Source organism: Streptomyces sp. NPDC030838 (assembly GCF_055572035.1).
This window is the reverse complement of the sequence record NZ_JBVIED010000005.1, coordinates 1-114,724: the sequence shown is the minus strand read 5'-3', so window position 1 is coordinate 114,724 and position 114,724 is coordinate 1. Positions and strand designations below refer to the sequence as shown.

Annotated in this window: 96 protein-coding genes, 2 tRNA genes and 1 pseudogene (1 of these 99 cut by a window edge); 52 read left to right on the top strand and 47 right to left on the bottom strand. The window is 72.1% G+C overall.

Annotated features, from left to right (window positions below; all coding sequences use genetic code 11):
* The 3 genes in view from ettA to ACZ42A_RS15950 are tightly spaced (at most 6 nt apart) and all read left to right on the top strand, a layout consistent with a single transcriptional unit that may run on beyond the window.
* Positions 1-19: the 3' portion of an energy-dependent translational throttle protein EttA gene (gene ettA, locus ACZ42A_RS15960; RefSeq protein WP_468527791.1), read on the top strand. The gene continues 1,646 nt to the left of window position 1, outside the view; the window shows 19 of its 1,665 coding nt (coding positions 1,647-1,665); its start codon lies off the left edge, out of view; its stop codon occupies positions 17-19.
* Between the two features lie 6 nt (positions 20-25).
* Positions 26-442 carry an acyl-CoA thioesterase gene (locus ACZ42A_RS15955; protein WP_468527790.1) on the top strand — a complete coding sequence of 139 codons (417 nt, stop codon included), beginning with the start codon at positions 26-28 and terminating at the stop codon, positions 440-442.
* Positions 439-1,116, top strand: a complete 678-nt coding sequence (locus tag ACZ42A_RS15950) for a DUF8185 domain-containing protein (RefSeq protein ID WP_468527789.1) — start codon at positions 439-441, stop codon at positions 1,114-1,116. The genes ACZ42A_RS15955 and ACZ42A_RS15950 overlap by 4 nt, the downstream gene beginning before the upstream one ends.
* Positions 1,117-1,169: 53 nt before the next feature.
* Here the strand turns inward: ACZ42A_RS15950 and ACZ42A_RS15945 are convergent, their stop codons facing one another.
* A complete protein-coding gene (locus ACZ42A_RS15945; RefSeq protein WP_468527788.1) occupies positions 1,170-1,583 on the bottom strand; it encodes a globin in 414 nt (137 codons plus the stop codon).
* A gap of 113 nt (positions 1,584-1,696) precedes the next feature.
* On the opposite strand from ACZ42A_RS15945, the gene ACZ42A_RS15940 reads away from it, so the two are divergent.
* The gene (locus tag ACZ42A_RS15940; protein ID WP_468527787.1) at positions 1,697-2,680 is read left to right on the top strand and encodes a methyltransferase domain-containing protein; all 984 of its coding nucleotides are present in this window, start codon (positions 1,697-1,699) and stop codon (positions 2,678-2,680) included.
* Between the two features lie 16 nt (positions 2,681-2,696).
* On the opposite strand, the gene ACZ42A_RS15935 is transcribed toward ACZ42A_RS15940, so the two are convergent.
* Positions 2,697-3,926, bottom strand: coding sequence for an FHA domain-containing protein (locus ACZ42A_RS15935; protein WP_468528092.1), 1,230 nt, complete (start codon positions 3,924-3,926; stop codon positions 2,697-2,699).
* 37 nt (positions 3,927-3,963) lie between these two features.
* On the opposite strand from ACZ42A_RS15935, the gene ACZ42A_RS15930 reads away from it, so the two are divergent.
* On the top strand, positions 3,964-4,227 hold the full coding sequence (locus tag ACZ42A_RS15930; RefSeq protein WP_468528107.1) for a hypothetical protein: 264 nt from the start codon (positions 3,964-3,966) through the stop codon (positions 4,225-4,227).
* 201 nt (positions 4,228-4,428) lie between these two features.
* Here ACZ42A_RS15930 and ACZ42A_RS15925 read toward each other — a convergent pair whose 3' ends face one another.
* The 14 genes and pseudogenes from ACZ42A_RS15925 to ACZ42A_RS15860 all read right to left on the bottom strand — a co-directional run bounded on the left by ACZ42A_RS15925 (position 4,429) and on the right by ACZ42A_RS15860 (position 22,086).
* Positions 4,429-5,775 carry a vWA domain-containing protein gene (locus ACZ42A_RS15925; RefSeq protein WP_468527786.1) on the bottom strand — a complete coding sequence of 449 codons (1,347 nt, stop codon included), beginning with the start codon at positions 5,773-5,775 and terminating at the stop codon, positions 4,429-4,431.
* A gap of 101 nt (positions 5,776-5,876) precedes the next feature.
* Positions 5,877-7,388 (bottom strand): PP2C family protein-serine/threonine phosphatase, encoded by a 1,512-nt coding sequence (locus tag ACZ42A_RS15920; RefSeq protein WP_468528091.1) that lies wholly within the window; start codon positions 7,386-7,388, stop codon positions 5,877-5,879.
* A 327-nt stretch (positions 7,389-7,715) separates the two neighbouring features.
* Positions 7,716-7,778 (bottom strand): annotated as a pseudogene (locus ACZ42A_RS15915) (hypothetical protein); the annotation flags it as partial.
* Between the two features lie 12 nt (positions 7,779-7,790).
* A complete protein-coding gene (locus tag ACZ42A_RS15910) occupies positions 7,791-10,310 on the bottom strand; it encodes a serine/threonine-protein kinase (RefSeq protein ID WP_468527785.1) in 2,520 nt (839 codons plus the stop codon).
* The gene (locus tag ACZ42A_RS15905; protein ID WP_468527784.1) at positions 10,307-11,662 is read right to left on the bottom strand and encodes a hypothetical protein; all 1,356 of its coding nucleotides are present in this window, start codon (positions 11,660-11,662) and stop codon (positions 10,307-10,309) included. The genes ACZ42A_RS15910 and ACZ42A_RS15905 overlap by 4 nt, the downstream gene beginning before the upstream one ends.
* Before the next feature lie 21 nt (positions 11,663-11,683).
* A complete protein-coding gene (locus tag ACZ42A_RS15900; protein ID WP_468527783.1) occupies positions 11,684-12,700 on the bottom strand; it encodes a glutamate ABC transporter substrate-binding protein in 1,017 nt (338 codons plus the stop codon).
* Positions 12,701-12,714: 14 nt separating this feature from the next.
* Complete coding sequence (locus ACZ42A_RS15895; protein WP_468528090.1) at positions 12,715-14,100, bottom strand: hypothetical protein; 1,386 nt, start codon at positions 14,098-14,100, stop codon at positions 12,715-12,717.
* A 183-nt stretch (positions 14,101-14,283) separates the two neighbouring features.
* Positions 14,284-15,255 carry an N-acetylglucosamine kinase gene (locus ACZ42A_RS15890; RefSeq protein WP_468527782.1) on the bottom strand — a complete coding sequence of 324 codons (972 nt, stop codon included), beginning with the start codon at positions 15,253-15,255 and terminating at the stop codon, positions 14,284-14,286.
* The gene (locus ACZ42A_RS15885; protein WP_468527781.1) at positions 15,246-16,514 is read right to left on the bottom strand and encodes a 6-phospho-beta-glucosidase; all 1,269 of its coding nucleotides are present in this window, start codon (positions 16,512-16,514) and stop codon (positions 15,246-15,248) included. Before ACZ42A_RS15885 ends, ACZ42A_RS15890 begins: the two co-directional genes overlap by 10 nt.
* A gap of 6 nt (positions 16,515-16,520) precedes the next feature.
* Positions 16,521-17,357 (bottom strand): carbohydrate ABC transporter permease, encoded by an 837-nt coding sequence (locus ACZ42A_RS15880; RefSeq protein ID WP_468527780.1) that lies wholly within the window; start codon positions 17,355-17,357, stop codon positions 16,521-16,523.
* Positions 17,354-18,298 carry a carbohydrate ABC transporter permease gene (locus ACZ42A_RS15875; protein ID WP_468527779.1) on the bottom strand — a complete coding sequence of 315 codons (945 nt, stop codon included), beginning with the start codon at positions 18,296-18,298 and terminating at the stop codon, positions 17,354-17,356. The genes ACZ42A_RS15880 and ACZ42A_RS15875 overlap by 4 nt, the downstream gene beginning before the upstream one ends.
* A 6-nt stretch (positions 18,299-18,304) precedes the next feature.
* Positions 18,305-19,627 (bottom strand): ABC transporter substrate-binding protein, encoded by a 1,323-nt coding sequence (locus ACZ42A_RS15870; RefSeq protein WP_468527778.1) that lies wholly within the window; start codon positions 19,625-19,627, stop codon positions 18,305-18,307.
* Between the two features lie 40 nt (positions 19,628-19,667).
* Positions 19,668-20,858, bottom strand: a complete 1,191-nt coding sequence (locus ACZ42A_RS15865; protein WP_468527777.1) for an ROK family transcriptional regulator — start codon at positions 20,856-20,858, stop codon at positions 19,668-19,670.
* A 133-nt stretch (positions 20,859-20,991) separates the two neighbouring features.
* Entirely contained in the window at positions 20,992-22,086 is a 1,095-nt protein-coding gene (locus tag ACZ42A_RS15860) for a mechanosensitive ion channel family protein (protein ID WP_468527776.1), read from the bottom strand.
* 305 nt (positions 22,087-22,391) lie between these two features.
* Here ACZ42A_RS15860 and ACZ42A_RS15855 point away from each other — a divergent pair, with 305 nt between their 5' ends.
* On the top strand, positions 22,392-22,928 hold the full coding sequence (locus ACZ42A_RS15855) for an HNH endonuclease (protein ID WP_468527775.1): 537 nt from the start codon (positions 22,392-22,394) through the stop codon (positions 22,926-22,928).
* A 79-nt stretch (positions 22,929-23,007) separates the two neighbouring features.
* Here the strand turns inward: ACZ42A_RS15855 and ACZ42A_RS15850 are convergent, their stop codons facing one another.
* From ACZ42A_RS15850 to ACZ42A_RS15835, 4 genes are all read right to left on the bottom strand, one after another.
* On the bottom strand, positions 23,008-24,357 hold the full coding sequence (locus ACZ42A_RS15850; protein ID WP_468527774.1) for an FtsX-like permease family protein: 1,350 nt from the start codon (positions 24,355-24,357) through the stop codon (positions 23,008-23,010).
* Positions 24,354-25,064: an ABC transporter ATP-binding protein gene (locus ACZ42A_RS15845; protein ID WP_468527773.1), complete on the bottom strand. Its 711-nt coding sequence runs from the start codon at positions 25,062-25,064 to the stop codon at positions 24,354-24,356. The genes ACZ42A_RS15850 and ACZ42A_RS15845 overlap by 4 nt, the downstream gene beginning before the upstream one ends.
* Positions 25,061-25,594: a PadR family transcriptional regulator gene (locus ACZ42A_RS15840; RefSeq protein ID WP_468527772.1), complete on the bottom strand. Its 534-nt coding sequence runs from the start codon at positions 25,592-25,594 to the stop codon at positions 25,061-25,063. Before ACZ42A_RS15840 ends, ACZ42A_RS15845 begins: the two co-directional genes overlap by 4 nt.
* Positions 25,595-25,697: 103 nt before the next feature.
* Positions 25,698-28,697 carry a beta-N-acetylglucosaminidase domain-containing protein gene (locus ACZ42A_RS15835; RefSeq protein WP_468527771.1) on the bottom strand — a complete coding sequence of 1,000 codons (3,000 nt, stop codon included), beginning with the start codon at positions 28,695-28,697 and terminating at the stop codon, positions 25,698-25,700.
* A 233-nt stretch (positions 28,698-28,930) separates the two neighbouring features.
* Here ACZ42A_RS15835 and ACZ42A_RS15830 point away from each other — a divergent pair, with 233 nt between their 5' ends.
* The 3 genes from ACZ42A_RS15830 (at position 28,931) to ACZ42A_RS15820 (ending at position 31,642) form a co-directional block, all read left to right on the top strand.
* Entirely contained in the window at positions 28,931-29,158 is a 228-nt protein-coding gene (locus tag ACZ42A_RS15830) for a hypothetical protein (RefSeq protein ID WP_468527770.1), read from the top strand.
* Complete coding sequence (gene malQ, locus ACZ42A_RS15825; protein ID WP_468527769.1) at positions 29,159-31,264, top strand: 4-alpha-glucanotransferase; 2,106 nt, start codon at positions 29,159-29,161, stop codon at positions 31,262-31,264.
* Between the two features lie 96 nt (positions 31,265-31,360).
* Positions 31,361-31,642, top strand: a complete 282-nt coding sequence (locus ACZ42A_RS15820; protein ID WP_468527768.1) for a hypothetical protein — start codon at positions 31,361-31,363, stop codon at positions 31,640-31,642.
* A 118-nt stretch (positions 31,643-31,760) separates the two neighbouring features.
* Here the strand turns inward: ACZ42A_RS15820 and ACZ42A_RS15815 are convergent, their stop codons facing one another.
* Positions 31,761-32,336 carry a TetR/AcrR family transcriptional regulator gene (locus tag ACZ42A_RS15815; RefSeq protein ID WP_468527767.1) on the bottom strand — a complete coding sequence of 192 codons (576 nt, stop codon included), beginning with the start codon at positions 32,334-32,336 and terminating at the stop codon, positions 31,761-31,763.
* Positions 32,337-32,464: 128 nt separating this feature from the next.
* Between ACZ42A_RS15815 and ACZ42A_RS15810 the strand changes: the two genes are divergently transcribed.
* Both ACZ42A_RS15810 and ACZ42A_RS15805 read left to right on the top strand, forming a co-directional pair.
* Complete coding sequence (locus tag ACZ42A_RS15810) at positions 32,465-33,979, top strand: FAD-dependent monooxygenase (protein WP_468527766.1); 1,515 nt, start codon at positions 32,465-32,467, stop codon at positions 33,977-33,979.
* A gap of 59 nt (positions 33,980-34,038) precedes the next feature.
* The gene (locus ACZ42A_RS15805) at positions 34,039-34,683 is read left to right on the top strand and encodes a dihydrofolate reductase family protein (RefSeq protein WP_468527765.1); all 645 of its coding nucleotides are present in this window, start codon (positions 34,039-34,041) and stop codon (positions 34,681-34,683) included.
* A gap of 90 nt (positions 34,684-34,773) precedes the next feature.
* On the opposite strand, the gene ACZ42A_RS15800 is transcribed toward ACZ42A_RS15805, so the two are convergent.
* Positions 34,774-35,304: a MarR family winged helix-turn-helix transcriptional regulator gene (locus ACZ42A_RS15800; RefSeq protein ID WP_468527764.1), complete on the bottom strand. Its 531-nt coding sequence runs from the start codon at positions 35,302-35,304 to the stop codon at positions 34,774-34,776.
* A gap of 118 nt (positions 35,305-35,422) precedes the next feature.
* Here ACZ42A_RS15800 and ACZ42A_RS15795 point away from each other — a divergent pair, with 118 nt between their 5' ends.
* Entirely contained in the window at positions 35,423-36,370 is a 948-nt protein-coding gene (locus ACZ42A_RS15795; RefSeq protein ID WP_468527763.1) for an EamA family transporter, read from the top strand.
* 49 nt (positions 36,371-36,419) lie between these two features.
* On the top strand, positions 36,420-37,340 hold the full coding sequence (locus tag ACZ42A_RS15790) for a DMT family transporter (protein WP_468528089.1): 921 nt from the start codon (positions 36,420-36,422) through the stop codon (positions 37,338-37,340).
* Here ACZ42A_RS15790 and ACZ42A_RS15785 read toward each other — a convergent pair.
* The gene (locus tag ACZ42A_RS15785) at positions 37,333-37,818 is read right to left on the bottom strand and encodes a hypothetical protein (protein ID WP_468527762.1); all 486 of its coding nucleotides are present in this window, start codon (positions 37,816-37,818) and stop codon (positions 37,333-37,335) included. The genes ACZ42A_RS15790 and ACZ42A_RS15785 overlap by 8 nt on opposite strands.
* A gap of 173 nt (positions 37,819-37,991) precedes the next feature.
* Between ACZ42A_RS15785 and ACZ42A_RS15780 the strand changes: the two genes are divergently transcribed.
* Positions 37,992-38,906 (top strand): LysR family transcriptional regulator, encoded by a 915-nt coding sequence (locus ACZ42A_RS15780; RefSeq protein WP_468527761.1) that lies wholly within the window; start codon positions 37,992-37,994, stop codon positions 38,904-38,906.
* A 236-nt stretch (positions 38,907-39,142) separates the two neighbouring features.
* Entirely contained in the window at positions 39,143-39,604 is a 462-nt protein-coding gene (locus tag ACZ42A_RS15775) for a PASTA domain-containing protein (protein WP_468527760.1), read from the top strand.
* A gap of 77 nt (positions 39,605-39,681) precedes the next feature.
* Here the strand turns inward: ACZ42A_RS15775 and pepN (ACZ42A_RS15770) are convergent, their stop codons facing one another.
* The gene (pepN, locus tag ACZ42A_RS15770) at positions 39,682-42,255 is read right to left on the bottom strand and encodes an aminopeptidase N (RefSeq protein WP_468527759.1); all 2,574 of its coding nucleotides are present in this window, start codon (positions 42,253-42,255) and stop codon (positions 39,682-39,684) included.
* 112 nt (positions 42,256-42,367) lie between these two features.
* Here pepN (ACZ42A_RS15770) and ACZ42A_RS15765 point away from each other — a divergent pair, with 112 nt between their 5' ends.
* Positions 42,368-42,844, top strand: a complete 477-nt coding sequence (locus ACZ42A_RS15765; RefSeq protein ID WP_468527758.1) for a DUF1203 domain-containing protein — start codon at positions 42,368-42,370, stop codon at positions 42,842-42,844.
* Between the two features lie 15 nt (positions 42,845-42,859).
* Here the strand turns inward: ACZ42A_RS15765 and ACZ42A_RS15760 are convergent, their stop codons facing one another.
* Both ACZ42A_RS15760 and ACZ42A_RS15755 read right to left on the bottom strand, forming a co-directional pair.
* Positions 42,860-43,606 carry a basic helix-loop-helix domain-containing protein gene (locus tag ACZ42A_RS15760; RefSeq protein WP_468527757.1) on the bottom strand — a complete coding sequence of 249 codons (747 nt, stop codon included), beginning with the start codon at positions 43,604-43,606 and terminating at the stop codon, positions 42,860-42,862.
* Positions 43,607-43,719: 113 nt separating this feature from the next.
* Entirely contained in the window at positions 43,720-44,748 is a 1,029-nt protein-coding gene (locus ACZ42A_RS15755; protein WP_468527756.1) for an aspartate-semialdehyde dehydrogenase, read from the bottom strand.
* Positions 44,749-44,958: 210 nt separating this feature from the next.
* Between ACZ42A_RS15755 and ACZ42A_RS15750 the strand changes: the two genes are divergently transcribed.
* Together ACZ42A_RS15750 and ACZ42A_RS15745 are read left to right on the top strand one after the other, a co-directional pair.
* Positions 44,959-45,486 (top strand): RNA polymerase sigma factor, encoded by a 528-nt coding sequence (locus ACZ42A_RS15750; RefSeq protein WP_468527755.1) that lies wholly within the window; start codon positions 44,959-44,961, stop codon positions 45,484-45,486.
* Position 45,487: 1 nt separating this feature from the next.
* Positions 45,488-46,225: a hypothetical protein gene (locus ACZ42A_RS15745; protein WP_468527754.1), complete on the top strand. Its 738-nt coding sequence runs from the start codon at positions 45,488-45,490 to the stop codon at positions 46,223-46,225.
* 49 nt (positions 46,226-46,274) lie between these two features.
* On the opposite strand, the gene ACZ42A_RS15740 is transcribed toward ACZ42A_RS15745, so the two are convergent.
* Both ACZ42A_RS15740 and ACZ42A_RS15735 read right to left on the bottom strand, forming a co-directional pair.
* Positions 46,275-49,580, bottom strand: coding sequence for a S8 family serine peptidase (locus ACZ42A_RS15740; RefSeq protein WP_468527753.1), 3,306 nt, complete (start codon positions 49,578-49,580; stop codon positions 46,275-46,277).
* A 199-nt stretch (positions 49,581-49,779) separates the two neighbouring features.
* Positions 49,780-50,322: a CGNR zinc finger domain-containing protein gene (locus tag ACZ42A_RS15735; RefSeq protein WP_468527752.1), complete on the bottom strand. Its 543-nt coding sequence runs from the start codon at positions 50,320-50,322 to the stop codon at positions 49,780-49,782.
* 112 nt (positions 50,323-50,434) lie between these two features.
* Here ACZ42A_RS15735 and ACZ42A_RS15730 point away from each other — a divergent pair, with 112 nt between their 5' ends.
* From ACZ42A_RS15730 to ACZ42A_RS15710, 5 genes are all read left to right on the top strand, one after another.
* Complete coding sequence (locus ACZ42A_RS15730) at positions 50,435-50,887, top strand: VOC family protein (protein ID WP_468527751.1); 453 nt, start codon at positions 50,435-50,437, stop codon at positions 50,885-50,887.
* Complete coding sequence (locus tag ACZ42A_RS15725; protein ID WP_468527750.1) at positions 50,887-51,777, top strand: pyridoxamine 5'-phosphate oxidase family protein; 891 nt, start codon at positions 50,887-50,889, stop codon at positions 51,775-51,777. The genes ACZ42A_RS15730 and ACZ42A_RS15725 overlap by 1 nt, the downstream gene beginning before the upstream one ends.
* Positions 51,778-51,786: 9 nt before the next feature.
* A complete protein-coding gene (locus ACZ42A_RS15720) occupies positions 51,787-52,236 on the top strand; it encodes an NUDIX hydrolase (RefSeq protein WP_468527749.1) in 450 nt (149 codons plus the stop codon).
* Between the two features lie 47 nt (positions 52,237-52,283).
* Complete coding sequence (gene argG, locus ACZ42A_RS15715) at positions 52,284-53,738, top strand: argininosuccinate synthase (RefSeq protein ID WP_468527748.1); 1,455 nt, start codon at positions 52,284-52,286, stop codon at positions 53,736-53,738.
* A gap of 343 nt (positions 53,739-54,081) precedes the next feature.
* Entirely contained in the window at positions 54,082-55,851 is a 1,770-nt protein-coding gene (locus ACZ42A_RS15710; protein ID WP_468527747.1) for a TIGR03767 family metallophosphoesterase, read from the top strand.
* 85 nt (positions 55,852-55,936) lie between these two features.
* Here ACZ42A_RS15710 and ACZ42A_RS15705 read toward each other — a convergent pair whose 3' ends face one another.
* Both ACZ42A_RS15705 and pepN (ACZ42A_RS15700) read right to left on the bottom strand, forming a co-directional pair.
* The gene (locus tag ACZ42A_RS15705; RefSeq protein ID WP_468527746.1) at positions 55,937-56,989 is read right to left on the bottom strand and encodes a hypothetical protein; all 1,053 of its coding nucleotides are present in this window, start codon (positions 56,987-56,989) and stop codon (positions 55,937-55,939) included.
* A gap of 225 nt (positions 56,990-57,214) precedes the next feature.
* Positions 57,215-59,791 (bottom strand): aminopeptidase N, encoded by a 2,577-nt coding sequence (pepN, locus tag ACZ42A_RS15700; protein ID WP_468527745.1) that lies wholly within the window; start codon positions 59,789-59,791, stop codon positions 57,215-57,217.
* A gap of 167 nt (positions 59,792-59,958) precedes the next feature.
* Here pepN (ACZ42A_RS15700) and ACZ42A_RS15695 point away from each other — a divergent pair, with 167 nt between their 5' ends.
* Complete coding sequence (locus ACZ42A_RS15695; protein WP_468527744.1) at positions 59,959-60,597, top strand: mycothiol-dependent nitroreductase Rv2466c family protein; 639 nt, start codon at positions 59,959-59,961, stop codon at positions 60,595-60,597.
* Positions 60,598-60,601: 4 nt separating this feature from the next.
* Here ACZ42A_RS15695 and ACZ42A_RS15690 read toward each other — a convergent pair whose 3' ends face one another.
* Genes ACZ42A_RS15690 through ACZ42A_RS15650 form a run of 9 tightly spaced genes read right to left on the bottom strand, consistent with a single transcriptional unit; the run spans position 60,602 to position 70,276 of the window.
* A complete protein-coding gene (locus ACZ42A_RS15690) occupies positions 60,602-61,678 on the bottom strand; it encodes a glycerophosphodiester phosphodiesterase family protein (protein ID WP_468527743.1) in 1,077 nt (358 codons plus the stop codon).
* 32 nt (positions 61,679-61,710) lie between these two features.
* Positions 61,711-63,132, bottom strand: a complete 1,422-nt coding sequence (locus ACZ42A_RS15685) for an FGGY family carbohydrate kinase (RefSeq protein WP_468527742.1) — start codon at positions 63,130-63,132, stop codon at positions 61,711-61,713.
* A gap of 18 nt (positions 63,133-63,150) precedes the next feature.
* Entirely contained in the window at positions 63,151-64,191 is a 1,041-nt protein-coding gene (locus tag ACZ42A_RS15680; protein ID WP_468527741.1) for a 2-hydroxyacid dehydrogenase, read from the bottom strand.
* 8 nt (positions 64,192-64,199) lie between these two features.
* On the bottom strand, positions 64,200-65,270 hold the full coding sequence (locus ACZ42A_RS15675) for an ABC transporter ATP-binding protein (protein WP_468527740.1): 1,071 nt from the start codon (positions 65,268-65,270) through the stop codon (positions 64,200-64,202).
* Entirely contained in the window at positions 65,248-66,075 is an 828-nt protein-coding gene (locus ACZ42A_RS15670; protein ID WP_468527739.1) for a DeoR/GlpR family DNA-binding transcription regulator, read from the bottom strand. The genes ACZ42A_RS15675 and ACZ42A_RS15670 overlap by 23 nt, the downstream gene beginning before the upstream one ends.
* Positions 66,072-67,154 carry an ABC transporter ATP-binding protein gene (locus tag ACZ42A_RS15665; RefSeq protein ID WP_468527738.1) on the bottom strand — a complete coding sequence of 361 codons (1,083 nt, stop codon included), beginning with the start codon at positions 67,152-67,154 and terminating at the stop codon, positions 66,072-66,074. Before ACZ42A_RS15665 ends, ACZ42A_RS15670 begins: the two co-directional genes overlap by 4 nt.
* Positions 67,151-67,975: a carbohydrate ABC transporter permease gene (locus ACZ42A_RS15660; protein ID WP_468527737.1), complete on the bottom strand. Its 825-nt coding sequence runs from the start codon at positions 67,973-67,975 to the stop codon at positions 67,151-67,153. Before ACZ42A_RS15660 ends, ACZ42A_RS15665 begins: the two co-directional genes overlap by 4 nt.
* Entirely contained in the window at positions 67,972-68,850 is an 879-nt protein-coding gene (locus ACZ42A_RS15655) for a carbohydrate ABC transporter permease (RefSeq protein WP_468527736.1), read from the bottom strand. Before ACZ42A_RS15655 ends, ACZ42A_RS15660 begins: the two co-directional genes overlap by 4 nt.
* A gap of 4 nt (positions 68,851-68,854) precedes the next feature.
* Positions 68,855-70,276, bottom strand: coding sequence for an ABC transporter substrate-binding protein (locus tag ACZ42A_RS15650; protein ID WP_468527735.1), 1,422 nt, complete (start codon positions 70,274-70,276; stop codon positions 68,855-68,857).
* A 188-nt stretch (positions 70,277-70,464) separates the two neighbouring features.
* On the opposite strand from ACZ42A_RS15650, the gene ACZ42A_RS15645 reads away from it, so the two are divergent.
* Positions 70,465-71,919, top strand: coding sequence for an FGGY-family carbohydrate kinase (locus ACZ42A_RS15645; protein ID WP_468527734.1), 1,455 nt, complete (start codon positions 70,465-70,467; stop codon positions 71,917-71,919).
* Positions 71,916-72,530, top strand: coding sequence for a histidine phosphatase family protein (locus tag ACZ42A_RS15640; RefSeq protein WP_468527733.1), 615 nt, complete (start codon positions 71,916-71,918; stop codon positions 72,528-72,530). The genes ACZ42A_RS15645 and ACZ42A_RS15640 overlap by 4 nt, the downstream gene beginning before the upstream one ends.
* A 109-nt stretch (positions 72,531-72,639) precedes the next feature.
* Here ACZ42A_RS15640 and ACZ42A_RS15635 read toward each other — a convergent pair whose 3' ends face one another.
* Positions 72,640-73,281: a superoxide dismutase gene (locus tag ACZ42A_RS15635; RefSeq protein WP_468527732.1), complete on the bottom strand. Its 642-nt coding sequence runs from the start codon at positions 73,279-73,281 to the stop codon at positions 72,640-72,642.
* 144 nt (positions 73,282-73,425) lie between these two features.
* Entirely contained in the window at positions 73,426-74,817 is a 1,392-nt protein-coding gene (locus ACZ42A_RS15630; protein ID WP_468527731.1) for an amino acid permease, read from the bottom strand.
* Between the two features lie 400 nt (positions 74,818-75,217).
* Here ACZ42A_RS15630 and ACZ42A_RS15625 point away from each other — a divergent pair, with 400 nt between their 5' ends.
* Positions 75,218-75,805, top strand: coding sequence for a biotin transporter BioY (locus tag ACZ42A_RS15625; RefSeq protein ID WP_468527730.1), 588 nt, complete (start codon positions 75,218-75,220; stop codon positions 75,803-75,805).
* Between the two features lie 114 nt (positions 75,806-75,919).
* On the opposite strand, the gene ACZ42A_RS15620 is transcribed toward ACZ42A_RS15625, so the two are convergent.
* Positions 75,920-76,645 (bottom strand): hypothetical protein, encoded by a 726-nt coding sequence (locus ACZ42A_RS15620; protein WP_468527729.1) that lies wholly within the window; start codon positions 76,643-76,645, stop codon positions 75,920-75,922.
* Between the two features lie 76 nt (positions 76,646-76,721).
* Between ACZ42A_RS15620 and ACZ42A_RS15615 the strand changes: the two genes are divergently transcribed.
* A complete protein-coding gene (locus ACZ42A_RS15615) occupies positions 76,722-78,251 on the top strand; it encodes a serine/threonine-protein kinase (RefSeq protein WP_468527728.1) in 1,530 nt (509 codons plus the stop codon).
* 113 nt (positions 78,252-78,364) lie between these two features.
* Here the strand turns inward: ACZ42A_RS15615 and ACZ42A_RS15610 are convergent, their stop codons facing one another.
* Positions 78,365-79,837, bottom strand: coding sequence for an amino acid permease (locus ACZ42A_RS15610; protein WP_468527727.1), 1,473 nt, complete (start codon positions 79,835-79,837; stop codon positions 78,365-78,367).
* 205 nt (positions 79,838-80,042) lie between these two features.
* Between ACZ42A_RS15610 and ACZ42A_RS15605 the strand changes: the two genes are divergently transcribed.
* Together ACZ42A_RS15605 and ACZ42A_RS15600 are read left to right on the top strand one after the other, a co-directional pair.
* A complete protein-coding gene (locus ACZ42A_RS15605) occupies positions 80,043-80,531 on the top strand; it encodes a ribose-5-phosphate isomerase (RefSeq protein WP_468527726.1) in 489 nt (162 codons plus the stop codon).
* A gap of 65 nt (positions 80,532-80,596) precedes the next feature.
* Positions 80,597-81,406: an Fpg/Nei family DNA glycosylase gene (locus ACZ42A_RS15600; RefSeq protein ID WP_468527725.1), complete on the top strand. Its 810-nt coding sequence runs from the start codon at positions 80,597-80,599 to the stop codon at positions 81,404-81,406.
* On the opposite strand, the gene ACZ42A_RS15595 is transcribed toward ACZ42A_RS15600, so the two are convergent.
* Positions 81,403-82,653 carry a GNAT family N-acetyltransferase gene (locus ACZ42A_RS15595; RefSeq protein WP_468527724.1) on the bottom strand — a complete coding sequence of 417 codons (1,251 nt, stop codon included), beginning with the start codon at positions 82,651-82,653 and terminating at the stop codon, positions 81,403-81,405. The two genes, ACZ42A_RS15600 and ACZ42A_RS15595, sit on opposite strands and share 4 nt — an antisense overlap.
* Before the next feature lie 162 nt (positions 82,654-82,815).
* On the opposite strand from ACZ42A_RS15595, the gene ACZ42A_RS15590 reads away from it, so the two are divergent.
* Both ACZ42A_RS15590 and ACZ42A_RS15585 read left to right on the top strand, forming a co-directional pair.
* Positions 82,816-84,042 carry a PP2C family protein-serine/threonine phosphatase gene (locus tag ACZ42A_RS15590; protein ID WP_468527723.1) on the top strand — a complete coding sequence of 409 codons (1,227 nt, stop codon included), beginning with the start codon at positions 82,816-82,818 and terminating at the stop codon, positions 84,040-84,042.
* 12 nt (positions 84,043-84,054) lie between these two features.
* Positions 84,055-84,513 carry an HD domain-containing protein gene (locus ACZ42A_RS15585; RefSeq protein ID WP_468527722.1) on the top strand — a complete coding sequence of 153 codons (459 nt, stop codon included), beginning with the start codon at positions 84,055-84,057 and terminating at the stop codon, positions 84,511-84,513.
* A 15-nt stretch (positions 84,514-84,528) separates the two neighbouring features.
* Here ACZ42A_RS15585 and ACZ42A_RS15580 read toward each other — a convergent pair whose 3' ends face one another.
* Positions 84,529-85,725, bottom strand: coding sequence for an acyltransferase family protein (locus ACZ42A_RS15580; RefSeq protein ID WP_468527721.1), 1,197 nt, complete (start codon positions 85,723-85,725; stop codon positions 84,529-84,531).
* Between the two features lie 379 nt (positions 85,726-86,104).
* Here ACZ42A_RS15580 and ACZ42A_RS15575 point away from each other — a divergent pair, with 379 nt between their 5' ends.
* Positions 86,105-86,299, top strand: a complete 195-nt coding sequence (locus tag ACZ42A_RS15575; RefSeq protein WP_468527720.1) for a hypothetical protein — start codon at positions 86,105-86,107, stop codon at positions 86,297-86,299.
* 79 nt (positions 86,300-86,378) lie between these two features.
* Here ACZ42A_RS15575 and ACZ42A_RS15570 read toward each other — a convergent pair.
* Positions 86,379-86,449 (bottom strand) — tRNA-Gly (locus ACZ42A_RS15570).
* 167 nt (positions 86,450-86,616) lie between these two features.
* On the opposite strand from ACZ42A_RS15570, the gene ACZ42A_RS15565 reads away from it, so the two are divergent.
* The 5 genes from ACZ42A_RS15565 to clpX all read left to right on the top strand — a co-directional run bounded on the left by ACZ42A_RS15565 (position 86,617) and on the right by clpX (position 91,340).
* Positions 86,617-86,693, top strand: a tRNA-Pro gene (locus tag ACZ42A_RS15565).
* Positions 86,694-86,892: 199 nt separating this feature from the next.
* Positions 86,893-88,284, top strand: coding sequence for a trigger factor (gene tig / locus ACZ42A_RS15560; RefSeq protein WP_468527719.1), 1,392 nt, complete (start codon positions 86,893-86,895; stop codon positions 88,282-88,284).
* Between the two features lie 218 nt (positions 88,285-88,502).
* Positions 88,503-89,114, top strand: coding sequence for an ATP-dependent Clp protease proteolytic subunit (locus ACZ42A_RS15555; RefSeq protein ID WP_468528088.1), 612 nt, complete (start codon positions 88,503-88,505; stop codon positions 89,112-89,114).
* 88 nt (positions 89,115-89,202) lie between these two features.
* The gene (locus tag ACZ42A_RS15550) at positions 89,203-89,883 is read left to right on the top strand and encodes an ATP-dependent Clp protease proteolytic subunit (protein ID WP_468527718.1); all 681 of its coding nucleotides are present in this window, start codon (positions 89,203-89,205) and stop codon (positions 89,881-89,883) included.
* Positions 89,884-90,053: 170 nt separating this feature from the next.
* Entirely contained in the window at positions 90,054-91,340 is a 1,287-nt protein-coding gene (gene clpX, locus ACZ42A_RS15545; RefSeq protein ID WP_468527717.1) for an ATP-dependent Clp protease ATP-binding subunit ClpX, read from the top strand.
* Between the two features lie 66 nt (positions 91,341-91,406).
* Here the strand turns inward: clpX and ACZ42A_RS15540 are convergent, their stop codons facing one another.
* The gene (locus ACZ42A_RS15540; RefSeq protein ID WP_468527716.1) at positions 91,407-92,357 is read right to left on the bottom strand and encodes a hypothetical protein; all 951 of its coding nucleotides are present in this window, start codon (positions 92,355-92,357) and stop codon (positions 91,407-91,409) included.
* Between the two features lie 136 nt (positions 92,358-92,493).
* On the opposite strand from ACZ42A_RS15540, the gene ACZ42A_RS15535 reads away from it, so the two are divergent.
* From ACZ42A_RS15535 to ACZ42A_RS15470, 14 genes are all read left to right on the top strand, one after another.
* Entirely contained in the window at positions 92,494-95,118 is a 2,625-nt protein-coding gene (locus tag ACZ42A_RS15535; protein ID WP_468527715.1) for a valine--tRNA ligase, read from the top strand.
* Between the two features lie 164 nt (positions 95,119-95,282).
* Entirely contained in the window at positions 95,283-96,806 is a 1,524-nt protein-coding gene (gene folC, locus ACZ42A_RS15530; RefSeq protein ID WP_468527714.1) for a bifunctional tetrahydrofolate synthase/dihydrofolate synthase, read from the top strand.
* A 7-nt stretch (positions 96,807-96,813) separates the two neighbouring features.
* Positions 96,814-97,170: a DUF4233 domain-containing protein gene (locus tag ACZ42A_RS15525; protein ID WP_468527713.1), complete on the top strand. Its 357-nt coding sequence runs from the start codon at positions 96,814-96,816 to the stop codon at positions 97,168-97,170.
* A 66-nt stretch (positions 97,171-97,236) separates the two neighbouring features.
* Positions 97,237-97,650 carry a nucleoside-diphosphate kinase gene (gene ndk / locus ACZ42A_RS15520; protein WP_218515511.1) on the top strand — a complete coding sequence of 138 codons (414 nt, stop codon included), beginning with the start codon at positions 97,237-97,239 and terminating at the stop codon, positions 97,648-97,650.
* A 322-nt stretch (positions 97,651-97,972) separates the two neighbouring features.
* Complete coding sequence (locus ACZ42A_RS15515; protein ID WP_006133575.1) at positions 97,973-98,992, top strand: rod shape-determining protein; 1,020 nt, start codon at positions 97,973-97,975, stop codon at positions 98,990-98,992.
* Between the two features lie 132 nt (positions 98,993-99,124).
* Positions 99,125-100,081 carry a rod shape-determining protein MreC gene (mreC, locus tag ACZ42A_RS15510; protein WP_468527712.1) on the top strand — a complete coding sequence of 319 codons (957 nt, stop codon included), beginning with the start codon at positions 99,125-99,127 and terminating at the stop codon, positions 100,079-100,081.
* Positions 100,082-100,097: 16 nt separating this feature from the next.
* Complete coding sequence (gene mreD / locus ACZ42A_RS15505) at positions 100,098-100,769, top strand: rod shape-determining protein MreD (RefSeq protein ID WP_468527711.1); 672 nt, start codon at positions 100,098-100,100, stop codon at positions 100,767-100,769.
* Positions 100,770-100,905: 136 nt separating this feature from the next.
* Entirely contained in the window at positions 100,906-103,155 is a 2,250-nt protein-coding gene (gene mrdA, locus ACZ42A_RS15500) for a penicillin-binding protein 2 (protein WP_468527710.1), read from the top strand.
* Complete coding sequence (rodA, locus tag ACZ42A_RS15495) at positions 103,152-104,351, top strand: rod shape-determining protein RodA (protein WP_468527709.1); 1,200 nt, start codon at positions 103,152-103,154, stop codon at positions 104,349-104,351. Before mrdA ends, rodA begins: the two co-directional genes overlap by 4 nt.
* A gap of 123 nt (positions 104,352-104,474) precedes the next feature.
* A complete protein-coding gene (locus tag ACZ42A_RS15490) occupies positions 104,475-105,989 on the top strand; it encodes a CYTH and CHAD domain-containing protein (protein WP_468527708.1) in 1,515 nt (504 codons plus the stop codon).
* 71 nt (positions 105,990-106,060) lie between these two features.
* Entirely contained in the window at positions 106,061-108,004 is a 1,944-nt protein-coding gene (locus tag ACZ42A_RS15485; protein ID WP_468527707.1) for a TIGR03960 family B12-binding radical SAM protein, read from the top strand.
* 71 nt (positions 108,005-108,075) lie between these two features.
* A complete protein-coding gene (locus tag ACZ42A_RS15480; RefSeq protein ID WP_468527706.1) occupies positions 108,076-109,077 on the top strand; it encodes a hypothetical protein in 1,002 nt (333 codons plus the stop codon).
* 48 nt (positions 109,078-109,125) lie between these two features.
* Positions 109,126-109,923: a TIGR03936 family radical SAM-associated protein gene (locus tag ACZ42A_RS15475; protein WP_468527705.1), complete on the top strand. Its 798-nt coding sequence runs from the start codon at positions 109,126-109,128 to the stop codon at positions 109,921-109,923.
* Positions 109,924-110,169: 246 nt separating this feature from the next.
* Positions 110,170-114,513, top strand: coding sequence for an Rne/Rng family ribonuclease (locus ACZ42A_RS15470; RefSeq protein ID WP_468527704.1), 4,344 nt, complete (start codon positions 110,170-110,172; stop codon positions 114,511-114,513).
* Positions 114,514-114,724 lie beyond the last annotated feature (211 nt).

Here is a 114,724-nt window from a genome sequence, read left to right as displayed (position 1 = left end):
GAAGCTGACCCGGGGCTGATCGATCTTGCGGCACATCTACCGCTGCCCGCTGCGCTGGGCGGACATGGACGCGTACGGCCACGTCAACAACGTGGTCTTCCTCCGCTACCTGGAGGAGGCCCGTATCGACTTCCTGTTCCGCCCGGAGAAGGACTTCAAGCAGGGGTCCGTGGTGGCTCGCCATGAGATCGACTACAAGAGGCAGCTCGTTCACCGGCACCATCCGGTGGACATCGAGCTGTGGGTCACCGAGATCAGGGCCGCCTCCTTCACCCTCGCCTACGAGGTGAAGGACGGCGATCAGATCTACGTCCGGGCGTCGACCGTCATCGTGCCGTTCGACTTCGAGGCACAGCGGCCCCGTCGGATCACCGCCGACGAGCGTGAGTTCCTCGAGGAGTACATGGACGACGCCTCGGAGGAGGAGGCCGTCGCCGCATGACGGTGCTGCACCTCGCCGACGAGGGGGAGGCCGCGGATCTCGCGGCCTTCCTCTCCCGGCTGCTCCACTACGACCGTGGAGCCGCGGTGCGCCTCCAGGCGGCCGGCACCGCGCTCGCCGTCTTCGGGCGGCCGCCGTCCTTCGAGGTGCTGGCGATCCGCGCGGTGCGGCTGGCCAAGCCGTACGAGAACGGGCTCGACGTCACCCTGGACGTCACCGTGTCCGCCGGTGAGTTCCTGGAGTCCGTCGACGAGAAGGCGGCCACGGCCGCCGTGCCCGGTGCGGTCACCGGGCCGCCCTGGGCGGGTGTCCTCCCGCCGCGCGGCGGCTGGCAGGCGCAGTCCGGGCTGCCGGCGACGGACGCGCTGCGCGCGATGGTCGCCGCCGGGGTCGCCGAATTCCGGTCCCGTATCGAGGAGTTGGCGCCGGAGGCGCGTACCCGGGCCGAGCTGGACCGGATCGGCCGGGAGATCTGGTCCCGGACCGTGGGCGCGACCGGGCTGCCGGTACGGGCCGTGCACGCCGCCCAGTCGCTGGGCTTCCTACGGCCGGTCCCCGGCGCCGAGGAGCCGGCCCTGCTGTCGTCCGGGGCCTGGCTGCGGCTGCGGACGCCGTACGGTTCGATCGCCGTACGGCGGTCGGGGCTCGGGGCGCTCGGCGTCACCGTGCGCTGAGACGTCACCGTGCGCTGAGACATCACCGTGCGCTGAGACGCCCCTCCGGCACCTCAGCCCGCCGTGTTCACCATCGACGCCGCCGCGTACGTCAGGTAGTTCCACAGCGTGTGCTCGTGCTCCTCGGACAGGCCGAGCTCCTCCACGGCGACCCGCATGTGCTTCAGCCAGGCGTCGTGCGCCGCGCGGTCGACGGTGAAGGGGGCGTGGCGCATCCGCAGCCGCGGGTGGCCGCGGTTCTCGCTGTACGTCGTCGGACCGCCCCAGTACTGGATCAGGAAGAGCGTCAGCCGCTCCTCCGCGGGGCCCAGGTCCTCCTCGGGATACATCGGCCGCAGGATCGGGTCCTCGGCGACTCCCTCGTAGAAACGGTGGACGAGCCGACGGAAGGTCTCCTCCCCGCCGACCTGCTCGTAGAAGGTCTGCTCCTGAAGCGTGCCACGCCGAATCTCTTTCACGCCCTCCATGGTCTCAGACGCGACGACCGAGGACTCGAGGCCTAGGACCCCCCGCACGGCCCCTGCCACGCCCCGGACCTGGAGTGCTCGCCTCTCGGTGTGATGCGCAGCACAGTGGACCTATGAGTGCGCACGCTCTCGACAGTGACCTGGAAGACCTCGCCGCCTCCGCGCGGGCCGCGATGGTGCGGGAGATAGAGGCGAGCGGAGCCTGGGCCGCGGACCCGGTGTGGCGGGAGGTGTTCGCCACGGTGCCCCGGCATCTGTTCGTGCCGTACTACTACGTGGGCGTCCTGGGCGGTTACGAACGGCGCTGGGGCGAGCATTCCGACCCGCAGGCGCGGGAGCGCTGGGTGAAGGGCGCCTACGCCGACACCCCGCTGGCCACCCGGCTGCGCGACGGCGAGCTGCTGTCCTCCGCCAGCCAGCCCTCCCTCATGGCGCTGATGCTGGCCGCACTGGGCATCGAGGACGGGAACCGGGTGCTGGAGATCGGCGCCGGCAGCGGCTACAACGCGGCCCTGCTCGCGCACCGGCTCGGCGACGACGATCTCGTCACCACGATCGACCTGGAGCCGGAGATCACCGAGTCCGCCCGGCGGCATCTGGACGCCGCCGGATATCACCCCGTGGTCGTCACGGGGGACGGTGCGCGCGGGGTGCCGGAGCGGGCGCCGTTCGACCGGATCATCGCCACCTGCGCGCTGCCGTCGATCCCGCGCGCCTGGCTCGCCCAGTGCCGGCCCGACGGCCGGATCCTCACTCCGCTCGCCACCGGTCTGGTGCTGCTGACGGTCGGCGACGGCGGGCAGGCCGAGGGCCGGTTCCTGGAGACCCCGGCCTACTTCGTGCCGCTGCGCGGCGGCGGCCGTGACGTCGAGTCGGCGGGACTGGGGGCCGTACCGCGCCGGGGCCGCGAGGACGATCTGTTCCGGTTCCTGTTCGCGCTGACCCGGGGCACCCTCGACCCGCAGGAGGCGTACGCGCTCTGGGAGCGCGAGGGCCGGCCGCGCCGGGACCGCTACGGCATCACGGTCACCGGCGACGGGGAGTGGGCCTGGCTGGACGACCCGGAGGGGCCGTACGCCTGGCCCCTGCCGGGTTGAGCCGCCTGCTCGGGGATCAGCCGCGCCGGATGGTGATCGTCGTCCAGGCGCCCACGTGCACCCGGTCGCCGTCCTGGAGCGGCACCGGCACGAACGGCTGGATCGGCTCCTCGGCGCCGTTGACCGTGGTGCCGTTCGTCGAGTTCTGGTCGACGATCGCCCAGCTCCCGTCCGGCTGCTGCACCAGCACCGCGTGCTGGTGCGAGACGCCCGGATCCTCCGGCGGCACCGACAGGTCGATGTCGGGGGTGTCGCCGGTGGAGTGGCGGCGGCGGCCGATGGTCACCTGGTTGCCGGTGAGGGTGCGCTGCTGCTCCGGCGAGTACGCGGGCAGGTTGAGGCCCGCGGCCTCGGGGCCGGAGCGCTGCATCATCGCCATGAAGTACTCGCGGTCCGGACCGATGGTCGCCGTCCAGGTCGCCGGGCCCTGCGGGGCCGCGGGGCCCGGCGGGGGCGGGGCCTGGGTCGCACCGGGGTGCGGGTAGCCGTAGCCGCCGCCGGGCTGACCGGGGGCGCCCGGGCTGCCGGGGCCGCCGGGTCCGTTCGGAGCGCCGGGGCCGGTGGACGGCGGGGAGATCACCCAGTCGTCGTGACCGCCGCCGAAGGAGGGGCCGCCGGGCTGCGGACGGCCGCCCGTCTCCTGCGGGAAGGCGGGCGGGGCGGGCGGACCGCCGGGGCCACCCGGGCCGCCGGGGCCGGGCTGGTGGAACGCCTGCGGGGCGCCGCCCGTCGCACCGGGACCGCCGGGACCACCGGGCGGGCCGGGGGGCGGCGGGACCGGACGTGAGGGGTCCGCGCCGAAGCCGGGCGGCGGGCCGGGCTGACTGGGCACGGGGGAGGGGCCGCCGGGACGCTCGCCGAAGGGGCCGCCGGGACCGGGCTGACCAGGGGCACCGGGACCCCCGGGGCCACCGTGGCCGCCAGGGCCGGAAGGCGCACCGGGTCCGCCGGGCCCACCGGGACCGGGGAACCCACCAGGGCCGCCGGGTCCGCCGGGGCCGGAAGGAGCGCCGGGCGCACCGGGACCACCAGGGCCACCGGGGCCGGGGAACCCGCCAGGCCCGCCGGGGCCACCCGGGCCACCGGGCCCAGGCGGCATGCCGGGAACACCGGGCCCGCCGGGGCCGGCAGGACCACCCGGTCCACCTGGTCCACCTGGTCCACCGAGTCCACCCGGGCCACCGGGACCTCCCGGCTCACTTCCGAAGCCGGGGCCCGGAGGGATCGGCTCCGCGGGCCGGTTCACCTGGGACGGGCGGGAGCCCTGGTACTCGTACTGGTCCGTGCCGCCGTACGACGGCGGGCCGGGCGGCCGCTGGAAGCGGGGGTCGGGGCCGGTGCCGGGCCCGGGGGCGGGCGCCGGCGGGCGCGGGGCGGCCGGGGTGTACGAGGTCGCGGTGTTGGTCAGGAAGTTCCACCGGCACTCCTCGCAGAACGGCGCACCGCCCTCGCGGGGCGTACGGCACTGCGGGCACAGCTCCGGCTGCGGGCTCGGTGCGGCGGCCGGGCGGCCGCCCGCGCCCGGCGCGGGCGGCGGGAAGCCGTAGCCGCCACCGCCGGGAGGCGGCGGGGGCGGGGGCGGGGGTACGGCTCCGGCCATGCGGTGACCGCAGACCTCGCACCAGTCGTCGGAACCCGACTGGTGTCCGTTCGGGCAGGTCGGCATGTCGGCGCTTCCCCCTCTCCTTTTCCGGCCGTCACGGCCGGATTTCTCCAACCCCAAGGGGTCAGGCTCGTTGCTCTTTACGTCACTTCTTTACACGAACAGTCTTTGTCGACCGAGTCTCGAGAGTCATCTCGTCGGCCTCCGCGACCTTCGCCTTCAGTCGCACAGTACCTGTCGCGGCATCGACCACGTCCACCACCTTCGCAAGGAGTTTCGCAGTATCCGCGTTTCCGGAGGCGCCGGCGAGCTGAACGGCCCGGCCCAGTTTGGCCGTTGCTCCATCGATGTCTCCCGATTTGCGCAGATCGAGCCCCTGCTGGATGACTTGGGCGAGTTCTGCCTGGCCGGTGTAGTGGGCGACCTGGGGGTTGATCGACGTCGACGCGGCCATGTCGTCGGTCCAGACCGCCCGTACGAGACCCTGCGCTCCCAGGTTCTGCGCGCTGCCGTCGGGCTGCGGGATCACCAGCGAGACCCGCGCCGCCAGCATCTCCTGGCCGATGTTCGCGGGCGGCACCTCCACGCAGATGTGGTAGTCACGGGACTCGTCTCCCCAGGAACCGGTGGGATAGTCCCCGGCGCGCGGGCCCGCCTCGGTGCGGCGGTCGGTCAACTCCTCGACGGTCGGGGCGACTTGCTTGACGAACCTGATGGTCGTGCCGACCGGGGTCCACAGCCGCAGCGCGACGTCCGCGACCTCCTTGCCCATCGCCGTCTCCATCATCCGGGTGAAGTCGGCGGCGAGACCGGACGGGTCGGCGACGATGTCGGCGCTGCCGAGGAGCGCGGAGGCGATCCCTGTGACTTCTTTCACTTCCCAGTCGGTGCCCACGCCGCGGGCGTCACAGGTGAAACGCCCGGCGCAGGAGTCCAGGGCGGCCTTCAGGTCCTCCGGTGACTCGTGTTCATTGCGGCCGTCGGTGAGCAGGATGCCGTGGCGGATGGCCACGTCCGCCGAGGACAGCAGCCGGTCGGCGAGGCGCAGCCAGGTGCCGATGGCCGTGCCGCCGCCCGCGCTGAGCTTGCGCAGCGCCTGCTTGGCCTGTTCGCGGGTGGTGGAGTTGGCGGTCGCGAGCCGTCCGCCTCCCGGATAGACCTCCTTCGCCACATGGGTCCCGCCGATCACCGCGAAGTGCACTCCGTCGCGCAGGGTGTCGATCGCCGCGGCGGTCGCGTCCCGGGCGTTGCGCATCTTGGTCGGCGGATAGTCCATCGAGCCCGAGCAGTCGACCATGATCGCCACGGCCGCGGACGGGCCCTGGCCGGGCGCGTAGAGGTGCGGTGCGGTGACGGCGTTGCCGATGGTGCCGCCGCCGGTGGCGGTCACCGTGACGATCGCGTTGACCTCCCGGCCGCCCTCCGGGAGGTACTCGTTCTGGTACACGTCGACCGAGAACTGTGGCACGTTCGACTTCGACAATTTGGCCATACGTACTCGAATCCCCCTTGAAACCCCGCCGGAGCGGGGTGACGACTATGGCCGGACCGGTCCCCTCCGGTCCGTCGAGGCTTCCCCGTCGTGCTCAGGCCTCAGGCGGATCCTGCCCCCTGCGGCGGGGCCGGGAACGGCAGGACGGCCACTGTTACGTTGTCGTGGCCCCCGCCGTCGAGCGCGTGTCCGACCAGGACGCGGGCGCTGTGCAGCGGGCGTACGGCGGCGTCGAGGGGGAGGACGCCGGCCATCTCCTCGGCGGCCTCCGCGTAGTTCCACAGGCCGTCCGTGCAGACAACGACCACACCCGGCCGGTCCGGCTTGAAGGACGCGGTGTGCGGCTCGAGTTCGTAGGCGTCCGCGCCGAGCCAGCCGGTGATCGCGTGGGCGCGTTCGTCGGCGTAGGCCTCGGCCTCGTTCATCAGGCCCGCGGCGACCATCTGCGCCGCCCAGGAGTCGTCCTCGGTGAGCCGGGCCGCCGGGGCGCTGCGGTCCAGCGGCACCCAGTAGGCGCGGCTGTCGCCGACCCAGCCGACCACCAGCAGACCGGCGGTGACCACCGCGCCGACCAGGGTGCAGGCCGGGGCGTTCTGGTGCGGGGCGTGCTCGCGGGCCGTGGCGGGCTCCTCGGCCAGGGAGTTGACCGCCTGGGACGCGGCGACGATCGCCTCGTGCATGGCCTGCTGCGGGTGGGTGCCGAGCGGCAGCGCGGCGAGCAGCGCGGCGCCGGCCGCCTGGGACGCGGCGAGCGAGGCGTCGTCCGGGCGGGTCGCCGAGGAGACGCCGTCGCAGACGATCGCCACGGCGGCGGGGGAGCCGTCGGGCAGCGTGGTCGTGCCGATGGCGAACGCGTCCTCGTTGCGGTGGTGGCGCAGGCCGCGGTCGCTGACGGCGGCGACCGGGCCGGACTCCTGTTCCATGTGGTCGCGTTCCCGGGGCTGGGCGTGACCGCAGTTCTCGCAGTAGCCGTCGTCGTCGACCCGGCCGGCGCGGCAGGCGACACACAGCTTGGCGGGGTTGCCGACGGGCGGCACGGCGGAGGCCCGCTCGGCGACACGCGGGTCCGGGGCCTGGAGCGGGTACTCGTCGGGCTCGCCGGACGCACGCCGGTCGAAGCGGACGCCGGGGTCCGGGTCGGCGTGCGGGTCGGCTGCCGCCGTGGCGCCGAAGGCATCCGTGGCACCGAAGGCATCCGGCGCGCCCGGGGCGGCCGGTGTGTTCGGAACCTCCGGAGCGGTCGGCGTCCGCGGGTCGTCGGGGAGCGGCGGTGGGGTGACCGGGGGCAGCGGGGAGCCGGTCGGGCTCCCGACGCCCCGGAGGTCCGCCGTCGGGTTCGCCGGGAAGTCCGCGGGGACGTACGGCCCACCCGCGGTGCCGGAGCCGTCGGGCGCCGCGCCGCTCGGCCACTCGGCGTGCCCGGCGGGCCGCGGCACCGCGCCGTTCACCGGGGGCGGCGGGGGCGTGGGGCCGGTGACGCCGGGCGCCGGGCCCGGGCTGCCGACGGGCGGCGTGAGGCTGTTGGCGGCGGGGGCGGCACCACCGCCAGGCGGCGTCGGCCCGTTGGCGGGCGGCGTTGAGCTGTTGGCCGGTTGCGTGGGGCTGCCGGCCATCGGCGTGGGCCCGCCGACAGCGGACGTGGGGCCGTGGGCAGCCGGCGTGGGCCCGCCGACAGCCGACGTGGGGCCGTGAGCAGCCGGCGTGTGGCCGTGGGCAGGCGGCACAGGGCCGTTGGCCGCGGGCGCGGCGCTGCCGGCAGTCGGCGGTGGGCCACCGGCAGGCAGCGTCGGGTCGCCGGCGGGCCGCGCAGGGCCGTAGGCGCCGGGCATCGGGCCGTCGGCAGGTGGCACAGGGTGGCCGTACGCGGTGGGCGTCGGGGCTTGCTGCGGGTGGGGCGGTACGGCCGACAGGTCGTATCCGCAGGCACCGCAGAAACGGTCCCCCTCTTCCAGCGGTTCCGCGCAGCTCGGGCACTGCGCCAGGGCTGCCTGCCGGGGCGGCATCTGCGACATCAACTACACCCACGTCCGGGGGCGGTAACGATTGGCACGTTCCACCAGGTCGATCCTCTCCTCGCCGCCCCGCGCCAGCCGGGCCAGCGTGCGGTACGAACGCTCCAGGCCGAAACGCAGGCCCCGTTCGTCCAGGCCGCTGCCGAGCAGCGTCCGTCCCCCGGCGGCAGGAGGGACGGAACCCTGGCCACCGGAGAGTATCCAGTCCAGGGCACTGCCGAGCACTTCCGTGGCCAACTGCTCGCGCCGCGTCGGGTCCAGACCGTAGGCGTCGAGCGCCTCGACCTGGCCGGCGGCCGCGGTCAGATCCTCCAGGAAGGGTACGTCGGAGGCGGTGGCGGCGCGCTGTCGCAGCCGGGCCCGGACGGCGGCCACGCGGGCGGCCGTGTAGTGGATGGAGGCCTCCGGGACGGACTCCAACGTCCGTACGGCGGACCGCCGGTCGCCCGTGGCGAGCTGTACGCGGGCCAGTCCGAAGGCCGCGCTCACGCAGCTCGGGTCGGTCGACCACACCAGGCGGTAGTACTCGGCGGCGTTGTCCAACTGGCCCAGCACCTCCGCGCACAGCCCGAGCGCGAGCTTGGGCGCCGTCTCGCCGGGGAACGCGTCGTAGATCGCGTCGAAGGCGAGCGCGGCGCCCTCGTGGTCGCCGGTCGCCAGCGCGGCCACGCCCCGGTACCAGACCACCCGCCAGTCGTCGGGGCGTTCGTCCTCCAGCGCCGTCAGGACGGTGTGCGCGGTCGCCGTGTCGCCGTTCTCCAGCCAGGCGCGCACCTGTCGCAGCCGGGTCTCCGTCGACTGTGCCGGTACGGCGGTGAGGGCGGCGATCAGCTCCGTCGGGGCCGAGGTCAGCAGACCCGCCAGGAAACCGGCGTTGGGGTCGCCCGGGTCGACGTGCGGGATCGGCAGGGCGAGCGCGGCGGCACCGGTCCGCACCGGTTTGACCAGGGAAGCCGTCGAGCCGGGGAGTGGGGGAGCGGCGGACGTGACGGCGCCCGCCCCGCGCCCCGCGCTCCCCGCACGCACCGTCCGCGCCCCCAGCCGCGACACCTCACCGTCCAGCGTCGGGAACAACTCCGTGTCCGTGACCCGCAGTTCCGGCCCGAACAGCGTCGACAGCGCCGGGCGGGCCCGGCCCGTCTGGAGGGAGACGACCTCGCGCAGAACGCCGGTCAGCTGCTCCGCCATCTCCTGCGCGGAGGCGAACCTGCGGGCCGGGTCGGGGTCGGTGGCGCGGACCAGCAGGCGGTAGAACGACTCGTACTCCTGGAAGACCTCGATGGTGTGGGGGTCGGGCAGGGAGTCGACGTAGACGTTGGTGTAGCCCTGGAAGTCGAAGGTGAGGACGGCCAGCGTGCGGCCCACCGTGTACAGGTCGGACGCCACCGACGGGCCGACGTCGGCGACCTCCGGCGCCTGGTAGCCGACCGTGCCGTAGATCGCGGACTCGTCGTCGTCCATGCGGCGCACCGCGCCCATGTCGATCAGCTTGAGCTGGTCCTCGGTCTGGATGGCGTTGTCGACCTTGAAGTCGCAGTAGAGCAGGTTGCGGCTGTGCAGGTGGCCGAGTGCCTCCAGGGCCTCGATGCCGTACGCGCAGGCCTGCTCCACCGGCAGCGGGTCGCGGCGCCCGTCGGGGGTGCGGCGGGCGTTGGCGATCTCCTTGAGGGACTTGCCGCCGACGTACTCCATGACGATGTAGCCGTCGAGGGAACCGGTGCGCTGGTCCAGGTGTTCGACGAAGTTGTAGATCCGCACGATGTTGGCGTGCTCGATCTCCGCGAGGAACCGCCGCTCGGAGATCGCCGCGGCCATCGCGTCCTGGTCGCCGGTGTCGAGCAGGCCCTTGAGCACCACCCAGCGGTCGGAGACCGCGCGATCCACGGCGAGGTAGATCCAGCCCAGGCCGCCGTGCGCGAGGCAGCCCGCCACCTCGTACTGGCCGTGCACGATGTCGCCCGCCCGCAGCTTCGGGACGAACGAGTACGGGTGGCCGCACTTGGTGCAGAAGCCCTCCGTCCGGCCGGGGCGGTCACCCCGCGCGCGGCCCACCGGCGCCCCGCAGTCCGAGCGGGAGCAGAACCGCTTGCGCTCCGGCACCTCCGGGTTGGCCAGCACCATCGCGCGCGGGTCCGGCCGCGGCACCTGCGGGACCTGGACCAGCCCCGCGCCGAGCCGCCCCCGGCCGCTGGAGGCGGAGGCGGAGCCCGAGCTGCGCACCGACACCGAGCGGCTGGTGGCCCGGCCCGACACGGAGCGCGAGAGACGTCCCGACACCGAGCGGCGGGACTTCGACGACTGCGACGACGTACGCGAGCTGCCCCGGCTGCCGGAGCGGGCGCTGCCGCTGCCCGCCGAGGACCTGCCGCCGCCCGTCACCCCGGTGGGCGCCGAGCCGACCATGCCGGTCGCCGAGACGACCGGGGCGAGGCCGCAGGTGTCGCAATACAGCTCGCCGCCGCCGACGTCCTCGTACGTGCCGCCGCAGCCGGGGCGCTGGCAGGTGCGCGGTGCCTGACTCATGTCGAAGAAGCCCCCCTGTGTGCCGAGGAATCCCCCCGGTGGTCCTCGGGACCGCCCTGCCCCGGCACCCGCGGGGCACCGAGCAGCTCGGCCACCGCCTGCTGGTAGCGCAGCACCGCCTGCTCGGCGACGCGCAGGTCGCAGGGCGCGCTCCACAGCATGCGGCGCGCCGCGTCGTACCGCTCCACCAGCAGCGGGTCCTCCGCCAGGCCATGCCGGGCGACCTTCGCCTTGTACGCGTCGAGCCGGCCGCGCAGCTCCGCGCGGACCGCGAGCGGCGCGGTGACCGCGGTCAACGACTCACGGGCGCGCAGCAGTTCGTCCTCCGCCTTCTGCTCCAGGGACTCCAGGAGCGGGGAGAGGCGGTGCCACTGCGCCTGTCTGCGATATTCGGCGGCGGTCGCCAGCTGCTCCTGGAGCGCGGTCGGCGGGCCGCTGACGACCGGCACCTCGGTGGCGGCGATCTTCGCGAGCACCTCGCCGCGCGCGGTACGGGCCTCGGCGAGGGTGCGGTCCGCGCGGGACAGCACGTCCCGCAGCTTGATCAGCCGCTGTTCGGCATCCTGACGGACCGTCAGTACGGCGTCGATCTCCCGGCGCACCTCCTCCAGGGCGCGCGCCTCCCGGTCGTACACCGTGGTGTCCGGCTTGCCGCCGCCCGGCGCCGAACTGCCCTCGGCGGGCTTCCAGAAGGCCAGCGGGTCGGACACCACCTGCTCGCGCAGCTTGGTCAGGGTGCGGGTGATGCGCTCCAGGTCGTCGCCCGCCGGGTGCTCGCCGGGGCGGACGCCGACGGAGTGGGCGAGCCTGCGGGTGCGCTGGAGTTCGGCGGCGAGTAAATCGATCCGGGCGGGCAGCGCGGACCAGACCGCGTCGGCGGCCACCACCATGTCCAGCGAGGCCGCGTACAGCTCGTTCATCCGGTCGACGAGCGCGGACAGCGAGAAACGGCTGCTCAGCCGGCCCGGACCGGCGTGCAGGGTCGGCGCGTTGGCCACGGCCGTCGCGCCGCCGGCCACCGTGACCGACTCGCCGCGCAGCAGCTCGGTCAGCTCCACCAGGTCCTCGCGGCTGGACCAGCGGCGGCGGGCGCGGATCTCCCGGGCGGTGCGCAGCGCGTCCGTGTAGGCGTCGAAGTACGTCCACAGCAGGGTGATCGACGCCTCCGTGGCCGCCCAGCGCTCCCGGGTGACGCCGGTCAGCTCGGCGCCTTCGAGCAGGCGGCGGCCCGCGTGGTCCTGCAGAGCGAACAGCGAGGTCTCTATGGCCTCGTGCTCGGCGCCGAGCCGCGCCAGCGCACGGTCCACCTCGTCCCTGTCCATGACCGGACCGGAGGTTCCCGTGACGCCCATCGATCACCTCTCGCTTGCTGGTTACTTGTAATCCGGCGTCGGCGGGGTCGCCGACTCGGAGTCCCTACCCAGCGTCGGCGACAGCCACTGGTCGTACGACGCTTTCCAACCGCCGTCCTCGCGGTAGTCCTCCAGTATCCGGTTGACCCGGCGTACCAGATCGGGGGCGTCCTGCTTCATCGCCACGCCGTAGTACTCCGTGGTGAAGCGCTTGCCCTTCAGCTCCACCGTCGGATCCTGCGCGGCCTGGCTCGCGGCGAGCGCGCTGTCCGTCACCACCGCGTCCACCTGGCCGAGTTGGAGCCGGACCAGGCAGTCGAGCTGGTTGGGCACGGTGGTGGAGATGTCGGCGGAGGCGGGCAGATCGCCGGTCCGCCGGTCCGCCGCCAGCTTCTCGTACGCCGTCGAACCCGTCGCCGAGCAGATCCTCTTGCCGGCGAGGGTGTCGTCGTAGCCCTTCACCGGCGAGGAGGCGGGCGCCAGGACCTGCTGGCCGGTGAGGAAGTACGGGGCGGAGAAGGCGACGTCCTTCAGCCGGGCGCAGGTGATGGTCATCGTGCGGACCACCATGTCGACCTGGCCGCTCTTGATCGCCGGGACGCGCTGGTTGGTGGGGATCGCCTTGAAGCGGATGCGGTCCGGGGAGCCGAGCAGCTCCTCGGCGATCCGGCGGGCGAGGTCGATGTCGAAGCCCTCCAGCTCGACCGTCTCCGCCGTGCTGTTGGGGTTGCGATAGCCCCAGCGGTAGCTGTTCTGGTCGACGCCGACCGACAGATAGCCGCGCTGCTTGATGGCGGTGATCGCCTTGCCCTCCGCGGTGGACGGGGGCAGGCTCTGGTCCTCCGGGTCCTCGCACGTCTCGGCCTTCGCGAGAGTTCCCTCGGCGACGCCCTGGCCGCCCAGGCCGGTGCTGCCGTCCCGGTTCGCCTGGGTGTGCGGCAGCAGCAGGGCGAAGGCGACCGCCAGGGCGCAGACGACCGCCATCGCGCCCACGCCGCCCCAGCCCTTCAGGCGGGTCCGCACACGTCGTGCGTACATCGTCACGCCCCCTTTCACCGGTACTCCGACAGCCTGCGGCCGATGCCCAGCACCGCGCCGGCCGCGCCCAGCACGGCGAGGACCGCGGCGCCGGCCGCCAGACCGGTCATCGCGTCCCGGCCGTCGCCGGCCGCCTGCTCGAACTCCCGTTCCTCGTGCGCGATGGCCGTCTGGAGATCGCGGTCGACGTTGTCGAAGCACTCGCCGGTCGGCTGCTTGCTCTTCGGGCCGATGATCCGGTCGAGGGCCGCCTGGTAGTCGCCGGCGTCGTCGGCGTCGCGGGCCTTGCGGTGGCGGTCCTGCCAGACCTCCATGTTGCCGGTGGCGGCCCGCACCGGCTGCTCGCCCGCGGCGTCGTCGGCGAGGTCGGCGGCCGCGGCGAGGCCCTGGGCGAGGTCCTTCATCGACGCCTGGTACGCCACGTCGAACTTGTCGGCGAACTTGCCCGGTTCGACCTCGACGGTCTCGGCGCCGCGGTTGACCAGGGTGAGATTCTCGTTGCCGCGGGCCTTGAGGGAGGCGATGCGGGCGTCGTGCAGGACGTCCAGGGAGCGCACGCCGTGGTCGTAGGAGTCGTTCAGTCCGGCGCGGGCGACGCTGTGGCCGACGACGAGCCAGAGCAGCACGACCGTGGTGGCGGCCGTGGCGGCGACCAGGCCGTGGTTCAGGACCCGGTTCGTGCGGCGGTACGTGCGGTGCTGGGCCCAGGCGAGCGCGGCGAGGGCGGCGGCGCCGAGCGCCATGGCGGCCCAGGGGTAGGGGGTGGCGTCGGCGTAGTCGGCGCGCAGGCGGCGGCTCTCGGAGGTGTAGAGATCCTCGGCGGCCGGGAGCATCTCCGTCTGCATCTTGTCGTTCGCGTAGCGCAGGTAGGCGCCGCCGAGGGGGTAGCCCTGGCGGTTGTTGGCGCGGGCGCGTTCGATGAGGCCCTTGTACTCCGGCAGGAGTCTGTTGAGCTTGGCGATGGTCCGGGCGGCGGCGGAGTCCGGGTCGGAGCTGTTCGCCGCGGTGACCAGTTTGGCGGCGGCGGTGCGGATGCCCTTCTCGTAGCGGTCCCGGCTGGCCCTGGTCTCCTGACCGCCGGCGAGGAAGCCGCTGGAGGCGGCGGTGTTGGCGTCCGCGAGGGAGCGGTAGATGTCGGCGGCGGCCGAGGTGAGGGGCTGGCTGTTGGTGAGGACGTCGTCGGCGGCGGAGGCCCGGTCCGTGGTCTGCCACGCGGTGACGGCGCCGAAGGCGACGACGAGGAGGGCGAGGACGGCGCCGATGATGCGCAGCCGCCCGGGTTCCGTGGTGGCGGCCGCGCGGAGCCGGTCCAGGCCCTCGGCGAAGGCGGTCCGGCGGGCGGGCACGGCCGGCGCCGGGGACGGCGGTGGTGCCGCGGTGCCGTTCGGCGTGTGCGTCACGCTCACGTTTGACCTCCCCCATGGTCATCTGTCGCCGCAAGTATCCCCGCCGGGACCGGCATCCGCACCGGCCTCGGCTGGATCTTGATCGGATCGCAGCGTGCGACGTCGCACTACTCCCCGCAGTGAATACGCCGGTGGGGGTGGTTCGGTTCCCTCCGTCCCGGGCCGGCCCCGCGCCGGTCAGCCGTCGAAGTGGGCCTGCAGGCGGGCCCCCGCGTCCGCCGGCGCGCCCGTCCGGTCCAGGCCGAGGAGTGCCGCTCCCAGGACGGGGGGCGCGGTGACGACCCGGGGGACCGCCTTGGGGGCCCGCTCGGACAGCAGGGTCCGGACGCCCGAGTCGAGTCGCGGGTGCCGGGCGGCCAGCACGCTGCCGCCGAGGACCACGGGGGTCTCCTCGGCGAGCAGGTCGAGGCGGGTGAGGGCGACGACCGCCATGGTGACGATCTCGTCGGCGAGCCGGTCGACGAGGGAGCGGGCCACGGGGTCGCCGGCCGCGGCGGTGGCGAAGAGGACGGGGGTCAGTTCGTGGCGGCGGGCGGCCGGGACGCGGCCGAGGTGCAGGGCCTCGATGAGGGCGTACATGGTGGGGAGACCGAAGTGGGCGGGGAGGGCCGAGGCCAGCTGTGTGGGCGCGCCGCGGCCGTCCTCCGCGCGGGCCGCGTGGAACAGTGCCTCCTCGGACAGGCCCCAACCGCCGCCCCAGTCCCCGGAGATGCGGCCGAGCGCGGGGAAGCGGGCGGTACGGCCGTCGGGGCGCATGCCGACGCAGTTGATGCCGGCGCCGCAGACGACGGCCACCCCGAGGGGTTCGGTGACTCCGGCCCGCAGCAGGGCGAAGGTGTCGTTGCGGACCTCGACGGTGGTGCCCCACGCGCGCGCGTGCAGGGCGGTGGTGAGGGTCTCCTCCTCGACGGGCAGGTCGGCGTTGGCGAGGCAGGCCGAGACATGGGCGACGGTGGCGACGCCCGCGGTGTCGAGCGCCCGGCGCACCGTGCGGTCGAGGGCGGAGAGCGCCGGGTCCAGGCCGACGGCCGGCGGGCGGAATCCCCCGCCGCGGGCCGTGGCCAGGACGGTGCCGTCGGCCGCCACGACCGCGACGTCGGTCTTGCTGTTGCCCGCGTCGATGGCGAGGACTTGTGCGGTCAGGCCCACGCCAGGTGCTCCCGGTTGTGTGCGATCAGCTGGTCGGTGAGGGCGTCGGCGTGGTCGTACTGGCCGACGAGGGGGTGCGCGAGGAGTGCCTGGAAGACCCGGTTCCGGCCGCCGTGGAGGGCGGCTTCCAACGCCAGGTGTTCGTACGCCGTCACGTTCGCCATCAGGCCCGCGTAGAGCGGGTCGACGGCGGGCACGGGCAGCGGGGCGGGCCCGTCGGCGGCGCTCACCGCGGCCGGTACCTCGATCACCGCGTCGTCGGGGAGGAAGGGCAGGGTGCCCCGGTTGTAGGTGTTCACGACCTGGTGCGGGCTGCCCGACCCGGTCAGCAGGGCCGCCGCCAGGTCCACCGCCGCCTCCGAGTAGTAGGCGCCGCCGCGCCGGGCGAGCAGCTCCGGTTTCGTGTCCAGGGCCGGGTCGGCGTACAGGTCGAGCAACTGGCGCTCCATGGCCGCGACTTCCGCCGCCCGGGACGGCTTGGTGCGCAGTTCTCGTACGACCTCGTCATGGGCGTAGTAGTAGCGCAGGTAGTACGACGGGACCACGCCCAGGCGGTCCAGGAGGGCGCGGGGCAGGCGCAGGTCCTCGGCGATGGTGTCGCCGTGGTCGGCGAGCAGCTTGGGCAGCACGTCCTCGCCCTCGGGGCCGTTCAGGCGTACGGCCGTCTCCCAGGTGAGGTGGTTGAGGCCCACGTGGTCGAGGTGGACGGCGGCGGGGGCGACGTCCAGCAGCGCGGCGAACTTCCGCTGGAGGCCGATCGCCACGTTGCACAGCCCGACCGCCTTGTGACCGGCCCGCAGGAGGGCGCGGGTGACGATGCCGACCGGGTTGGTGAAGTCGATGATCCAGGCGTCGGGGTTCGCCCGGCGGACGCGTTCGGCGATGTCCAGGACCACCGGGACGGTGCGCAGCGCCTTGGCGAGGCCGCCCGCACCGGTGGTCTCCTGGCCGATACAGCCGCAGGTCAGCGGCCAGGTCTCGTCCTGCCGGCGGGCCGCCTGGCCGCCGACGCGTAGCTGGAGCAGGACCGCGTCCGCGCCGTCCACGGCCGCGTCGAGGTCGGCGGTGGTGACGATCCGGCCACCGTGGCCCTGCCGGCCGAGGATACGGCGCGCCAGGCCGCCCACCAGCTCCAGGCGGTCGGCGGCCGGGTCGACCAGGACCAGTTCGTCGAGGGGGAGGGTGTCCCTGAGCCGGGCGAAGCCGTCGGCCAGTTCGGGGGTGTAGGTCGAACCGCCGCCTACCACGGTGAGTTTCATACGCTGCTAACCCTTTACTCCGGTGAGCGTGACGCCCTCGACGAACGCCTTCTGGGCGAAGAAGAACACGAGGATCACGGGGGCCATGACCAGGACGGTCGCGGCCATGGTGAGGTTCCAGTCGGTGTGGTGCGCGCCCTTGAACGACTCCAGGCCGTAGGACAGGGTCCAGGCGCCGGGGTTCTCGGAGGCGTAGATCTGCGGGCCGAAGTAGTCGTTCCAGGCGTAGAAGAACTGGAACAGTGCCACCGCGGCTATGCCCGGTTTGGCCATGGGGAGAACGACACGCAGCAGGGTCCGCAGTTCACCGCAGCCGTCGACCTTCGCCGCGTCCAGGTACTCGTTCGGGATCGTCGTCAGGAACTGCCGCAGGAGGAAGATCGAGAACGCGTCGCCGAACGCCATCGGGATGATCAGCGGCCACAGGGTGCCGGAGAGGTCGAGCTGCCTGGCCCAGAACAGGTACATCGGGATCACGACGACCTGCGGGGGCAGCATCATCATCGAGATCACCAGAAGGAGTGACAGACTTCGGCCGCGGAAGCGGAACTTGGCGAGCGCGTAGGCCACCGGGATGGACGACACGACCGTCAGGACGGTGCCCAGACCGGCGTAGAGCAGCGTGTTGCGCCACCAGGTCAGGAAGCCCGGGGTGTCGAACACCTTGCGGTAGTTGTCCCACTCCCAGGTGTCGGGGACGAGGTCGCGGGTGAGGGCCTGCTGGTCGCTCATCAGCGAGGTCAGGACGACGAAGACGAAGGGGAGGGTGAAGAAGAGCGCGGCGGCCAGTCCGAGGGAGTGCACCGCGATCCACTCCAGCAGCCCCCGGCGCCGGGCGGTCATCGGTCACCTGCCTGGACCAGTCCGCCCCGGCGGCGCATCAGCAGCGCGGTGAACGCCATGGACAGCGCGAACAGCACCAGGGCGACCACGCAGGCGGAGCCGTAGTCGAAGCGCTGGAAGCCGAGGTTGTAGACGAGCTGGGGGAGGGTGAGGGTCGACTTGTCCGGGTAGCCCGGCTCGAACTGCTGGCCGGAACCGCCGATCACACCGGAGGCGACCTTCCCCGCCACCAGCGGCTGGGTGTAGTACTGCATCGCCTGGATCACGCCCGTGACGACGGCGAACACCACGATCGGCGAGATGTTCGGCAGGGTGATGTACCGGAAGCGCTGCCAGGACGAGGCGCCGTCCAGTTCCGCCGCCTCGTACTGCTCCCTCGGTACGTCGAGCAGCGCGGCCATGAAGATCACCATGAGGTCGCCGACGCCCCACAGGGCCAGCATCGTCAGCGCCGGCTTGGACCAGGCGGCGTCCGTGAACCAGCCCGGCGCGGGCAGGCCCAGGCCTTCGAGGACGGAGTTGACCGGGCCGGTACCGGGGTTGAGCAGGAAGACGAAGGCCAGCGTGGCGGCGACGGGCGGGGCGAGGTAGGGCAGGTAGAAGAGGGTGCGGAAGACCCCCGCGCCGGTCCTGATCCGCGTGACCAGCAGGCCGACGCCGAGCCCGAACACCACCCGGCAGGTCACCATCACCAGCACCAGCCAGAGGGTGTTGCGCAGCGCGGGCCAGAACATCGGGTAGTCCTGGAAGACGTACGCCCAGTTGCCCAGGCCCCGGAACTCCGGGACGCCGAAGCCGTCGTACTTCATCAGGGAGAAGTAGGCGGTGGACACCAGGGGATAGGCGAAGAAGACGCCGAAGCCGATCAGCCAGGGGGAGAGGAAGGCGGTGGTGCGAAGCGCCGAGCGCCGGCGCTTCGCGCGCAGGGTGTGCGTGGCCATCGGCGGTTACTTCGCCTGCTCGATGTCGCGGTCGATCTGCGCGGCCGTCTTCTCGAGCCCGGCCTTGAGGTCCTTCACCCTGCCGGACTCGTACTGGTAGCCGAAGTCCTGGAGCGTCGTGTGGTACGTCGAGCCGTTCACGGAGGCCGGCGGGGTGTTCGACTCGGGGTGCTGGGCGATCTTCAGGAAGGTTTCGAAGGCCGGGTCCGTCTTCAGGCCGGGGGACTTCAGGGCCTCGAACGTGGAGGGCACGTTGCGGATGGCGTTGGCGAAGGAGACGACGGCCTCGGTGTCCGTCGTCATGTACTTCACCAGCTCCCAGGCCGCGTTCTTCTTCTCGCTCTGCGGGGCGATGCCCATGATCGTGCCGGAGAGGAAGCCCTTGCCGTACTCGTCCGCCTCGTCGTCGGCGACGGGCATCGGGGCCGTGCCGATCTCGAAGTCGACGCCCGCGTCCCTCGCCATGCCGAGCCGCCACTCGCCGTCGAGCTGCATGGCCACCTGGCCGGTGTGGAAGGGGTGCTTGGCACCCCACTCGTCGCCGAAGGTGTTGCGGTACTTCTCCAGCTTCGCGTAGCCGCCGAGGTCGTCGACGAGCTTCTTCTGGTACGTGAACATCTCGGCGAACGCCGGGTCCCTGGCGATGTTCGACATGCCGTCCGCGTCGAAGTAGGCGTGGTCCCACTGGGACATGTAGTGGCTGACGACCGTCTCGTAGCCGTGGTAGTTCGGCATGAAGCCGAGCTGCTCGTAGCCGTCGCCCTTGGGCTTGGTCAGTTTCTTCGCCACCTCGGCGAACTCCGACCAGGTCCTCGGCGGGGCCTTGATGCCGGCCTCCTCGAAGGCGTCCTTGTTGTAGTAGAGACCGTAGGCGTCGCCGAGCAGGGGCAGGGCGCAGCGGGTGCCTTGGAACTGGGTGTAGTCCAGCATCGGCTTCGGGATCGTCGCGTCCAGGTCGAGCTTCGACTTCTCGATGAAGGGCTTCAGGTCGAGGAAGGCGCCCGAGGAGCAGAACTTGCCGATGTTGGCGGTGGTGAAGGAGGACACCACGTCGGGGCCGTTCGAACCGCCCGCGCGCAGCGCCTGGTTGAGCTTGTCGTCGTTGATGTTGCCGACGACCTTCACCTTGATGTTCGGGTGCGCCTTCTCGAAGCGGTCGACGTTCTCCTGGACCGCCCTGACCTCGGCGGGCGCGCTCCAGCCGTGCCAGAAGGTGATGGTCGTCTCGGCGTTCGGGTCGTCCGTGGCGTCGGTCCGGGACTGGCCGGTGCAGGCGGCCGTGGCGAGCAGGGTGAGGGCGACCAGGGCCTTTCTGGGTATTCCGGGCATGGCGAAATCTCCCTGGGACGAGGGTGGAGGGGGAGGCGGTTCAGCGGGAGGTGTCGAAGACCTCGTCGCGGGTGGTCGCGAGCGCGCTCTCCAGCGCGCCGCGCAGCACGGGGTGTTCGGTGATGTCACCGACGACCAGCCGGGGCCGGGCCGCCGCCAGCTCCGCCAGCTCGGCCTGGACCAGGGCGCGCAGCGGCTCCCCGCCGGCGGTGAGGGCGGTGCCGCTGAGGACGACGAGCTCCGGGTCGAGGACGGAGACCAGGGAGGCGAGACCGGTGGCGAGTCGGGTCGCGTACGCCCGCAGCAGCCGCTGGTGGCGCTCGTCGTCGGTGTGCTGGGCGGCGCGGGCCAGCAGGGCGGCGGCGACCTCGGCGTGGGAGCCCGTCGGGAGGTCGGTCAGGCCGGTCTCGCGGGCCAGCCCCGGGAGCACCTGGGAGCCGGCCAGCTCCTGGTAGCCGCCGCTGTTGGCCTTGGTGACCTGGCGGACCAGAGGGGTGCCCGGCACCGGCAGGAAGCCGACCTCGCCGGCGCCCCCGGTCCAGCCGCGGTGCAGCCGGCCGCCGAGCACCAGGGCGGCGCCGAGGCCCTCCTGGTTCCACAGCAGGACGAAGTCCTCGTGGCCGCGGGCGGCGCCGAGCCGCTGCTCGGCGACGGCGACGAGGTTGACGTCGTTCTCGTACTCGACCGGCATCGGCAGCGCGGCGGCGAGTTCGCCGAGCAGCGTGGGGGAGTGCCAGCCGGGCAGGTGGGAGGCGTAGCGCAGCCGGCCGGTATTGGGGTCGAAGGCGCCGGGGGTGGCGATCACCAGCCGGTGGATGTCGTCCCGCGTGAGCCCGGCCGCCTTCACGGCTCCGTCCAGCGCCTCCGTGACCTGCTGGACCACGGGGCGGTTCGGCCGCTTTCCAGGGACCTCGTACGTGCCGACCGTGCGGCCGGTGATGTCGGCGACGGCGGCGCGGATGCGCTCGGGGGTGACGTCGAGGCCGGCGGCGTGGGCGGCGGCCGGGTTGAGGGCGTACAGCTGGGCGTTGGGGCCGGGGCGGCCCTCGCTGGTGCCGGTCGCCTGGACGAGTCCGGCGGCCTCCAGACGGGCGAGGAGCTGGGAGGCGGTCGGCTTGGACAGCCCGGTGAGCTTGCCGATCCGGGTGCGCGACAGGGTGCCGTGCTCCAGGAGGAGGTCCAGGGCCGCGCGGTCGTTCATGGCGCGCAGGACGCGAGGGGTGCCTGCCATCGTCTCCCTCTCCGGTCGGATCCGGCCACTGTTAGGAAAGTTTCCTATCGCGTGGTGAGGGGAAGCTAGCCCTGGCGTGAAGGGGCCGTCAAGAGGAGAGGGGCCCTCGAAAGGGCCCCTCGGGGTGCGCTCGCTACTTCGTGACGCTGGGCGGGGTCAGCGGCGAGGCCGCCGCCGACTGCGGCGAGGTCGTGCTGGCGTACGCCGACGGGGCCGCCATGCCCGCCGTCGGGTCGGCCTCCGGGTCGGTGTCGGCCTGAGCGGGCAGACCGCCGACGATCCGGATGCCCTCCGCGTCGAAGGCCCGCTTGATGCGCCAGCGCAGCTCGCGCTCGATCGTGAGGGACTTGCCGGGCATCGTCTTCGCCGACAGCCGTACGACCATCGAGTCCAGCAGGACGCTGTCCAGGCCCAGGATCTCCACCGGGCCCCACAGCATCTCGTTCCAGGGCTCTTCCTTGCTCATCGTGTCGCCGACCTGGGTGAGGACCGCCTTCACGTGGTCGAGGTCCTCCGACGGGCGGACGGTGACGTCCACGCCCGCGGTGGCCCAGCCCTGGGAGAGGTTGCCGACCCGCTTGACCTCGCCGTTGCGGACGTACCAGATCTCGCCGTTGTCGCCGCGCAGCTTGGTCACCCGGAGGCCGACCTCGATGACCTCGCCGGAGGCGACGCCCACGTCGATCTGGTCGCCGACGCCGTACTGGTCCTCCAGGATCATGAACACGCCGGACAGGAAGTCCGTGACCAGGTTGCGGGCGCCGAAACCGATCGCCACGCCCGCGACACCCGCCGACGCCAGCAGCGGGGCGAGGTTGATCTCGAAGGTGCCGAGGACCATCAGGCCCGCGGTGCCGAGGATCAGGAAGCTCGCCACCGAGCGCAGCACCGAGCCGATCGCCTGCGAGCGCTGCCGGCGGCGCTCGACGTTCACCAGCAGGCCGCCGATCGCGGTGCCGTCCACCGCCTGCGCGGTGCGGTTCATCCGCTCTATGAGCTTGGTGATCGCCCGCCGCACCACCACCCGCAGCACCGCCGCGATCACCACGATCAGCAGCACCCGCAGGCCGATCGCGAGCCAGGTGGACCAGTTCTCCTCGACCCAGCTCGCGGCGTTGGTCGCGCTCTCCTGGGCGTCCTGGAGCGAGGGCACCTTCGGGGCCGGTGTCTCCGAGGGCGACGGCGACGGCGTGGAGCCGGCGGCCGGTAGGACGGCGGACAGGGACACGGCGGGTACCTCCAGGTGCAGCGGTCTGGCCGTCGGCGCAGTGGCTCAGGTCACGGAAAGGTCACCGGACGGGCAGAACCACCACACTAACGGGGCATTCCGACTGCACCCGCCCGGTTCGTGAAGGAGAGACCGGACTCACCTGGGCTTGAACAGGTCCCCACCTGGGGGATGAATCAGATGTGGTCGAAAACACTCCCAGCCCGTTACCGGGACATGGTGGCGCGTTCACCAGGCATGAGGGGAGACTGACTGCAGATCGTCCCGGCGCGAGCCACGCGCCGCCGGCGTACAAGGAGGCATCCGTGCCGCATGTCCTGGTCCTCAACGCGTCGTACGAGCCCCTCGGCGTCGTACCGCTCCGCCGCGCGCTCGTCCTCGTCCTCGAGAACAAGGCCGTATGCCTCGAGGAGTCCGGCGCCTATCTGCACAGCGCGACCGTCTCTGTCCCCGCACCCAGCGTGGTCCGGCTCAAGCGATTCGTACGGGTTCCCTACCGGGGGCCCGTTCCTCTGACCCGCCGGGCGCTGTTCGCCCGTGACGGGGGCCGGTGCATGTACTGCGGTGGCGTCGCAACCAGCGTCGACCACGTCATCCCGCGCTCGCGCGGAGGCAAGCACGTCTGGGACAACGTGGTGGCGTCCTGCCGTCGCTGCAACCACGTCAAGGCCGACCGTCACCTGACCGAGATCGGCTGGCGGCTGCGCCACAAACCCGCTCCGCCCACCGGCCTGGCCTGGCGCATCATCGGGACCGGCCATAGGGACCCGCGCTGGCTGCCGTACCTGCGGCCGTTCGGCGCGGACGACGCCCTGGCCCGGATCGACGGCATTTCCGCCTGACGATCCGGGCCTTCGCATATCCCGTGCGGGACCGGGGAGACCCCCGTCCACCCCGGTCCCGCAGGGCTGCCCGCCTCGCTCAGACGTACCGCAGCTCGCCCGGCCGCACCGAGCGGCGCAGCAGCGGCAGCGAGGTCGCCGCGGCCAGCAGGCAGGTCACGTAGACGGCGACGGGCACGAGCAGCGCCGCCCACGGCACCGTCCGGCCGGCGCCGTCGTCGCTGATCCAGGCGTACCCGGTGCCGATCACCATCCCGCCGAGACCGGCGAGCAGCACCGCCGGCGCCAGCGGCAGCGCGGTCTCCAGCAGCATGGCCCGGCCCAGCACGGTCTGCGGCACCCCGGCGGCGGCCTGCGCGGCCAGGCCCCGGCGGCGGCTGGCCAGGGACTCGGCGGTGCCGACGGCGAGGGCGAACAGGGTGATCAGCAGGGCGACGCCGATGGCGGCGGCGGTCAGGTTCAGGCCCGTGGTGTAGAAGGCGTCGTTCTCGGACAGGCTCTTGTCCGACTCCAGCACCTCGACGAACACCCGCCGGACGCCGACGAATCCGGTGCCGACGACGGTCACCAGCAGCACCGCCGCATGGGCGCGGGCGGTCGCCCAGGGGTCGTCGCGCAGCCGCTCGGCCGCGATCAGCACCGCCGGGTCGTCGGTGCGGGCGGCCAGCAGTCGGCCGGTCAGCCGCGAGCCGGCGCCCGCCAGCCAGACCGCCGCCATGCCGACCATCGCCACGGCGCCGAGGAACGTGAGGGGGACCTCCGGGCCGCCGGGCCGCGGGCCGGTGGATATCCGGTACCAGGAGCCGGCCGCCACGGCCGCGAACAGCAGCGCGGTCAGCAGGAACATCCGCCCCGGGCGGGACTGCACCCGGACCCGGCGCACCTCGCCCAGCGGCGAGGCCACCACCCGGCGCAGCGCGAACACGCTCACCAGGGTGCCCACCACCGGCACGGCGAGCGCCACCACCGCGATCCCGGCCCACGCCAGGACCGGCGGCCGGCTCCACTCGCCCAGCAGGAGCAGCACCGAGAAGACGGTGGCGACCGCCGAGCCCAGCGCACAGGCCAGCCCGGTCTCCGCCGCCGCGATCCGCCGTACCTGCCAGGGCGTGGCCCCCGCCAGCCGCAGCCCGGCCAGCCGCCGGTCCCGGTGGACGGCGCCGATCCGCGCGCACTGCCCGAGGAACCCGAACACCGGGATGAGCAGCAGAAGCAGGGCGACGATCACGCCGGAACGCTCGCCGGGGCGGTCGAGCAGACCGTTGCCCACGGACACGTGGTAGCTGCCGTCCAGGGACGCCAGCACCGCCGCCGCCAGGGCGAACCCGGTCGCCAGCAGCGCCCCGAACGCGGTGAGCGCGATCCGCCACCACTCGCGCCGGTCCGAGCCCGTCACCAGCAGCCGGGCCAGCCGCAGATCGCTCCTCACCGGGTCACCCCCAGCGCGTCCGCGCCCTCGGCGACCACGGCGCCGTCGAGCAGGGTCACCTCGCGGTCCGCGTACGCCGCGATCCGCGCGTCGTGCGTGATCAGCAGGACGGAGGTGCCGGACTCGCGGGCGGCGTGCGCCAGCGCGGTCATCACCTGCTCCCCGGCGAGCGAGTCCAGCGCGCCGGTCGGCTCGTCGGCGAAGACCACCTTCGGGCCGGTCACCAGGGCCCGCGCCAGCGCGACCCGCTGGGCCTGCCCGCCGCTCAGCTCACCGGGCCGCAGCCCTTCCTGCCCGCGCACCCCGAACCGCTCCAGCCACTCCCCGGCCCGCGTGTGCGCCTCCTTGCGGCCGCGCCCGGCCAGCAGCAGCGGCAGCGCCACGTTGTCGAGCGCGGTCAGCTCCGGGATCAGCTGCCCGAACTGGAACACCACGCCGAACTCGGTGCGCCGCAGCTCGCTCAGCCGGGCCTCCGGCAGCTGGTCGACGCGCTCGCCGCCGTAGCTCACCGCGCCCTGATCGGGGCGGACGATCCCGGCCAGGCAGTGCAGCAGCGTCGACTTGCCGCTGCCGCTCGGGCCGGTCACGGCCAGGATCTCGCCGGCGGCCAGTTCGACGGAGGCACCGCGCAGGGCCTCCGTCCTGCCGTGCGCCTTGACCAGGCCACGCGCCGCGAGCAGCGGTGCGGTGCTGTTGTCGGCCGTCATCTGTGGTCTACCTCCGCGGTCAGGGACGTGAGCCGGGCCGCGGTGGTCGTCATCCAGCGCAGGTCGGCGTCGAGGTGGGTGAGGGCGTAGTCGGCGGACAGGACCGTCGACAGATCGGCGCCCGGGGCGGTCTTCACCGCCGTGAGGTCGCGCATCCGCGCCATGTGCGCGGCGCGCTGGTCGCGCAGATAGCGCTCGGGATCGCCGCCGGTGAGGATCGCGACCACGACCTTGGCGAAGATCTCGTTCGCGACGAAGGGCGCGGGCGGCGTGATCTCTCCCGCCCAGCGGGCCAGTTCGGCCGCACCCTCCTCGGTGGAGCGGTACAGGGTGCGCTCGGGGCCGCCGTCGGCGTCGGTGCCGTCGACCTCGGCCAGTCCGTCGCGGACCAGCCGTTGCAGGGTCGTGTACACCTGCCCGTAGGCCAGCGGGCGGGCCTGCGGGAAGCGTTCGTCGTGCCGTCGCTTGAGGTCATAGCCATGGCTGGGACCGGCGGCGAGCAGCCCGAGCAGAATGTGGCGGGTGCTCATGTAGATCATTATGCACTCGGTACATGTACTGAGTGAATAGTGGGCGGCGAAAAATTTCCGGGGCGCGGCGCGCGGGGGCGCCCGTGGGGTGGTCCGTAGAGGTTCAGTCCCGGACCGCGTACGCCTCCACCGACCACAGCGAATAGCCGTACCGCGTGGCCCGCTTGTCGCCCTGGACGCGCACGAACCGCACGTCGCGCTCGTCCATCCGCAGCTCCTCCCGGCCCCCGCGCCCGTCGCGCACGGTCGCCGCCGTGCGCCAGCGGCGGCCGTCCGCCGAGACCTGGATCCGGTACGCCGACGGATACGCGTCCTGCCAGTGCAGCACCACCCGCCCCAGCCGCGCGGGCCGGGCCAGCTCCACCTGACACCAGGCGCCGTCCTCCACCGGGGACGACCAGCGGGTCCGCGGGTCGCCGTCGTTCGCCGCGGACGCCGGGAAGTCGGGCGTCTCGTCGCCGGAGGACCGCGCGGTGCCGGTGCGTGCCAGGTCGGGGCCGCCGGTGGGCGGCACCGCGCGGACGGTGACCGTGCGGGTCACCCCGCCGAACGCCAGCGTGACGTCGTACGACCGGGCGGGCGCCCCGCGTGGGACACGTACCTCGACCGGCACCTCCACCGCCGTCCCGCGCGGGAGGGCCAGCACGCCCTCGGCGACCCGTACGTCGATGCCCTTCGGCGCCTGGACGGTGAGCCGCCCGCGCACCTCCCGCGGCCGCAGCGAGGCCAGCTTCACGCCGATCCGCCGGGTGCCGCCGATGTCGGCGTCCACCTCGTCGCGCTCCGTCTTCAGGGACACGGCGGGCGCGTCGGCGTACCAGGGCACCAGATGCCGTACGCGCGACGGCGCGGGGCCGGTCACGCGCAGGGCGTCGGCGCGCAGCCGGACGGTCAGTTCCGTGGCGCCGGACGGGTCCAGGGTGCCGAAGGGGCGCCACCCCTCGCCCGGCACCCGGGCCTCGACCGTCCCGGTGGTGCCCGGTTCCGTGAGCACGGTCACCGCGCTGAGCGCGCGCGGCTGCGGGAAGCGGACCGTGCGGCCGTCGGCGGGGTCGCCGGGGTTCGCGTCCGGCTCGGTGTCCAGGCCCGCCCAGGCCTCGTACGACCGCTGCGCCCGCGCCAGGAACGGGTCCAGCACCCCTTCGCCGACCGTCACCCGGGAGGCGGCGAGCCGGGTCCGCAGCCCGCCGAGGGCGCGGTACGCCGTCCAGGCCGCCGCGGGATCGCCGGCGCGCTGGGCGCGGAGCATGTCGAGCGCGGTGGTGCCGGCCTCGCCGTAGCGGGCCAGCTGCTCGCTCCAGGGGGCGACCTCGGTGGCCAGGGCGGTGCGGGCGAGGCGGTCAGGGGTCTCGCGCATCACCGTGAACGCGGCACGCAGCCGGCGCTCGGCGTCCTCGGCTTCCTCGGCGCTCCGGTCGCCCGCGCCGCCCCGCGCGCGCGTGCCGTTGTCGTCGCTCCGCGTGGCGGTGCCGTTGCCGCCGCCACGCGCGCCCGTGCCGCCCGCGTCGCCCTGCGCGCCCGTGCCGCCCGCGTCGCGTCCCGCGCGTGTGCGCCAGAACTCCGCCATCAGCGGCCGCAGATACGCCGACTCCTCCCCGCCCAGCACCGAGGACGCGTCGTTCCCGGCGAGCGCCGCCAGCGCGGCCCTGCGGTCCTCGTCGCCGCCCGCGAGGTCGTCGATCGCGGCCCGCCAGGACTCCCCGGGGCGGTAGGCGCGCGGGTTCCAGGCGTAGTCGGCGGCCGTGAACAGCGGGATGCGGGAGGCCGTGGCCTGTTCCATCGCGTTGGCGACGAGGGCCGCCGAGCCGGTCGCGACGGCCGGCTCGCGGCCGGTGTAGGGGCCGAGGAAGACCCGGCCGGGCGCGTAGTCGTTGACCGGGTAGTTGTCCATGGTGACCAGCGGATGCCGGAACACCTCCCGCGTGGTGGCCAGTTCCCGGCCGGTGATGGTGCGGGGCACCACCCCGACGCCGGTCCACGCCACCGCCACCTCCGGGTCCAGCGCGCCCGCCAGCTCCTGCCGGTACTCGGTGGCGCCGTCCTGGTAGTACTCGGTCGGCATCAGGGTCAGGGCCGCCGCACCGGCGTGACGTTCCGCCAGGTGCCGGGCCACCGCGTTGGTCACGCGCGCGTGGGCCCGCGCCGCCGCCTCGGGGCCCGAGCCGAAGCGCTCCGCGTCCGCCTCGCAGTGCCACTCGCTGTAGCTGACGTCCTGGAACTGGAGCTGGAACGCCCGGAAACCCAGCGCCCACATCGCGTCCAGCTTGCGGGTCAGCGCCCGTACGTCCGCGTCCGACGCGAAGCACATCGCCAGGCCCGGCGCCACCGCCCAGCCGAGCGTCACGTGGTTGCGGCGCGCCCGCTCCGCCAGCTCCCGGAAATCGGCGCGCCGCGCCGCCGGGTAGGGCTCCCGCCAGCGCGCCTGCCGGTAGAGGTCGTCGCCCGGGGCGTACAGGTAACGGTTCTGCTTGGTGCGGCCCATGAAGTCCAGCTGCGCCAGCCGCTGCTCGTGCGTCCACGGGGTGCCGTAGAAGCCCTCCGCGGTGCCGCGTACGGCGGTGCCGGGCCAGTCGCGGACCTCCGCGCCCGCGATCGTGCCGTCGGGGCGCACCAGTTGCCGCAGCGTCTGCACGGCGTGGAACAGGCCGTCCTCGCCCACGCCCGAGAGGGTGACGCCGTCTGGGCCGGCGGTCAGGTGGTACCCGCCGGCGGGCAGCGCCTGCCGGTCGCCGGTGCGCGCCGGTTCCGCGCCCGCGCGCACCACCAGCGCGCCGGCGGGCAGTGGGTCGCTCGCGGTGAGCACCGCGATCCGGCGCGCCCCCGCCTCCCGCAGCACCGCGCGCAGCGCCTCCAGGTCGGACGGCTCGGCCGATCCGTCGGTGACCAGCGCGACCTCGTCGGTGACCGTGGCCGGGGCGCCGGTGGCGCGCAGCGACTGCGGGCGGGGCCAGACGGAGAGGCCGGGGGACGCCGACTCCGGCGTCCGCGCGGCCGTGCCGGGCGCGGGCGGGGCCGCTACGGCGGCCGGGGCGCTGCCCAGGGTTCCGGCGACGACGGCGAACGCGAGCGCGGCCGCGCCGCCCCTTCCACGCCGCAGCTGCACGGGCCCCTCCTCGGTCTCGGTCGCCCTCGCTCACGGGTGACCGAGCCCACCATCCGAGGGTGGGGGTGTCAACGGGGGTGGCCGTCATGTCTGGATTGCCGGAATCTTGTGAGGGTGGGTCGGCGTGGAATGTGACGAGAAGTGCGTTGTTCGTCATCCAGGCGTCTGCCGACGCGCTCACTGGGTAGGGCTGCGGTGACCCGCTGAACGCCGCAACCGACATGGAGGTCACCGTGGCCGCATCGGCACATCTGCTCCTCACGGCCCTGTCCAAACGTACGGCGGAGCTCTCCGCCGACCTGCCGCACCAGCCGGGCCCCGAGCCTCACCTGTGCGCCTTCAGCGCCGAAGGCACCTGCGCCCAGGCCCCCCTCACCAGCGAACCCCCGCTCCCCGACGCCGAACCCCTGACCAGCGAGCCCCCGCTCGCCGCCCCGGACGCCGACTCCACGAGGCCGTAGATGAGCGCGCCCCGCCCGGCCGACCCCGCGCTCCCGGGGGAGGAGCTGACCCGGCTCGCCGAGCTGCACGGCGTGGCCACCTCCTACCGCCCGGCCCCCGACCGCACGGTCGCCGCCTCCGCCGCCGCCGTCGTCCGCGCCCTCGGCGCGCTCGGCGTCGACGCCGGCAGCCCCGAGGCGGTCCGCGCCGCGCTCGCCGCCCGGCGGCGGGAACTGACCGAGCGGCTGCTGCCGCCCACGGTGGTCTGCTGGGGCGGCGGCCCCGCGCCGGAGGCCCTCGCCGCGCTGCCCGCCGGCACCCGGCTGCGCGTCGAGACCGAGCAGGGCGAGACGCACACCGCCGCCGAGCAACTGCCGCCCGGCGTGCACCGCCTCACGGCCGCCGCGCCCGACGGCCGTACCGCCGAGGCCCACCTGGTGGTCGCCCCGGCCCGGCTGCCCAGCCCGCCCGGACGCTCCTACGGCCTGCTCGTCCAGCTCTACTCGCTCCTCTCCCGGCGCTCCTGGGGCATGGGCGACCTCGGCGACCTCGGCGAGCTGACCGCCTGGGCGGGCCGCGCCCTCGGCGCCGGATTCATCCAGGTCAACCCGCTGCACGCGGCCGTACCCGGCGCCCCCACCGACCCCTCCCCGTACCGCCCCTCCTCCCGCCGCTTCCCCGACCCCGTCCATCTGCGGATCGAGGACGTCCCCGAGTACGCCCACGCCCTCTGCGGCCCCGACGGCGAGCGGCTGCGGGCCCTGCCCGAGCGGGCCGCCCGGCTGCGGGAGGCGGTGCTGGACAAGGGGGAGCTGATCGACCGGGACGCGGTGTGGGAGCTGAAGCGGGAGGCGCTGGAACTGCTGTGCGCGGTCCCGCTCGGCCCCGGCCGGCAGGCCGCCTACAGCGACTTCCTCGCCGAACAGGGCCAGGCCCTGGAGGACCACGCCACCTGGTGCGCCCTCGCCGAGGTGTACGGCACCGACTGGCAGCGCTGGCCCGCCGGGCTGCGCGACCCCCGCTCACCGGAGACCGCCCGGGCGCGCGCCGACCTGATGGACCGCGTCGACCTCCACTGCCGCCTCGCCTGGCTCACCGACAGCCAGCTCACCGCTGCCCAGCGCACCGCCCGCGAGGCGGGCATGCCGGTCGGGATCGTGCACGACCTGGCGGTCGGCGTGCACCCCGGCGGCGCCGACGCCTGGGCCCAGCAGGACTACTTCGCCGCCGGCATGTCCGTCGGCGCACCGCCCGACGCCTTCAACGCGCGCGGCCAGGACTGGGGCCTGCCGCCCTGGCGCCCGGACCGCCTCGCCGCGTCCGGCTACGCGCCGTACCGCTCCCTGCTGCGCGCCCTGTTCCGCTACGCCGGCGCCCTGCGCGTCGACCACGTCATGGGCCTGTTCCGCCTGTGGTGGGTGCCCCAGGGACTGCCCCCCACCGAGGGCACCTACGTCCGCTACGACGCCGAGGCCATGCTCGCGGTCCTGGTCCTGGAGGCCTCCCGGGCCGGGGCGGTGGTGATCGGCGAGGACCTGGGCACCGTCGAACCGGGGGTGCGGGAACGGCTGCGGGAGCGCGGAGTACTCGGCACGTCCGTGCTGTGGTTCGAACGCGACTGGGACGGCGACGGCCGCCCCCTGCCGCCCGAATCCTGGCGCGCCGACTGCCTCGCCACCGCCACCACTCACGACCTGCCGCCCACCGCCGCCCGGCTCACCGGCGAACACGTCGACCTGCGCGACCGGCTGGGCCTGCTCGCCCGCCCGCTCGCCGACGAGCGCGCGGAGGCGGCGGCGGACACGGGGGAGTGGCTGGCGTATCTCTCCCGGCTCGGCCTGCTCCCCGGCACCGGCGGCGGCACGGACGGGGCGTCGGAGGAGGCCGAGGTCCAGGCCGTGCACCGTTTCCTGCTGCGCACTCCGGCCCGCATGATCGGCGTCTGGCTGCCGGACGGCGTCGGCGACCGCCGCCCGCAGAATCTGCCGGGCACCTGGGACCAGTACCCGAACTGGCGGCTGCCGATCGCGGACGCGCAGGGGCGGCCGGTGACGCTGGAGGAGCTGGCGGGCTCGGCGCGGCTGCGGGCGCTGGTGGAGGTGTTGCGGGGGGATGCCGGACGGTGACGCGGTGGGGGCGCGGCGGGGCTCGTGACGGCGCCCGGCCTCTCGTACGGCACCCCGGGCGCGCGGTGCTCACGGGCGTTCGCTACTTTTGGGACCGTGGACAACAAGAACGCCCTGCGCGCCGGCGCCCTGGCCGCCGGTACGACGCTGATGATGCTGCTCATGTCGTCTCCCGCGAGCGCGCTGACCCGCGACGACGGTGACGACCCCGGCCCGGGCCTGAGCGTCATCGAGACGCTGGGCTGGTTCGTCATCGCCCCGATCGTGATCTTCGCGGTCATCGCGGGCCTGGTGATGGTCCTGGACCGGTCGAAGGAAGAGCACCGGGTGACCACCAAGAACATCAGGACCAAGGCGACGGCCCAGACGAAGGCCTGACCGGCCCCCCTACGTTCCACACGTTCCACCGAGGGCGCCGACCTCGTCGTACGTACGCGTGTTCGCTGTACGTAGGCGAGGTCGGCGCCCTCGGCGTGTTTTTGGTGTGTTTTGCGTGTCAGGGGCTGGGTGCGGTCAGATACCGCTGGAGCGTGGGTGCCAGCCACACCACGATCTCCTCGCGGGTCAGGTCCACGGCGGGCGGGATGCGCAGCACGTACCGGGTGAGCGCGAGGCCGAGCAGCTGCGATGCGACGAGCGCGGCGCGGGCGGGCACCTGCTCGGGGTCCGGGCAGAGCTGGCGGGCGACCGGCAGCAGCTGTTCGCGGAAGATGCCCTGGATCCGCTCGGCCCCGGCCTGATGGGCGACGCCGACCCGGAGCAGGGCGGTCAGCACCTCGTTCCCCTCCCACACGTCGAGGAAGTGGGCCGCCGCGGCCCGGCCGACGGTGGCGCGGGGGAGTGCGGTGAGGTCGGGCAGCCGGAGATCGACGGCGACGGCCGCCGCGAACAGGCCCTCCTTGTTGCCGTAGTAGCGCATGACCATCGACGGGTCGATGCCCGCGTCCTTGGCGATGGCGCGAATGGTGGCGCGGTCGTAGCCGTCGGCGGCGAACCGCTCCCGGGCCGCGTCGAGGATGGCGGTGCGGGTGGTGTCGGAGCGGCGGGCTCGGGGAGTGTCGGTCTCGGCCATGCCCACGAGCGTAGGCCAACACGTGTTGGCCAACAAGCGTTGACTGTGCTCGCCCGGCGTTCTACGGTTGCCAACAAGCGTTGACCAACAGACGTTGACCAACGGGCGTTGGCATCCAGGAGGCCACCATGAACGGCACCACTGGCACAGAAGGCACCACGGGCGGCACCAACCGCATCACCCCCAGCACCGCACCGTCGGTCATCGTCGTCGGCTCGGGCCCGACCGGCCTCCTCCTCGCCGGCGACCTCGCCACCGCCGGCATCCCCGTCACCGTCCTCGAAAAGCGCCCTCACAAGATCAGCAACCTGACCCGAGCGTTCGCCGTACACGCCCGCACCCTCGAACAACTCGACGCCCGAGGGCTGGCCGACGACCTGGAGGCCATCGGCCGCCCCCTCGACCGCCTCCGCCTCTTCGGCGACCTCACCATCGACCTGAGCGCCCTCCCCTCCCGCTTCAGGCACCTGCTGGTCATCCCGCAGTACGAGGTGGAGAAGGCCCTGGAACGGCGGGCGGTGGAGGCGGGAGCGGACTTCCGCTACGAGACGGAGGTGACGGGCCTGACCCAGGACGCGACCGGCGTGACGGTGGAGGTGAAGGACCCGGACGGCCGCCCCGGATCACTGCGCGCGGCATACGTGGTCGGCGCGGACGGCCTGCGCAGCGTCGTCCGCGACGCGATCGGCCTGCCCTTCCCCGGCCGCTCGGTCATCCGCTCCATCGTCCTCGCGGACGTCCGGCTCGCCCCCGAGCACGCGGACCTGATCACCGCGAACGCCGTCGGCGACGCCTTCGCCCTCGTCGCGCCCTTCGGCGACGGCTACCACCGGGTCGCCGCCTGGCACCGCGGCCGGAACGTCCCCGACGACACCCCCGTCGACCTGGACGAGATCAGGCAGATCGCCCGCCACGCGCTCGGCGACGACTTCGGCATGCACGACCCCCGCTGGCTGTCCCGCTTCCACAGCGACGAACGCCAGGCGCCCACGTACCGCGTGGGCCGGGTCTTCCTCGCCGGGGACGCCGCGCACGTCCACAGCCCCGCGGGCGGCCAGGGCATGAACACGGGCCTCCAGGACGCGGCCAACCTCGGCTGGAAGCTGGCCCAGGTGCTCCACGGCCACGCGGACCCGGACCTCCTCGACACCTACAACTCCGAACGCCACCCCATCGGCAAGACGGTGCTGCGCAGCAGCGGCGGCATCCTCCGGCTCGCCATGGCGAGGCGCCCGGTGGCCCTGGTGCTCCGCGCCCTCATGACCACCTTCATCGGCATCTCCTCTCCGGCCCGCCGCAAGGCCCTCGGCCAGATCACCGGCATCGGCTACCGCTACCCGGCACCCCGCGGCTCCCACCCCCTGACGGGCAGGCGCGTCCCCGACATCCGCCTCGCCGACGGCACCCGCCTCTACGAGGCGTTGCGCGGCGGCCGTTGGGTCCTCATCACCCCGGACCCGTACGAGCCGGGGTCCGCGCGCAAGGACCGCCTGGCCACCGCCCGCTGGACGAGCACCCGCCGCACGTCCCTCCTGGTCCGCCCGGACGGCTACGCGGCGTGGGCCTCGGAGGCGGCCGGCCCGGCGGATGTGGAGGCGGCGCTCGTGACACACGTGGGCCGCGCCGACCAGCTGCCGCGATGAGTTTTCCCGACTCGCGGAGTCTTCACCACCGCAGTCGGCAACTCACTCAGGAGGAACACGTGGCTCAGCTACTGAGGGTCCAGAACTTCAACGTCTCGAGTGACGGGATCGGCGCCGGTGAGGACCAGAGCCTCGAGCATCCGTTCGGCCACCCCGACCCCGGAAGGCTGTTCGCCTGGGCCGGTGCGACGGCGAGCTGGCCGATGCGCACCGATCCCGGGGGGAGCCGGGGCCTCGACGACTACTTCACCCGGGACTACGCGCGCAACATCGGCGCCGAGATCATGGGCCGCAACAAGTTCGGGCCCCAGCGCGGGCCCTGGACGGACCACGAGTGGCGCGGCTGGTGGGGTGAGGAGCCCCCCTTCCGCACCCCGGTGTTCGTCCTGACCCACCACAAGCGTCCTTCGTTCACGCTCTCCGACACCACGTTCCACTTCGTCGACGGCGACCCGGCCACGGTCCTCCAGCAGGCGCGGGAGGCGGCGCAGGGCAAGGACGTCCGACTCGGCGGCGGTGTCACCACCATCCGGCAGTTCCTGGACGCCGACCTCGTCGACACCATGCACGTGGCGGTCTCGCCGGTGAAGCTCGGATCCGGACTACGACTCTGGGAGTCCCCCGACGAGCTGCGCGACCGCTTCCACCTGGAGGTCGTGCCCAGCCCGAGCGGCGTGACCCACCACCTGTTCTGGCGAAAGTGACGAGCCGAGCCGCACGCCATCGGGCTTGGGCGGGGAAGCCCGACGCCCAGGCTTCCTGGACGGTGGCCGAGAGCCTGACGCCGCCCTCCGCTAGGCGGTACCCGCCAGCAACTGCCGCAGCAGATCCGCCAGTTGGCCGGCCTGTTCGTCCGTGAGGGCGGACAGGGCCTCCGTCTGGGTCGCGAGGCCCGCGCCGACTGCCTCCTCGGTCAGGGAGAGGCCCTCGGCGGTGAGGGTGACCTGGAGGCCGCGGCGGTCGTGGGGGTCCGGGGAGCGGCGGAGGAGGCCGGCGCGTTCGAGTTTGTCGAGGCGGCCGGTCATGCCTCCCGTGGTGAGCATGAGGGTGGCGGCGAGCTGGCGGGGGGAGAGGGTGTACGGCTCGCCGGAGCGGCGCAGGGTCGCCAGGACGTCGAACTCGCCGCGGGAGATGCCGAAGCGGGCGTACGTCTTCTCCGCGCGGTCGCCCATCGCGCGGGAGAGCCGGTGGATACGGCCGAAGACCTCCATCGCGCGGGTGTCCAGGTCGGGGCGTACGGCTGCCCACTGCTCGATGATCGCGTCCACCGCGTCGGGCGCGGGCTTGGTCGGGGCGTTCTGCGGGCTCTCCGGGCTCTGCGTCATGGCAGGAGTATCCGTGCCCGTTCGGTCGGCCGCAAGAAAGTAGCTTGACGGAAACTTGCTTAGCGCTAAGCTACTTAGCGTCGAGCTGAATCCTTAGCGTCCATCGAAGGGGTCCGCCATGAAGCGGTCCGCGACCGTCCTGCTCACCGCCCTCGCCCCCGTCTCCTGGGGCACCACCTACGCCGTCACCACCGAGTTCCTGCCGCCGGACCGCCCCCTGTTCACCGGGCTCATGCGGGCCCTGCCCGCCGGGCTGCTGCTCCTCGCCCTCGCCCGGGTGCTGCCGCGTGGCATCTGGTGGGGCAAGGCGGCGGTGCTGGGCGCGCTGAACATCGGCGCCTTCTTTCCGCTGCTGTTCCTCTCGGCGTACCGGCTGCCCGGCGGCATGGCCGCGGTCGTGGGCTCGGTCGGCCCGCTGTTCGTCATCGGGCTCTCCGCCCTGCTGCTGGGGCAGCGGCCCGCCACCCGGTCCGTGCTCACCGCGATCGTCGCCGCGTTCGGCGTCAGTCTCGTCGTACTGAAGGCGGCCGGGGCCCTGGACCCGATCGGGGTGCTGGCGGCTCTCGCCTCCACCGCCTCCATGTCCGCCGGTACCGTCCTGACCAAGCGCTGGGGCCGCCCGGGCGGCATCGGCCCGCTGGCGCTCACCGGCTGGCAGCTCACCGCGGGCGGCCTGCTCATCGCCCCGGTCGCCCTCCTCGTCGAGGGCGCGCCGCCCGCCCTGGACGGCGCGGCGATCGGGGGCTACCTCTACCTCGCCCTGGCCAACACCGCCGTCGCCTACTGGCTCTGGTTCCGCGGCATCGGCCGGCTCACCGCCACCCAGGTCACCTTCCTCGGTCCGCTCTCCCCGCTCACCGCGGCCGTCGTCGGCTGGGCCGCGCTCGGGCAGGCGCTGACGCCGGTGCAGGTGGCGGGCATGGTGCTGGCCTTCGGGGCGACGGTGGCCGGGCAGCTCACGACGAGCACCCGGAAGACGGTCCCGGTCGCGCAATCATTCAGTTCTGCTGAAAAGAGCCATCGAGAAGTTTCGATGGACGCGACAGGTTCCACGCTGCGACGGTAGATCCACCGCGATCGAACCGACCAGCGAAAGGACCTCCGTGGCAGTCGTCCTGCACAGGACCACCTCTTCCGACACACCCAGGACCTCCTCGATCCCGAGAGCGGCCGGTCCCGTTCTCGGGATCGTCCTCGCCGCCCTCGCCACGGCCGTCTGGTCCGGCTCCTTCGTCACCTCCCGCGCCCTGCACGACAGCGTCCCGCCCGTGCAGCACGCGTTCTGGCGCTGGGTGGTGGCGCTTGTCGCGGTCGCCCCCTTCGGGGCCCGGCAGGCCTGGCGGCAGCGGCACCTCATCCGGCGTCACCTCGGCTTCGTCGTCCTCGCCTCCCTCCTCGGTGTCACGGTCTACAACACCCTCGTCAACCAGGCCGGAATCACCACCCCCGCCGCCAACATGGGCATGATCATGGCCGCCTCCCCGGTCCTGATGGCGGTGTTCGAGCGGGCGAGCGGGGTGCGGCTGGGCGCCCGCCGGGTCGCCGGGCTGCTGATCGCGTGCACCGGCGTCGTGCTGCTGATCGGCCGGGACGGCGCCGACTTCGCCGCCGGCGACCTGTGGATGATCGCTGCCGCCTGCTGCTTCGGATCGTACAGCGCCCTGCTGCGCCGCAAGCCCGCCGACCTGGGCGGCGCGGCCTTCCTCTTCACCACCTTCCTGATCGGCGCGGCCCTGCTGCTGCCCGCACAGGGCGCGAGCCTCGCCCTCCAGGGCGGCTTCACGCCGACCGCCGGCACGGTGCTGCCCCTGCTGTACGTCGGGATCGCCTCCTCGGCGGTCGCCTTCTTCGCCTGGAATAAGGCCATCGCCCTGATCGGCGCGGCTCGCGCGGGCATCGTCTACTACCTCCAGCCCGTCTGCGTGGCGCTGCTGTCCTGGGCCCTGCTCGGCGAGACCACCGGATGGCCCCAGCTTCTCTGCCTCGCCCTGATCCTGGCCGGGATCACGCTGGGCGCGGCATCCCGGGTCAGTTGACGACCGGACCCGCGTTGGGGTTCGGGCCGACCCAGCCGCCGTAGTCGATGGCATCGGAAGGACCGGGGCCCGGCGGGGTGTCGAGGGGTGCGCCGCCTGTCGCGACGCTGGTGGAGCCGGAGCTGCTGGTGTCGAAGGGCGCGCCGCCGCCTGGCGCGAGGTCGCCGGAGCTGCTGGTGCCGGCGGGCGCGCCGCCTGTCACGTCGTTGCCGGAGCCGGAGCCGGAGCCGGAGCCGGAGCCGGAGCCGGAGCCGCTGCCGTCGGCGGGTGGGCCGCCTGATACGCCCCCACCGCCCGGAGTGGCGCAGCTGTCGTGGTACCACCCGTCCTTGCTCATCGTGTACTCACAGCGGTTGGGGATCTTGGGGTCTCCGGCCTCCGGCGCGGCGAACGCGGTGCCGGTCAGGGAGACACCTCCGGTGGCGACGGCGGCCGCGGCCATGAGAAGGGCGAAGCGTCGGGTCCTTGTGGCGGTCATGAGCATGGGTCCTTCGCGGGTGGGGGTATCGGACCGAGGACCGGTCGAGCGGGCTGCCGGCCTCGCCGTGCGGTCGTCCGTGTCTCCATTGAGCCCCGGACGGAAGGCCCGGGTCACGGCACGGCAAATCGGGACTTGACAGCCGGCATGGCCGTGCCGTGTAGCGTGCCGCCATGGCCGAGTGGGACATCCGTAAGCTGCACATCCTGCGGACGCTGCGGGAGCGGGGCACGGTGACCGCGACGGCCGAGGCGCTGCACATGACCCCGTCGGCGGTCTCCCAGCAGCTGACCAACCTCGCCACCCAGCTGGGCGTGCCCCTGCTGGAGGCCCACGGCCGCCGGGTCCGGCTCACCGACGCCGCCCGGCTGGTGCTGCGGCACACCGAACCCGTCTTCGAGCAACTGGAGCGCGCCGACGCCGCGTTGGCGGCCTACGCGCACGGCGAGGCCGGGGAGGTGCGGGTCGGCGCCTTCTCCACGGCGGTCCCGGCGCTGGTCGTACCGGCCGTGCGGGCCCTGCGGGCGGCACACCCCGGGGTGACGGTACGGGTGCGGGAGGCGGAGGCCGGGGAGGCGTACGAACTGCTGGCCGCCGGCGAGGTGGACCTCGCCCTGTCCCTCGCCGCCGAGGCCCCGAGCGCGGCGGACCCCCGCTTCACCCGGCTGCCCCTGCTCACCGACCCGCTCGACCTGGCCCTGCCCCCCGGCCACCCCCTGGCCGACGCCGACGGTCTGCGCCTGACCGACCTCGCCGCCGAACCCTGGATCTTCGGCGGCAGCGGCCCCTGGTCCGACATCACCCGCGGCGCCTGCGAGGCCGCCGGGTTCAGCCCCGTCCAGGGCCACTCGGCGGCCGGCTGGACCGCGATCCTGGCCATGGTGGAGGCGGGCATGGGCGTCGCCCTCGTACCCCGCATGGTGGGCGCCCGCCGCGACGGCGTGGTGATGCGCGAACTCGCCACGGACCGGCCGTGCCGGCACGTGGTGGCGGCCGTACGCAAGGGGGCGGAGGAGGCGCCGGGGGTTCGCCGGGTGCTGGCGGCGTTGCGGGAGGCGGCGGAAGGGCCTGAGGCGCGGGAGCGTTGACCCGGCCGCCACCCTGCTGCGCTCGCCCGCCTGGCAGGAGCACGCGGCGCGACGGCGGCATGGCAAGGGCTAAGATCACGCTTCCTGGGGGACAGAGATCAGATCGATCACAGAGATCACGGGGATCACGGGGGGCCATGATGACGAGTCGGCGTGCTCGCACACTTGCCGCAGCCTGGGCGGCGCTCGCTCTGGCGGCGGTCGGCGGATGTTCGTCGACGAAGGAGCTGCCCGACATGACCGGCTCGCAGCTCCAGACGGCGCAGGACCGGGCGCAGAGCGCCGGGTTCACCAACCTCAGCTCCGAGGACGCGACCGGACAGGGCCGCGCCCAGCTCTGGGACCGCAACTGGCGGGTCTGCTCGCAGGACCCGGAGCCCGGCGAGGCGGACCCCGACACCCTGGTGGTGTTCCTGGTGGTCAAGGAGGGCGAGAGCTGCCCCGCCTCCACCGAGGGGTACCTGGCCATGCCGGGTGATGAGATGCCGAGCTACAGCGGCCGCAACCTCATGGACGCGATGAACCAGATGGCGGCCCTGACCGGCGAGGTCACCGCGATCGACGCCACCGGCGAGAGGCGCAGCCCCGACAACGAGAACGACTGGCGGGTCTGCTCCACCACCCCCGCGGCCGGGGAGATCATCGAGGACAGCGTGGTCTTCGAGGCCGTGCCCAACGGGGAGAAGTGCCCCGGCTAGCAGAGCGCTCGCCCGAACGGCATGGGGCGCCCGGCACGGTACCGGGCGCCCCATGGACGTACGACGGGTACAGACGGCTACTCCGCGGCCGCGTCCGCCGCCTGGGCCCTCAGCGCGCGCTCGACGCCCGCACGCGACTCCGAGATCAGGCGTCGCAGGGCCGCGTTCGGCTCCGCCGAGGACAGCCAGGCGTCCGTCTTGTCCAGGGTGTCCTGGGTGACCTGGATCGACGGGTACAGGCCGACGGCGATCTGCTGGGCCATCTCGTGGGAGCGGGACTCCCAGACGCCCTTGACCGCCTCGAAGAACTTGCCGGTGTACGGCGCCAGCAGCTCGCGCTGGTCGGTCTGGACGAAACCGGAGATCACCGCCTCCTGGACGGCGTTCGGCAGCTTGTCGGACTCCACCACCGACGCCCAGGCCGCCGCCTTCGCCTCGGCCGTCGGGCGGGCGGCGCGGGCCGTGGCGGCGTGGCGCTCGCCCGCCGCCGTCTTGTCCCGCTCGTACTCGCCGGCGATCTCCGCCTCCTCGAAGCGGCCCACCGCGGCCAGCCGCTCGACGAACGCCCAGCGCAGCTCGGTGTCCACGACCAGGCCCTCGATCGACTGGGAGCCGTCCAGCAGGGCCTCCAGGAGGTCCAGCTGCTCCGGCGTGCGGGCCGTCGCCGCGAACGCCCGCGCCCACGCCAGCTGATGGTCACTGCCGGGCGCGGCGGACCGCAGGTGGGCCAGCGTGGCGTCGGTCCAGCGGGTGAGCAGGGCCTCGCGGGCGTCCGGGGCGGCGTACAGGTCGACCGCCAGCTTCACCTGGCGGTGCAGCGACTGCACCACGCCGATGTCGGACTCCTTGCCGATGCCGGACAGCACCAGGGAGAGGTAGTCGCGGGTCGCCAGCTCCCCGTCCCGGGTCATGTCCCACGCGGACGCCCAGCACAGGGCGCGCGGCAGGGAGGCCTCGAAGTCGCCCAGGTGCTCGGTGACGGTCTTCAGGGACGCCTCGTCGAGACGGACCTTCGCGTACGACAGGTCGTCGTCGTTCAGCAGGACGACCGCCGGGCGGCGCTTGCCGACCAGCTGCGGTACGGCCGTCAGCTCGCCGTCGACGTCCAGCTCGACGCGCTCGGCGCGCACCAGCTTGCCGCCGGCGTCGTCGAGTTCGTACAGGCCGACCGCGATGCGGTGCGGGCGCAGCGTCGGCTCGCCCTTGGCGCCGGCGGGCAGCGCCGGGGCCTCCTGGCGGATGGCGAAGGAGGTGATCACGCCGTCGGCGTCCGTCTCGATCTCCGGGCGCAGGATGTTGATGCCCGCGGTCTCCAGCCACTTCTTCGACCAGGTCTTCAGGTCGCGGCCGGAGGTCTCCTCCAGGGCGCCCAGCAGGTCGGACAGGCGCGTGTTGCCGAACGCGTGGCGCTTGAAGTACGCCTGTACGCCGCGGAAGAACTCGTCCTCGCCGACGTACGCCACCAGCTGCTTCAGCACCGAAGCACCCTTGGCGTACGTGATGCCGTCGAAGTTGACGAGCACGTCGTCCAGGTCGCGGATGTCCGCCATGATCGGGTGCGTGGACGGCAGCTGGTCCTGCCGGTACGCCCACGTCTTCATCGAGTTGGCGAACGTGGTCCACGAGTGCGGCCAGCGCGACTCGGGGTGGGCCGCCTGGCAGGCGATCGACGTGTACGTGGCGAACGACTCGTTCAGCCACAGGTCGTTCCACCACTCCATGGTGACCAGGTCGCCGAACCACATGTGGGCCAGCTCGTGCAGGATGGTCTCGGCCCGCACCTCGTACGCCGCGTCCGTCACCTTGGACCGGAAGACGTACTGGTCGCGGATGGTCACCGCGCCCGCGTTCTCCATCGCGCCGGCGTTGAACTCCGGTACGAACAGCTGGTCGTACTTCTTGAACGGGTACGCGTAGTCGAACTTCTCCTGGAACCAGTCGAAGCCCTGCCGGGTCACCTCGAAGATCGCGTCGGCGTCCAGGAACTGGGCGAGCGAGGGACGGCAGTAGATGCCGAGCGGCACGCTCTGCCCGTCCTTCTCGTACACGCTGTGGACGCTGTGGTAGGGACCGACGATGAGCGCGGTGATGTACGTCGAGATGCGCGGCGTCGGCTCGAACTCCCAGACGTTGTCCTTGGGCTCCGGCGTCGGCGAGTTCGAGATCACCGTCCAGCCCTCGGGCGCGCGCACGGTGAACTGGAAGGTGGCCTTCAGGTCCGGCTGCTCGAAGGAGGCGAAGACCCGGCGGGCGTCCGGGACCTCGAACTGGGTGTAGAGGTAGGCCTGGTCGTCGACGGGGTCGACGAACTTGTGCAGCCCCTCGCCGGTGTTGGTGTACGCGCAGTCGGCGACGACCCGCAGGACGTTCGGGCCCTCCAGCAGCCCGGGGAGCGCGATCCGGGAGTCCTTGAAGACCTCGGCGGGGTCGAGCTGGTCGCCGTTCAGGGTCACCTCGTGGACCGTCGGCGCCACCAGGTCGATGAAGGACTCCGCGCCGTTCTCCGCGACGTCGAAGCGCACCGTGGTCACGGACCGGTACGTACCGCCCTCCTGCGCGCCGGAGAGGTCGAGATCGATCTCGTACGAGTCAACGGTGAGCAGCTTCGCCCGCTGCTGCGCCTCTTCGCGAGTCAGGTTTGTGCCAGGCACGCGGTCATCTCCTCGTTATGTGTGGGTTGCGCCATCCTTCCACGGGACCTGCACGAAACGCGATGTCCGGATCCCGCCGGTGACCGGGGCGGACACGCGCGACGCTGAGCCCATGACGACCTATCCGACACGCCCTGTCCCGCCCTCGGTGCTGAAGGAGCTGCGCTCTGCCGACGATTCGGGGCGCGCGATGGTTCCCGTGACCGACGAGGAGGGCGGCGCACCCCTGCGCTGCTGTCTGCGCCACAGCACGCCCGGCGAGTCGATCGCCCTGGTCTCCTACGCCCCGCTGCGCCGCTGGGCGGCCGCCACGGGCGCCGATCCCGGGGCCTACGACGAGCAGGGACCGATCTTCATCCACGCGGACGACTGCCCCGGCCCCCAGGGTGACGCCGTGCCCTTCACCAACGCCCACCGTGTCCTGCGCCGCTACTCGGCCGACGGCCGCATCCTCGGCGGCCGCCTGACGACCCCGGAGGAGTCCTTCGAGGCCGCCTTCGCGGAGGCCTTCGCCGACCCCGAGGTGGCGCTGGTCCATGTCCGGGCCGTGGAGTACGGCTGCTTCCTGTACGAGGTGCGGCGGCCCTAGGGGCTGTCTTCCGGATCAGGCCGGCTGAGGCTTCGGCACCGTGAAGTACTGGTCCCCGGGGGAGCCCGAGCCGCTGAGGTCGAAGGTCAGGACGGTGTCGTAGCGGGCGCGTGCGGATGCCACGCTCGGTGCCGGCTCGGGGGTGATCGAGCAGCGTCGGTGGAACTCGGGCCCGGAGGGGTCCGGAGGGCAGGGCTCCGGCTCGTCGATGGGGTTGGGGAGCGGCAGGCCCGGCCGCTCCCAGTCGATCTCGAGCCCGGGGGCCTCGAGTGCGGGCGTGGGCATGAGGGTGCCGTCCGGGTCCCGGCCGCCGAGGCGGTGGTAGTCGAGCGCGTAGGTCACGGTGCCGCGTGCGTGCGGCAGGTCCCGCCCCTCGCCGTCCTGCGGCCCCCAGGTCGCGATGCCCGCCGCCCGGATGCGGGGCAGTACGTCGGCGATGTCCCCGCGGACGCCGAAGTAGGCGACGGCCCGCATGTCGCACACCAGGGCGTAGGGCGACCCGCCGTCCCCGAACAAGGCGTCACCGGCCGGCCGGCCACAGGAGTCGGCGAACCGCGTGAGCACGGGCTCGACGCCCCGCACCTCGGCCAGCCGGTCGATCAGCGTGCGCATCCTCCGCTCCACGGCCGCCCTGCGGGACTCCGCCTCGGGCGAGGTGGCCCGCGCCCGCAGGTCCTCGTCCGCCGGTTCGTGCGAGCACGCCGTCGCCCCGCCCACCAGGGCCAGGGCCAGCAGCAGTCCGACCGCCGCGGTCTTCGCCATCCGCCCACCTCCGCCCCCACCTTCCAGTGGGGCGGAGACGGGCGCATGAGTACGCGTACTCAGTTACGCGAAGGGCGGCCACCGGCACCCGGTGACCGCCCCGCACAGCTGTCCTACTGCTCGCGCTTGGCGGTCAGCTCGGCCGCCACCAGCTCCGCGATCTGCACCGCGTTCAGGGCCGCGCCCTTGCGCAGGTTGTCGTTGGAGACGAAGAAGGCCAGGCCGTTCTCCACCGTCTCGTCGCCGCGGATCCGGCCGACGTACGACGGGTCCTGACCCGCCGCCTCCAGCGGGGTCGGCACCTCGGTGAGGGCGACGCCGGGGGCGCCGGCCAGCAGCTCCTTGGCGCGCTCCACGCTGATCGGGCGGGCGAAGCGGGCGTTGACCTGGAGGGAGTGGCCGGTGAAGACCGGGACCCGGACACAGGTGCCGGAGACCTTCAGCTCCGGGATCTCCAGGATCTTGCGGGACTCGTTGCGGAGCTTCTGCTCCTCGTCCGTCTCGTTCAGGCCGTCGTCGACGATGGAGCCGGCCAGCGGGAGCACGTTGTACGCGATCGGCGCGACGTACTTGTTCGGCGCCGGGTACTCGGCCGCCGAGCCGTCGTGGGTGAGCTTCGGGGCGTCCGCGCCGACCTTCTGGACCTGCTCGAACAGCTCGTCGACGCCCGCGAGGCCGGAGCCGGACACGGCCTGGTAGGTGGCCACCACCAGGGCCTCCAGGCCCGCCTCCGCGTGCAGCGGCTTCAGCACCGGCATCGCGGCCATCGTGGTGCAGTTCGGGTTGGCGATGATGCCCTTGGGGCGGTTGGCCACCGCGTGCGGGTTCACCTCGGAGACCACCAGCGGGACCTCGGGGTCGCGCCGCCAGGCGGAGGAGTTGTCGATCACCACGGCGCCCTGGGCGGCGACCTTCTCGGCCAGCGCCTTGGAGGTGGCGCCGCCCGCGGAGAACAGCACGATGTCCAGGCCGGTGTAGTCGGCCGTGGACGCGTCCTCCACCGTGATCCCGTCGAGGACCGTCCCCGCCGAGCGGGCCGAGGCGAACAGGCGCAGCTCGGTGACCGGGAAGTCGCGCTCCGTGAGGATCCTGCGCATGACCGTGCCGACCTGACCGGTGGCTCCGACGATTCCGACCCTCACGGTGACTCCTCTACGCGTTCTTGTGCTTCTGCGGCCTCTCCATCATGCGGCCGACCCCGGTCCGTCTGTCCAATTCTTTGCGCTCCATGCCCGAGGACTGGGACACCCGACCGGCGGTGTGACGTACGCCTCGCGGAACGTCCGGACACCCGGTCGAACGTTTCCCCGTGCTCCGGCGTCGTAGGAGAAACGTGCTGAGGGGGGTGGCTTGTGCTGGGCAGAAAGGCCCGCCGTGCCCAACGGGACGATCACGGAGATCCGCTGGACGCGGCCCAGGAGCGGCGGGTGCGGGCGGTGCTCGCGCTGGGCGGGGTTCCGCAGGCGGACCTGCTGGACGGGGTACAGCAGGTCCGCCTGCGGTTGCTGGAGCGTGCCGCCAGTGGGCGCGAGGCGCCGCGGGACGTCTCCGCGTGGGCCGCGGTCGTCGCGTCCAACCTCGCCATGGACTGGCACCGCGCCAAGCGCCGTCAGGAGCGGATCGGGGAGCGGCTCGCCTCGCTGCGGCAGCTGGAGCACCCCTCCGGCGAGGACACCAGCGTGCTCTCCGTCGCCGTCGCCCAGGGCCTGGACGAGCTGCCCGACGCCCAGCGGCAGGTCGTCGTGCTGCGCTTCTACGCCGATCTGCCGGTGCGCTCCATCGCCGAGGAGCTGGGCATCCCGGAGGGCACCGTCAAGAGCAGGCTGCACACGGCGGTGCGGGCGCTGCGCACCCGGCTGCACGAGGACGAGGTGGTGTGACGTGACCGTCGACCGTAACGATCCGTTGATGGCCGTCCTCACTGGAGAGCAGCTGTCCGAGGAGGCCCGCGCCGACGACGGACTCCTGGCCGAGTACCGGTCCGCCGAGGCCGATGTCGCGTTGCTGCGGGAGCAGTTGGGGATCATCGGGGACGCGCTCGGCGCCGAGCCGCGGTTCGCGCCCCGGACGGTGCCGGAGGCCGTGCCGCCGCGCTCCTCCCGGCGGCGGCCCCTGCGGATCGCCTTCAACGGTCTCGTCGCCGCCGCCGTCGCCACCGTCTTCGTCGGCCTCGGCTGGCTCGTCGTGCAGTCCGGTCCGGGCGGCGGCGCGGACGCGGGCGGGTCGACGGCCGCCGACAGCGGCGCCGAGAGCGCGCAGAAGTCGGCCGGTCCGCTCGGCTCACCCACCTACCTGGCCTGCACCCGGCTGCTGGCCGAGGGCACGGTGACCGATGTCGTCCCCGTCCCCGGCACCGGGCGGGAACGCGTCACCCTCGACGTCACCCGCGCCTACATCCCGGCCGGGAAGGACGGCGAGGCGAAGGCCACCTTCGTCAAGGGCGACGACGCCGTCTTCGGCGCCCCCAGCCACCTCCGCGCCGGCGACCACGTCCTGGTCGCCGTGCCGCGCCACGGCGACGCGGCCGACTTCTGGTTCGTCGGCGAGGACGCCATCGCCCCGCAGCGGCAGGCGGTCGAGCAGGCGCTGCCCGAGTCGCGGAGCAGGGCCTGTGAATGACAGAGGGCGGGCGCCCGTCGGACGCCCGCCTCCTCGCCGTACTACCGCACTACGGCGTGACCTTCTCGATCTTCACGCTGCCCACGCCCGCGACCGTGCCGCGCGCGTTGACCAGCTGGACCTGGCCGAAGAACTCGCGTCCCTCGGGCGCGGCCGCGGCGGCGGTGACGCTGCCGGAGACCGTCGCCGAGGCACCCGTGCCGAGCTTCACCGGCGCGGACTCGTCGACCGTGACGGAGCCGAGCGCGCTGGAGAAGAACACGTCCAGGTAGTCGTAGGCGGTGGAACCGGCGGGCACCGCGTAGCCGATGACCTCGATGGTGTACGTGCCGGCGGCCGGCTTGGCCACGGACACCGACTCCTCGGAGTCACCGTCGGCGGAGCTGCCGACCTCGGTGCCGGCCGCGTTCTTCACGACCAGGTCGAGGTCCGCGGCCGCGTCGGAGACGTTGCCGATGGTGACGTCCAGCGACTGCGCGCCCTCGGGCACCTGGACCGTGGTGGTCTGGGTGACGCCGTCCGCGATGGTCGGGCGGGCCGTCTTGGAGGAGCCCAGCGGGCCGCCGACCAGCTTGCCGTCGAGGGCGGCGTAGTTGTTGGTCACCTTCCAGGAGGCGGCGGCCGGGGTGCCGACCTTGGCCTCGGGCACGGTCACCGTCTCCGGGTCGAAGGCGGCGCCGAGGACGGTGACGTCCAGCGTGTACGGGTTGTCGAGCAGCGGCGACGTACGGCGCGACTCGACCTCGATCTCCCAGACACCGGGCTGCGGGTCGGCGTACGAGCGCACGTCCGGGCGGCAGGTGTTGGCCGGGTTGGTGTAGTTCGGGTAGCAGCTGATGGTCGACGTGGGGTCGGCCGGGACGCCGTACGGGTGGATGGCGATGAACCGGGTCTGGCTCTTGTCCTTCAGCCCGCCGATTGCGACCTCGAGGGACTTGGCGCCCTCGGGCACGGTCACGAAGTACGACTTGTGGCTGTTGCGCTGCACCGAACCGGACGCGGAGTAGCCGTACTTCAGCGGCGCGGCGACCACGACCGTGCTGAGGACCTGCTTGTCGATGCCCTCGGTGCGCGGGTCGTCGACCTCGAGGATCGCGCTCTTGAGCCCGGCGGACTTCGGCGCGGCCTGCACCTTGACGGTGACCGGCTGGTTGAGCGGCAGGTTCACCTCGTCGGAGCCGACGATACGGAAGGTGCCGCCCGCGTTGTTCTCGAAGTGCAGCTCGTGCCGGATCGCTCGGTCGGCGCCGGACGTACGGGTCAGGGTGATCTCGTACGTCTTCTTCTGCCCGGCCTTCAGACCGCCCTCGCGGTCGTACAGGCCCGTGCCGTAGCCCGGCGTCTTCAGGAACTGGTCGATCGCGGTGTCGACCGGAGCCTTCACGGAGTACTCGTGGGCGGTGGCGCCGTCGCGGATCGAGTCCCAGGCGTCCACGATGTTGATCAGGCCCGCGCCCTCTTCGTACGCCTGCACGCCCGGGATGTGGTCGGCGGTCGAGGTGAGCGCCGTGCGCAGCGTCGCCGGCGTCAGCTCGATGCCCTTCTGCTTGGCGGCGGACAGCAGCAGCGCGCTCGCGCCCGCGGCCTGCGGGGAGGCCATCGAGGTGCCCTGGAGCATGGAGTAGCCGGGCGGCAGGCTGTAGCCGGCCTCGGCGACCGGGCCGCCGGGCGACCAGGTCTGGGTGGTGTTGATCGCGGCGCCGGGCGCGGAGAGCGTCGGCGTGAAGCCGCCGTCCTCACGCGGACCGCGCGAGGAGAACGGCATCATCGCGTAGTCCTTCTCCACCCGCGAGCCGTAGTTGGCGGCCCAGGTCTCCTGGGAGATGGTCGCGCCGACCGAGATCACCTTGGCGGAGAGGGCGGGGTCGCCGATGGTGTTGGCACCGGGGCCGGAGTTGCCCGCGGAGATCACCAGCTGGACGCCGTAGGTGTCGATGAGCCGGGTGTACAGCTCCGAGCGCGCGTTGTTGCCGTCGTTCAGCGCCGGCAGACCGCCGATCGACATGTTGACGATGTCGACGCCGCGGTTCACGACGAGGTCGATCATGCCCTCGGTGAGCGCCACGTTGGTGCAGCCGCCGGACCAGGTGCAGGCCCGCGAGGAGACCAGCTTGGCGCCGGGCGCCGCGCCGTTCATCTCGCCGCCGAACAGGCCGTTCGCGGCGGTGATGCCGGCCACGTGGGTGCCGTGCGAGCCCTCGATGACACCGATGCTGACGTAGTCGGCCTTGGCGCCCGAGGAGTTGTAGACGACGTCCTTGCGGATCTCGACGACGAACGGGATGCGCTCGGCGATCTCGGTGGCCGGGTTGTCGGTCCCGAAGTAGCCGATCTGGAAGCCGTCCTTGTACGGCTTCATCGCCTCGTCGTTCGTGAAGTCGAGGTCGTCGTTCAGGTCGACGCGGACGGTCCCGGCGGCGGCGTCGTACAGCACGCCCCAGACGTCCGTCTTGTCGCCGTCCCGGTTCAGGTCGCCGGCCATGTCGCCACCCGTGGTGGCGGACTCGGAGAAGTAGTTGAACCGGTAGGCGCCCTCGGGGGCCTTGAACGTCTCCGTGCCGAGGGCGGAGGTGGTGATGGAGAAGGTCGGGCCGGCGACCGAGGTGGTCATCCGCCGCCAGGTGCCGTCACCGTCGCTGACCGGGTCCGTCGCCGTCACCCAGTCGACGATCTTCCGCTCGCCGGTCGTCGTCTTCTGCAGGGCCGGGTGGCCGAGGTCGACGCCGGAGTCCAGGATGCCGATGGTGATGCCGCGCCCGTCCGCCTTCGGGTGGTCCTCGACGAACTCGACGGCGCCGGTCTCGAAGGACGGGTTGTAGGGGTTCTCGGCGGGCGTGTCCTCGCCGGGGGCCGGGTAGCTCCCGGTGGCCGTCGCGCCCTTCGCGCCGTCCGCGTTCGGCGACGGGTCCTCCAGCGGGATCTCCTCGCGCAGGTCGATGCCGTGCACGGAGGAGAGCTTCACGGCGGCGGCGATCGCCGACTCGGCCTTGCCGGTCGGGACGGTGGCGCGGACGTAGCCGAGCTTGTCGTACGTACGGCCCACGAGACCGCCGTCGACGGCGTCCAGCTGCTTCGCGACCTGCTCCGTCTGGCCGGGCGCGGTGGCGACCATCATGGTCACGCTCTTGTCGCCGTTGGCCTTGGCCTCGGCGAGCAGGTCGGCGTCGTCGGAGCCGAGCTTGTCGTGGGCGGACTTGACGCCCGGGTCGGCCGCGGCGGGGGCGGCCGGGTCCGCGGCGAAGGCCAGGGGTATCGGCCCGGCCGCGGAGAGCGCGGCGACCAGACCGGCGGCCACGGCGATACGGGCCACGCGTCTGGCGCCCGGTATCGGATCGCTCTGGGGGGTGTGGGTCATCGGCATCCCTTGTAGGTGAGGGAACGAGCGTGTCGCTTGTCGTCCGGAATGCGACACCGGACGACCGCTCAGCTTTACCCAAGGGACCGATGTTTGGGGAGGGTTGACCGAAACGATATGGATGTATGGGGAAAACCCGCGATGGGTTATGGGGGGATAACTCCCGAATAGGGGTAACTCGCCCTACGGCTGGGCCGATTCAGGCGTCCTTTGACCGTGCGTAGTGCCGGGACGCCTTCGCGCGGTTGCCGCACACGGCCATCGAGCACCAGCGGCGCGTCCCGTTCCGTGACGTGTCGAAGAAGTGCAGCACGCACGCCTCGTGGGCGCAGTGGCGGATGCGGTCGGGGGCGATGGCGAGCAGTTCCAGGTAGTTGCGGGCGGCGAGCCAGGCGGGCCCCCAGGAGGGGTCGCGGAACTCGGGGTGCTCGCCGGGCCCTTCGGTCGTGAGGGCGGCCCGGATCCGCCCGTGCGCGAGGACCGCGTCGACGAGCGGGGCCCCTTCCGCGAGCGAGCCGTCCACGGCCGCCGCCAGCGCGTCGCGGGCCTGGCGCACATGGCGCAGGGTCCGGTCGTCGGCGCCGTACTCGCCGTCCAGTCCGTTCGCCGCCAGCCACACCGCGAGCCCGTCGGTGCCGGTGAGCAGATCCTGCGGGACCCCGTCCTGGATCCAGCGCGTGTTGAGCAGGTCGAGCGCGAGCGGCTCGCCGGTGAGGGGGCGGGGGTCGCGGGGGGCGGACATCCGGGGCTCCTTCCACTTCTAACCCCTCAAGGTTAGATCACCGGTTGCGCCCCGCGTATCTAACCCCTAATCTCATCTACAGGGGTTACAACGTCAGCTGAAGGGGACAGCCATGACCGCCACGACCTTGCACACCGGCCACATCGGCCTGAACGTCACCGACCTCGACCGGTCCCTCGCCTTCTACCGGGACGTCCTGGGCTTCACCGTGCTGGCCGAGGGAAAGGAGGACGGCCGGCGGTACGCGTTCCTGGGTGAGGACGGCCGACTGCTCCTCACCCTCTGGCAGCAGGCGGCCCAGGCGTACGACGGTGACCGCGCGGGCCTGCACCACCTGGCGCTGGAGGTCGACTCGATCGAGCGGGTCAGGGAGTACGAGGAGGCGCTGCGGTCGTACGGCGCGGAGTTCGCCTACGAGGGGGTCGTGGCCCACCGCGAGGGCGCGGCGTCCGGCGGCATCTTCTTCCACGACCCGGACGGCACCCGGCTGGAGATCTGCGCCCCGAGCGGCGCGGAAGAGGCACCGGCGCCCGCCGAGTCCGCCCCGACCTGCGGTTTCTTCTGATGGCCGGCGTCTATCACGCGGGCTCCCGCGCCGTGCAGGACCGGGTCGGCGTACGCGACCAGGCGGACCACGTCGGCCGCTCGATCGGAGCCGGCATCAAACCGGTCGCGGCGGCCTTCCTGGAACTCCAGCCGCTGCTGGTGGTGGGCGCGGCCGACCCGGGGACCGGCAGGGTGTGGGCCTCGCCGCTCGCCGGCGCTCCCGGCTTCGTCCGCGCCACCGGCCCGCACCGTATCTCCGTCGCGGGAGGGCCGGCCCCGGCCGACCCGCTCGCGACGGCCCTCGCGACCCCCGGCACCCCCGTCGGCACCCTCGCCCTCGACCCACGCACCCGCCGCCGGATGCGCCTCAACGGCGTGGCCGAGCCGACGGCCCGGGGCTTCGCGGTGACGGCGGGGCAGGTGTTCTCGAACTGCCCGAAGTACCTCCAGAAACGGGAGTCGTACGAGGTGGTGGCGGACCGCGTCCCGCAGCCGCCGCGCCGGGGCCACGAGCTGACCGACGCGCAGGCGGAGTTCGTCGCGGCGGCCGACACCGCGTTCGTGACGACCGTCCACCTGGAGGGCGCCGACGCCAGCCACCGTGGCGGCAACCCCGGCTACCTGCGGATCGACTCGCCACGCGAGCTGAGCTGGCGCGACTACCCGGGCAACGCCATGTTCCTCACCCTCGGCAACCTGGCCGCCGACCCGCGCGCGGGCCTGCTCGTCCTGGACTGGACGACGGGCACGGTGCTCCAGCTGACCGGCGAGGCGCGCACCGCGTTCGCGCCGGACGGCGCCCGCACGGTCCGCTTCGGGATCGCGGAGGTCGTCGAGACCCCGGCCGCGCTCCCACTGCGCTGGTCCGCGCCCGAATACTCCCCGGCCAATCCGCTCCCCGCGCGCTAAGTTCCCCGGATGCGGCAGAAGTTGAGGGTGGCGGCCTACGCCATATGCGTCCGCGACGGTCAGGTCCTCCTCGCTCGCTCCCCGGCCGAGGACGGCACCCCCGAGTGGGTGCTGCCGGGCGGCGGGATGGAGCACGGCGAGGACCCGTACGACACCGTGCGCAGGGAGGTGACGGAGGAGACCGGCTACCGGATCGAGGTGACCGGTCTCCTCGGGATCGACTCCTCCCGCCGCCCGCTCCCGCGCCGGGGCCTGCGCCGCCCCGTCGACCATCACGCCGTACGGCTGCTGTACGCGGGACGGGTGATCGGCGGGGAGCTTCGCTTCGAGGTGGACGGCTCGACGGACATGGCGGCGTGGCACGACCTGGGTGCCGTGGAGGGCCTGGTCAGGGTGCCGCTCGTGGACATCGGGCTGCGGATGTGGCGGGAGCGGGAACAGGGACCCGGCGGCGCATGAGAATGCATGGGGTTGCATGACAATGCGAGATGTTGCATAGTTTTGCCATGTCCAAGGTCCTCACCTCCCTCCCTGTCGGCGAGCGCGTCGGCATCGCCTTCTCCGGCGGGCTCGACACCTCGGTCGCCGTCGCCTGGATGCGCGACAAGGGCGCCGTCCCGTGCACCTACACCGCCGACATCGGCCAGTACGACGAGCCCGACATCGCCTCGGTGCCCGGACGCGCGAAGACCTACGGCGCCGAGATCGCGCGCCTGGTCGACTGCCGCGCGGCCCTGGTCGAAGAGGGCCTGGCCGCGCTGACCTGCGGGGCGTTCCACATCCGCTCGGGCGGGCGCGCCTACTTCAACACCACGCCGCTCGGCCGCGCCGTCACCGGCACCCTGCTCGTCCGGGCGATGCTCGAGGACGACGTCCAGATCTGGGGCGACGGCTCGACCTTCAAGGGCAACGACATCGAGCGGTTCTACCGCTACGGGCTGCTCGCCAACCCGAACCTGCGGATCTACAAGCCCTGGCTGGACGCGGACTTCGTGACCGAGCTCGGCGGCCGCAAGGAAATGTCGGAGTGGCTGCTCGCCCACAACCTGCCCTACCGGGACAGCACGGAGAAGGCGTACTCCACCGACGCCAACATCTGGGGCGCCACCCACGAGGCCAAGACCCTGGAGCACCTGGACACCGGCATCGAGACCGTCGAGCCCATCATGGGCGTGCGGTTCTGGGACCCCGAGGTCGAGATCGCCCCCGAGGACGTGACGATCGGCTTCGAGCAGGGCCGCCCGGTGACCATCAACGGCAAGGAGTTCGCCTCCGCCGTCGACCTGGTGATGGAGGCCAACGCCATCGGCGGCCGCCACGGCCTCGGCATGTCGGACCAGATCGAGAACCGGATCATCGAGGCCAAGAGCCGCGGCATCTACGAGGCCCCGGGCATGGCCCTGCTGCACGCCGCGTACGAGCGCCTGGTCAACGCGATCCACAACGAGGACACCCTCGCGCAGTACCACAACGAGGGCCGGCGCCTCGGCCGCCTGATGTACGAGGGCCGCTGGCTGGACCCGCAGGCGCTGATGATCCGCGAGTCGCTCCAGCGCTGGGTCGGCGCCGCGATCACCGGTGAGGTCACCCTGCGGCTGCGGCGCGGCGAGGACTACTCGATCCTCGACACGACCGGTCCCGCCTTCAGCTACCACCCGGACAAGCTGTCCATGGAGCGCACCGAGGACTCCGCGTTCGGACCGGTGGACCGGATCGGCCAGCTCACCATGCGCAACCTCGACATCGCCGACTCGCGCGCCAAGCTGGAGCAGTACGCCGGCCTCGGCCTGATCGGCAGCGGCAGCCCCACCATCGGCGCCGCCCAGGCGGCCGCGACGGGACTGATCGGCACCATGCCGGAGCTGTCCGAGGGCGGCGCCGAGGCCATCGCCTCCCGCGGCGAGGTCTCCGAGCAGGACGCGCTGCTGGACCGCGCCGCGATGGAGTCCGGCACGGACTGACCCCGGCCCACAGGCGTACGGGCTCACGGGCCCCGGCGGAGGCACCTCCGCCGGGGCCCGTCGTCGTACGAGGCGCGCCGGGCCCGTCGTCGTGCAAGGCGCCCGAGGCCCCTCCACATACCCCGTCAGATGAACGCGGAGTGACCCGCTCCCGGCCCGCAGAGGAGCGGTGACGGACGCGCGGGGTGGCGCGAGATCCACGTACGGTGATCGGTGCTGCCCGTTGCCGTCGCGTTCACACGCAGGTCATCCCCGGTGCCAACGATCCAGAGCGAGCGGGGGGTTCGCGCGAGCGGCCGTCCGCGGCCACTGCCGACGCGTTCGCACTCGGGGAGACCGCGCCATGCCGCGCATACGCTCTGTCGCCAGCTCCGCCGTCCAAGGGGCGGCGGTCAACCGCCGTGCCGTCCTCGCCACCGCCGGAGCCGTGTCGCTGTCCGCGGGCGTCGGCTGGGCCCTGCGGCCCACCGACAGCCGGGCCGCCGGCCAGGTCCCGGCCGCGGGGGAGGCCCCGGTCGCCGTCTCCCGCAAGGCTCCGCTCGCCCCCCTCGCCCCCTACACCCGCGGCACCACCCTCGCCGGTGTCGCCGCCCCGGTCGGCGGCTCCACCGGATACCGGCGCCTCGGTGACGGCCAGGGCTGGCCGCGGGTCGTCCGCAGCGACCTCGCGGCGCCCAAGTCCGGCCGCGAGGAACGGCGTACGGCGCTCGCGGCGTTCGTCCAGCTCACCGACCTGCACCTGATCGACGCCCAGCACCCGCTGCGCCTGGAGTTCCTGCGCTCGGCCGATGTGCACGCCTGGCGGCCGCAGGAGCTGCTGACCGTGCAGGGCGCGGTGTCGCTCGTGGAGCGGGTCAACGCGCTGCGCGGGGCGCCCGTCACCGGGGCTCCACTGCACTTCGCGATGACGACCGGCGACAACACCGACAACAACGCGATGACCGAGCTGGAGTGGTTCCTGACCGTCCTCAGCGGGGGCCGGATCCGCCCCGACTCCGGTGACCCGCGCCGCTACGAGGGCGTCCAGAACAGCGGCCTCGCGCAGTACTGGCAGCCGGACTCCGCCATCCGCGACGCCGACAAGCAGCGCGGCTTCCCGCGGCTGGAGGGCTTCCTGGCCGCCGCGACCCGGGAGGTGCACAGCCCCGGCCTGAACCTGCCCTGGTACGCGACGGTCGGCAACCACGACTCCCTCCCGCTGGGCTGCTACGGCCACGGCGACCCCTACCTTCGGGACTTCGCCGTCGGCGGCAGAAAGCTGATGACCCTGTCGGCGACGGAGGCGAAGAAGCTCCAGGACGCCATCAAGAACGCCAAGGACCCGCTGGGCGTGCAGTTCCGCGACCTGCTCAAGGCGCACGCCCGGGACCTGCGCCCGGTCACCCCGGACGAGCGGCGGGCGCCGTACACCGCCACCGAGTACGTCCGGGCCCACCTCGACCCGGCGTACGCGGGCATGGGCCCGGTCGGGCACGGCTACTCCACGGCGAACCTTGAGGCGGGCACCCAGTACTACAGCTTCCGCATCGCCGAGGACGTCATCGGCATCAGCCTCGACACCACCGACCCCGGCGGCCACTACGCGGGCTCCATCGGCGCCGGGCAGCTGCGCTGGCTGGAGCGCACCCTGCGGCAGAACGCCGACTCCTACGCCGTCGTCTTCAGCCACCACACCAGCAAGACCATGAACAACACCCGCCCCGACCCCGCCCGCCCGAACGAGCGCCGCTACGACGGGGCCGACGTCCTCGCCGTCCTGGGCCGCCACCGCAACGTGCTGGCCTGGATCAACGGCCACATCCACCGCAACGAGATCACCCCGCACACCGGGGCCGACGGCCGTTCCTTCTGGGAGATCTCCACCGCGTCCCACGTGGACTTCCCGCAGCTCGCCCGCGTCGTCGAACTCGCCGACAACAAGGACGGCACCCTCTCGGTCTTCACCACGATGGTCGAGTCCGCCGCCCCCCACCGCACCGACTTCACCGACCTCTCCCAGACCGGCCTGGCCGCGCTCTACCGCGAGCTGTCCTTCAACGCCCCGGGCGCCCGCACCGACCTCGCGGGCACGGCCCGGGACCGGAACACGGAGCTGGTGCTGAAGAAGGGCTGAACCCGGGAGCCCAGGAGGAGGGGCCGCCGGACCCTCGGGCCCGGCGGCCCCTCCTCTCCCCTCCTGGTGCCTGCCCGGTCCGTCACTACCGGGGCAGCACCACGACATACGCGGCCGGCTCCCGGTCCACCGAGGCCATCAGGGCCGTGCGGACCACCGTGGCCTGCTGCTCCAGGGAGTCGCGGAGCTTGCGGGGCGTGATGTACACGACCGTGATGCCCAGGCGCTCCAAGTGCTCCCGCTTGCGGGCGTACTCCGACCACAGCGCGTCCTCATCCTGGCGCGGGGCCCGCGTGTCGAGTTCGACGGCGACCGCGTGCTCCGGCCAGTAGGCGTCCAGGCCGCCGAGGTGGGGGCCGCCGGGCAGGCGCAGGTCGACGTTCCAGACCGGGTCGGGGAGGCCGTACTCGCGCACCATCCGGTACAGCCGGTCCTCCGCGATCGCCCGGCCCTCCGCCAGCAGCGAGTCCACCGCGTCCACCACGTGCGGGCGGCTGAGCAGCTTGGCCTGGTTCAGCGCGCGGACCACCGACGCCGGGTCGCAGTGGCCGCCCCGGACGGCCTCCGTGAGCAGCCGGCGCACCGTGCCCGCGTCCGGCAACTCGGCCACCGCGTCGGCGAGGGCGCGCGGGACGGGGGCGACGGGGAGGCCCGTCACCTGCTCGGGGGCGGGGAGCGCGGAGGTGCGCAGGATGCGCACGAAGCCCGTCGTGCGGAGGCGGCGCAGCCGGGGGACCAGGACGTCGATCCGGTCCAGGGCGGGCAGCGGCGGCGAGGAGGTGAAGCCGTGCAGGGTGAGGGCCGCCAGGCCGGTGATCACCGCGTCCGGGTAGGTGAGCCGGTGCGGTTCGGCGGCGCCGCCCTCCGCGGACGGCTGGGACGGCACCGTCGACGTCGCCGTGTCCCGGGCCGCGTACGTCAGGACCGCGTGCAGGCGCTCCTCGCTGGTCGGGGGTCCCGGGTGCAGCACGTAGACACCGGGGAGCAGCTGCTGCCAGGGCCCGCCGGGGCGGCACTGCTCGGCCAGTTCGGCCGGGGAGACGCCGTGCGCGCGGAGCTGGGCGGCCGTCAGGACCCGGCGGCTGCCCTCGGCGATGTGGTGCAGGGGGCGGGGGGAGAGCGGGGTGTTGTGGGTCATGCTCCGGGGATTCCCGCGCCCGATCCGGCCCCTAACCGCTGTTACACGCCCGTCGACAAATACGGACAACTCATCACTAAAGGACGGATGTTCGGGTGCCGATGGGGCACCGAAACCCCTGGTCCGAATGGGGGTGGCCAGGGGTTACGGTCGTCCTTGCCCGAATTTCGTAACGGTCACCCCTGGCCCAAGCTCAGGCCAAAGGTCAGCGCTGGTTGACGGGGTTCACCCCGCCGCCGCGTCGCACTCCTGCCCGCGCAGCGCCCGCGCCAGGTCGTCCCGCGCCTCCAGGACCAGCCGGCGCAGCGCCGGCGGCGCGTCCTCGTGGGCCGCGAGCCACTCGTCCGTCGCCGCCAGCGTCCGCGGGGAGTCCTGGAGGGACGGGAACAGGCCCCGCACCACGTCCATGCCGATCTGGATGGACCGCTCCGCCCACACCCGCTCGATCGCGGCGAAGTACTTCTCCGCGTACGGCGCCAGCAGCGCCCGCTGCGAGGGCTGCCCGAAGCCGTTGATGGTCGCCTCCACCAGCGCGTTCGACAGCGCGTCGGACTCCACGACCTGCGCCCACGCCTGCGCCTTCACCGCCTCCGACGGACGCGCCGCCAGGCAGCGCACCTGGTGGCGCTTGCCGGACGCGGTGTCGTCCCGGGCCAGCTCCGCCGCCAGCACCTGCTCGTCGGCCACCCCGTGCGCGGCCAGCGGCTCCAGGAACGCCCAGCGCAGCTCCTGGTCCACGTCCAGGCCGTCGATCTTCTCGGTGCCCTCCAGCAGAGCCCTCAGCAGCTCCAGATCCGAACGGTCGGACGCCGTCGTGGCGAAGAACCGGGCCCACGCCAGCTGGTGCTCGCTGCCCGGCTCGGCCGCCCGCAGCTCGCGCAGGGCGCCCTCCGCCAGCAGCCGCTCGCCCTGCGGGCGCCAGGCCGGAGCCGCGTAGTGGACCAGCGCCGAGTTCGCCCAGGCGTGCAGCATCTGGAGCACGCCGATGTCCGACTCGCGGCCCGCGAACCGCAGCACCAGGTCCACGAAGCCCCGGGCCGGCAGCAGCGCGTCCCGGGTCATGTTCCACACCGCCGACCAGCACAGGGCACGCGCCAGCGGGTCGGTGAGGTCGCCGAGACCGGCCTTCAGCGTCTCCAGCGACGTGGCGTCGAAGCGGATCTTGCAGTACGTCAGGTCGTCGTCGTTGACCAGCACCAGCTCCGGCGCCTGAGCACCGGCCAGTTCCGTCACGACCGTCCGCACCCCCTCGACGTCCACCTCGGCCCGCGCGTACCGCTCCAGGGCTCCGGCCTCCGTGCGCCGGTACAGCCCCACCGCCACCCGGTGCGGCCGCAGGTCGGGGTGCGACTCGGCCGCCTCCTGCAGCACCGACAGCTCGTCGATCCGGCCCTCGGCGTCCAGCAGCACCTGCGGGGTCAGGGAGTTGACCCCCGCCGTCTGCAGCCACGACCGAGCCCACGCCCCCATGTCCCGCCCGCTGGTCTCCTCCAGCACCGACAGCAGGTCGCCGAGGCGCGTGTTGCCGTAGGCGTGCCGCTTGAAGTAGCGCCGCGCGCCCTCCAGGAACGCGTCCTGGCCGACGTACGCCACCAGCTGCTTGAGCACCGAGGCGCCCTTGGCGTACGTGATGCCGTCGAAGTTGAGCTTGGCGTCCTGCAGGTCGCGGATGTCGGCGGTGATGGGGTGCGTGGAGGGCAGCTGGTCCGCGCGGTACGCCCAGGCCTTGCGGCGGTTGGCGAAGGTGATCCAGCCGTCCTTGAAGCGGGTCGCGCCGACCAGTGAGAAGGCGCCCATGAAGTCGGCGAAGGACTCCTTCAGCCACAGGTCGTCCCACCACTCCATGGTGACCAGGTCGCCGAACCACATGTGCGCCATCTCGTGCAGGATCACGTTGGCGCGGCCCTCGTAGGACGCCCGGGTCACCTTGCCGCGGAAGATGAACTCCTCGCGGAAGGTCACCATCCCCGGGTTCTCCATCGCGCCGAGGTTGTACTCGGGCACGAACGCCTGGTCGTACTTGCCGAAGGGGTACGGGTAGTCGAAGTGGTCGTGGAAGAAGTCCAGGCCCTGCTTGGTGACCAGGAAGACGTCGTCGGCGTCGAAGTGGGGGGCGAGACCCTTGCGGCACATGGCGCCGAGCGGGATCTCCAGCTTCGTGCCGTCCTCGAAGACCCGCTCGTAGGAGTCCGTGACGTAGTGGTACGGGCCCGCCACCACACACGTGATGTACGTCGAGATGGGCTTGGTCTCCGCGAACCGCCATACGCCGTCGGTCCGTTCGCCGGCGCCGTTGCTCCACACCGTCCACTCCTCCGGCGCCCGCACCTCGAAGCGGAACGGGGCCTTGAGGTCGGGCTGCTCGAAGTTGGCGAAGACGCGGCGCGAGTCGGCCGGCTCGTACTGGGTGTACAGGTAGACCTCGCCGTCCTCCGGGTCGACGAAGCGGTGCAGGCCCTCGCCGGTGCGGGAGTAGGCGCACTGGGCGTCCACGATCAGCTCGTTGTCGGCGGCCAGGTCCTCCAGCAGGATCCGGGAGCCGTCGAAGACCTCGCTGGGGTCGAGGTCGCGGCCGTTCAGCGACACGGCCGTCACGCTCGGCGCGATCAGGTCCGCGAAGCTCGACGCGCCCGGCTCGGCACAGCGGAAGCGGATCGTGGTGACCGAGCGGAAGGTGCGCGGGCCGTCGCCGTCGTGGTCGCCGACGGCCGAGCGCACGTCGAGGGAGACCTCGTAGCCGTCGACGGACAGCAGAGCGGCCCGCTCCCGGGCCTCGTCGCGGGACAGATTCTCACCGGGCACGGGCGGCACTCCCTCGTATGTACGTCATGACTACGGCTGAACAGGACCGATCCTGCCATGTGCCCCTGACGCGGGGCAGCAGGGAATGAGGGGGAGGGCGGCGGCGTTCTCCGGACGTTGTCCCGGACAGCAGCCGCTTGACGTTCATGACGTTCATGAGGAGAGACATGTCGGAGAAGACCCCCGTCGACTTCTGGTTCGACCCGCTGTGCCCCTGGGCCTGGATGACCTCCCGGTGGGTGCTGGAGGTGGAGAAGGTCCGGGACATCGAGGTCCGCTGGCATGTGATGAGCCTCGCCGTGCTGAACGAGGACAAGCTCGACGAGCTGCCCGAGGAGTACCGCGAGATGCTGGCGACGAAGGCGTGGAACCCCGTCCGGGTCGTCATCGCCGCGCAGGTCGAGCACGGCCCGGAGGTCCTGGGCGACCTGTACACCGCGCTCGGCACCCGGTTCCACAACCGGGACGAGGGCATCGGGAAGGAGACGGTCGCCGCCGCCCTGCGGGACGTCGGCCTGCCCGAGTCGCTCATGGAGCACTGGGACGACACCCCGTACGAGGAGCAGCTGCGCGCCTCCCACAAGGAAGGCATCGAGAAGGTCGGCCAGGAGGTCGGCACCCCGATCATCGCGGTGCCCGGCGCCGACGGCGAGCAGATCGCCTTCTTCGGCCCGGTCGTCACCCCGGCCCCGAAGGGCGAGGAGGCCGCCCGCCTGTGGGACGGCACCCTCGCCGTGGCCTCCGTGCCGGGCTTCTACGAGATCAAGCGCACCCGCACCAAGGGCCCGGACTTCAGCAACCTGTAGACACCTACCCGATGGCCATCCGCGCCAGGTCCGGGAAGTCCGTCACGACCGCGTCCACGCCCAGCCCGTAGTGCAGCGCGTACTCCGCGAACGCGTCGCCGAAGTCGGTCGCCGTCGTGCCGCGGCGCAGGGCGGGCGGCAGGTACTGGTTCTCGGCGCGGAAGGTGTACGGGCCGATCCGCAGACCCGCCGCATGGGCGTCCGCCACCAGTGAGGTGGGGGTGCCCATGCCGCCGTCCGGGGTCACCGGCACCACCGAGGACTTGTCGGGGCCGATCCAGTCGGCGTAGCGGGCGATCCGCGCCAGTCCGGCCGGGGTCATCATGTCCTTGTACGTCGTCGGATCCCCGGCGGAGACCAGGTCGTACGGCCCGCCGGTGGTCCCCAGCGCCTGCCACAGCGGCACGCCGAGGTCCTCGTCCGCGATCCGCCGCAGACTGGTCGGCTCGAACGACTGCACGACGCATGCGCGCGGTCCGAGCCGGTTGCGGCGGATGATCTCCGCCAGCTTCGGCTCCAGGGGCAGGCCGAGGGCGCGGAAGTACGTCGGGTGCTTGGTCTCCGGGAAGACGGCGACCGTCCGGCCGTACGTCCTCGACAGGCGCCGGGCGAGGTCCACGACCTCCTGGAAGGTCAGCACCCGCTCCCGGCCGTCGAAGACGGTGTTGCGGTTGCGGACCGTGGGCAGCCGTTCGACCGCCCGCAGCGTCTTCAGCTCGGCCAGCGTGAAGTCCTCGGTGAACCAGCCGGTCACCGACCGCCCGTCCACCGTCTTCGTGGTGCGGCGGTCCGCGAACTCCGGGTGCGCGGCCACGTCGGTGGTCTGCGAGATCTCGTTCTCGTGCCGGACCACCAGCACGTGGTCCCTGGTCGGCACCAGGTCCGGTTCGATCCAGTCGGCGCCGGTCTGCACGGCGTACGTGTAGGAGGCGGCCGTGTGCTCGGGCCGCCACCCGGCGGCGCCCCGGTGCCCGATGACCAGGGGACGGCGGGTGCGGTCCGCGGCCTCGGCCGAGGCGGGCAGGGCGGTGGCCGCGGAGGTGCCCACGGCGGCCGCGAGCAGCAGGGATCGGCGTCTCATCGGTGTCTGACTCCCTTTCCGTGTACGGCGGTTCAGTCACGTGCGCGGGCCCGCGCCTCCGTCAGCCGGGCCAGGTGCTCCTCGTAGCCCTTCGCGTAGTACGCCGCCCGGTCCGGGTCCGGTTCGACGATCGCCGTCGGCCGGGTCCACGCACCGGCGTCCAGGCGCGCCCCGTACCGCTCCGCCGCCGCGAGCACCGCGCCCCGCGCGCCCACCTCGCCCTCGACGACCCGCAGCGGCCGGCCCAGCACGTCGGCCAGCAGCCGCATCCACGCGGCGCTGCGGGTGCCGCCGCCGCACACCGCGAGCGAGCCGGTCAGCCCCGCGGCCTCCAGGCAGTGCCGGGCCGCGTACCCGATGCCCTCGCAGGTCGCGCGGATCAGGTCGCCGCGGGTCGACTCCAGGCTGACGCCGGTGAGTTCGGCGCGCAGCCGGGGTTCGACGAACGGGGCGCGCTCGCCGGACGGAGCGAAGTACGGCAGGACGCGGACGCCGTGTGCGCCGGGCGGGGTCCCGTCGAGCAGCCCGTCCACCTCGGAGTGCCGGACCCCGGTGGTGGTGAGCACCCAGTCCAGGGCCGCCGTGCCGACCATCGCGGGCATGGCGCGCAGCCAGTGACCGGGGCGGTCGGTGGAGATGTACAGGCCGGCCGGTTCGCCGCTCAGGTCCAGCTCGGTGGTGGCCACCAGCGCGGCCAGACAGGTGCCGACGATCAGCAGACCGTCCCCCGGGGCGGTGACGCCCGCGCCGAGCGCGCTCGCCGGCAGGTCGTACGGCCCGTTCGCGATCCGCGTGCCGGGCGGCAGGCCTTCCCGGGCGGTCGCCGTGGCCGTCGGGTCGCTCACCGGGGCGAGCAGGCGACGGCGGTGGGTGAGGCCGAGCAACTCGACGACCCGGTTGTCGTACGTCCGGGTCCGCGGGTCCAGGAACGGCATCGACGCGTCCGAGACATCCGTCGTCGCCGGTGCCCCGGTCAGCCGCCGGAACACCATGTCCTTGCAGTACAGGGCGGTCGCGGCGGCGTCGAGCGAGCCCGGCTCATGACGGTCGAGCCAGGCCAGCAGGGGGCCCGGGCAGCCCGGGAACATCGCGCTGCCGGTGCGCCGGAACACCGTCTCGAAGGTGCCGTCGGCCAGCCACTGGTCGAGCAGTTCGTGCGCCCGCCCGTCCATCCAGGAGGCCGCCGCCCGCACCGGGCGGCCCTCCTCGTCCACCAGCCACACCCCGTCGCCCTGCCCCGTCAGACCGGCCAGCGCCACCGGCCCGGGCACCCGCGCGGTCAGCGCGCCCAGCACCTCGACGACCGCCGCGTACACCTCCTCCATGTCCTGCTCGACGAACCCGCCGCGCAGTGCGAGCCGCACCGGCCGGGACTCGACGCCCAGCTCCCGCCCGGCCTCGTCGAAGGCGGCGGCCTTCACCACGGACGTGCCCACATCGATACCGACGTACATAAGACCTCCCGGGTCCCGTCAGGTCAGGCAGTGCGCCAGCGGCTCCCCGCGCGCCCAGCGCCCCACCTCGGCGGCCGCGATCCGCGCGGCCTTCTCGGCGACGGCCCGGCTGGCGCCGCCCAGGTGCGGGGTCAGCACCAGCCGGTCCGCGAAGCCGTACAGCGGGGACTTCGGCGGCAGCGGCTCGTGCGCGTAGGTGTCCAGCGCCGCCGCCGAGACCCGTCCGGCGGCCAGCGCGGCGCACAGCGCGTCCTCGTCCAGCAGCGGCCCGCGCGCCGCGTTCACCACCACCGCCCCCTCCGGCAGCAGCGCCAGCTCACGGGCGCCGATCAGGCCGCGGGTCTCGGCGGTGAGCCGGGCGTGCAGGCTGACCAGCCGGGAGCGGCGCAGCAGCTCGTCGAGGGAGGAGACCCGCAGGCCGTGGATCTCGCCGCGGACGTACGGGTCGTAGACCATCACCTGCGCGCCGAACGCGCACAGCACCCGCGCCACCCGGCTGCCCACCGCGCCGTAGCCGACCAGCCCGACCGGCAGGTCCTCCAGCTCCAGACCGCTGCGGTCGTACGTGTAGTAGGCGGCGCCCTCCCAACTGCCCTGCCCGGCCAGCGGGATGTGCGCCTGCGGGATGCGGCGCAGGGCGGCCAGCATCAGGCCGACGGTGAACTCGGCGGTGGCGGCCGCGTTGCGCCCGGGGGCGTAACAGACCCGTACGTCATGGGACTTGGCGGCGTCGAGGTTGACGTTCACCGGGCCGCCCCGGCACACCACGACCAGCCGAAGGTCGGGCGCGGCGTCCAGGACCCGGGCGGTGACCGGGCCCATCTGGGTGACCAGCACCCGGCGGCCGTCGCCCAGCGCCTGGATCAGCTCGTCCTCGGCGTCACTGGCCTCGCTCACCTCGGCCACCGGGCCGAACGGCTCCAGCGGCCAGCCGAGCCGCAGCTCCCGGACGTCCGCCGGGTGTTCGTGCCGCACCGCGTCCGCGATCAGCGACGGCAGTACGAAGTGGTCACCGGCGGCCACGACACGGACGGGTTCCGGGGTCGTCGCAGGGGTCATCGGAGGGGTCATCGAAGGGACTCTCCCGTCTCGGCGTCGAAGACATGGGTGAGGTCGGGGTCGGCGGTGATGTGGACTCGTTCGTCATGCGCCAGCCGCACCTCGGGGCCTGTCAGGACGGTGACGGGCCGGTCCACGCCCGCGAGGGCGAGGGTCGCGAGGCCCGACTCCAGCAGCGGCTCGTGGGCCAGCACCCGGGCGGGCAGCCCGTCGGCGCCGGTCAGGGACAGGTCCTCGGGGCGGATGCCGACGACCACCTCGCGGCCCGCGGCCGGCCGCACCGGGAGTGGGAGCTCCAGCGTGTCGGAGAGGCGGGCGGCGTGGCCGTCGGCGGTGGCGGGCAGCAGGTTGATCGCGGGCTCGCCGACGAAGTCCGCGACGAAGACGGTGGCCGGATGGTCGTAGATCTCGTACGGCGTGCCGAGCTGCTGGATCACGCCGTCCTTCATCACGGCGATCCGGTCGGCGAGGGAGAGGGCCTCCTCCTGGTCGTGGGTGACCAGGATCGTGGTGTGCCCCAGGTCGCGCTGGATGCGCTTGAGTTCGCGGCGGGTGGTGTCCCGCTGGGCCGCGTCCAGATGGGAGAGGGGTTCGTCGAGGAGGAGGACGTCGGGTTCCCGGATCAGGGCGCGGGCCAGAGCGACGCGCTGCTTCTGGCCGCTGGACAGGCCGGCGGGGCGGGCGTCGAGGAGATCGGTGAGGCCGATGCGCTCCGCCATCTCGCCGACCCTGCGGTCCACGTCCCCCCGGCGGCCCCGCGCCTTCAGGCCGAACGCCAGGTTCTCCGCGACGGTCAGCGGCGGATACAGCGCGTAGTTCTCGAAGGCGACCCCGATGTTGCGCCGCTGCGCGGGCCGGTCCACCACCGACGCCCCGCCGACCAGGATGTCCCCGCCGCTCACCGCCTCCAGACCGGCGATCATCCGCAGCGTGGTGGACTTGCCGCAGCCCGACGGGCCGAGCAGCCCCAGCAGTTCCCCGGAGCGCAGGGCCAGATCGAGGCCGCGCACCGCGTCGACCGGCGGCCGGCCGCGCGGGCGGTAGGTCTTGCGCAGATCACGTAGCTCCAGCTCGGTCATCGGCGGCGCCCTTCGTGGTGCAGACCTCGTAGCGGACCTTGTGCTCGTCCAGGTCGCGCAGCGCCTCCGCGGACGCCCCGTCGTCGACCAGCAGCAGGTCGAAACGGGACAGCGGCACGACGCGGTGCAGGGCGACCCGGCCCAGCTTGGTGTGGTCGATCAGCAGGACGTTGCGGGCGGCGGAGTCGAGCATCGCCCGCTTCACGGAGACGATGTGCTGCTCCTGGTGGTAGGCGTGCCCGGCATGCACCCCCGAGGTGGAGGCGAAACACACGTCCACGCGCAGCTGCTGCACCGCCTCGACGCAGGAGACGCCGAGGAAGGAGGAGTGCAGCGGGTCGTAGTCGCCGCCGAGCGCCATGAGGTGGACGCCCCGCCGGCCCGCCAGGAGATTGATCGCCTCCAGGAAGTTGGTGACGACCGTCAGCGGGGTGATCTCGCCGAGGAGCAGTCGCCGGGCTATCTCCAGGGTGGAGGTGGAGTCGTCCAGCATGATCGCCATGCCGGGCTCGATCAGCCGCATCGCCCGGTCGGCGACGGCGGCCTTCTCGGCCCGCATGGTCTTCAGCCGGTACTGCACGTTCGACTCGAAGACACCCGACGGCTGCGCGGTGACCCCGCCCCGGAACTTCCGTACGATGCCCTGCCGGGCCAGCTCGTCGAGGTCCCGGTGGATGGTCATCAGGCTCACCCCGAACCGCTCGGCCAGCTCGGCTGCGGTCGCCGAGCCCTCGGCGAGCACGTGCTCGGCCAGGGCGGCCTGCCGGGCCGCGGGTCCCTGAAACGCGTGGTTGCTGCTGCTCATCGTGTCCCGATCCGTCGTCCTGGGCGCTCCGGCCCGTCGGCCTCGAACAGCAGCAGGTTCTCAGGCCGCACGGACAGCCGGACGGGGTCGTCGGGACGCAGCCCCGCGGCCTGCGACCGGGAGGCGACCAGGGAGACCCGGGCGGTGCCCAGACGGACCGTCACCTCCACGGAGCGGCCCAGGACTTCGGTGACGTAGACGCTGCCGGACAGCACATGGCCCGGGCCGCCGCCCAGCGTCAGATCCCGGGGCCGTACGCCGAGCTGCGCCGCGCCGCGAGCCGGGGCGTCCACGGGCAGTTCCACCACGCCGTCCGGCGACCGGAAGACGCCGTCCTCGACCGTCCCCGGCAGCAGATTGATCCGCGGCCGGCCGAACGCCCGCGCCACCTCGGTGTCGTAGGGCTGGTACCAGATCTCCTCCCGGGTGCCCGTCTGCACGATCCGCCCGTCCCGGATCACCCCGATCCGGTCGCCGAGCGCCAGCGCCTCCACCGAGTCGTGGGTGACGTACAGGGTGGTGGTGCGCCGCACCGCCCCGATCGCCTTCAGCTCGGCCCGCATCTGCTGGCGCAGCTTGGCGTCGAGGTGGGACAGCGGCTCGTCGAGCAGGAAGGCGCGGGCGGGGCGGACCAGGACCCGGCCGAGGGCGACGCGCTGCCGCTGCCCGTTGGAGAGCTGGCCGACGGGCCGGTCCAGCAGGCCCTCGATACCGAGGAGTTCCGCCACCTCGGTGATCCGCCGGCGCGCCTCGGCGGCCGGGAGCCGGTGACGCGGGGAACGCAGCGGGGAGGCGAGGTTGTCGTGGGCGGTGCGGTGCGGGTAGAGGGCGTAGCTCTCGAAGCACATGGCCACGCCCCGGTCGTAGGGCTCGACGCCCCGCATGTCCTTCCCGTCGATCTCGACCGTGCCCGCGTCGGGCTGTTCGAGCCCGGCGACGGTCTTCAGCGTCGTCGTCTTGCCCGCGCCGGACGGGCCGAGCAGGCAGAAGAACTCGCCCTCCCCGACCTCGAGATCGAGTCCGTCGAGCGCGGTGACCTTGCCGTACGTCTTCCGGATCCCGCGCAGTGACACCGTCATGACTTCACCGCCCCGAACGAGAGCCCCCGCACCAGATACCGCTGGATCAGCAGCGCCAGCAGCAGCGGTGGGATCACGGAGACCAGCGCGGCGGCGGCCGTGAGGTTGTACTTGGGCCGGTCGCCGCCGAGGAAGGACAGCGCGCCCACGGTCACGGTCTGCGCCTCGTTGGAGGTGAGGATCAGCGGGAAGACGAAGTTGTTCCAGGCGAAGATGAACGCCAGCAGGGACACGGCCGCGATGCCGGGCTTGACCAGCGGCAGGGCGACTTTGAAGAACGCCTGCTTGCGGGAGTAGCCGTCGAGGAGCGCCGCCTGCTCCAGCTCGGGGGTCAGATCGGCGAAGTAGGACCGCATGATCCACACGATCAGCGGCAGGGTGACCAGCTGGAGCACCCACACCATGCCGACGTAGGTGTCGAACAGCCCCAGCTCCTGATAGAGCACGAACAGCGGGATGATCACCGTGAGTTCGGGCGCGAACCGGAACGACAGCAGCGTGAACATGAGGTTGTCGGAGCCCTTGAACCGCCAGCGCGCCGAGGCGTACGCGGCCGGCAGCCCGACGAGCAGCGACAGCGCCACCGCCCCCACCGACACCACCAGGCTGTTGACGAAGAACCGGGTGAACGGGATGCCCTCGCTGTCGCCGAGGACGGTCCGGTAGGAGTCGAGGGTGGGGGAGAAGGAGAAGTACGTGCTGAAGAGCTGGTCGGCGGGTTTCAGGGAGAGGATCACCATCCAGGCGATCGGGAACAGCGCGAAGACGAAGTAGAGGACGAGGGCGGCGTCCGCGAGCCGGCCCAGCCACCGCCGTTTCACTTGGTCACCTCCGCGGCGCGTCGCTGGATCCGCCCCAGATGCCGGACGAGCACCATCGCGGCGAGATAGACCACGGCCCACAGCACGACCGTGTAGCTGATCCCGAAGGAGTAGCGCTGGAAGCGGATCGCCTCCAGGTACGCCCTGATCTGGAGGACCACCGTCGAGTCGCCGGGCCCGCCCTCGGTGAGGGCGTAGATGATGTCGAACACCTTCAGCGAGTCCATGAACCGGAAGATCAGCGCGACCAGTACGTACGGCCACAGCATGGGCAGCGTCAGCCGCCGGAAGGTGTACCACCAGCCCGCCCCGTCCACGGCCGCCGCCTCGAACGGGGAGGTGGGCAGGGACCGCAGTCCGGCGAGGGCCAGGATCGCCACGAACGGCGTGTACACCCACACGTCCACGGCGATCGACGACAGCAGTGCCCCGGTCGGGGTGTCCGTCCACTGCACATCGCCGAGCCCGAAGGGCCTGAGCAGGTGGTTCACCACCCCCACCGACGGCTGGAGCATCAGCTTCCACATGATCGCGGCGATCACCGGCGCGATCATCAGCGGCAGGATCAGGATCTTCTCCAGCACCCGCCCCACCAGCGACGACCGGTTCAGCAGCAGGGCGACCGCGACGCCGAGCACCGTCTCGAACCCGGCCGCCCCGACCGCGTACAGCGCCGTCACCCAGGCGGAGTTCCAGAAGGACTCCTCGGTGAAGACGGTCCGGTAGTTGTCGAGTCCGACCATGTCCGGCTGTGGTTTGCTCGCCGCGAAGTCGAAGACCGTGTAGTACAGGCCGAGCCCGAACGGGTAGAGGATCCCGCAGGTCAGCAGCAGTGCCGGGACGATCAGGAGATAGGGGCGCAGGGCGAGGCGCATGGGGTCAGCCGACCTTGCGGGCGAGGTCGTCCGCGAGCCCGTCGAGGACGGACCGCGCGCTCTTGCCGCCGTAGATCTCCTGGAGCGCGGAGGCCCAGCTGGTCGTCGCGTCGAAGAACTGCGCCTGCGGGGTGAACTGGATCTTCGTCTGGTCGACGACCGTCTCGAAGGTCTCGATGAAGCCGGGCAGGTCCTTCATCTTGTCCCGGTAGGCGGCGTCCTCGGCGATCGACTTGCGCACCGGGTCGATGTGGTTGTGGGTGAGCGCGCTCCTGCGCAGGTGCTCCTTCCCGGTCGCCCACTGGAGGAACAGCCAACTGGCGCTCTTGCGCTTGCTCTTGGCGTTCATGCCGAGGGACCAGATCCACATGTTGGTGGCGAGGGATCCGTCGGGCCCCTTCGGGCCAGGGTGGAAGGCGATCTTCCCGGAGGCCGGGCTGGCGCCCTCGACGGCCTGGAAGTAGGCGGCGGTGTCCGCGTCGAACAGCATCCCGGCCTTGCGCGCGCCGAGGTCGCTGGAGCACTGGTACCAGGTGTACGAGGTCCAGGACGGCGGCCCGCCCTGCTTGACCATCCGCGCCCAGTCCTCGGTGAACGCAACGGCCTCCGGGGTGTTCATGGCGGGGGTGAGCTTTCCGCCCTCGACCGTGAAGTCCTTCAGGCCGTTGCGGGCGTACATGGTCATGAACCCGGGGTGGATGGTGGCCCAGCTCCGGGAGCCCCGTACGGCGATCCCGTACATGCCGTCGAAGCCGGCGCCCGGCGCCTTCCGCTTGATGGTCCCGGCGAGGTCGACCAGCTCGTCGAAGGTCTCGGCGGGCTTGAGGCCGAGCTTGCGGAACACCTCGGTGTTGTAGGCGACGACGTTGGTCTCCCAGCCCCAGGGCAGCGCGTACTGCCCGCCCTGCCCGAGCGGAGCGCCCGCCTTCAGGTTCCACTGGTCGGCCTGGAGGAGGTTCGGGAAGAAGTCGGCCTGGTCCCATTCGTCGCCGGTGGCGGCGGAGTTGCGCATCCAGGGGCCGAGGTCCTCCAGCCAGCCCGGCGGGCCGTACTGCCACACCATGTACGCGCCGAGCATGAAGACGTCGTAGGAGGCCCGGCCGCTGGAGAGGTCGACGGTGAGCTTGTCGAAGTAGTTGTCCTCGGGGAAGACGTCGTACTCGACCTTGATCCCGGTCTTCTCGGTGAAGGACTTGAGGTCGGCGAGGAGCGCGTCCGTGTACGGATGCTTGTTCAGCAGCGCCTTGACGGTGGTGCCCTGCTCCCGCTTCCAGTCGAAGGAGCCGGTGATGTCGTCGGCGGCCGAGCCGTCGCTCTTGGTGTCGTTCCCGCCGAACCCGGCACCGCAGGCGGTGAGCAGGGGAGCCGCCGCCGCGGCGGCGGTGAGGGCGAGGAAGCGGCGGCGGTCGTGCGCGTGCGTGTCCATCCGTGACCTCCACATGTGGGCTCGGTCCGGTGTCTCCGGGGGTGGGTCCGGTGCGGGTTAACACGGCGAGTCGACTCGTTAACAGAGAGTGGAACCGCGTCAGTTGGCCGTCAATCCCTCGCGCACGGGGAAATCTCAGGGCATGGTGAGAAGTTCACACACCGGGACGCTAAGCGTGGGAGGACCGGATGGCGGACGAGCGAGTGGCCTGGCTGGGCATCGACCTCGGCACCCAGAGCGTCCGCGCCCTGGCCGTCACCGGGGACGGCACGGTCCTCGGCTCCGGCGCGGTGCCGGTCGCCGGCCGACGGGACGGGGTACGGCACGAGCAGGACCCGGAGCAGTGGTGGACGGCGGTGTGCGGGGCGTCGCGGGAGGCGCTGCGGGCGTGTCCCGGCGTGCGGCTCGGCGGGCTCGCGGTGTGCGGGACGTCCGGGACCGTGCTGCTGACGGACCGCGCCGGACGGCCGCTGGGACCGGCGCTGATGTACGACGACGGGCGGGCGGCGGGCGAGGCGGCCCGGCTGCGCGCGGCGGGGCTCGCCGTGCAGGACACCTGGGCGCTGCCGAAGGCCCTGTGGCTCGCGGCGGCCCAGGGTCCGGGCCGGATCACCCACCAGCCGGACGTGATCACGGCCCGGCTGACCGGCCGCCCGGTGCCGACGGATTCCAGCCACGCGCTGAAGACGGCGTACGACGTGGAGGCCGAGGCCTGGCCCGACCTGCCGGATCTGGCCGAGGGAGCCCTTCCGGACGTCGTCCGCCCTGGCGCGGTCCTCGGCGAGGTCCGCCCGGCCGCCGCCGAGGCCACCGGCATCCCCGCCGGTACCCCGGTCGTCGCCGGGATGACCGACGGCTGCGCGGCCCAGATCGCCTCGGGCGCGCTGCGGGAGGGCGCGTGGAACTCGGTGCTGGGGACCACGCTGGTGCTGAAGGGCGCGGCGCGGGAGCCGGTGCGGGACGGCACCGGCGTGGTCTACAACCACCGGGCGCCGGACGGCGGGTGGCTGCCCGGCGGGGCGTCCAGCGTGGGGGCGGGGGTGCTCACCGCCCGCTTCCCGGACGCCGCCCCGGCGGCGATGGACCGCGCGGCGGCGGCCTTCGAGCCGTCGGGCGCGGTGGCCTACCCGTTGGTGTCCCCGGGCGAACGCTTCCCGTTCGTGGCCCCCGAGGCGATGTCCCTGCTCCTGGGCGAACCCACCTCGGACGCCGACCTCTGGGCAGCCCTGCTCCAGGGCGTCGGCCTGGCGGAACGCCTCTGCCTGGACTACCTGGACCACCTGGGCGCCGCCCTGAACGGCCCCCTCACCTTCACCGGCGGCGCCACCCGCAGCCCCTACTGGACCCAGCTGCGCACCGACATCCTCGGCCGCCCGGCCCACCTCCCCGAACACCCGGAACCGGCCTTGGGCATGGCGGCCCTGGCCCGCCACGCCCTGACCCATCCCGAGTCCCCCCTGACCGACACCACCGACCGCATGGTCCGCATCCGCACCACAGTCCACCCCCGCCCGGACCGCACGGCTCGCTACACGGGCCCCTACCTCCGCCTCCTGGACGCCCTGGAATCCCGCGGCTGGCTGCCGGGCCCGGTGGCGGCGCATGCGCGCCGCCTCACGGCGCGGAATACTGGCGGCTCATGACCGCCACCCTTCTCCTCGCCCGTCACGGGCAGACCGTCTGGCATGGCGAGAACCGGTATGCCGGCGTCAGCGACATCGCGCTCACCGACACCGGCCGCGCCCAGGCGGAGGCCCTGGGCCGCTGGATCGGGGAGCATCCGGTGGACGCCATCTGGACCTCGCCGCTGTCCCGGGCCGTGGCCACCGCCGAGCCCGCCTGCAAGGCCCTCGGGCTCACCGCTCGCCGCGAACCCGACCTGCGGGAATGCGACTTCGGGGTCCTGGAGGGCCGTACGCTCGCCGAGTTCGCGGAGGAGGAGCCGGCGCGCGCGGAGGCCTTCCGCGCCGACCCCGTGGCCCACCCGTTCCCCGGCGCCGAGGACCCGACGGCTGCCGCCGACCGAGGAGCCGCCGCCCTGCGCCGCATCGCGGCCGCCCACCCCGGCGAGCGGGTCCTGGTCGTCGCCCACAACTCCCTGCTCCGGCTGGTGCTGTGCCGTCTGCTGGGCATCCCGCTCGGCGACTACCGTCGGGTCTTCCCCAAGCTGCGCAACGCCGCGCTCACCGAGCTGCGCCTCGACCCGGACACCGGCGCCGCGGGGCTGCTCTCGCTCAACATCCCCACCACATGACCATGGGGGAGGCCCCGCGAGTCACGTCCTCGCGGGGCCTCCCCTTTACTCCGCCCGCCTGCGTGAAGGGTGAGAAGACGATCACGAGGCAGGACGACCGGAACGACGCTCAGGGCGCCAGCAGCAGCACATCCGCCCGGGACTTGGCGGCCTCATAACGGCGGGCGACGTCCTGCCAGTTGACGACCTGCCACATGGCCTCGATGAAGTCCACCTTCTGGTTGCGGTACTGCAGGTAGAAGGCGTGCTCCCAGGCGTCGAAGACCAGGATCGGCGTCGCGCCCTGCCCGACGTTGCCCTGGTGGTCGTAGACCTGCTCGACGATCAGCCGGCCGCTCAGCGGCTCGTACGCCAGCACGCCCCAGCCCGAACCCTGGGTGGTGGCGGCGGCCTTCGACAGCTGCGCCTTGAAGCCCGCGAACGAGCCGAACGACTCGGCGATGGCGTCCGCCAGCTCGCCCACGCCGTCCTTGTCCAGCGGCTCGCCGCCGCCGTCACCGGTCATGTTGTGCCAGTAGATGGAGTGCAGGATGTGCCCGGACAGATGGAACGCCAGGTTCTTCTCCAGGCCGTTGATCGACCCCCACTGCTCCTTGTCCCGCGCCTCGGCCAACTGCTCCAACGTGTCGTTGGCGCCCTTCACATAGGCCGCGTGGTGCTTGTCGTGGTGCAGCTCGATGATCTCCGGGCTGATCACGGGGGCGAGCGCGGAGTAGTCGTACGGCAGTTCAGGAAGCGTGTAGACGGGCATGGCGGGTCCCCTCCGACCTCTTATTGCAAGTAGCTTGCAACTACACGCTATCAACAACAAGACCCACGACAGGTGCGGGGGCAACAAGAAGGCCCCCACGTGTCGCCACGTGGGGGCCTTCGAACGGCCTTGGAGGAAGCGCGCTTACGCCGACTGCTCGCGCCTGCGCTGCCAGAGGTAGCCGACGACCGCCAGGAACAGCGTCATGCCGCCCGTCGAGTACAACTGCACCCGGGTGTCCGGCTCCCGCGCCATCAGCACGAAGATCGCCGCCATCCCGGCCAGCGCGACCCAGGTCAGCACCGGGAACGCCCACATCCGCACGACCAGCTTCTCCGGCGCCTCGCGCTCCACCCGGCGGCGCAGCCGCAGCTGGGAGACCGCGATGAAGATCCAGACGACCAGAATCACCGCGCCGATCATGTTCAGCAGCCAGGGGAAGACGTCGTCCGGCCGCCAGTAGCTGAGCAGGACGCAGGCGAAGCCGAACACCGACGACGCCAGCACCGCGATCCGCGGCACCCCGCCGGACACCCGGCCCAGCGCCTTCGGGCCCTGCCCGCGCTCCACCAGCGAGTAGGCGATGCGCGAGGAGCCGTAGATGTTGGCGTTCATCGCGGACAGCAGCGCGACCAGCACGACCACGTTCATCAGCTGGCCGGCGCCGGGGATGCCGAGGTGGTCGAGGGTGGCCACGTAGGGGCCCTTCTCGACGATCTCCTTCGAGTCCCACGGCACCAGCGTCACCACGACCGCCATCGAGCCGATGTAGAACAGCGCGATACGCCACATCGCCGTGCGGACCGCGCTCGCCACGCCGCGCACCGGGTCCTCGGACTCGGCCGCCGCGATGGTGACCGTCTCCAGGCCGCCGTACGCGAAGACGGAGGCGAGCAGGCCGATGACCAGGCCCTCGCCGCCGCCCGGCAAGAAGCCTCCCTCTCCGGTGAGGTTGCTGCTGCCCGGCGCGTCCGTGCCCGGCAACACGCCCAGGATGGCGAGCACGCCGAGCACCAGGAACAGCGAGATGGCGATGACCTTCAGCGCGGCGAACCAGAACTCGAACTCGCCGAAGTTCTTCACGGCGGCCAGGTTCGCCGCGCAGAAGACGACCATGAACAGCGCCACCCACGCCCACTCGGGCGTCCCGGGCAGCCACCCGCTGACGATCTTGGCGGCGCCGATGCCCTCCAGGCCGACCGCCGTGCACAGCAGCACCCAGAACGACCAGCCGGCCGTGAAGCCCGCCCACGGGCCGATGGCCCGCTCGGCGTGCGCGGAGAAGGAGCCCGACGACGGATACGCGGCCGACATCTCGCCCAGCATCCGCATCACCAGCATCACCAGGAGGCCGGAGAGGATGTAGGCGACGACGATCGAGGGACCGGCGGCGGCGATACCCGCGCCGGAGCCGACGAACAGGCCCGCGCCGATCACGCCGCCGAGGGCGATCATCGACAGGTGGCGCTGTTTCAGGCCATGGGAGAGGGAGGCGTCCGCCTGCGGCGGAGTCTCCTGAGCGGTGGTGCTGGGCATGGGCGCGGCTCGTCCATCCAGTGAGGCGGGGACAGGTAAAACGCCCACAGTCTGGGCGGCGATCCCGGTCAGGGGAGAGCGCCGTTCACTATGCGGACGCACAGAGTACGGAGTGTACGGCTCCACTCACGCGGCACGAGTCGGAAACAAGTCGAACGCGAGTCGGAATCGAGTCGGCACGGGTTGGCGGAAACCTACAGCCTCCCCTGCCCCGCCCCACGTGACGCACACGTCTCCACCTCAGTGACCGTTATCACGCCCCGGCAGGTGTCATCGGCACTCTTTGTGCACACCCCACCACGCCCGCGCTCCAGCCTTTGTCGAGCGGTAACGGTGATCGGCTCAGGTGCCCTGGGTTAGCGTCACGGTGTCCCGTACCGCCCTCACTCGCGGAGTCCCCATGAGCACCGCCACCGCCACCTCCCTCGCCCGCCCGGGCCAGGTCCTCGCCGACCTGCTCCCGGCCTCCCGCGTCCGCGACATCGCCCTCGTCGCCGGCGGTGCCGTGCTCACCGGACTCGCGGCCCAGCTCTCGGTGCCCGTGCCCGGCTCCCCGGTCCCGGTGACCGGCCAGACCTTCGCCGCCCTGCTCGTCGGCACCGCGCTCGGCGCCGGCCGCGGCTTCCTCTCCCTGGCGCTGTACGCCCTGGCCGGCATCGCGGGCGTGCCGTGGTTCGCGGAGGGCGCCTCGGGCGCGGCGATGCCGTCCTTCGGCTACGTCCTCGGCATGCTGCTCGCCGCCACCGTCGTGGGCGCCCTCGCCCGCCGCGGCGCCGACCGCTCGCCGTGGCGCATGGCGGGCGCGATGCTGCTCGGCGAGGCGATCATCTACGCGGTCGGCGTGCCGTACCTCGCCCTGGCCCTGGACATGTCCGCCTCCGCCGCGATCGCGGCCGGCCTCACCCCGTTCCTGATCGGCGACGCCCTGAAGGCGGCCCTGGCGATGGGCGTGCTGCCCGCTGCCTGGAAGTTCGTGAACAAGCGCTGACGCGCCAGGCGGTGCGGATGAGCTCGCCGGGTCGTGCGGCAACGACTCCCGGCGAGCCTCTTCCGTGTTTCCGGGCCGTGCCGCCCCCAGGGGGAAGTCCACGGCCCGGTCATGTCACCGCGACGCCGACTCCGGCCGTCGCCGCGTCCACCACACCCCTGCCGTACCCGCCGCGACCAGGACCGTCCCCGCCGCGCCCAGCGGCAGCAGCGCCTCCCGCCCGACGCCGGTCCTCGGCAGCTCGTCGCCGCCCGGTGCCACCGGCTCGTTGTCGGTGCCGAGCAGCAGGGGAGTGGCCGGGGCGTTCGGTGACGGGTTCGCCGTACCGAAGGGCACCGGGCCCTGCTGCCAGAACGTCCTGCTCCCGTCGGCGGTCTGCACCGGCAGGCAGATCTTCCCCTCCTTGCTCAGGTCGTAGGTCGCGTCGACGTCGTACGACCGGGACGCCCCGGCGCCGAGTTTCCCGACCGCGCAGCTGAAGCCGCTGTTCGAACCCTCCGGCAGATCCTTTTCGGGAATCGCCGTGCAGCCCTTCACTTCATCGATCCGAAGGCCGTCGAATCCCACGACCAAGAGCCGGATGTCATCGCTTTCCTTCGTTCCCCCGTTCTTTACGGTGGCCGTGATCTCCGTCTTTTTCGAACTCTTGTCGACGGAGATCTGTTCGGGCAGCAGCGTGGTCAGTTCAACCCCCGCCGGTGCCTTGTCGATCGCCTTTCCCCCCTTGCTGCTTCCGGGTCCCCCCTCTTCCGCGACGACGGCGGTGGAAAGGATCACCACCGCCGAGAAAGATGCCACGACCAGCGATCCCGCGATGGCCGTCCTGCGGCGAGAACTCATGTTCGCCCCCCTCGTCCCCCTTGGCTGCGCCTGAATTCGCAGCACTTGAAGAGGTACCACAAGATTTCGCCACACTATGCTGGTACGGCGCGAAGTGGGGCCATTGTGGGGGTGCAGCGAATTGCCGGGATTTCCGGGGCTCTTGGTGGCGGAGCGTTATCGGCTGGCCGAAAGCATAGGCCAGGGAGGAATGGGGCGGGTGTGGCGAGCCGCCGACGAAATACTCGACCGGGAAGTCGCCGTCAAGGAAATGCGCATCGACGGTCTCGACGCGGAGGACGCCCGCACCCGCCGCGAACGCACGCTGCGCGAGGCCCGGGCCACTGCGCGGATCGACCACCCCAACGTCGTCCGCGTCTACGACGTGGTGGACGAGGGCGACCGCCTGTGGATCGTCATGGAGCTGATCGCCGGCCGCTCCCTGGAGCGGATCATGACCGAGCAGGGCCCGCTCGGCCCGCGCGAGACGGCCCGGATCGGCCTCGGCCTGGTCGCCGCCCTGCGCGAGGTGCACGCCCGCGGTGTCCTGCACCGCGACATCAAACCCGGCAACGTCCTGGCCGGGCCGGACGGCCGGCGTGTCGTCCTCACCGACTTCGGTATCGCCGCCATCCAGGACGCCAAGGCGCTCACCATGGCCGGCATGCTCGTCGGCTCGCCCGACTACATGGCACCCGAGCGGGTCTCCGGGCGCCCCCAGGGCCCGCCGTCCGACCTCTGGTCCCTCGGCGCCACCCTCTGCGCGGCCCTCGCCGGCCACTCCCCGTTCGCCCGCGACACCACCCTGGCGACCCTGCACGCCGTCCTCTACGAGGAGCCCCGACTCCCCGCCGGCGCGGGCCCGTTGCACGAGATCCTGTCCGCGCTGCTGGCCAAGGACCCGGCGGCTCGCCCGGACCTGGAGGCCGTGGGGGCAGCCCTGCGTCCCGTCGCCTTCCCCCCGCCGACCCCCACCCTGAAACCCACGCCGGTCCTCATCCGCCCCCCGGACCCCGAGCCTCCGAAGCCCCGCCCCCGACTTCAGGCGGGGCTGGCGGCAGCGGGCGTCCTCACGGCGGCCGCGGTGACCGCGCTCGTCCTCACCGCCACCTCCGGCGCCCCGGACGACGGCACCGACCGGGCGGCGGGCTCCCCGCCCACCACCGCTTCCCCCACGGTCGAGGGCACCTCCCGTCCTCCGAGCCTTCCGCCGGGCGCCCGCAGAGAAGCGGGCGGGTTCGCCTGGGCGCCACCGGAGGGCTGGCGCCGGGATGTGCGGACGGGGGCCGAGATCCACTACACGGCCCCGGACGGCACCCAGGAACTCGTCGCCAAGTCCGCCCTCGCCCGGGGCGACTTGATGGAGACGTGGCGCACCTCGGAACAGAACGCCCACCAGGGGCGGAACTACCGGAAGATCCGCCTGGAGGAGACGGAGTTCCGCGGCCATCCGGCGGTGGTCTGGGAGTACGCCTTCACGCTCGACGGCGTGGACTGGCACGCGCGGCTGCTCGGCTTCACCGCGAGGGGGAAGTCGTACCAGATCAACACGTGGTACCAGCCGCGGACGGAAAGCGAGGCGCTGCGGATCTACGACGATGTGAAAAAGGGCTTCACGGTGTTGTGAGAAAGGTGTTGTGAGAAGCGTGCCGTGAGAACCGTGCCTTGAGAAAGGGCTGTGAGAAGGGCCCCGCGGCGAAGTGCCGCGGGGCCCTTGAGGTGTCTGCCGGACGGCCGGGATCAGCCGGCCGCGACCTCGTCCCGCTGCTCCTGGACCTTGCCGGCCCCGAGCTTCTGCCGGACCACGGCGATGGTGAGGACCACCGCCGCCACCAGCAGCGACAGCAGCACGGTCTTGCGCCCGTCGTGCTCGGTGTCGGTGAGCATGTAGCCGAGGACGAAGACGATCAGCGCGGCGGTCGCCCAGGTCAGATACGGGTACAGCCACATCTTCACGACCAGCTTCTCCGGCGCCTCGGCCTGGATGATCTTCCGCATGCGCAGCTGCGAGAAGCAGATCACCAGCCAGACGAACAGCGCGACGGCACCGCTGGAGTTGACCAGGAAGAGGAAGACCGAGTCCGGGAACTTGTAGTTGAAGAACACGGCCACGAACCCGAAGACGACGGAGACCAGGATGGCGGTCCGCGGCACACCGCGCTCGGTGGTCTTCGCGAACGCCTTCGGCGCGTCCCCGCGCTGGCCGAGCGAGAAGGCCATCCGGGAGGCGGTGTAGAGGCCGGAGTTGAGACAGGACAGCACCGAGGTCAGCACGATGAAGTTCATGATCTGACCGGCGTGCGCGATGCCGAGCGAGTCGAGAGCGGCGACGTAGGAGCCCTTGTCCTGGATGGACTTGGAGTCCCACGGCAGCAGGGAGACGACGACCAGGATCGAGCCCAGGTAGAAGACCGCGATACGCCAGATGATGCTGTTGGTCGACTTGGTGACGGCCCGCTGCGGGTCCTCGGACTCACCGGCGGCCAGGGTCGCGATCTCGCTTCCCATGAAGGAGAAGACGACCAGCAGCACACCGGTCAGGATCGCCCCCGGCCCATTGGGCAGGAAGCCGCCGTGCTCGGTGAGGTTGGAGAGCCCGGCCTGCTCGCTGTCGACGCCGGGCAGCAGCCCGAAGACCGCGAGGCCGCCGATGACGATGAAGGCGCCGATGGCGACGACCTTGATGCCGGCGAACCAGAACTCGAACTCGCCGTAGGAGCCCACGGAGACCAGGTTGGTGCCGGTCAGCACCACCATCACGATGAGCGCCCAGGCCCACTGCGGTACGGAGGGCACCCAGCCCTCCAGGATCACGGCACCGGCGGTCGCCTCGACCGCGAGCACCACGACCCAGAAGAACCAGTAGAGCCAGCCGATGGAGAAGCCGGCCCAGCGGCCGAGCGCGCGGTCGGCGTGCGCGGAGAAGGAGCCGGAGGTCGGGTTGGCGGCCGACATCTCGCCGAGCATGCGCATCACCAGCACCACGAGCGTGCCGACGAGCGCGTACGAGAGAAGGATGCCGGGACCGGCGGTGGCGATACCGGAAGAGGACCCCACGAAGAGTCCGGCGCCGATGACACCACCGATGGCGATCATCGACAGATGGCGGTTCTTGAGCCCTGCCTGAAGGCCGCTTCCGGAACCGGGATCGCCGGTTCCTCCAGGGCCTCCGTGGCCGCTTCCGGCCTTCGTCAGGGTCGGCTGCGAAGTCATGGGACGGATTCCTTTGCGCCGGGAGAGCTGTTTCCCGTACGAGCGGTGTACGAGTCGGTCCAGTGAAACGGAGGCGAACGAATTACTGAACCTTTGAATCCGGATCGTTACTTGAGGTTTTCCTGAGGTTCGGTGGTGTTACTCACATTTTTCAGCGCCGACACCCGGGCCCGCCGCCCGGCGGCCCGCATGTCACACTCATCCCATGCGCGTGTATCTCGGCTCGGACCATGCCGGCTTCGAACTCAAGAACCACCTCGTCGAATGGCTCAAGGCGGCGGGTCACGACCCCGTCGACTGCGGCCCCCACATCTACGACGCCCAGGACGACTACCCGCCGTTCTGCCTCCGCGCCGCGGAGAAGACGGCCGCGGACCCCGACGCCCTCGGCATCGTGATCGGCGGCTCCGGCAACGGCGAGCAGATCGCCGCGAACAAGGTCAAGGGCGTCCGCGCGGCCCTCGCCTGGAGCGAGGAGACGGCGGCGCTCGGCCGCCAGCACAACAACGCCAACGTCGTCGCGGTCGGCGCGCGCATGCACACCCAGGAGGAGGCGACCAAGTTCGTCGAGGTCTTCCTGGGCACGCCGTTCTCCGGTGACGAGCGTCACATCCGCCGTATCGACATGCTGTCGGGGTACGAGACGACGGGCGAGCTGCCGCCGATCCCGGCGCACCACCCGCAGCAGGACTGACGCACGCCCTCCCGGCGGGGGCTGGAAGGGCGCGCCCCCGGGGGGGGCTGGAAGGACACGGAACCGTGCCAGAGGGGCACACGATTCACCGGCTGGCGCACGACTACGCCACCCGCTTCTCCGGCACGGCACCCCGGGTCACCAGCCCCCAGGGCAAGTTCTCCGACGCGGCGGACCTGCTCGACGGGGCCGTCCTCACCGCCACCGAGGCCCACGGCAAGCACCTGTTCCTGCGCTTCCGTGACGCCGACTGGGTCCACATCCACCTGGGCCTGTTCGGCAAGGTGGCCTTCGGCGACGCCCCGGCACCCCCGCCCACGGAGACGGTCCGCCTCCGCCTGGCCAACGCCACCTCGTACGTCGACCTGCGCGGCCCGACGACCTGCGCCCTGATCACGGACGCCGAGAAGCGAGCGATACACGACCGCCTCGGCCCGGACCCGCTGCGCGACGACGCCGACCCGGACGCGGCCTACCGCCGCGTCTCCCGCAGCCGTACGACGATCGCCGCCCTGCTGATGGACCAGAAGATCATCGCCGGCGTCGGCAACGTCTACCGCGCGGAGGTCCTCTTCCGGCACGGCATCGACCCGTACCGCGCGGGCAGGGACATCACCCCGGCCGAGTGGCGGGCCATCTGGGCCGACCTCGTGGACCTGATGCGCGAGGGCGTCCGCAACAACCGCATCGACACGGTCCGCCCCGAACACACCCCGGAGGCCATGGGCCGCCCGCCGCGCGTGGACGACCACGGCGGCGAGGTGTACGTCTACCGCAGGGCCACGCTCCCCTGCCACATCTGTGGCGGCGAGATCCGCACCGCCGATCTCGCCGCCCGCAACCTCTTCTGGTGCCCCACCTGCCAGCAGGCCTAGAAGCCGTGCGGCAGCCAGGGCGCCGGCCCGGTCGTGCCGAACGCCACCGACGCCTCCGTCAGCGCACCCGCCCGCAGTTCCCGCACCCGACCGGCCGCCGCCAGGGCCGCGAGGCTCACGCCGCCGAGGTACGCCGACCCCAACTCCCGTACGGAGAGGGCGAGATCCGGCGTGTCGGTCGTACGCTCGCAGGACGCGCCCTTCGCGTCCCCGCTGAGCCGCCAACGCCCCGTGTTCCACGGGCAGAAGGCGTCCTCGACGTCCAGCACGACATCCACCGGGGCGGCATACGTGCGTGCCTCCAGCGCGGCCCCCACCTCCACCGGCCGCAGATACAGCGAGTCCCGCAGCCGAGGCAGGCACCGCCGGATGTCCGACACCAGGTACTGCCAGGTGTCGTCGACCGGCCGCCCCCGTACGGCCAGCGTCGAGGTCAGATCGATCCCGAACAGGAACCGCCACAGCGCCGCATCCACCGCGGGGTCCGGCGCCGCCAGGTCCTCCAGGATCACCGTGCCGTCGTGCCCGCTCAGGCCCCAGCCGAGCTTCACCCGGAACCGGGCGTATCCGACGATCCGGCCGTCCCGTTCGGCGACCACGCACTGGAGCGGTGAGGCTCCCTCACGCTCGCTCTCGGGGTCGAGGAGACCCACCCGCTCCCACTTCGGCTGCCGTGCCAGCATGCCGGGGCGCCCGGGCACCAGCCGGGCGTAGACCGCCTCGCACGCGTCCAGCACATCCGCGGGCGCCGCGTACTGCAGTCGTACGTCGTCGGTCCCGGGCGGCACCGACAGCCGCACCCGGACGGTGTCGATCTCGGCGCTCAGCGAGAACGTCGCCGCGCCGTACCCGAACCGGCCGTAGATGTCCGGCTCGGAGGCGGTCAGCACCGCCAGCGGCTCGCCCCAGGAGCGGACGTCGTCCAGCTGCCGCCGCATCATCGCGGTCAGCACCCCTCGCCGCCGGTGGGTGCCGGCGACGCCGACCATGGTGACGCCCGCCGCGGGCACCGCCGCCCCGCCGGGCACGGTCAGCCGGAACGTGAACGCCCCGGCCGTCCCCACGACCGCGTCCCCGTCCCAGACGGCCAGGGAACGGTCGAACTCGGTGAGGTCCCGCCACAGTTCCCGCTCCTCGGGCGCCTCCGGCACGCCGCCGAAGGCACGCAGCAGGGTGTCGTACCACACGTCCCAGTCGTCCGGCCGCAGGACGCGCAGTCCGTCCGACCAGTCACTCACCATCGCCATGGTCCATGCCTACCAGGGCATTGAGGGGCGAGCCAGGGAATTACCGGCAGGCGGCGGCACGGCGGCTTTCCGTGAAGTTCACTGTGAAGTCGAGCCTCGGACGGGGGACAAGTGGGACCTCCCGTGCCAAGCGACAGGTCCGATGGATAGGGTCCCGAACTAATGGCAGCAGGACGAGAGCGGCGCGCGGCGGCCGAGACGTTCCCGGCCCGGTGGAAGATGCAGTGGCACCGGGTCCGCGTCGGCCTGCGCAGAAGCGCCGTCGACTACTTCCGCGGCGACGGCTCCGACTGGGTCGCCCTCGCCGGACTGCTGCTCACCGTCCCGCTGATCGCCGTCACCACGCTCGCCAACCCGGTGTGGTGCTCCCCGGCCGCGCTGGTCCTGCCGATCGTCGCGGGCGGCCTGCTGCTGCGCCCGGCGAGCCTGCTGGGCCTGTACGCCGCCGCGGCGACCGCGCTGATCGTGGAGTCGATCCAGCTCGGCCCGTACACCGAGGGCCCCTCCCGGGTCACCCCGGGCGTGGTCCTCGTCGTCGCCGCCTGCGGGTTCTTCGGGCTGCTCATCGCCCAGTTCCGCAGCCGGGTCGGCGTGCCCTGGCGGCGCGGCGGCACCATGCTGTTCGACCTGCGCGAACGCATCCGCACCCAGAGCCGGCTGCCCAAACTGCCGGCGGGCTGGCACCGCGAGATGGCGCTGCGCCCGGCCGGCGGCCAGTCCTTCTCCGGCGACTTCGTGGTGGCGGCCCGTACGAACGGCGGCCGCACCCTGGAGGTCGTCCTCACCGACGTCTCCGGCAAGGGCATGGACGCCGCCTCCCGGGCGCTGCTCCTCGCCGGTGCCTTCAGCGGCCTGCTCGGCTCCCTGCCGCCGCACGCCTTCCTCCCGGCCGCGAACGGCTATCTGCTCCGCCAGGACTGGGACGAGGGCTTCGCGACCTCCATCCACCTGGTCCTGGACCTCGACTCGGGGGACTACGAGCTGTACTCGGCGGGCCATCCGCCGGGGCTCCAGCTCAGCGCGGGCAGCGGCCGCTGGGAGGAGAAGGCGGCCGAGGGCCCGCTGCTCGGGGTGTACGAGGGCGCCCAGTTCGACCCGGTGAAGGGCTCGCTGCGGCCCGGGGACGTGCTGATGCTGTTCACCGACGGTCTGGTGGAGACCTCCGACCGCGACATCGTCGAGGGCATCGACCGCCTCACCGGCGAGGCCGACCGCTATGTCGCCGGCGGCTTCCATGGCGCCGCCTGGCACCTCATCGAGGCCGTCGCCAAGGACGTCAACGACGACCGGGCCCTGCTGCTGATCTGCCGCGAGGGCCCCACGGCCGCGGCACAGGCCCAGGCCCAGGCCCAGGCGCAGGCGTCGCAGGCGCGGCCGGTCGCCCGCTGAGACACTGGCGGGGTGACCGAGACCCCGCGCACCCTGCCCCTCGCCGAGGTGGAGGCCCTGGCCCGGGCCGCCCACCAGGGCCAGACAGACAAGGCCGGCCGGCCCTACGCCGAACACCTCCAGGCCGTCGCGGAGGGCGTCCGCGCCCGCGGCGGCGACACCGAGCAGATCGCCGCCGCCTGGCTGCACGACGCCGTGGAGGACGACGTGCTGCCGGAGCGGTGGCTGCACCAGGCCCCGCTGAGCCGCCGTACGAAGGACATCGTGCTGGCTGTCACCAAGCGGGCGGGGGAGCCCCCGGAGGCGTACGCCGCCCGCATCCTCGCCACCCCCGGCGCGCTGCTGGTGAAGGAGGCCGATCTGGCCCACAACGCGGACCCGGCCCGCCTCGCCGCCCTCGACGAGCCGACCCGCACACGACTGACCGAGAAGTACGCGCGGATGCGCGCACTTCTCGGTCTGGAGGGGTGAGACGGCGAACCGGCCTCAGACGCGGGCGGTTTCCCGCTTGCTGTCGCTGTTGTCGGCGTTTGCGGTCTTCTCGCCCGAGTCGTTCTTCTGGCGGTCCCGGGCGACTTGGGCGGCGTCCTGCTTGAACGCCCAGTCCATCTTCGGCTCCATCGCGAACCGGAACACGCGCTGCACCGGCTTGGTGCACAGCAGCGTCACACCGATCGCGGCGAGCACCGTCACGAAGATCTCACCGAGCGGCCGGTGCAGCCAGGCGTGGTCGAACCAGCCCTGGTACATACCGGCCTTGACCACGAATCCGTGCAGCAGATAGCCGTACAGCGTGCCCGCGCCCAGCGCGGTGAACCACATGTTCCGGCGCGGCACCCAGGCGAAGAAGCAGGCGGTCAGCAGCAGCGAGCAGCCGAACATCGCCAGCACCATCACCGGTCCGACCCACCACGGCACACCCAGCTGCTGGGCGGCGTCCCGGTGGTAGAACCAGGCGGTGTTCATCCGCGGCACGGCCCACCAGCCCACGGCCAGCGCGGCGGCGAAGACCGGCACCGACAGGATCCGCACCGAGCGGCGGCGCACCATGTGGAAGTGCTCGGGCTTCATGCACAGGCCGAGCACGAAGTACGGCAGGAACTGCAACACGCGCTGCAGGTCCAGGTCGTCACCGATCTCCGGGCTGGCCGACGCGGCCATGGCGACACCGAGCGCGACCGGCAGCGGCCAGCGGACCATCTTCCAGATCGGCGTGGTGAGCCGCCACAGGAACAGCGCGCACAGGAACCAGGTGAGATACCAGGGGTCGAGGAGGCTGATCTCCTGGCCCGGGTCGTCGTCGATGACGCGCTTGAAGAGCGGATAGGCGGTCTCGAAGACGATGTACGGCACGGCGACACCGGTGATCAGCCGCTTGAGCCGGCTGGGGCGCATGTCGAAACTGCGCGAGAAGAAGCCGGAGATGATGATGAAAGCCGGCATGTGGAAGGTGTACACGACCGTGTACGCGCCCTCCAGGACGCGGCTGTCACCCTTCAGCGGCTCCCAGGCGTGACCGATGGCCACCAGCACGATCGCCAGGTATTTGGCGTTGTCGAAGAACGCGTCGCGCTGCTTGCCGGACTGCGGGCTCTGAGGTGACCGCGGGCTCGGCACTCCCGAGGCCGGCGACTGTGCCGGGGGAAGCGGCGCCCTGCGGCGGGAGGAGGCGGCGTGAAACATCTGAGGCACCCTAGCGGCGTATGAGGGGTCCCGTAAAACCCTCGACGTCATTCCTGGTTCAGTGCTCGGCTACCCCCGCTTTATGCAGGTGAAATGTCCAGTTGGGGGGTAATTCGATTTGTCTGTGCGCATGTTGTGTGGACATGGAAACCAACCTGTCGAATTCCTGTCGCGAACATGTCGTCGAATTATCGTGCGGCCCGCTCCGGCGCGGCCGTTGGCGACGGAGCCGGGTGCTCGCGCGGCACTGCCGTGACCGACGTTGCGTCATGGGCCGCATAGGGCGGGCTGGTTGGTGGCACGATGGTTCTGGCGGGGGTGTGTGCGGTGCCGGCATCCCCCGGCCGGGAGAGCGGACCGACCGAGGGTGTGATCTGTTGTGGCCATTTCACTGTCAGTGGTGCTGCTGTTGGCGATCATCCTGGTCGTGATGATCCGCGGGGGTTCGATCAAGGCCGGACCCGCCATCGTGGCGATCCTCTTCGGCTTCTTCCTCGCCTCGACCGGCATGGCCCCGTCGATCAATCGTTTCCTCGACTCGATAGCGGAAACGATCAACTCGATCAGCTTCTGAGCCCCGCTCTTCCGGGCCGCTCCCGAACGCGTCAGGGCCGGCCGGAGAAATGATCTCCGGCCGGCCCTGAACCGCACCGAGCGGGCGACGGGAATCGAACCCGCGTAGCCAGTTTGGAAGACTGGGGCTCTACCATTGAGCTACGCCCGCACACAACGCGCCGCTGGTCGAGCGACCGCGGCACTGGAGGCATCGTAGCGGGTCGGTCCCCCTCGCCGCACACCCCTTCCGGTGTCGCGCGGGCGCCCCTCCGCGGGCGCACGTAATCCGGCGGCCGGGCTGTCCCTGGGCATGTACCCTACGTGTCGCACACCAGACGGGGTGTGGCGCAGCTTGGTAGCGCGTCCGCTTTGGGAGCGGAAGGCCGTGGGTTCAAATCCCGCCACCCCGACCAGTCACTGATCACCTTGAGTGATCGTTCCCGCCTTCGCGGATGATCGCCTTTTGGGCCGTGTACCCGCTGCCGTTACTATGCAAGCTGCACGCCCGTGTGTCCGGCCTACGCGGCCTACGAACTCCTCCGGGCGGCGAAATCCGCCGGACCAGTCTGGCTCCGGCAGAACCCGAGAAGTCAGCCACAAGGAGACCGAACCGTGAAGAGCGCCGTGGAGAACCTGAACCCGACCCGGGTTCGGCTCACTGTCGAGGTGCCCTTCGAGGAGCTCAAGGACAGCCTCGACGCGGCGTACAAGAAGATCAACCAGCAGGTCACGGTGAAGGGCTTCCGCAAGGGCAAGATTCCCGCCCGGGTCATCGACCAGCGGTTCGGCCGTGGCGCCGTGCTGGAGGAGGCCGTCAACGACGCGCTTCCGAAGTTCTACACGGAGGCGGTCAACGAGGCCGAGCTCAACGTCCTCGGCCAGCCCGAGGTCGACATCACGGAGCTGAAGGACGGCGAGACGCTGAACTTCACCGCCGAGGTCGACATCCGCCCCGCGATCGAGATCCCGGACTACTCCGGCATCGAGGTCGAGGTCGACGCCGTCGAGGTCACCGACGAGGACGTCGAGAAGTCGGTCGAGCAGCTCCGCGAGCGCTTCGCCTCCACCACCCCGGTCGAGCGCGCCGCCGAGGACGGCGACGTGGTCACCGTCGACCTGGAGGCCAAGGTCGAGGGCAAGGTCCTCGAGGACGGCGTCGCCAACGGCGTCTCCTACACCATCGGCTCCGGCGAGCTGCTGGACGGCATCGACGACGCCGTGAAGGGCCTGGAGGCTGGTGGCGAGGCCACCTTCACCTCCGAGCTCAAGGGCGGCTCCGCGGCCGGCAAGGAGGCCGAGGTCACCGTCAAGGTCACCCAGGTCGCCAAGCGTGAGCTGCCCGAGCTGGACGACGAGTTCGCACAGCTCGCCTCCGAGTTCGACACCCTCGAGGAGCTGAAGGCCGACAGCCGCAAGCGCCTGGAGAACATGAAGCAGTTCGACCAGGCCACCCAGGCGCAGGAGCGCGTCCTGGAGAAGCTGCTCGAGCTGGTCGAGGTCCCGGTCCCCGAGAAGCTGCTCGAGGACGAGATCAACACCCGCAAGCACAACCTCGAGCACCACCAGCTCGGCCAGATGGGTCTCACCCTCGACAAGTACCTGGAGCTCCAGGGCAAGACCGCCGAGGAGTTCGAGACCGAGACCCGCGAGGCCGCGATCAAGGGCATCAAGACCCAGTTCGTGCTCGACGAGCTCGTCAAGCAGGAGAAGCTCAACGTCAACCAGGAGGAGCTCACCGAGCACCTCATGCGGCGTGCCGCCTCCTCCGGCATGTCCCCCGACCAGTTCGCCCAGGCCGTCGTCGAGCAGGGCCAGGTCCCGCTGCTCGTCGGCGAGGTCGCCCGCGGCAAGGCCCTGGCCCTCGTGGTCGAGGCCGCCACGGTGAAGGACACCAACGGCGAGATCATCGACCTGGACGACGAGGACGAGGCCGAGGCCGCCACCGAGACGGTCGAGGCCGCCGAGGACACCGAGGCTCCGGCCGAGGAGAAGTCCGAGGGCTGAGCCGTTCGGCACCTCCCGTGACGTAGAACGGGCCCTGGGTACGTGGTGACCCAGGGCCCGTTTCGTTGCGCAACTCAAGCCCCGCTACGCCCCCGGCGAACACCCCCCTTACCGGGATTCCCCCGGAGGGCTGCGGCGTTAGGGTCCATGAATACGTAGTACACGTGAGACGGCCCGGCGCCGTCGTAAGACGAGCAGGTGGATACGTGACGAATCTGATGCCCTCCGCCGCCGGCGAGCCTTCCATCGGTGGTGGCCTCGGCGACCAGGTCTACAACCGGCTGCTCAACGAGCGGATCATCTTCCTCGGCCAGCCGGTGGACGACGACATCGCCAACAAGATCACCGCGCAGCTGCTGCTCCTTGCCTCCGACCCGGACAAGGACATCTACCTCTACATCAACAGCCCCGGCGGTTCGATCACGGCCGGCATGGCGATCTACGACACCATGCAGTACATCAAGAACGACGTGGTGACGATCGCGATGGGCCTCGCGGCCTCCATGGGGCAGTTCCTGCTCAGCGCGGGCACCCCCGGCAAGCGGTTCGCCCTGCCGAACGCCGAGATCCTGATCCACCAGCCCTCCGCCGGTCTGGCCGGTTCGGCCTCGGACATCAAGATCCACGCCGAGCGGCTGCTGCACACCAAGAAGCGCATGGCCGAGCTCACGGCCCTGCACACCGGCCAGTCGGTCGAGCAGATCACCCGCGACTCGGACCGCGACCGCTGGTTCGACGCCACGGAGGCCAAGGAGTACGGCCTCATCGACGACGTGATCGCCACGGCCGCCGGCATGCCGGGCGGCGGCGGCACCGGGGCGGGCTCCTGAGGGCCGTACGGCCCTCACCGGCCCCCGTACACCCTGTGCGACCCGTGAACGCCCCCAGCCACCGCCCCAGCCCCTCTCAGGAGACACCGTGAACGACTTCCCCGGCAGCGGCATCTACGACCGTACGCGCGCCGAGTACACCGGCCCCACGGCCGAGTCCCGCTATGTCATCCCGCGCTTCGTCGAGCGCACCTCCCAGGGAATCCGCGAGTACGACCCGTACGCGAAGCTCTTCGAGGAGCGTGTGATCTTCCTAGGCGTCCAGATCGACGACGCCTCCGCCAACGACGTCATGGCGCAGCTGCTGTGCCTGGAGTCGATGGACCCCGACCGGGACATCTCGGTCTACATCAACAGCCCCGGCGGCTCCTTCACCGCGCTGACGGCGATCTACGACACGATGCAGTTCGTGAAGCCGGACATCCAGACGGTCTGCATGGGCCAGGCGGCCTCCGCCGCCGCCGTGCTGCTGGCCGCCGGCACGCCCGGCAAGCGCATGGCGCTGCCGAACGCGCGCGTGCTGATCCACCAGCCGTACAGCGAGACGGGCCGCGGCCAGGTCTCCGACCTGGAGATCGCCGCGAACGAGATCCTGCGGATGCGCTCGCAGCTGGAGGAGATGCTGGCCAAGCACTCCACCCAGTCGATCGAGAAGATCCGCGAGGACATCGAGCGCGACAAGATCCTCACGGCCGAGGACGCGCTGCAGTACGGGCTGATCGACCAGATCATCTCCACCCGCAAGATGAACAACGCCGCGGTCCGCTGACGCGGACACCGTAGGATGTGCCGCCCCTTGGCACAGTGCACGTCAAAGTGAACCGCGCCAAGGGGGGCCCGAACGGGGGGCTCGGCAAGGTACCGTCGGACATAAGGCAGCACCAGGAGCCGCTGGACTCATTGCGTCCAGGCGTCTCCCAGGCGAAGGGGAAGCACACCGTGGCACGCATCGGTGACGGCGGCGATCTGCTCAAGTGCTCGTTCTGCGGCAAGAGCCAGAAGCAGGTCAAGAAGCTCATCGCAGGCCCCGGTGTGTACATCTGCGACGAGTGCATCGACCTCTGCAACGAGATCATCGAGGAAGAACTCGCGGAGACCAGCGAGGTCCGCTGGGAGGAACTCCCCAAGCCGCGCGAGATCTACGAGTTCCTCGAGGGCTACGTCGTCGGCCAGGAGGCCGCGAAGAAGGCCCTCTCCGTGGCGGTCTACAACCACTACAAGCGCGTCCAGGCCGGCGAGAACGGCGGCGGGAGCGGCCGTGACGACGCCATCGAGCTGGCGAAGTCCAACATCCTCCTGCTGGGCCCCACGGGCTCCGGCAAGACGCTCCTCGCGCAGACCCTGGCCCGCATGCTGAACGTCCCGTTCGCCATCGCGGACGCCACGGCGCTGACGGAGGCGGGCTATGTCGGCGAGGACGTGGAGAACATCCTCCTGAAGCTGATCCAGGCGGCGGACTACGACGTCAAGAAGGCCGAAACCGGGATCATCTACATCGACGAGATCGACAAGGTAGCCCGTAAGAGCGAAAACCCGTCGATCACGCGGGATGTGAGCGGCGAGGGCGTCCAGCAGGCCCTGCTGAAGATCCTGGAAGGCACGACCGCGTCGGTCCCGCCGCAGGGCGGCCGCAAGCACCCGCACCAGGAGTTCATCCAGATCGACACGACGAACGTCCTGTTCATCGTGGGCGGTGCCTTCGCCGGCCTGGAGAAGATCATCGAGTCCCGGGCGGGCGCGAAGGGCATCGGCTTCGGCGCGACGATCCGCTCCAAGCGGGAGCTGGAGGCCAAGGACCAGTTCGAGGACGTCATGCCGGAGGACCTGGTCAAGTTCGGCATGATCCCGGAGTTCATCGGCCGCCTCCCGGTCATCACGAGCGTCCACAACCTGGACCGCGAGGCGCTGCTCAAGATCCTGGTCGAGCCCCGCAACGCCCTGGTGAAGCAGTACCAGCGCCTCTTCGAACTCGACGGCGTGGAACTCGACTTCGAACGCGAGGCCCTGGAAGCCATCGCCGACCAGGCCATCCTCCGCCAGACGGGCGCGCGGGGTCTGCGCGCCATCATGGAGGAGGTCCTGATGTCGGTGATGTACGAGGTGCCTTCGCGCAAGGACGTGGCAAGGGTCGTCATCACGGCCGACGTCGTCCACTCCAACGTGAACCCGACGCTGATCCCGCGCGACGCTCGCGGCCGCGGCACGGGTGAGCAGAAGACGGCGTAGCGCCTCCGAGCACACGGAAAGGGGCCCCGGTCAACCGACCGGGGCCCCTTCGCCGTTGGGCGGGCGTCAGGCCTTGACGCGGACTTCCTTGCGGAACTTCGCCGTGATGTCGGCGGCGGCCGCCTGGTCGGTCGGCTTCTCCGCGGCGATGTTCGCGAAGTCCATCGGCATCACGAGGCCGAGGGTGCTGTAGTCGCCCCAGACGCAGTAGGTCACGTGCATCTCGCTCGGGCCGCCGGCGGAGCTCGACGAGGTGTCCGTCGGCTCCATCTTGGCGTCCTGGCACTTCAGGATCGCGCCCTCGGCGTTGTCGTAGGACTTCGGCTCACCGACCATGGTGACCTTCATGTCCTCGTCGTCCTTGCCGGCCTCGCTCTTCATGTGAGCCAGGAAGGCGTCGACGACCTTCTCCGGGTCCTCGATCTCGCCGTATACGCCGCCGAACTGGAGCATCTTCTGCGCCAGCGGGTTGTCCTCGTTGCCCGAGGTGTAGCCGGCCTCGACCTCCGTGGGGTTGTTCACGCCCCACTTCTCGGCGTCCTTGATGTCCTCGCTCGTCATGGAGTCGCCGCTGCTGCCCTCGCTCTTCTTGTACTCACCGAGCACCGTCGCAGGCGTCGTCAGCTTGTGCGGGCCGTCGTCCGCGACGTCCGAGTTGCCGCCGCTTCCGCCGGAGAGAAGGAAGTACGCGCCGACCGCGATCGCGGCGACGACCGCGACCGCGCCGATGACGAGGCCGGTCTTCTTCTTGCCGCCTGCCGGAGCCGGCGGCTGCGGGGCGCCGTAGGGAGCCTGGCCGTAGGGCGGCTGCTGGCCGTACGGGGGCTGCTGGGGCGGGACGCCCTGCGGGGCCTGCTGCGGGTAGCCGTAGGCCGGCTGCTGCGGAGCCTGCGGCTGCTGGGGGTAGCCGTAGCCGGGCTGGGGTGCCTGCGGCTGCTGGCCGTAGGGGCCCGGCTGACCGTACGGTCCGGGCTGCTGGGGCTGCCCGCCGTACGGGCCCGGCTGGTTGTAGCTCATTACTGGGTTCCCCTCCAGATGCTTATGCGTACCTGACATCCTGGCGCAGGTGGCGGGAACCCACCGCACCGGGGTGGGCACTGTTACGAAGCAATCGAGTTTCGGGACCTGCCCGTGACACCCCTAAACTGAGCCCGTGACCGAGAACACTCAGCAGCAGCCGCCAGCGACCACCACCGAACTGCCGACCCAGTACGCGCCGGCCGAGGTAGAGGGGAAGCTGTACGAGCGCTGGGTAGAGCGGGGGTACTTCGAGGCCGACGCGAAGAGCGACAAGCCGCCGTACACCGTCGTCATCCCGCCGCCGAACGTCACCGGCTCCCTGCACCTCGGGCACGCGTTCGAGCACACGCTCATCGACGCGCTGACCCGCCGCAAGCGCATGCAGGGCTACGAGACGCTGTGGCAGCCCGGCATGGACCACGCCGGTATCGCCACCCAGAACGTCGTCGAGCGGGAGCTGGCGAAGGAAGGGAAGTCGCGGCACGACCTCGGGCGTGACACCTTCGTCGAGCGTGTCTGGCAGTGGAAGGCCGAGTCCGGTGGGCAGATCTCCGGCCAGATGCGGCGCCTTGGTGACGGTGTCGCGTGGTCGCGTGAGCGCTTCACGATGGACGAGGGGCTGTCCAAGGCCGTCCAGACCATCTTCAAGCGGCTCTACGACGACGAGCTGATCTACCGCGCCGAGCGCATCATCAACTGGTGTCCGCGCTGCCTGACCGCGATCTCCGACATCGAGGTCGAGTACCAGGACGACGACGGCGAGCTGGTCTCCATGAAGTACGGCGACGGGGACGACACCATCGTCGTCGCCACGACCCGTGCCGAGACCATGCTCGGTGACACCGCGGTCGCCGTGCACCCGGACGACGAGCGGTACCGGCACCTCATCGGCAAGCTCATCAAGCTGCCGCTCACCGACCGCTCCATCCCGGTCGTCGCCGACACCCACGTCGACCCCGAGTTCGGCACCGGCGCGGTCAAGGTGACCCCGGCCCACGACCCGAACGACTTCGAGATCGGCCAGCGGCACGACCTGCCGTCCATCACCGTCATGGACGAGCACGCCGTCATCACCGCCCACGGCCCCTTCCAGGGCCTGGACCGCCTGGAGGCCCGCTCCGCCATCGTCGCCGCCCTGCGCGCCGAGGGCCGGATCGTCGCCGAGAAGCGGCCGTACGTCCACTCCGTGGGCCACTGCTCGCGCTGCAAGACCACCATCGAGCCGCGCCTGTCCATGCAGTGGTGGGTCAAGGTCGGCCCGCTCGCCAAGGCCGCCGGTGACGCCGTCCGCGACGGGCGCGTCAAGATCCACCCGCAGGAGATGGAGAAGCGGTACTTCGACTGGGTCGACAACCTCCACGACTGGTGCATCTCGCGGCAGTTGTGGTGGGGCCACCGGATCCCCGTCTGGTACGGCCCGGAGGGCGAGGTCGTCTGCGTCGGGCCCGACGAGGAGCCGCCGTCCGGCGAGGGCTGGCACCAGGACTCCGACGTCCTCGACACCTGGTTCTCCTCCGGCCTGTGGCCGTTCTCCACGCTCGGCTGGCCGGAGCAGACCGAGTCGCTCGCGAAGTTCTACCCGAACTCCGTCCTCGTCACCGGCTACGACATCCTCTTCTTCTGGGTCGCCCGGATGATGATGTTCGGCCTCTACGCGATGGACGGCACCCCGCCGTTCCACACCATCGCGCTGCACGGCATGGTCCGTGACCAGAACGGCAAGAAGATGTCGAAGTCCTTCGGGAACGTCGTCAACCCGCTGGACTGGATGGACAAGTACGGCAGCGACGCCCTCCGGTTCACCCTCGCGCGCGGCGCCAATCCGGGCGTCGACGTCCCGATCGGCGAGGACTGGGTCCAGGGCTCCCGCAACTTCGCCAACAAGATCTGGAACGCCACCCGCTTCGCGCTGATGAACGGCGCGACGGTGGAGGGTCCGCTGCCGGACGCGTCCAGGATGTCGTCCACCGACCGCTGGATCCTCTCCCGGCTGAACTCCGTGGTCGCCGAGGTCGACGCGTACTACGAGGACTACCAGTTCGCGAAGCTCTCGGACGCGCTGTTCCACTTCGCCTGGGACGAGGTCTTCGACTGGTACGTCGAGCTGTCCAAGACCACCTTCCAGGCGGGCGGCGAGGCGGCCGAGGTCAGCAAGCGGGTCCTCGGCGAGGTCCTCGACGTCACCCTGCGGCTCCTCCACCCGGTCGTGCCGTTCGTGACGGAGACCCTGTGGACCACGCTGACCGGCGGTGAGTCCCTCGTCATCGCCGAGTGGCCCAAGGACAGCGGCTTCCGCGACGCGGACGCCGAGCGGGAGATCGAGACGCTCCAGTCCGTCATCACGGAGGTGCGTCGCTTCCGCGCCGACCAGGGCCTTCAGCCCGGTCAGCGGGTTCCCGCGCGGCTGACCCTCGAGGGCACCGCCCTCGCGCCGCACGAGCCCGCCATCCGTCAGCTGCTGCGCCTCCAGCCGGAGGGCGAGGGCTTCTCCGCGACGGCGACCCTGCCGGTGGCGGGCGTCGAGGTCGCGCTGGACCTGTCCGGCGTGATCGACGTGGCGGCGGAGCGGAAGCGGCTCGCGAAGGACCTCGCCGCCGCGCAGAAGGAGCGCCAGCAGGCCGAGGCCAAGCTCGGCAACGAGGCGTTCCTGGCCAAGGCGCCGGACCACGTCGTGGAGAAGATCCGCACGCGCCTGGCCAAGGCGGAAGAGGACATCGCCCGGATCGAGGCACAGCTGGAGAAGCTGCCGCCGGCGTAAGGGTTCGTAGGTGAGTGAAGGCCCCCGGTGCCATGTCGGCGCCGGGGGCCTGCACGTTCCCCAGGGGCGCGGGGAACTGCGCGACAAGCCACAGACGACTCGCGGTCGAACGACAGGACAAGCCACCCACGACCTTTGTCAGTGCGGCTCCGTAGACTGGCCCCGTGAGCGACATCCCCGGCACCAGCGACCAGAGCGACCAGCCCGACCCCCTCGACTCCTTCGACGAGATCATCGAGGCGGAGACGACCCGCGACCCCGACCTCGCGGTGATCGAGGCCGGCAGCCGCACCCTGCGCACCCAGGGCGGCCCGCCGCAGGCGGACGTGCCCGGGCGGCCGGAGGACCCGGAGGTCGACAAGGCGCTGCGCGAGGTCGAGGCCGAGCTGGCGACCCGCTGGGGCGAGACCAAGCTGGAGCCGTCGGTCACCCGGATCGCCGCGCTGATGGACGTGCTGGGCGAGCCTCAGCGGTCGTATCCCTCGATCCACATCACGGGGACGAACGGCAAGACGTCGACGGCCCGCATGATCGAGGCCCTGCTCGGCGCCTTCGAGCTGCGCACCGGCCGGTACACGAGCCCGCACGTGCAGTCGATCACCGAGCGGATCAGCCTGGACGGCGCGCCGATCTCGGCGGAGCGGTTCATCGAGACGTACCAGGACATCAAGCCGTACGTCGAGATGGTCGACGGCTCGCAGGAGTACCGGCTGTCCTTCTTCGAGGTGCTGACCGGCATGGCGTACGCCGCGTTCGCGGACGCGCCCGTCGACGTGGCCGTCGTCGAGGTCGGCATGGGCGGCTCGTGGGACGCCACCAATGTGATCGACGGTGATGTCGCCGTCATCACCCCCATCGACCTGGACCACACCGACCGGCTCGGGGAGACGCCCGCCGAGATCGCCGGCGAGAAGGCCGGGATCGTCAAGCAGGACGCGACCGTGATCCTGGCGCAGCAGCCGGTGGACGCGGCGCAGGTGCTGCTGAAGAAGGCCGTCGAGGTGAACGCCACGGTGGCCCGGGAGGGCCTGGAGTTCGGCGTGGTGGCCCGGCAGGTGGCCGTCGGCGGGCAGCTGATGACGCTGCGCGGGCTGGGCGGTGAGTACACCGAGGTGTATCTGCCGCTGCACGGCGCGCACCAGGCGCACAACGCGGCGGTGGCGCTGGCCGCGGTGGAGGCGTTCTTCGGGGTCGGGTCGCAGCGCCCGGAGCCGCTGGACATCGACACGGTGCGCAAGGCGTTCGCGGCCGTGTCGTCGCCGGGGCGCCTGGAGGTCGTACGGCGGTCGCCGACCGTGGTGCTGGACGCCGCGCACAACCCGGCCGGGGCGCGCGTGACGGCGGAGGCGATCGGGGAGGCGTTCCAGTTCAGCCGGCTGATCGGGGTCGTCGGCGCGAGCGGGGACAAGAACGTGCGGGGGCTGCTGGAGGCGTTCGAGCCGGTCTTCGCCGAGGTCGTCGTCACGCAGAACTCCAGCCATCGCGCGATGGACGCCGACGAGCTGGCGGCGATCGCCGTCGAGGTGTTCGGCGAGGAGCGGGTGCAGGTCGAGCCGCGGCTGCCGGACGCGCTGGAGGCCGCGATCACGCTGGCCGAGGAGGAGGGCGAGTTCGCGGGCGGTGGCGTGCTGGTCACCGGGTCCGTGATCACCGTCGGCGAGGCCCGGCTGCTGCTGGGGAAGGGCTGAGTTTTCCGTGCGTACGCTGTGTGCTTCGACGCTGATCGGCGAGTTCTTCCTCATCGGCTTCGCGGGGCTGGTCGCGATGAAGGATCCCGACCTGTCCATGTCGACGGTGTGGACGGTCAGCGGGATCGCGATGTTCCTGTGCCTGGTGCTGTGCGGGATGGTCACCCGGCCCGGCGGGGTGGCCCTCGGGTGGGCGCTGCAGATCGCGCTGATCGCGTCCGGGTTCGTGGTGCCGGCGATGTTCTTCATGGGCGTGTTGTTCGCGGCGCTGTGGTGGGCGTCGGTGTATTTCGGCAGAAAGGTGGACGAGGCGAAGGCCCGATTTGCGGCGCAGGCGGATTCTTCTCAAGCTGACGCTGCGTAACAGCGCCTCGGGGTCGCCCTGTAGCCTCGACCCACCCCGCACAACTTGATTCATAAGGAGTCCGTCGTGACCCAGCGCACCCTCGTCCTCCTCAAGCCCGACGCCGTCCGTCGTGGCCTGACCGGCGAGATCATCAGCCGTATCGAGCGGAAGGCCGGCTGGCAGATCACCGCGCTGGAGCTGCGCACCCTGGACCAGGAGACCCTGGAGCAGCACTACGGCGAGCACAAGGGCAAGCCGTTCTACGAGCCGCTGGTCGAGTTCATGTCCTCCGGTCCGGTCGTGGCGATGATCGTCGAGGGTGAGCGGGTCATCGAGGGCCTGCGCCAGCTGGCCGGCCCGACCGACCCGATCGCCGCCGCGCCGGGCTCCATCCGCGGCGACTACGGCGTCATCGTCCGCGAGAACCTGATCCACGCGTCCGACTCCGAGGAGTCCGCGGAGCGCGAGGTCAAGATCTTCTTCCCGGGCCGCGCGTAACTCGACTGCCCGCCCGCTTGCGAATTTTCCGGGGAGTTTCCTGAGGGACTGTCAGCTCCTCCGGCTCGCCGACCAGCCACGGCCGTACGTTTTCGGCCGTGGCTTGGCATATGCGTGGCGATCGGGGGAACGAGTGCCCCCGATGGACCGTCTCCACAAGCGAGGCTGCGTCTCATCTGCTGACAATGGCGAAGACCCTCGCGCAGTGTCCGTGAAGGCGCGTCTACCATGGAAGCCTTCACGTCACAGCACCCACCTCGCCGACCTGACAAGCCCTCAAAAGCTCCGTGGGAAGGCCAGACGAATCCTGATGGGGAACTCAATGTCGTTCATCGGCCGTGACATGGCTGTCGACCTCGGGACCGCCAACACGCTGGTGTACGTCAGGGGTCGCGGGATCGTACTCAACGAGCCGTCCGTCGTCGCGATCAACACCAACACCGGTGGCATCCTCGCGGTCGGTGCCGAAGCGAAGAAGATGATCGGACGGACGCCGGGCAACATCGTCGCCGTGCGTCCCCTGAAGGACGGCGTCATCGCCGACTTCGAGATCACCGAGCGAATGCTCCGCTACTTCATCCTGAAGATCCACAAGCGGCGCTATCTCGCGAGGCCGCGGGTCGTCGTCTGTGTGCCGTCCGGCATCACCGGCGTCGAGCGCCGCGCCGTCATCGAGGCGTCGTCCCAGGCCGGCGCCCGCCAGGTGCACATCATCGAAGAGCCCATGGCCGCCGCCATCGGCTCCGGTCTGCCGGTCCACGAGGCCACCGGCAACATGGTGGTGGACATCGGCGGCGGCACGACGGAGGTCGCGGTCATCTCCCTCGGCGGCATCGTCACCGCCCAGTCCATCCGCGTCGCGGGCGACGAGCTGGACAACGCGATCATCCAGCACATCAAGAAGGAGTACAGCCTTCTGCTGGGTGAGCGGACGGCCGAGCAGATCAAGATCACGATCGGTTCGGCGTACGACCTGGACACCGACGAGCACACCGAAATCCGCGGCCGGGATCTCGTCTCCGGGCTGCCCAAGACCGTCGTCATCTCCGCCGCGGAGGTGCGCAAGGCGATCGAGGAGCCCGTCAACGCGATCGTCGACGCCGTGAAGACCACCCTGGACAAGTGCCCGCCGGAGCTGTCCGGCGACATCATGGACCGCGGAATCGTTCTGACCGGCGGCGGCGCGCTGCTGCGGGGGCTGGACGAGCGGCTGCGGCGCGAGACCGGGATGCCGATCCACATCGCCGAGGACCCGCTGGACAGTGTCGCGCTCGGCTCCGGCAAGTGCGTCGAGGAGTTCGAGGCGTTGCAGCAGGTGCTCGACGCCCAGCCGCGCCGATGACACGACGTGACGATTTCCGCCGTACGAGACGATCCCCTCTCGTGCGGCGGATCGTTGATATAGCGGCATAAGCTCACATATCAGTTCCTGTTCACACACCAGTTCCTATGAGGAAGGGCACGGCCGCCGCACGTGAGGGACACACGAGAGAGCCGGCTGCTCCTGGTGCTGCTGATCGCCATCGCGTTCGCACTGATCACGGTGGACATCCGCGGCGGGGAGGACTCACCGGTCGACGGTGCCCGGCGCGCCGCGGCCACGGTCTTCGGCCCGATCGAGAACGGAGTGGCGTCCGCGGTCGACCCGGTCGGCAACGCGATCGCCGCCGTCCGTGACTCCGGCGAGCGGCACGACCGGATGGCCGAGCTGGAGCGGGAGAACGCGGCGCTGAAGGCGAAGCTCGGCAGCGACGACCGCAACCGCAGCAGACTCCAGCAGCTCGACAAGATGCTGAAGATCGCCGGCCGGGGGCAGTACGGCATCAAGGGCGCCCAGGTCATCGCCATAGGAGCGGCGCAGGGCTTCTCCTGGACCATCACCATCGACGTCGGCGCGAACGACGGCATCAAGCGCGACATGACCGTCCTCAACGGCGACGGGCTCGTCGGCCGCGTCACCACCGTCGGCCCGAACACCGCCACCGTGCTGCTCGCCAACGACCCCGACTTCACGGTCGGCACCCGGATGGAGGGCAGCGACGAGCTGGGCTTCGCCGCCGGCCAGGGCGACCGCCCGCTGCGCGTGGAACTCCTCAACGGCAAGGCCCAGATCAAGAAGGGCGACCGTCTGGTCACCTTCGGTTCGCAGGCCGACAAGCCGTTCGTGCCCGGCGTTCCCGTCGGCGTGGTCTCCCGCGTCGACCCCTCCGGCGGCGACCTGACCCGCACCCTCTACGTCACGCCGTTCGTCAGCTTCACCAAGCTCGACGTCGTCGGCGTCGTCGTGCAGACGCCCGCGAAGGACCCGCGCGACACGGTCCTGCCCGACAAGCCGAAGCCGACCCCGACGCCCACCGTGACGGTGACGGTCACCCCGTCGGCCGGGGCGCCCGTCGACGGCGAGTTCCAGCAGCAAGAGCAAGACCAGTAGGGGGAGCTGACCTGCCATGCGCTTCAACCGGATCCTGCTCTCCACCACCCTGGTCGTCGTCGCCCTGGTCCTCCAGGTCAGCGTCCTGGCCCGGCTGCACCTCCCGGGCGCCGTCCCGGACCTGGTGCTGCTCACGGTCCTCGGACTCGCCCTGGTCTACGGCCATGTCGGCGGCGCCCTCGTCGGCTTCGGCGCCGGACTGCTCGCCGACCTCGCCCCGCCCGCCGACCACGCCGCCGGCCGGTACGCGCTGGTGCTGTGCGTCATCGGCTATCTGGCCGGTCTGGTCAAGCCGGAGAACGGCCGGCTGAAGTCGGCCACCGCCCCGATGGCCGTGGTGGCCGCCGCCGCGATCGGTACGACGCTGCTGTACGCCGGGGTGGGCGCCCTCGTCGGCGACACCGCCGCCCGCCATGTCGGCCTCGGCAGCCTGCTGTTCACGGCCGCCCTCTACGACCTGCTGCTCGCACCGTTCGTCGTGCCCGGCGTCATGGCGCTCGCCCGCCGCGCCGACAACGACCCGCTCGCCGAGACCAACGCCGCGGCGCAGGGCACCGACATCTCCGCCGGCTGGCTCGCCTCCGGCACCGGACTGCGGATCGGAGGGCAGCGAGGCGGCCTGAGAGTGAAGGTCGCCCGCGCCCGTACCGCCCGTGCCGGGCGCATCAAGGGGGTCAAGCGGCTGTGAATCCAGCTGAGTTCACCGGAACGGGTGAACTTGCGAGGAACCGCAGCTCACGGGCCCTTCGTTCCTCACTTGTACTCGCCTCACCCGTTTTCGACAGCACCGACCCGTCCGCGCACTGAGAGGGGGAGCAGCCGCAGTGACCAACATCCCCGAGACCGGCCGGACGCCACGCGTCCAGATCCGGCTCGTCGTCATCCAGGTCCTCGTCCTCTCCCTGCTCGGCACCCTCGGCGGCCGGCTCTGGTATCTCCAGATCCGCGAGGGCGCGGAGTATGCCAAGGAGGCCTCCGGCAACCACGTCCAGCAGGTCGTCCAGCCCGCCGTCCGCGGCTCGATCCTGGACGCGCGCGGGGTGCCGCTCGCCGACAACGAGACCCGGCTCGTGGTCTCCGCCTCCCGCACCGAGCTGATGAAGATGAAGGACGACGGAGAGGCCGTCCTCACCAAGCTCGCCGGCGTCCTCGGGATGACGCCCAAGGAGGTCAAGGAGAAGGTCCGGCTCTGCGACGCCGAGACCCCCCAGCCCTGCTGGAACGGCTCGCCGTACCAGCCGATCCCCATCACCGACGAGGCCACCCCCCGCCAGGCCCTGCAGATCCGTGAGCGCGCCGAGGACTTCCCCGGCATCACCGCCGAACCGCAGGCCGTGCGCCGCTACCCGAGCCCCGGCAAGGCCAACACCGCCCAGGTGCTCGGCTATCTCTCCCCGGTCACCGACGAGGAGATCCAGCAGGCGCAGGACAGTGACTCGCCCTATCTGCGCTCCGACCAGGTCGGCCGCTCCGGCCTGGAGCGGCAGTACGACAAGGAGCTGCGCGGCAAGGCCGGCGTCACCCGCTACGAGGTGGACAACCTCGGCCGGGTCATCGGCCAGGCCGAGTCCGACGCGGCCGAGCCCGGCTCCAACCTCGTCACCAGCATCGACGCCCGCGTCCAGCGCGTCGCGGAGTACGAGCTGAACGAGGCGATGAAGGAGGCCCGCAAGGCCTGGGACCGCAACACCCAGGAGCGGTACAAGGCCGACGCGGGCGCGGTCGTGGTGATGGAGGCCAAGACCGGCCGCATCGTCGCCATGGCCTCCAACCCGACGTACGACCCCAACGCCTGGGTCGGCGGCATCTCCGCCAAGGACTACGCGAAGCTCACCGGCAAGTCCTCCAACTACCCCCTGCTGAACCGCGCCATACAGGGTCAGGCCGCCCCCGGCTCCATCTTCAAGGTGGTCTCCACGGCCGCCGCGGTGCAGGCGGGCTACGACTTCGACGGTCGCTACGAGTGCTCCAGCGCGTACTCGGTCGGCGGCCAGGTCTTCAAGAACTTCGAGTCGCAGAACCACGGCGCGATCAACCTCGGCCGCGCCCTGGAGGTCTCCTGCGACACCGTCTACTACCGGCTCGCGCACAGCGAGTGGAAGAAGGACGGCGGCATCAACCCCAAGGGCAAGCCCAAGGACTGGTTCTACAAGGCGGCCCACCAGTTCGGCCTCGGCAAGGAGACCGGCATCGACCTGCCGAACGAGGTCACCGGCCGCGTCCCCGACCGCGAGTGGAAGCAGCGGTACTGGGAGGCCAACAAGGACGCCTGGTGCAAGACAGGGAAGAAGGACGGCGACTACGTCGAGCGGATCGCCTACGAGAACTGCCTCGAGGGCAACAAGATGCGCGCCGGTGACGAGATCAACTACTCCATCGGCCAGGGCGACACCCTCGTGACCCCGATCCAGATGGCCACCATCTACGCGGCCATCTCCAACGGCGGCACCCTCTACACCCCCACCGTCGGCAAGGCCGTCATCAGCCCCGACGGCAAGAAGGTCACGGAGATCCAGCCCAAGTCGCACGGCAAGCTGCCGGTGAGCGGGCAGACCCTCGCCCAGATGGACGAGGCCCTGGCCGGCGTCGCCACCCGCGGTACCGCCGCGTGGCGGTTCGGCGGCTGGCCGCAGGACGAGATCCCGATGCACGCCAAGACCGGTACGGCCGAGGTCTACGGCAAGCAGACCACCTCCTGGTTCGCCACCTACACCGACGACTACGCGATCGTGATGACCATCTCCCAGGGTGGTACGGGCTCCGGCGCCTCCGGCCCGGCCGTCCGCAACATCTACGACGCGCTGTACGGCGTCTCCGACGACGGCGCCATCGACAAGAAGAACGCCCTGCTGCCCACCCCGCAGAAGGACCTGCCGAAGATCCAGACGGACGGCTCCATCACCGCGCCCAAGCTGCCCAAGGACGTGGCGAAGGACCAGCAGGCCAAGCAGAAGGCCCCCGAGGACGCGGCGGAACAGCAGCAGGCCGGGGCGACCGTGCCCTCGCCGGAGGCGAGCAACCGGGAGACGCGCCGGCGAAGCCGTCGCCGTGGAAGGCGGAGGTGCCAGCGGTGACCGGCGTCAACAGCTTCCAGGTCTCCGGGTACGGCCCCGAACGCGCCGGGTGGACGCGGCTGTTCGCCCGCGACTCGATGGCCCGCCGCCTCGACTGGCCGATACTGCTGGCGGCGCTCGCGCTGTCGCTGATCGGCGCGGTGCTGGTGTTCTCGGCGACCCGCAACCGCACCGAGATCAACCAGGGCGACCCGTACTACTTCCTGCTCCGGCACCTGCTGAACACCGGCATCGGGTTCGCCCTGATGGTCGGCACCGTCTGGCTCGGCCACCGCACCCTGCGCACCGCCGTGCCGATCCTCTACGGCGCCTCGGTCTTCCTGATCCTGATGGTGCTCACCCCGCTGGGCTCCACCGTCAACGGCGCCCACTCCTGGATCGTGATCGGCGGCGGCTTCTCGATCCAGCCCTCGGAGTTCGTCAAGGTCACCATCATCCTGGGCATGGCGATGCTGCTGGCGGCGCGGGTGGACGCGGGCGACAAGCAGTACCCGGACCACCGCACGGTCCTGCAGTCGCTGGGCCTGGCCGCCGTGCCCGCGCTGATCGTGCTGCTCATGCCCGACCTCGGCTCGGTCATGGTGATGGTGGTGATCGTGCTGGGCGTGCTGCTCGCCTCCGGCGCCTCCAACCGCTGGATCTTCGGGCTGATCGGCGCGGGGACGGTCGGGGCGATCTCCGTCTGGCAGCTGGGCATCCTCGACGAGTACCAGATCAACCGCTTCGCCGCCTTCGCCAACCCCGAGCTCGACCCGGCCGGCGTCGGCTACAACACCAACCAGGCCCGCATCGCCATTGGTTCCGGCGGGCTGACCGGCTCCGGGCTGTTCCAGGGCTCGCAGACGACGGGCCAGTTCGTGCCGGAGCAGCAGACCGACTTCGTCTTCACGGTCGCGGGCGAGGAACTGGGCTTCGTCGGCGGCGGCCTCATCATCGTGCTGCTCGGCGTGGTCCTGTGGCGGGCCTGCCGGATCGCCCGCGAGACCAGCGACCTCTACGGCACCATCGTGGCCGCCGGGATCGTGGCCTGGTTCGCCTTCCAGTCCTTCGAGAACATCGGCATGACCCTCGGCATCATGCCGGTCACCGGCCTGCCGCTGCCGTTCGTTTCGTACGGCGGTTCGTCGATGTTCGCGGTGTGGGTGGCGGTCGGGCTGTTGCAGTCGATCCGGGTGCAACGGCCGATGTCGGCCTGACACCGGGCCGGGAGCCGCCCCCATCGGGCCGGGAGCCGCGCGCCCCGGCCCGGCGTGGGTTTTCCCGCCATTCACCCGCGCATGGCCCTGCCGTCACCGCGTGACTGCCACTAGATTCGGTTCATGGCGGACACGAAGCGTGAGATCGAGCGCAAGTACGCATCCGACGACAGTGGCCTGCCCGACCTGACCGGCGTCGCGGGGGTGGCGGCCGTCCTCGACAAGGGCGTCGCCGAACTCGACGCCGTCTACTACGACACCGCCGACCAGCGCCTCGCCGCGTCCTCGATCACCCTGCGCCGCCGCACCGGCGGCTCGGACGCCGGCTGGCATCTGAAGTTCCCCGTCGCCCCGGGGGTGCGCGACGAGATCCGGGCCCCGCTCTCCGACTCCCTGCCGCGCAGCCTCGCCGGGCTCGTCCGCTCCCGGGTCCGCGACGACGAGCTGCTGCCCGTGGTGCGGCTGCGCTCCGCCCGGGACATCCGGGACCTGGTCGACGCCGACGGACGGCTGCTCGCCGAGGTCAGCGTGGACGCCGTACGCGCCGACCGGCTCACCGAGGGCGGCGGCAGCGCCCAGTGGACCGAGATCGAGGTGGAACTGGCCGACGGACGGGACCCGGCCTTCCTCGACCAGGTGGAGAAACGGTTGCGCAAGGCAGGGGTGCGACCGTCGGGCTCGGATTCCAAGCTGGCGCGAGCGCTGGCGGAGACCGCGCCGAAGGAGCCGAAGAAGACGCGCCGTGCCAGGGAGAAGACCGTGGCGCCCGTGACGGCGGGCGATCATCTCCTCGTCTACCTGCGCGAACAGCGGGACGCCATCGTCGGCCTCGACCCCGCCGTACGCCGGGACGTGTTCGACTCGGTGCACGCGCTGCGGGTCGCCACCCGGCGGCTGCGCAGCGCCTTCCGCTCCTACGGCAGGCTCCTCGACCCGGCGGTCACCGGGCCGATCGGCGCCGAGCTGCGCTGGCTCGCCGGTGAGCTGGGCGTCGACCGCGACCAGGAAGTGCTCACCGAGCGTCTCACCACCGCCCTCGCCGACCTGCCGCGCACCCTCGTCACCGGCCCCGTGCGCACCCGGCTGCGGACCTGGTCGCACGCCCGGAGCGGCGGATCGCGGCGCCGGCTGATCGCCGTACTGGACGGCAGGCGGTATCTGGACCTGCTGCACGCGCTCGACGCCCTGATCGCCGACCCGCCGCTGCGCAAGGCCGCCGCCGGGAAGCCGGGGAAGGAGCTGGCCAGGGCCGTACGCAAGGACTTCGGCAAGCTGACCGGCCTGGTCGAGCAGGCCCTGGACCTGCCGCCCGGCCACGACCGCGACCTCGCCCTGCACGAGGCCCGCAAGACCGCCAAGCGCACCCGCTACGCGGCCGAGGCGGCGAGCCCCGCGCTCGGCGAGTCCGCCGCCGGCCTGGTCCGCTCGATGAAGTCCCTCCAGGGCCTGCTCGGCGACCACCAGGACAGCGTGATGACCCGCGAGGCCCTGCGCGAGATAGCCGCCCAGGCGCATGCCGCGGGGGAGAGCGCCTTCACCTACGGGCTGCTGTACGGGCGCGAGGAGCGACGGGCCGAGCTGGCGGAGGCGGCGCTTCCGGAGGCGTGGGCCGCCATACGGCGGGAGACGGCCGTCTGAGCGTCCGGGGGAGTGCTGCGAGCGGGTTACGCTTGATGGTCACCCCTGTCAGCTCACGAAGGTTCGTCGAGATGCCTGCCGAAGCCGCTGCGGCCGCCGAGTCTGTGTTCCCACAGCTCGAAGCTCTGCTCCCGCATGTGCAGAAGCCGATTCAGTACGTCGGCGGAGAGCTCAACTCCACGGTCAAGCCGTGGGAGTCCTGCGACGTCCGCTGGGCGCTCATGTACCCGGACGCGTACGAGGTCGGACTGCCCAACCAGGGCGTCATGATCCTCTACGAGGTGCTGAACGAGCAGGAGGGCGTCCTCGCCGAGCGCACCTACAGCGTGTGGCCGGACCTGGAGGCGCTGATGCGTGAGCACGGCGTCCCGCAGTTCACCGTGGACAGCCACCGGCCCGTCAAGGCCTTCGACGTGCTCGGCGTGAGCTTCTCCACCGAGCTGGGCTACACCAACCTGCTCACCGCGCTGGACCTGGCCGGCATCCCGCTGGAGGCCAAGGACCGGGGCCTCGACGACCCGATCGTGCTGGCCGGCGGGCACGCCGCGTTCAACCCGGAGCCGATCGCCGACTTCATCGACGCGGCGGTCATCGGCGACGGCGAGCAGGCCGTGCTCGACATGACGAAGATCATCCGCGAGTGGAAGGCGGAGGGCCGCCCTGGCGGCCGCGAGGAGGTGCTGCTCCGCCTGGCGAAGACCGGCGCGGTGTACATCCCCGGCTTCTACGACGTGGAGTACCTCCCGGACGGCCGGATCAGCCGCGTCGTACCGAACCGCTCCGGCGTGCCGTGGCGCGTCTCCAAGCACACCGTCATGGACCTCGACGAGTGGCCGTACCCGAAGCAGCCGCTGGTCCCGCTCGCCGAGACGGTCCACGAGCGGATGTCGGTGGAGATCTTCCGCGGCTGCACCCGCGGCTGCCGCTTCTGCCAGGCCGGCATGATCACCCGCCCGGTGCGCGAGCGGTCCATCACCGGCATCGGCGACATGGTCGAGAAGGGCCTGAAGGCGACCGGCTTCGAGGAGGTCGGCCTGCTCTCGCTGTCCTCCGCGGACCACAGCGAGATCGGCGACATCGCCAAGGGCCTCGCGGACCGGTACGAGGAGGACAAGATCGGTCTGTCCCTCCCGTCGACCCGCGTGGACGCCTTCAACATCGACCTCGCCAACGAGCTGACCCGCAACGGCCGCCGCTCCGGTCTGACCTTCGCCCCCGAGGGCGGCTCCGAGCGCATCCGCAAGGTCATCAACAAGATGGTCTCGGAAGAGGACCTGATCCGGACCGTCGCGACGGCCTACGGCAACGGATGGCGCCAGGTGAAGCTGTACTTCATGTGCGGCCTGCCGACCGAGACCGACGAGGACGTGCTCCAGATCGCCGACATGGCGACGAAGGTCATCGCCAAGGGTCGCGAGGTGTCGAAGTCCAACGACATCCGCTGCACGGTGTCCATCGGCGGCTTCGTGCCCAAGCCGCACACCCCCTTCCAGTGGGCCCCGCAGCTCTCCGCCGAGGAGACGGACGCCCGCCTGGAGAAGCTGCGCGACAAGATCCGCGGCGACAAGAAGTACGGCCGCTCCATCGGCTTCCGCTACCACGACGGCAAGCCCGGCATCGTCGAGGGCCTGCTCTCCCGCGGCGACCGCCGCATCGGCGCGGTCATCCGCGCGGTCTACGAGGACGGCGGCCGCTTCGACGGCTGGCGCGAGCACTTCTCGTACGACCGCTGGATGAGCTGCGCCGACAAGGCCCTCGCCCCCTACGGCGTGGACGTCGACTGGTACACCACCCGCGAGCGCACCTACGAGGAGGTCCTGCCCTGGGACCACCTCGACTCCGGCCTCGACAAGGACTGGCTCTGGGAGGACTGGCAGGACGCCCTCGACGAGACCGAGGTCGAGGACTGCCGCTGGACGCCGTGCTTCGACTGCGGTGTCTGCCCCGCGATGGACACCCACATCCAGATCGGCCCGACGGGCAAGAAGCTGCTGCCGCTGACGGTCGTGAAGTAGCCGCGTAACACCTTGGTGACGACGAGGGCCCCCGCTGGAACGGCGGGGGCCCTCCTCGTGTCCTCACCGGTATGGAACTGGAGAAGCCGCAGGCCACTCGGCATGAGGACCGGGCCCCCGAGGGGTGTCTCGTCGTCGCGCTCCGGCTGCCCGTGCGGATCGTCGCGCTGCTCGTCGTCCTGCCGGTGCGGATGGTGTGGGACGCGCTGGTCGTGGTGGGGCGGTTCCTGAACGACACCGTGCTGCGGCCGCTGGGGCGGGCGCTGGCGTGGCTTGGGAAGGCGTTGTTCGTCTGGCCGTTCGTGGCGCTGTGGCGGTGGGTGCTGGTGCCGGTCGGGCGGGCGCTCGCCTGGCTGGTGAAGTGGCTGGTCGTGGTGCCGGCGGTGTGGCTGTACCGGCATGTGCTGACGCCGGTGGGGCACGGGATCGCGTGGGTGGCGCGCGGCATCCGGGCCGGCCTGACCTGGGTCTACGGACGTCTTCTCACTCCGGTCGGGCACGGGCTCCTGTGGCTGGTGCGGTATCTGGTCGTCGTGCCCTCGGTGTGGGTGTACCAGTGGGTGCTCGCGCCGGTCGGGCGGGCCGTCGCCTGGACCGTGTACTGGACCTGCCGGGTGCTGTTCGTGCTGCCGGTGCTCGCGGTGTGGCGGTGGGTGCTGGTGCCGGTGGGGCGGGTGCTCGCGGTCATCGGGCGCGAGGTCTGGACCGCCCTCGGCCACGCCTGGCGGGTCGCCGGGCACATCTCGCTCGCCGTGGGGCGGTTTCTCGGGACCCTCTTCCGGTGGATCTTCGTGGAGCCGGTGCGCTGGGTGTACCGCAGCGTGCTGACGCCGGTCGGGCACGCGGTGCGCGACGCGGTACTGCGCCCCGTCGCCGACGCCGCACGCGCGGTGGGCCGGGCCACCCGGCAGGCGCTGACGTCCGTCCGGGAAAGCGTCCGGCAGGCGCGGTACGACGTCCGGCGGATGCTGTTCGGGGAGCCCCGGGAGCGGGTGGCGGTGGACCGGCGGGAACCTCGGGGCGGCGAGGCACGTACTCTTGGTAGGAGTACGACCGCTCTCACGAAGGAATGAACGACACTGGGCAAGCGACAGCCCGAAGGCCCGCCGCCCGCACCCGCGGTGCAGCGCATCCGACTGCGCTACACCAAGCGCGGCCGCCTGAGGTTCACCAGCCACCGCGACTTCCAGCGCGCCTTCGAGCGTGCGCTGCGCCGCGCCGAGGTACCCATGGCGTACTCGGCGGGGTTCACTCCGCACCCGAAGGTGTCGTACGCCAATGCCGCACCCACCGGCACGGGCAGTGAGGCGGAGTACCTGGAGATCGCGCTCACCGAGCCGCGGGACCCCCAGCGGCTGCGGGAACTGCTCGACGAGTCGCTGCCTCCCGGGCTCGACATCGTCGACGCGGTCGAGGCCCGCACGTCCGGCCTCGCCGACCGGCTGACGGCTTCCGTCTGGGAGCTGCGGCTGGACGGAGTGGAGCCGGCCGACGCGACCCGCGCGGTGGCGGTGTTCAACGCGGCCGAGGCGGTCGAGGTGCAGCGTCTCACCAAGAACGGGATGCGCACCTTCGACGCCCGACCGGCCGTCGCGACCCTGGAGTGCCTCGACAGCAAGGAAACGCACAGTTCGCAGGCTGATAGGCCGACCGACCAGCCCTGTGCGATACTGCGGCTGGTTGTTCGGCACGTGACGCCTGCCGTACGACCCGACGACGTCCTGTCCGGTCTCCGCGCCGTGGCCGACCTGGCGCCGCCGGTCCCCGCAGCGGTGACCAGGCTGGCGCAGGGGCTGTTCGATGAAGAGACCGGCACGGTGACCGACCCGCTCGCGCCCGACCGCGAGGCAGCGGCGGCCCTCTCGACGGCCGCTCCGGCTGCCGCCGCGACGGCGCCGACGCCGGAAGGTCCCGCGTAGGGACGGACGTCGTAGCGCCGCCCTCGTACTCGGGAGCCACCTGGGTCGGGCAGCGCACCGACCAGAAGACTTTCGCCAGGCCGTACGCATTCGGCGTACGGAACCGGCGAGACAGGACACAGAGAGCTCCCGTGCGGCGCCCGCGCCCCGGACGGCGGCAGTCGCGCACCGCGCGAGCCGCGGACGTCACCGGCACACCGCCGGACCAGGCGCGGCGCCCGGGAGCCTGACGGGAGAACCGCCCGCATGCTCGAGCCGATCGAACCCATCGAGGGTTCCGAACCGAACAACAGCCCCAGCGACACCCTGCCGCCGCGTCGTCGGCGCCGTGCCGCGTCCCGCCCGGCGGGTCCGCCCGCCGCCGCCTCCGAGACCCCGGCTGAGACCGTCGCGCCGGCCATACCGGCCGCCGGGTCCGCCGACCTCGCGTCCACCGAGGCCGAGAGCGTGGCGGACGTCGAGGAAGCGGTCGAGGAGACCGCCGAGGTTCCCGCCGTGGCCGAGGAGGCCCCCGCTCCTGCCGGTCGTACGCGTCGGCGTGCGACGCGCCGGGTTTCCGCGCCTGCCGGTTCCCCGGCGTCGGCCGAGGCCGTGGAGACCGTGGTGCCGGTGACCGCCCCCGCCGCTCCGGCCGAGGCGCCGGTCGCCGAGGAGCCCGCCGCCGTCGCGGAGGAGCCCGCGCCGCCGCGCACCCGCCGTCGCGCCACGCGCCGCGTGTCGGCTCCGGCCGGTGCTCCCGCGTCGGCCGAGGCCGCCGAGGCCGTGGTGCCCGCTGCTGCCGGCACGGCGGAGACCGCTGAGACTTCCGAGACCGCTGAGGTCGCTGAGCCCGCCGCGTCCGCTGCGGTCGCCGAGGAGGCCGCTCCGGCCGCCCCCGCCGCCCGTACGCGTCGGCGTGCCACCCGTCGCGCGTCCGCGCCCGCCGGTTCGCCGGAGGCCACCCCGGCCGCCGCCGCGCAGGCGAGCGCCGAGCCCGAGCCCGCCGTCGAGGCCCCCGCCGCCGAGGCGGTCGAGGCGACCGCCGCCGCCGAGGAGGCCGCGCCGCGTCGCGTGCGTCGTCGCGCCACGCGCCGGGTGTCCGCCCCTGCCGAGGCCGCGGTGACCGAGGAGCCCGCCGTCGAGGAGAAGGCTCCCGAGGCCGAGGCCGCGCCCGCCGCCGAGGCGGTCGAGGCGCCCGCCGCCGCCGAGGAGGCCGCCCCGCGTCGTGTGCGTCGTCGCGCCACGCGTCAGGTGGCCGCGCCCACCGAGGCGGCCGCCACCGAGGCACCGGCCGCCGAGGCCGCGCCCGCCGCCGAGCCGCAGGTCGCGCAGGCCGCTCCGGCCCCGCAGGCCGAGGCCCCCGCCGCCGAGCAGCCCGAGGAGGCCGCCGCTCCGCGCCGTCGCCGTCGTGTCGTGCGCAAGGCCGCCACCGGGTTCTCCGAGCCCGCGCAGCCCGCCGCCGGCGAGGCGCCGCAGCGTCCGGCGCGCCCCGCCGTGGCCGTGTTCCAGCCGCCGGTGTTCACCGAGCCGAGGTTCCAGACCCCGGAGCGGGCCGCCGCCGAGGCCGCCGCCGAGGCGGCGGAGGAGGCCGAGACGCCCGAGGCCGCCGAGATCGTGGAGGCCGAGGAGGTCACCGCCGAGCAGACCGGTTCGCGGCGCCGTCGCCGCCGCCGGGGTGCCGCGGCCGAGGAGGCCGAGGCGCAGGTCGTCGAGGCCCCCGCCGAGGAGGAAGAGGCCGAGGAGGAGGCCGCCGAGGAGTCCGTCGAGGGCGAGGAGGCCGAGGAGACCGGTTCCCGTCGCCGTCGCCGTCGCGGTGGCCGGCGTCGTCGCCGGGGCGAGTCCGCCGAGGGCGAGGCCGGTGAGTTCGGCGAGGGCGAGACCGAGGAGGTCGCCGCCGCGCAGGCCGCGCAGGACGCCGAGGACACCGCCGAGCAGGTCGAGGAGGACGCCGAGGAAGCGGCGGAATTCGAGCAGGACCGCGAGGAGGCCGGCGGTTCGACCGCCGGGAGCCGTCGTCGTCGCCGTCGTCGCCGCCGTGCCGGAGACGCCGCCGTGGACACCGAGCCCGGCGAGGGCGACCCGGAGCGCACGGTCGTCAAGGTGCGCGAACCGCGCAAGGCCGCCGAGCGCGAGCCGTCCGACGAGGTGCAGTCCATCAAGGGCTCGACCCGTCTGGAGGCGAAGAAGCAGCGCCGCCGGGAGGGCCGTGAGCAGGGCCGTCGCCGCGTGCCGATCATCACCGAGGCGGAGTTCCTGGCCCGCCGGGAGGCCGTCGAGCGCGTGATGGTCGTGCGTCAGCACGGCGACCGTACGCAGATCGGCGTCCTGGAGGACGGCGTGCTCGTCGAGCACTACGTCAACAAGGAGCAGTCGACCTCGTATGTCGGCAACGTCTACCTCGGCAAGGTGCAGAACGTGCTGCCGTCGATGGAGGCCGCCTTCATCGACATCGGCAAGGGACGGAATGCCGTCCTGTACGCGGGTGAGGTCAACTTCGAGGCGCTGGGCATGGCCAACGGCCCGCGCCGTATCGAGTCCGCCCTGAAGTCGGGCCAGTCGGTCCTCGTCCAGGTGACCAAGGACCCGATCGGGCACAAGGGCGCGCGTCTGACCAGCCAGGTCTCCCTGCCGGGTCGCTACCTCGTGTATGTGCCCGAGGGCTCGATGACCGGCATCAGCCGCAAGCTGCCCGACACCGAGCGGGCCCGGCTGAAGACCATCCTCAAGAAGATCGTCCCCGAGGACGCGGGCGTCATCGTGCGCACCGCCGCCGAGGGCGCGAGCGAGGAGGAGCTGCGCCGGGACGTCGAGCGGCTGCAGTCGCAGTGGGAGGACATCCAGAAGAAGGCCAAGAACGGCGGCAGCTCAAGTGCGCCTTCGCTGCTGTACGGCGAGCCGGACATGACCGTCCGGGTCGTACGCGACATCTTCAACGAGGACTTCTCCAAGGTCGTCGTCAGCGGTGACGACGCCTGGGAGACGATCCACGGCTACGTCGCGCACGTGGCGCCGGACCTCGCCGGGCGGCTGTCGAAGTGGACCTCCGAGGTCGACGTCTTCGCCACGTACCGGATCGACGAGCAGCTCGCCAAGGCGCTGGACCGCAAGGTCTGGCTGCCCAGCGGCGGCTCGCTGGTGATCGACCGGACCGAGGCGATGGTCGTCATCGACGTCAACACCGGCAAGTTCACCGGCCAGGGCGGCAACCTCGAGGAGACGGTCACCAGGAACAACCTGGAAGCGGCCGAGGAGATCGTGCGCCAGCTGCGGCTGCGCGACCTCGGCGGCATCATCGTGATCGACTTCATCGACATGGTGCTGGAGTCCAACCGGGACCTGGTGCTGCGCCGCCTGCTGGAGTGCCTGGGCCGGGACCGTACGAAGCACCAGGTGGCCGAGGTGACCTCGCTGGGGCTCGTGCAGATGACCCGCAAGCGGGTCGGCCAGGGCCTGCTGGAGTCGTTCTCCGAGACCTGCGTCCACTGCAACGGCCGCGGTGTCATCGTCCACATGGACCACGCGGCGGCCGCCGGTGGCGGCGGCAAGCGCCGCAAGCGGGCCCGGGCCGGTGCCGCCGAGCAGGAGGCCGTGGCCGTCGTCGAGACGGCGGAGCAGGAGGCGGAGGCCGAGGAGTCCGTTGCCGAGGTGGCGGCGGAGGTCGCCGAGCCGGTCGCGCTGCCCGCGCCTGAGTTCGCCCCGGACGAGGAGCTGTACAGCAGCGTCGCCGAGGCGGAGGCCGCGGTGTCGCGCGGTCGGGGCCGGCGCCGGGCGAGCCGCCGGGTGTCCGCTCCGGCGGGCGCTCCGAAGGCGGAGGCCGTCACGGTGCCCACGGCTCAGGACGTGACCGTCGAGGAGGAGACCGCGCGCCCGGTGTTCGTGGAGTCGGCCGAGGCGGCCTACGCCGAGCCGGCGGCCGTCGAGGACCCGGTCGCGCACCACGCCGTCGAGGCCCACGCTGCCGAGGCCCCCGCCGTCGAGGAGGCCGCGCCGAAGGGCCGTACGCGCCGTCGGGCCACCCGCAAGGTGTCCGCGCCGGCCGGTCCGCCCGCGGCGGCCGAGGCGGCCGTGGTGACCGTCCCGGAGCCCGCCGCGGAGGCCGCCGAGGCGGTGCCGACCGGTGAGGCTCCCGCCGAGCCCGCCGCCGAGGTGCCCGCCGAGAGCGCCGCGCCGGCCCGTCCGCGCCGCCGCGCGGTGCGCAAGGCCACCGCGCCGACCGCGCCGGAGGAGGCGGCCGTCGTGGTCGTCCCGTCCGTGACGGAGGCCGCGGAGCCGTCGGTCGCGGAGCAGGCCGCCGAGGAGGCCGAGCAGGCTCTGGTGGAGGCCAGGGAGGCCGCCGCCGAGACCGTGGCCGCCGAGGAGGCCGCTCCGGCCAAGAAGGCGGCCCGCAAGACGGCGAAGAAGGTGACGGCGAAGAAGGCCGCCACCAAGACGGCCGCGGCCAAGAAGACGACCGCGGCGAAGAAGACGACGGCCAAGAAGACCGCCGCCAAGAAGACGACGGCCAAGAAGGCGGCGACGAAGACCACCGCCAAGAAGACCGCGTCGAAGAAGACGGCGGCGGCCGAGCAGCAGGCGGTGCCGTCCGTCTCGGCCTCCACCGACGAGGGCTGACGCCCGCGGGGTGGGGGGGGGGGGGGGGGGGGGGGGGGGGGGGGGGGGAGAAGGGGGGGGGGGGGGGGGGGGGGGGGGGGGGGGGGGGGAGGAAGGGGGGGGGGGGGGGGGGGGGGGGGGGGGGGGGGGGGGGGAGGGGGGGGGGGGGGAGGGGGGGGGGGGGGGGGGGGGGGCACAGCTCGCAGATCCGGATTGCAGTGGTCGGCGAGGT

Excerpts from the sequence above, each read along its gene's own strand:
- ACZ42A_RS15675 (WP_468527740.1), bottom strand. The coding sequence starts at position 65,270 with ATGACCGAGCTGGAGCTACGTGATCTGCGCAAGACCTACCGCCCGCGC.
- ACZ42A_RS15515 (WP_006133575.1), top strand. The coding sequence starts at position 97,973 with ATGTCGTTCATCGGCCGTGACATGGCTGTCGACCTCGGGACCGCCAAC.
- ACZ42A_RS15580 (WP_468527721.1), bottom strand. The coding sequence starts at position 85,725 with ATGTTTCACGCCGCCTCCTCCCGCCGCAGGGCGCCGCTTCCCCCGGCA.
- ACZ42A_RS15910 (WP_468527785.1), bottom strand. The coding sequence starts at position 10,310 with ATGAGTCAGGCACCGCGCACCTGCCAGCGCCCCGGCTGCGGCGGCACG.
- ACZ42A_RS15485 (WP_468527707.1), top strand. The coding sequence starts at position 106,061 with ATGCCTGCCGAAGCCGCTGCGGCCGCCGAGTCTGTGTTCCCACAGCTC.
- ACZ42A_RS15815 (WP_468527767.1), bottom strand. The coding sequence starts at position 32,336 with ATGGCCGAGACCGACACTCCCCGAGCCCGCCGCTCCGACACCACCCGC.
- ACZ42A_RS15795 (WP_468527763.1), top strand. The coding sequence starts at position 35,423 with ATGAAGCGGTCCGCGACCGTCCTGCTCACCGCCCTCGCCCCCGTCTCC.
- ACZ42A_RS15650 (WP_468527735.1), bottom strand. The coding sequence starts at position 70,276 with ATGGACACGCACGCGCACGACCGCCGCCGCTTCCTCGCCCTCACCGCC.
- ACZ42A_RS15785 (WP_468527762.1), bottom strand. The coding sequence starts at position 37,818 with ATGACCGCCACAAGGACCCGACGCTTCGCCCTTCTCATGGCCGCGGCC.
- ACZ42A_RS15665 (WP_468527738.1), bottom strand. The coding sequence starts at position 67,154 with ATGACGGTGTCACTGCGCGGGATCCGGAAGACGTACGGCAAGGTCACC.
- ACZ42A_RS15780 (WP_468527761.1), top strand. The coding sequence starts at position 37,992 with ATGGCCGAGTGGGACATCCGTAAGCTGCACATCCTGCGGACGCTGCGG.
- ACZ42A_RS15635 (WP_468527732.1), bottom strand. The coding sequence starts at position 73,281 with ATGCCCGTCTACACGCTTCCTGAACTGCCGTACGACTACTCCGCGCTC.
- ACZ42A_RS15740 (WP_468527753.1), bottom strand. The coding sequence starts at position 49,580 with ATGACCCACACCCCCCAGAGCGATCCGATACCGGGCGCCAGACGCGTG.
- ACZ42A_RS15870 (WP_468527778.1), bottom strand. The coding sequence starts at position 19,627 with ATGCCCGGAATACCCAGAAAGGCCCTGGTCGCCCTCACCCTGCTCGCC.
- ACZ42A_RS15490 (WP_468527708.1), top strand. The coding sequence starts at position 104,475 with ATGGCGGACACGAAGCGTGAGATCGAGCGCAAGTACGCATCCGACGAC.
- ACZ42A_RS15875 (WP_468527779.1), bottom strand. The coding sequence starts at position 18,298 with ATGGCCACGCACACCCTGCGCGCGAAGCGCCGGCGCTCGGCGCTTCGC.
- ACZ42A_RS15480 (WP_468527706.1), top strand. The coding sequence starts at position 108,076 with ATGGAACTGGAGAAGCCGCAGGCCACTCGGCATGAGGACCGGGCCCCC.
- ACZ42A_RS15620 (WP_468527729.1), bottom strand. The coding sequence starts at position 76,645 with ATGAGTTCTCGCCGCAGGACGGCCATCGCGGGATCGCTGGTCGTGGCA.
- ACZ42A_RS15730 (WP_468527751.1), top strand. The coding sequence starts at position 50,435 with ATGACCGCCACGACCTTGCACACCGGCCACATCGGCCTGAACGTCACC.
- malQ (WP_468527769.1), top strand. The coding sequence starts at position 29,159 with ATGAGCGCGCCCCGCCCGGCCGACCCCGCGCTCCCGGGGGAGGAGCTG.
- ACZ42A_RS15695 (WP_468527744.1), top strand. The coding sequence starts at position 59,959 with ATGTCGGAGAAGACCCCCGTCGACTTCTGGTTCGACCCGCTGTGCCCC.
- ACZ42A_RS15760 (WP_468527757.1), bottom strand. The coding sequence starts at position 43,606 with ATGGCGAAGACCGCGGCGGTCGGACTGCTGCTGGCCCTGGCCCTGGTG.
- ACZ42A_RS15625 (WP_468527730.1), top strand. The coding sequence starts at position 75,218 with ATGAGCACCGCCACCGCCACCTCCCTCGCCCGCCCGGGCCAGGTCCTC.
- ACZ42A_RS15905 (WP_468527784.1), bottom strand. The coding sequence starts at position 11,662 with ATGGGCGTCACGGGAACCTCCGGTCCGGTCATGGACAGGGACGAGGTG.
- ACZ42A_RS15540 (WP_468527716.1), bottom strand. The coding sequence starts at position 92,357 with ATGAGCTACAACCAGCCGGGCCCGTACGGCGGGCAGCCCCAGCAGCCC.
- ACZ42A_RS15610 (WP_468527727.1), bottom strand. The coding sequence starts at position 79,837 with ATGACTTCGCAGCCGACCCTGACGAAGGCCGGAAGCGGCCACGGAGGC.
- ACZ42A_RS15690 (WP_468527743.1), bottom strand. The coding sequence starts at position 61,678 with ATGAGACGCCGATCCCTGCTGCTCGCGGCCGCCGTGGGCACCTCCGCG.
- ACZ42A_RS15670 (WP_468527739.1), bottom strand. The coding sequence starts at position 66,075 with ATGAGCAGCAGCAACCACGCGTTTCAGGGACCCGCGGCCCGGCAGGCC.
- ACZ42A_RS15685 (WP_468527742.1), bottom strand. The coding sequence starts at position 63,132 with ATGTACGTCGGTATCGATGTGGGCACGTCCGTGGTGAAGGCCGCCGCC.
- ACZ42A_RS15880 (WP_468527780.1), bottom strand. The coding sequence starts at position 17,357 with ATGACCGCCCGGCGCCGGGGGCTGCTGGAGTGGATCGCGGTGCACTCC.
- ACZ42A_RS15605 (WP_468527726.1), top strand. The coding sequence starts at position 80,043 with ATGCGCGTGTATCTCGGCTCGGACCATGCCGGCTTCGAACTCAAGAAC.
- ACZ42A_RS15645 (WP_468527734.1), top strand. The coding sequence starts at position 70,465 with ATGGCGGACGAGCGAGTGGCCTGGCTGGGCATCGACCTCGGCACCCAG.
- ACZ42A_RS15845 (WP_468527773.1), bottom strand. The coding sequence starts at position 25,064 with ATGACGGCCGACAACAGCACCGCACCGCTGCTCGCGGCGCGTGGCCTG.
- mreD (WP_468527711.1), top strand. The coding sequence starts at position 100,098 with ATGCGCTTCAACCGGATCCTGCTCTCCACCACCCTGGTCGTCGTCGCC.
- ACZ42A_RS15710 (WP_468527747.1), top strand. The coding sequence starts at position 54,082 with ATGCCGCGCATACGCTCTGTCGCCAGCTCCGCCGTCCAAGGGGCGGCG.
- ACZ42A_RS15810 (WP_468527766.1), top strand. The coding sequence starts at position 32,465 with ATGAACGGCACCACTGGCACAGAAGGCACCACGGGCGGCACCAACCGC.
- ACZ42A_RS15720 (WP_468527749.1), top strand. The coding sequence starts at position 51,787 with ATGCGGCAGAAGTTGAGGGTGGCGGCCTACGCCATATGCGTCCGCGAC.
- ACZ42A_RS15940 (WP_468527787.1), top strand. The coding sequence starts at position 1,697 with ATGAGTGCGCACGCTCTCGACAGTGACCTGGAAGACCTCGCCGCCTCC.
- ACZ42A_RS15925 (WP_468527786.1), bottom strand. The coding sequence starts at position 5,775 with ATGGCCAAATTGTCGAAGTCGAACGTGCCACAGTTCTCGGTCGACGTG.
- ACZ42A_RS15640 (WP_468527733.1), top strand. The coding sequence starts at position 71,916 with ATGACCGCCACCCTTCTCCTCGCCCGTCACGGGCAGACCGTCTGGCAT.
- ACZ42A_RS15615 (WP_468527728.1), top strand. The coding sequence starts at position 76,722 with ATGCTGGTACGGCGCGAAGTGGGGCCATTGTGGGGGTGCAGCGAATTG.
- ACZ42A_RS15705 (WP_468527746.1), bottom strand. The coding sequence starts at position 56,989 with ATGACCCACAACACCCCGCTCTCCCCCCGCCCCCTGCACCACATCGCC.
- ACZ42A_RS15775 (WP_468527760.1), top strand. The coding sequence starts at position 39,143 with ATGACCGGCTCGCAGCTCCAGACGGCGCAGGACCGGGCGCAGAGCGCC.
- ACZ42A_RS15800 (WP_468527764.1), bottom strand. The coding sequence starts at position 35,304 with ATGACGCAGAGCCCGGAGAGCCCGCAGAACGCCCCGACCAAGCCCGCG.
- ACZ42A_RS15590 (WP_468527723.1), top strand. The coding sequence starts at position 82,816 with ATGGCAGCAGGACGAGAGCGGCGCGCGGCGGCCGAGACGTTCCCGGCC.
- ACZ42A_RS15865 (WP_468527777.1), bottom strand. The coding sequence starts at position 20,858 with ATGGCAGGCACCCCTCGCGTCCTGCGCGCCATGAACGACCGCGCGGCC.
- ACZ42A_RS15630 (WP_468527731.1), bottom strand. The coding sequence starts at position 74,817 with ATGCCCAGCACCACCGCTCAGGAGACTCCGCCGCAGGCGGACGCCTCC.
- argG (WP_468527748.1), top strand. The coding sequence starts at position 52,284 with ATGTCCAAGGTCCTCACCTCCCTCCCTGTCGGCGAGCGCGTCGGCATC.
- ACZ42A_RS15900 (WP_468527783.1), bottom strand. The coding sequence starts at position 12,700 with ATGTACGCACGACGTGTGCGGACCCGCCTGAAGGGCTGGGGCGGCGTG.
- ACZ42A_RS15655 (WP_468527736.1), bottom strand. The coding sequence starts at position 68,850 with ATGCGCCTCGCCCTGCGCCCCTATCTCCTGATCGTCCCGGCACTGCTG.
- ACZ42A_RS15735 (WP_468527752.1), bottom strand. The coding sequence starts at position 50,322 with ATGTCCGCCCCCCGCGACCCCCGCCCCCTCACCGGCGAGCCGCTCGCG.
- ACZ42A_RS15945 (WP_468527788.1), bottom strand. The coding sequence starts at position 1,583 with ATGGAGGGCGTGAAAGAGATTCGGCGTGGCACGCTTCAGGAGCAGACC.
- ACZ42A_RS15840 (WP_468527772.1), bottom strand. The coding sequence starts at position 25,594 with ATGAGCACCCGCCACATTCTGCTCGGGCTGCTCGCCGCCGGTCCCAGC.
- ACZ42A_RS15765 (WP_468527758.1), top strand. The coding sequence starts at position 42,368 with ATGACGACCTATCCGACACGCCCTGTCCCGCCCTCGGTGCTGAAGGAG.
- ACZ42A_RS15920 (WP_468528091.1), bottom strand. The coding sequence starts at position 7,388 with ATGGCCGGCAGCCCCACGCAACCGGCCAACAGCTCAACGCCGCCCGCC.
- ACZ42A_RS15725 (WP_468527750.1), top strand. The coding sequence starts at position 50,887 with ATGGCCGGCGTCTATCACGCGGGCTCCCGCGCCGTGCAGGACCGGGTC.
- ACZ42A_RS15680 (WP_468527741.1), bottom strand. The coding sequence starts at position 64,191 with ATGACCCCTGCGACGACCCCGGAACCCGTCCGTGTCGTGGCCGCCGGT.
- ACZ42A_RS15470 (WP_468527704.1), top strand. The coding sequence starts at position 110,170 with ATGCTCGAGCCGATCGAACCCATCGAGGGTTCCGAACCGAACAACAGC.
- ACZ42A_RS15950 (WP_468527789.1), top strand. The coding sequence starts at position 439 with ATGACGGTGCTGCACCTCGCCGACGAGGGGGAGGCCGCGGATCTCGCG.
- ACZ42A_RS15595 (WP_468527724.1), bottom strand. The coding sequence starts at position 82,653 with ATGGCGATGGTGAGTGACTGGTCGGACGGACTGCGCGTCCTGCGGCCG.
- ACZ42A_RS15555 (WP_468528088.1), top strand. The coding sequence starts at position 88,503 with ATGCCCTCCGCCGCCGGCGAGCCTTCCATCGGTGGTGGCCTCGGCGAC.
- ACZ42A_RS15885 (WP_468527781.1), bottom strand. The coding sequence starts at position 16,514 with ATGAAACTCACCGTGGTAGGCGGCGGTTCGACCTACACCCCCGAACTG.